Raw genomic sequence first — 81938 nt, forward strand, 5'->3', positions numbered from 1 at the left:
GTGTTTGTTTTGGTTATAAACATTATCTTCCTGAATCCCCGAATTGGCAATCTAGGGGGTCATTTCATATTATCTCTGGTTTTGAAACGCGTTCCCAAAGACTGATTTCTGCGCTTAGCTACGTCTAACTTGTAAGCGAAGCCCGCTCACGGCGTTAGTCTAGGCTATGCTCAAAATCAACCCGTCTTTGGTTGCGCTCTGCATAAACGCGTTCAAGGTCACTGACTTTTCACATAACTACAAATTACTTGTAAGCCAAGAACGGGCTTCCGGCGTAATTTTAGGTTATGCTCAAAGTCAAACCGTGCCCTTTCACGCTCTGGTTTTGAAACGCGTTCAGCCTCATTGTCTTCTTGTATAACTACAAATCTCTTGTGTGTCTGACGACACCCTGCAAGATTCTAGGTTATACGCGAAGGCAACCCATGAGGCTTCACGCTCTTTTACTAATCTACGAAGATGAGTTGGAGTTCATTTTTTTCTTGATCTAGGTTAATTGAAAGGTGTCGGCTTAGGTCGTCAACGACTTTTTGGCTAAAGGCGACTTTGTCTTCAAAGGCGGTGAATTGTGCGGTGAATTGATTTGCATGGAAATCGTAATTACTGCTGATGAAGGATGGGTCGGTGACGTAACGCAGGTTGTTTTCTTGATGGAATGAGCCGGGTGCTAGGACGGATTCAATATAGGCGTAGAGTTCGGTTGGTTGATAGTTTAAGGGCCGTTTTGCATGAACGGTAACGGTGTAGTTGGTGTAAGTGTCTACAAGGTGGTTATCGATGGTTATTTGAGTTAATGCTTGATAGAGTTTCATAATATGATCTCCTAGTAAAATATTAATCGGTTAAATAGATTTTTCTTAGATCTTGTAAATCGGTATCTGATAGACCAATAATTTCTTTGAGATAGTTAATCGGTGTGCCTGCCAGGTGCTTAATTTCTTGTTCTGTGGCGTTTAAAAAGTCGATGTGCACTGAGAATAGGTCCCGTAAGTTATCAATCATTTCAGGGGAGCTATTGGCGTTACTGGCCTTTTTAATTAGGGCTTCTGTTTCAGGTCGATAAGTGGTATTGGTTAGCAGGTAATCTTGAGCGATGGCTTTTTTAGCGACGCCTAGGGCACTTAAGAAGAAGAAGGCGCCAATACCTGTCCGATCTTTACCGGCGGTGCAATGGAATAAAACAGCTTGATTATCTTGCTCATTTTTTAAAAGTTCTTCAAAAAAAGTGCGGTAGGCTTGTTGTGCCCCTTTTTGGACGATCATGTTTTGGTAGACTTCAATCATCCGGTCATGGCCTGCACCAGCGACGTGGGCGATTTCATGTTCAATCATTTCTGGGGATTTAGAGTTTTCGGTTAAATCAGTGGCAAATACGGGTAAGTGCCGATAAGTCGTCCCTGTGGGTAGTTTATCGGGCTCTTTTGTGATTTCTTCTTGAGAACGAAAATCGATATCTGTGATTAGGCCATAATCTTTGAGGTAGGTTAAATCTTTATTATCTAAAGTACTGAGTTTTGCAGAACGAATAATTTTTTGAAACTTTACGTGACGTCCGTCTATTGTAGAATAACCGCCTAATTCGCGGAAATTAATGCCTTTTTCAAGTGGCAAAACACGTTGCTTGTCCAACATAGTGTTTAGTTCCTCCTTAATGAGTTAAAAGTGATTCATCTTAAATATTAGCACATTTTTTGTATGGATAGTGGATTCTAATAAATTCTACAACAATCTAAAAGTTAATGTACAATAAAGATGATTTTTTTGCGTTTCTGCGTATTAGATATCAGTATTTTCTTGAATTGCGTCCGTGAGTAGCTTATTCTTATATATGTAGAGAAGAAAGCGAGATGATCACGATGTTACAAGAATATAATAATATTTTAGTGCCTGTTGATGGGTCTAAAGAAGCGGAACTAGCTTTGAAAAAGGCAGTTCACGTAGCTAAAATGAACCATGCCCATGTTGATATTTTGAATGTGTTAGACACAAAACAATTTATCGGTGGTTATGGAGGTATGCTTTCTGGGGATGCCATTTACCAAATTTCTGAAGATGCTCAAGATTATTTGGAGAATCTAGCAAATGAAATTCGTCATAAAAATGACATGGCGGAAGAGGACATTTCGATTCACGTCCGTTTTGGTAATCCCAAAACCGTTATCTCTAGAGATTTCCCTAAAGATCATAAGAATGATTTAATCATGATAGGGGCTACTGGTTTAAGTGCAATGGCTCGGGTATTGGTAGGCTCTGTTACGGAATATGTTAATCAAAATGCGCTCTGCGATGTCTTGATTGTTAAAACAGATGCTGACAATCAAAAACCAGAGTAACTGATATTAAAAAATAAATAAGCATCACAACGGCAGTGGCTGAAACAAAATGTAAGTTTTGTCCCAGCCACTGTCTTAGTTAGACAACAAAAAACTGCATCTAAGATGTAGACGCAGTTTTGTAACGACCATATATAGATGTAACAGTGCTAGGCACGACGCTTAACATCTGTAGCTAAAAGGTTGGGCATTCTAACGATATGCTCACCGGGTTTAAGGGCTAAAATATAGCCGTTCTTTAAACGTAAGGTGTAGGTGACGTGATAAGCTAATTCTAGCGGCTTACCCCGATTATCATAAATCGGCAAGTTTAAATTGTCACTTTTTGACATAGCAGCTTCACGTCCTTTCAAAAGACTTAAGAAATTCTTAACTAACTTAATTATACCTTGTTTGGCTGGACTTTTTAACGGATATAGGATAAATTTTTCACAGCAGTAAAACTCGATCGAACTATTTGGAGGTAACGTATGCAACAAGGAGAAATTGCAAAATTAGCAGATTGGCTAGAGGCACATAAGACTGGGATTGCTGATCGTAGCACAAAATTAGATAAAAAGCAAATCTTTAAAATTATTGATGCGCTAAAAATTTTCCAACAACCGATTATTACGTACTTTGATATGACTGAAGATCAATACGATCAAGCAGAATCTGATCATAAGTTTACCATTGAAGAAGGTCGTCATAAATTGACTGAAATTAAAGATCGAATTATGATCAATCATTTAGATGGTACGCTCACTTCAGGCGAACTGAATTTTACTTATAATCACGAAACTTCAATTAAGGATACTTATCAAGTTAAAGTTGATTTGAATATTTTGACCTATGGGTTAGAAGTTTTAGGTGCAGCAGCAGCGATCGTTGATCTAGCAGAAATCAAGCAGCATCTTTCTAAAGATGCTGCGATGAGTTTGGCTATTGCGGCTTATGCCATTGATGCATGGCAAAAGCGGCAGCAATAAGCGTTTTATATTTATAAAGTGGCCGTTAAAGACCACGGTTTTGTTGTTGTTTTTTAAATCGTTCACAGAGAAAAGTTTAAAAATAGCGGCCTAATCTAAGGCAAACCAATCATTATCATAAAGTTGATGTTGCATTTTAGAAAGTGGGACCCAAATTTTGGCATTTTTGATTTTATCAAGGATGTTCCAAAAAAGTGGGTCTTTTTTTTGTTTGTCTGTCACTTCTACTTTGACCACATGGCCTGCTTCAGTAACGGCGAAGATATTTGGATAATTTACTTCGAATAGTAAGGTGGGGATAATTTCGGTTTCTTTTTCAGTGTAAGTTTTTTCGTGTTGTTTTGTTGACATATTAATCAACTCCTTATGTTGACTACTATAACAACGAAGTTTTATGAAAGTCGGCATAAAAAGTGAATATTCATGTAATAATTATGAATAGTCTGCGAGCGAAAAATAATGACTAATATTGTAAAATTGGATTAAAATGCAATGACCACAAGGCTTTTCTTAAAAAACAAGCCTTTAAGAATTATGATTATTTTTAGATAGTATGAGCAAAAAATGAGTAAATTTTAAGGTAATATAACAAAAAAGGATCCACGCCCAAATAAACTTTGGTCCCAGATCCTAGTACTGTTCACTTTAAATTAATGTTGTAATAAACGTTCAATATCTTGAACCATTGCTTCAGGTTTATCCTTTGGTTCAAAACGGGCGACAATTTCACCGTCGGCATTCACTAGGAATTTTGTGAAATTCCATTTGATTGCTTTACCATTTGAATTTTCAACTAAATAGTCATAAAGTGGATTTTTGTCTTTACCCCGGACATTGCTTTTTTCAAACATAGGAAAAGAAACGCCGTAGTTCATTTGACAGAATTCTAAAATTTCATCATTACTACCAGGATCTTGATGTAGAAATTGATTTGAAGGGAACCCTAGAATTTCAAAGTCTTGATCTTTGTAAGTTTGATAGAGTTTTTCTAAACCTTCAAATTGAGGTGTAAAACCGCATTTACTCGCCGTATTTACAATTAATAAAGTTTTGCCCTTATACTTGTCTAACTGCTCAGTTTGGCCATTAATTCGCGTTTCGTTAAAATCATAAATTGTAGCCATTAAGAAAACTTCCTTTCAAGGTGCAAATTAAATTGTTTACAATTTAAAATTACACAATTTAAATAGATTTGTCAACTAAATTTTGCATAAATGCCTTTAAATTCACGGCGTAGCGCAGTTTTTAACTGCGGTGTGCAAAAAGCGGCCTCAATGCCTGCTAAATTAAAATTCAAAAAAGTCGCCAGATCCGTGTGGAAATATTTTTGGAAAAGGGCATATTCTTTCGTTAAGGTTGTATTGGAAACGGTCCGATTATCCGTGTTGATACAGGCGGCTAAGTCTTGAGCCACAATTAAAGGGTAAGGATAAGCTTCAATCGTTTGGATCGCTTTTGTTTGTAAATTACTGGTCAAACATAGTTCCAAACACGTATTGGTTGTTTTAATGAGTTGCGCTAAGTCTGGTTGATCAGCGAGTGCAGTTCCATGGCCGATTCTACGGGCGCCCAGGTGGATGGCTTCATAAATGTTATGGGCACAGTGGCATTCGCCCGCATGAAAGGTTAAATTCAAATGTTGCTGCTGGGCAAAATCAGCAGCGGGCTGTAAAACGGCAGGTGGAAAATCGGCTTCGTTACCGGCGAAGTCTACACCGCCTAAGCCTTGGTTTTTGAACAGACTAGCGGCTTTAAAGACAGCGATATTTTGAGCATTAGATTGCTGACGCATTCCGCAGACCAACAAACTAGCCTCGATGTTAAAAGCCTGTTTTGCCTTAGCCATACCAACTAAAACGGCTTGGATCGCAGCTTGATAACTTAGTCCTTGTTGCACAGAAAACGCTGGAGCAAAGCGGATTTCCATATACCGGACGTTTTCTAAAGCGGCTTGTTGCAACACATCATAAGCGGCAATTTCTAAAGCGGCTTCAGTTTGCAGTAATGGTGCTACAAAATCAAACTTTGTTAAATAAGTCATTAGATCCGGAACAGGCCCAGTGACTTGTGTAAGCTGTCGTAATTGTGCTTCATCCTCAGGTACGGCAATGTTTGCCAATTTAGCCAAACGCCGAATCGTAGGCAAGGACAGTGAGCCATCTAAATGACAATGCAATTCAACTTTAGGTAATGCTTTTAATTGATCTAAATCCATTTTTAAACCCCCTAACGACTTACTCCTAATTGTACACTTTTTAGACTTAACGTACGATTTTCAATAAAAATTACGAATCGTTCCACATTTTCAGAATAATAATGGTAGAATTGATACTATTAAATATTATACGGAGGCTTGACTCGAATGGCATTAACCGATGATTTAAAGAAATTAGTCATGGATGTGACAAGAGAGGGCGAAGGACCTTATATTTCAATATTCATGACCATTCATCCCAATGATACCAATTTACAATTAGACAAAGTACAGTATAAAAAGCTCGTGGCTCAGGCGCAAAAAGATTTCATAGCAGCTTACCCAAAACGGGAATGGCCAGCTTATCAAGAAGAATTTGATATGGTAGGGCTAGAAAGAAAAATCGGACGTAATGGCTATCAAGGCTTAGCGGTTATTGCCAGCAAAACCCATGTGTTCAAATATTATTTGACGCTAGCACCAGAAGATCAAAGCTATGTTTCAAAAAATTTATATATTCTACCCATTATTAAAAATGCACAATATAACTTTGATTATGATTTGGTCCATTTAAATAAAGCCGGTTTTAGTTTCTATCAAGTTCGGCGCGGCTTAATTAAGGCGGTTGACCTACCAGCTGAAGCGCCAACGAACTTTGAAAAAACAATTTCTGATCCTGCATTCAGTGCGGCTGAAGCCCAAGCTGCAGAGCATAGTGGCAATGCCGTCTACTCCGGTCCAGCAGCACCAACACCTAGAAGTAACGACCATGTGGCCCATTACTTAAGGGTGGTGGATCAATATATTCGACAGAAGTTCACTTTATTAGATCATGTGCCGTTAGTGTTAGTCGGTAGTGATGAAATTCAAGATCAATTCCGCAGTATTTCTAAAAACGGTATGTTAGAAGCGGACATTCGGACAACAAAAGTGGCGGCTAAATTAGATCAAGCTGCCTTGAATCAGTTGAAACAGCTGATTAATGACCAATTTAAAGCTCAAGTAAAAGCGCGTGTTTTACAAGAATTGGATAATGCACGCTCAGGCGGTCGGGAAATTTCAGGGGTGGATAACGTTGTCCAGGCGGCCATCGAAGGGCGAATACGCCAAGTGATTATCCGTGAAAATACGGTAGAACACGGTGTAATTGATCTGGATATGAACGTAGATACAAAGAGTCCTAAAGCCGCAGCCCATAATTTATTAAATGACATTGCTGTAGTTACCTTGGCCTTTGGCGGTCAAGTTCAAGTCTTAACCGATGCTGAAATGCCCATTGGCCAAAGTGTGATCGGCCTATTGCGTGGTAAGTAGGTCATCCGCAGATTTAAGAAAAATACGTAAAATGTAACTAAATAAAATCAAAAAAAGCTCAGTCCAGCAATTTGGACTGAGCTTTTTTGTCGGCTAATTGATCAAAAAACGTCAAAAAAGAGGTAAATTTTAAAAAAATCAAAAAAATATTTTTTTATTTTATGAATTGATCCAATAATTTAATTCTGAAAAGCTTGAAAAAAGAAACAGCTTTCAAAAAGCTGTTATATCGGGATACAATTAAATTGTTTTCAATTGAATTGTACAAAATTTAATTGTTTACATTTTCATTTTTTCAAAGTTATTATTCCGTTTTATGATTTTGTCGTGTTGACACCGTTTTCTAAATTAGATACACTGATTTCCGTTGATGACACAAACTAATATACAAGAAAGAAAGAGGCTTACAAAATGAAAAAAATGTCTATTTTACTTTTCTCAACTTCCCTATTGGCAACACTTGCTTTGGCACCTGCAACGGCGGTACATGCAGCAGATGATGAAAAACAGGAACTAAAAACAACAGCAACCTTAAACTTAGGTGTAGACGATAGTACAGATGAAAACGGTGATGGCAACTGGAAACCTAATCCAGATGGCAACGGTAATGACGGCGATACAGATGGCGACGGCAATCCAGACGGGAATGGCGATAACAACAATAACGGCGGCGGTTCCACGGTGCCAAGCAATAAGTTAATGCTTTTATCAGCACCATCTTTTAATTTTGGAACGCTCGGTGCTTCTAATCTTTATAACGGTTTCAGTAATCGGCCTGCTGAAGGCGTATCTGATGCCTTAAGTGTTTCTGATACACGGCTTGGGCAAGATGATTGGACTTTAAGTTTATCAATGTCTGAATTCAAAGGCACAACCAGCACATTAAAAAATGCGGCTATGAAGTTAGCTGCCGTTAAAGGTGAACATGGTGCGACACCGGCCCCATCATCTAATGTTAGAGCTTGGCATGCATCTAATGCGATTACGGTTTCAGATACGGGCACAGCACAAACTGTTGCTGAAAGTGATGGCACGACGCACGGTACTGTAAATTATAACTTCAACGGCACAGATAGCAGATTAGGCCTAGGGATAAATAATGAACTAGTAGTTGAAGCTGGAGAAAAACTAGTTTCTGACTTAACTTGGGATCTAGTTGGCGATCAACCGGCAGCGGATAAACTTTAATAATTGGCTTTTAAAGGAAAAGACCTTTATAGCGGTCTTTTCCTTAATAAAACTAATATATTAGAAAATTAATTGGCTTTTACAGATTTCGTATAAAGGAGTAAAAAAATGTCTTTAAAAAAATGGATTGTCGCTTTTGCCCTAGGTTTTGTAGCGTTCTTAGTTTTACCACAACAGGCTTCGGCCGCATCAGGCGCTGAGTTTACCATTAGAAATGTCTATTCGGAAGAACAGACAGATCCAGAAGCTGGATTCTTTGCTTACCAGCCAATACCTGATCATGACTATACGATCAATACAATGGTAGAAAACTTAAATCGAAATGAGACTTTGGACTTTGAAGCAAGACTGTTAACGGCCACAACTCAAGATCAAGGCGGCATTAGTTACTTACCCGCAAAAACACCTCGAGATAAAAGCTTAAAGCTGGCTTTACCAGATATGCTCAAAGATCAAGCAGTCATTCAAAAATTCTCTATTGCACCTGGACAAAAACAAGTACTCACTTATCATGTCCACACACCTAAAGAACCAATCAAAGGGACCATTTTAGGCAGTGTTCATGTAAAACGGCTCAATAAATCGGACACTTCAAAACAGATGATGGCCTTAAACAACAAATTTTCAATGACGATCCCTGTCATCTTTAAAGGTGAAATGGCTGATACATTATTGCCAGAACTACACTTAACTAAAGTTCAACTGCAGGCAGTTGGCGGGCTGCCACAGTTAACGGCCACAGTGCATAATAGCCAACCCGTTATGTTTGGTGAAATTTATTTGACGACAAAACTTTTCAAAAAAGGACAAGATACACCAATACTAACGCAACGTGATAAAAATTTGAAAATGGCGCCTAACTCAACAATGAACTACATTATGACAACCAATAATAAAACGTTAGCGCCAGGTCGTTACACTTTAAAAATGACAGTCGTTTCTGGAGCTGAAACTTTCCACTTACAAAAATCATTTACCATTAAAGCAACTGACGAAAAAGAAATCACAAAACAATTAGTGAAAGATAACCGCCATTCTGGCTTATTCTGGTTACTGTTGGGTGTTGGGCTTACGTTAGGGATTGGCTTATTGATTTTCTTAATTAGACGACGCAAAAACAAAGCTTAATGAATAGCTGAGATTTTATAAAGGAGGCACCCAATGAAGCACTCAAAAAAAGTTTCTATCTTATTAATGACATCGCTGCTATTCAGCAGTGTGATTACAACTGTCCCTGAAGTAACGGCGGCTCAAGTGGCTGCCCCTCAAATACCGGCAACACCCGCAGCGGCTTTGGGCCAAAATGAAGGCGGCGCCGCAAGTGACGTAGAGATCGATACTGTTCCGAATTTGACGCCAGATTCAGCGCCAGACCCGGTGCATCCTGAGGATACCCAGACATTACCGTCAATGCCAGAGACTGATGGGAATACTGAAAGTACACCTCAAACGCCGGAAGCGCCTACAGATAATAATGTGCTTCAACCGCCAATAATTGAATCTGAAACGGTAGCTGATGAAAATTCTGAAGCGGGAGAAGTAGAAGAAACAGAAGCAGCAGAAAAAAATGAAGATGCGGCAACAAAAAGGCAAACTGAAATTCCGGTTAATGTGACACCGCCAAAAGACGCCACAAAACCCAGCCATAATGGAGGCTCATTATTAGGTGGCGTAGGGGGACTACTTGACAGTATATTGCTATCAGCTCTTGTTTATCCAGGGTTTACAAAGCAACCAGAAAAAAATCAATATGTTGCTTATGGCGCCCCTGTATACTTTAAAATGCGATCGATCGGTAATGCTGGGCCAGTTCAAGATCCGTGGTTAAAGATCACACAATGGACATTACAAAAAGATGGTTCTTTTGTTAAAAAAGAACATCCTGATGTCGTTAAGGGTGATGGGATTCTTGGAAAACATAAATATGATGTGACTTTCGGCAAAGATGGGAAACAAAATCTAGAACCAGGTGTGCATTTCTTTCAATTTGCGTTAGATGGTTATGCGGGTAATACAGTGTATTCTAAATTAGCCCGGGTGAACGTGGTTAAAGATGAGGTGCCGGCGGAACAACTAAGTATTAAATCTGAAGATGTCCTTTGGAGTGGCCTTGACTATGAGCTAAAGGGGCTTTTAACACCCCTTGAGTCAACTAGTGAAGTTCGCTGGCATACGCCGATAAATCCAACGGATCAAGAAGATGAAAAAAATCCGGTAATCTTCAGTTCGAATGTTGGCCGTGATGTGGAGATTGCCATCTCTGATGGTGTGATGAAAGCTGGTAAATCAACAGCGAAAGTTAACGAAGATACTGAAAATCCGGGGATACCTATTGTGCTTAATGCACAGGCAGGTGACTTAAAAGCAACTAAAACAGTTTATGCTGGCGGATTAAAAGCTAAAACAACGACGGTATCTGAAGCCACAACAAAAGGCATTACTTGGCATGAGGTGGCCGGATTAGAGCGGGTGCGCCAAGTGTATTTTGGCAGTGAAGGGGAGGATTTTAAAGTTCAAAAAGTAAATGCCGAGTGGGTTTATCAAAAAGTTAGTAAAAATAAGAGGATTTCTTTTAATGGGGGCAAATCATTTGGTTCAGATACAAATGCTAAGCAAAACGATTTAGCAGATCTACGGGATATCAAACCCCTCGTTATCCCTGGAACAAACAAAATTATTCAAGATTTTGCCGGGAAAACGGGGACGCAGCAGATGGCTGTACAACTAAAGATAGGGATCGTTATAAAGATAAAGGATGGAAAGTCAACAACTATTAATTTAGCGAGTAATTATGCTTCGTTAAAACTGATACCGGATTCTGAAGGAGATGAAGGGAACCAAGAATTGACCTTTAGAAGCGCGCCAAGTTTCACATTTAATGGGGTTAAAGCCAGTCAAATCTATGATGGTGTGAGCCAGCTGCCTACAACTTCAGGGACCGAAGCGGCATTGGATATTGCAAATAGCACGACCAAACCAAAACGTTGGCAGCTTCAAGCGCAATTAGGGGCCTTTAAAGATAGTGACAATCAAGAACTGAATCAGCCGCAGTTACATTTACATGGCCTGCCCACTGCAACCGCAACGTTAACGACGAGTGACCCGACACCGATCATTACGTCTGAACAATACAAAAATGATAATACGCTGATTAGTGCAACATTAGATACAGCACCAAATCAAGAAATCATTTTGAAAAAGGATCAGCATTTTGTCAGCGATATTCGTTGGATTCTTTCAGAAGAAGGGCCCGAAAGTGAAGCGTTGTGAGGTGATTGCAGGGTAGACAGAACGAGCAGTTAAAAAGCAGTAAGCCTACAATAGCATTGCTTAGAAATGAAAATTAAATTATCCAAATAGCAGCAGCTAGGTCAACGTTAAATTTTGACTTGACTGCTGTTTATATTTAGTTCAGCATACTTTGGCGCACGTTTTTTCAGTCAAAAAGCTAGTAAATTTGGCGAATTTATTTATAATGAATTTTACAAATAGTTAGCCTCGAAATGATTGTAAAGCAAGGACCAAAAAGATGGCCACTAACAGCCATAATTTCATTACTCGGATTGGCCCAATGCCTAAGATACCATGGGTAAATTCAATAAAAATTATTAAAACACATAATAAGGCACCTACTAAAAATAAGATGCCCCGTAAGAAATGAGGTGAACGTCGCATGGGGGCACTCCTTTCTGAGTGACGCAGTTTATTTTCAAAAAACAGCTTACTTTTAGTTATTATAACACGATGAATTTTGACAACATCAGACGATAGACGGAAACGCTTTTGTGACAAATAGATTAGACTTTTCTAACTTGGTACAAGCTATCATGGTGTTATGTCGGGATGCGTATTACAATAGAACTTGTGACTGTAAAAATTTTCTGAAACTAAGTCTTCTTATTTGACAAGATTTGTTAGAATTTTATAATGTTAAGCGTTCTTAAGTTTAACTAATTTTTACAATTCAAGTCACACTCGTATTTTTAAATAGATAAAGGGGAATTCAGTTATGTGTGGAATTGTTGGTTTTGTTGATAAAACAATCCTAAATAAAAAACCTGTAATTACTGAGATGATGGACATGATTAAACATCGTGGTCCCAACAGTTCAGGTGAATATGTGAACGATGAAGTCGCCTTAGGTTTCCGTCGATTAAGTATTATCGACTTAAAGGGTGGCGATCAACCAATTTTAAATGAAGACAAAACAAAAGCTATTATCTTTAATGGTGAGATTTATAATTTTCAGCCGATTCGTGCGGATTTGATTGCAGCGGGACATAAGTTTACAACGCATGCAGATACCGAAGTTTTACTCCACGGGTATGAAGAATATGGGATCGAAGGTCTGCTTAAAAAAGTGCGGGGGATGTTTGCCTTTACGATCTGGGATGATGTGAAAAAAGAATTAGTAGGTGCCCGGGACTTCTTTGGGATTAAACCACTTTATTATTATCATCAAGATGGCACTTTTTTGTTCGGTTCAGAAATCAAATCTTTCTTAAAAAATCCAAAATTTAAAAAAGAATTGAACAAAGAAGCTTTACGGCCATTTTTGACTTTCCAGTATTCCGCATTAGCCGAGACCTTCTTTAAAAATGTTTATCAAATTCCGGAAGGCCATTATTTTACACTAAAAGACGATCAGTTAACCATTAAAAAATATTGGGATATGGATTTCAAAGAAAATCATTTATCCTTTGAAAAAACCGTTGATGCCATTGATGCTTCTATCAAGGATTCTGTGGAAACCCATCGTATTAGTGATGTGGAAGTTGGCTCATTATTGTCCAGTGGGGTAGATTCCAGCTATATTACAGCACTTTTACGGCCAGAACATACTTTTTCAATCGGTTTTGATGACAAGAAGTATCATGAAGGGATTGCGGCTAAGGCTTTGGCAGATCGACTAGGGCTAAAAAATAAAAATGACGTGGTTACTTCACAAGAAGCGTTTAAGAATTTCCCACTTATTCAATATTACTTAGATGAACCAGATTCTAATCCTTCTGTTGTACCGCTTTACTTTTTAACAAAATTGGCTAGTAAAGAAGTAACCGTTATTTTGTCAGGTGAAGGTGCAGACGAATTGTTCGCGGGGTATGCCAATTACGGTTGGCATTCGCACTCCAAGGCAATTCGGATCTTTGCCCAAGGCTTAAAACGGTTGCCTCGAGGTGTTCGGGCATCAATTGCCCATGGTCTAAAACGGGTGCCTAACTTCCATGGTCGGCTGCACTTATATGAAGCAACGGCTCCAGCTGAGGAATTCTTTATTGGTGAAGCACGGATCTTTAATGAAGATGAAGCCGGTCAAATTTTGAAGCCAGCGTATCGTTCCAGTGAATCAGTGGAACAAATCGTTGAAAAGAGTTATAAAAAAGTACGGCATTATGATGATGAGGTCAAAAAGATGCAGTACTTAGATATTCATCAGTTTATGGCAAAAGATATTTTGTTAAAAGCCGATAAGATGAGCATGGCAAATTCCATGGAATTACGGGTGCCTTTTTTGGATAAAGAAGTTGCCAAAGTTGCCCAAGGGATTCCTACCAAGTATCTTTTAAACTCAGAGGGCAGTAAATATGCTTTAAGAGAAGCCTCTAATCGTCATTTACCAAAAGAATGGGCACAACGGGAAAAATTAGGTTTTCCGGTGCCGGTTAGTGCTTGGCTCCATGACAAACCAATTTATGAAGAGATTCGGGCTTTATTCTCAGAAGATTTTGTCACTGAATTTTTTGACCGTCCCGCTATTTTAAAAATGGTGGATGATTATTATCACAATCGTGGACACAACGATGATCGCCGTAAAATTTGGACGGTTTATACGTTCTTAGTTTGGTATCGTGTCTATTTCATCGATCAAGAAAAACCAGAATTTATCCCTGACGTCCACAAGGTAGCGGCTCAGGCATAATAAAAAAGTCAAGGTCAGCACCTGATACACAGGGGGCCTTGGCTTTTTTGTCGGCGTTAATGGCGTGTTTTTTTGATTTGCTGCTGAATTTCTTGGAATAATAAAGCTGTTTTCTCATCGGTATTCACCGCACTCACCATAAATAAAGTATCCATCAGACTCATTTGAGCAATGAGCGCATGCAATGCTTCGGTGCGGTAGCGGGATTCTTCGGCTACGGAAACAAAATACACATCTGCCAATCGGGCCAGTCGAGAGGTTGGCACGCTGGTGATTACAATCAGCGGCACGTGATGTTTGTGGGCGGTGTTGGCCAATGTTAAAGCATCCCGATCTTCGCCGGATTGAGAAATAATAATTGCCACATCTTTTGAAGAGAGATGGGTAATGCTCATCAGCTGCATATGATAATCGGCGGCATAGAGCACATTAATCGCTGTTTTTAAAAATTTGTGATAACCGTCTAAAGCCACAATATTACTGGCACCTAAACCATAAATGCCTAAACGCTGACATTGGATAATCAATTTGACCGCCGTTTTTAATTCATCACTATCTAAATTAATCGCGGTCATTTTTAAAGCCTCTATATTAGACGTAAACATCTTTTGGGCCATGGCTAAGGTGGAATCGTTAAGATCGATTTCTTCAAATAACTTCACCGGATTTTCCGGATCTTGGGTTAAGGCCACCCGCATACTTTGGAAATTCGTGTAACCTAGTTTTTTAGCAAACCGGGAAATTGTAGCGATTGAAATACCTGTTTTTTCACTGAGTTTGGAAATAGATAGGCGACTGGCTTCGGCTTGATTTTTAGTCAAATAGTCGGCTAAATCTAATTCACGGATGCTGAGTTTATCATGATAGATTTGCAATTGTAGTTGAAAATTAGGCATAGTTATAACCTCGATATGTAAAATTTCTACTATTAGTATAGCATTTCTAATTTTTGAGCTGAAATGCGTTTTTCGTGAATTTTAGGAATATGTTATAATTTGAGACGTGGAACTTAATAAATATTGAAAATTGAATAAGAATAGTGGAGAGTTATGAAACAAAATTTAGAATTTACACCTATTTTATTAGGCAGTGATATTAATGCCTACGGGATGGCCCGTTCTTTTTATGAAGCTTATGGTAAGCGCGTCAAAGCTTTTGCGGCAGTCCCTCTCGCGCCAACACGGTATTCAAAAATCATTGATTTGGAATTTCATAATGGTTTTGAAGAAGATCCCGTATTTATCAATGTTATGACCGAAGTTGCCAAGCGCTATGCGGACCACCAAGAACCCGTCATCTTAATTGCGATGGGGGATGGCTATGCGGAACTTATCGCCAAGCACAAAGATTTTTTAGAAAAAACATTTGTCTGCCCGTATATTGATTATGATTTATTGCGGCAGCTCAACAACAAAGAAAACTTTTATAAAGTCTGTGAACAGTATAATCTGCCTTATCCAAAGACAAAGGTGATTAGTAAGACAATGTACACAACAAAGACAGACTTGGATGTCCCATTTGAATTTCCAGTGGCCTTAAAGCCAGCGAACAGTGTGGAATGGTTAGACATTCATTTTGAAGGCCGTAAGAAAGCCTTTATTATCCATGATCAAGCCGAATATGATGAAGTGGTCACTAAAATTTATGAAAATGGCTATAATTCTGACTTGATTTTGCAAGATTATATTCCTGGGGATGATTCCAACATGCGGGTGCTGAATGCCTATGTGGATCAGAACCATCAAGTTAAGATGATGTGTTTGGGCCATCCGTTGCTGGAAGATCCAACACCCGCCGCCATTGGTAATTATGTGGCGATTTTGCCAGAATTTAATCAAGAATTATACGATATGGTGCAGAAATTTTTAGAAGACATCAATTATACCGGTTTTGCGAATTTTGATATGAAATATGATCGCCGGGATAAGACGTTTAAGATTTTTGAAATTAATTTGCGCCAAGGTCGCAGTAGTTTCTTCGTGACTTTGAATGGGTATAATTTAGCCAGCTATTTAGTAGACGACTATGTAACCCATACTTTAAGCGATCGAGCAACGGTTTATGGGAACCAAAATAAGGCCAAACACATGCTTTGGCTAGGGGTACCGACGAAAGTGTTTAAACGTTATGTTGCAGATAATGCTTACAAGCAAGAAGCTTTGGAATTAATTGATACCAATCGTTATGGCACCACTGTTTTCTACAAAAAAGATATGTCTTTAAAACGTTGGGTACTGTTGAAATACATGTTCCACAACTATGTGCCACGGTATAAAGAATATTTTGTTGAAAATAAAGGGCAAAATGACGAACAATAGTTGTTATAATGAATATAGGGGTGAAATGTAATGGCAGATTTAGAAAATTTTGAAGTACAGATTCATAGATATGAACGGGTGTTAGTGGCCGTTGATAGTGATGATTTTGGTTCTTCTCGGCCTGCATTTGAATACGCTTGTACCATGGCTAAGATGTTCCATTTACCATTAGGGATCGTTTCTATTTTAGAAACCGGGGATTTGAATATTTTCCAAACATTATCCCGGGACGTGTTGAGCAATCAACGGACAGCGGTAGCCCACTTATTGGAAACTTATGTGGAAAAAGCTAAAAACTTCGGCGTACTGGAAGTTGCACCTTATTTAAGCGAAGGTAAGCCTGGCCGGACAATTGTTGATTCAATTATTCCAATGTTTAAACCGGACTTATTAGTAGTTGGTTCTGAGCGTAAAAATAACCCGAATGATATTGGGTCACAAGCTTCTTACATGGTGCGTTATGCCCCATGTTCTGTAATTGTGGTCCGGTCATAATCATTATTAAACAAATAACCTTAGGCGAGTTGAGGCTGAACGTAAGTTTTGCGCAACACGCCTATTTTTTCAACTAAAGGAGACATGACAATGGAGAATAATACAGCTTATCGTAATGACTTATATGAAGCGGTTAACGGGCAATGGGCTAAAACGGCTGTCATTCCAGATGATAAAGCAACAACCGGCGGCTTTGCGGATTTAGCTGATGATGTGGAAAAAAAGTTAATGGCAGATTTGGCTGCTTTTGAAGCAGGTACGAAGACTTATGACAATCCTTTAATGGCTGAAGTTGTGAAATTATACCGACTGGCTAAAGATTTTGACCGGCGGGATCAAGAAGGTTACCAACCAATTCAAGGCGAATTGGATCGGGTCCAAGCCTTAGAAGGTTATTTGGATTTGGCCCAACAATTACCAGATTGGTATAAAGATTTGCCAACGCCATTTGGGTTGCAAGTTGATGCAGATATGAAAGATACTGCCAAAAATGTAGTTTATGCGTTTGCGCCAAGTTTGTATTTGCCAGACAAACCTTACTATGAAGCGGATAACGAAAATGGTCAGCAGTTATTGGCAGTTTTTGAACAGATGAGCTTGAAGCTGTTGCAAATGGTTGGTTTATCTGAAACGACAGCTCAAACCACCTTAAAACAGGCTTTGGCCTTTGATCGCAGTCTCGTACCTTATGTTAAAAGTGCCGAAGATTGGGCAGATTATACGAGCATGTACAATCCGGTTGACTTTGCCACCTTTAGCCACTATAGTGCGCAATTAGATTTAGGGCAGTTAGTGACGACTTTAATTCAGGCAACCCCTGAAGCGGTCATTGTCGCAGAACCGAATTTTTATCAAAATATTGATGCAATTTTGACAGATGAAAATTTTGAAAACCTTAAGAGCTGGCTGTATCTAGGGGTTATTCTCGGCAGTGCCGGTAGTTTATCTGAAGATTTTCGGCAAACTGGTGGTATTTATCACCGGGCACTTTCTGGTAGTAAAGTGGCAATGTCTCAGACAAAAGCAGCTTATTACACAGCCACCAATCGGTTTAGCCAAGTGGTCGGGGATTATTATGGCAAAACTTATTTTGGTCCGGAAGCCCGGGCAGATGTGACTCAGATGGTGACAACGATGATTGCGGTTTATAAACGACGGTTGGCTCAAAATGATTGGTTGAGTGCCGATACAAAAGAAAAAGCCATTGTCAAACTGGATAAAATCGTGATTAAAGTCGGTTATCCTGAAAAAATTAAAGCGATTTATCAAAAATTTCATATTGATGAACATAAATCGTTATACGAAAATTTAGAAAACTTAAGCCGTCTTGTTTTAGAAGATAATTTGGATCGCTTCAATCGGCCAGTGGATCGAACGGAGTGGGGGATGCCGGCGCAAATGGTGAATGCCATGTACGATCCTTCTAAAAATGACATTACTTTCCCAGCAGCCATTTTGCAGGCGCCATTTTATAGTTTAAAACAGACAGCTAGTGAGAACTATGGTGGGATTGGCGCCGTGATTGCCCACGAAATTTCTCATGCCTTTGATAATAATGGGGCGAAGTTTGATGAATATGGGAATTTAAATAATTGGTGGACGGAAGCAGATTATGCCAAGTTTAAGCAGCTGACCCAAGCGACGATTGATCAGTTTGATGGCTTGCCATTTGCCGGGGGTAAAGTTAACGGTAAATTAGTCGTCTCTGAAAATGTTGCCGATGCCGGCGGCTTAAGTTGTGCGCTGGAAGCAACCAAACAAACAGCAGATCCAGATTTGCGGGCCTTTTTCATCAACTGGGCTCGAATTTGGCGGATGGCGGCGACAACGCAATATCAACAGTTACGGTTAGCGACGGATGTTCATGCGCCTAATGTGCTGCGGGCAAATGTACAGCCTAAAAATCTAGAAGAATTCTATGATACATTCGGTGTTGTTGCCGGGGATGGCATGTATTTGGCACCAAAAGACCGGGTTAAAATCTGGTAATATTTACAGTGGTAGCCAAGGTTTGCGACCAATTCCGTAACGAATTAAAAATTAATTTTAAAATAAGCTTGACCTAAAACCCGTTTCAGAATTTATACTAGGGCTGCAGTTAAATAACAGCACATATAAGGAGGAAACGGATTATGTTTTTAGTCACACAATTAATTAATAATCGACAGGATTATGAACGCAATGAAGTGCAGGTGTTGTGTCAATTGGCGCAATCCGTCGCCGAACAGCTACAAGTACCCGTCCAAGGCTTAAAAAGTGATTTGTTAGCGAGTGAAGCTTATCAAGCCAGTACGATCGGTGGCCAGGCAGTTTTACCTAAAATTTGTACCACCGCAGTGCAGCAGCCCACGATTTTTGCTTATACATTTACGCAACCAGTACCTTGGCGTTCAGGACAAACTTGGCATTTAGTAACAAGTGCTATTATTTTGGCGACGCCAGATACACAGCAGGCCACTTCAGTGCTTGATGTTTTCCGGCAAGCCTTCAGTCATGAGGAATTTACAAAGCGGCCGATCAATAGCGGTCTCAATACAACGAATTTACAGTTTGGTTAAACAAAAGGACAGGGATAGCATGGCGAACATACAAGAAATTGCGGACTATACCGGCTTTTCAAAGTCAACGGTTTCGCGGGTATTAAACCAAAAAAATTATGTGGCTCCAAGAACGCGGGATTTGATTGAAGCCGCAATTGTGAAGCTGGACTACGTACCCAATGCAATGGCGCAAGGGTTAAGTATGGGCCAGATGCACAATATCGGTGTCGTTTTACCGCATAATGAGCATCCCTATTACACGCAATTGATTAATGGAATCATGGCGGCAGCTTTTGCAGCCAACTATCGTATTATGTTACTGCCCTCTAACTATGAAGCTAAAGTGGAGTTAGCTTATTTACAGCAATTACGGCGTAAAGTATTTGACAGTATGATTTTTACCTCTCATGAAATTAGCCGGCAGACACTAATGACTTATCAAAAGTATGGCCCAATTGTTGTCTGTCAAGATCCGGGGTGTTTACCGATCGCTGCGGCTTATACCGCTCGAGTACCGAGCTATGTGGCGGCCTTTGAATGGATCAAAGCCCAAGGGTATCAGCATATTAGTTTATTAGCGACGCGAGCCAGCAACGTTAGCGCAACAAGTAAAACAACCTTTCAAGCTTATGAACAAGTTTTTCATCAAGCGCCAGAGCCCACATTAATTCGGACCGGCATTCGTAAGCAACAAGATGGCTATGCTGCTGCCGCTTATTTCGTCACCCAAAAACGACCACTGGATTTTATTTTTGCCAATGCAGATGACGTTGCCGCTGGTGCCCGTCAATATTACTTGGAGCATGATCTACCCGTTCCCGCCATGATGGGGCAAGAGAATCAATTATCCAGCCAATTATTAAATATGGCCACCATTGACCATCACCTATATGAAGTTGGAGAAAATGCCGCAAAATTGGCGATCTCAGGTGCCGTTCGCCAGTTTAGAGTTGAATCAGAGTTTATTGTAAGATAGAGCCATGAAGCAATACGGGTTAAGTTTAAAATAAGCTTGCATTTAACTTCTAAGTTAGACCTACCAGTATAAAAACACAGTAAAAAGGCTGAGTCAGTACACGCTGTAGTGTGTGGGACGCAGCCTTTTTAAAGGCACAAAAATAGGCTAGTGTAATCTAGGACCACACTAGCCAGTTGTAACGAACACAACTTAAAATAAATAAAAATTTCAATTCACATAGTAGCTATCTGGCTATTATGATCGAGGTCGTCTAAACCATCGATACAAGTACTTTACCTGCTCGTTTAGTATAACAAAGCCAATAGTACAACGCAATAACAAAGCGTCAAATTAAAACACTACAAAAAAACAGCCCTCTCAGAGTAAAAGGACTGCTTTTATCTATATATTTATCTAATTAGCTTAAAACTTGAACAGTTGCTGTTGTAATACCATAACTTGGAATAGAGCTGCTTGGCATTGCAACGTCTAATTGTTGTGGGTTACTGTAAGCAAATGTACCTGTATCATTTACAGTACGATCTAAAACAGTACCGTCAGCTAAAGTGATGCGTAAACGTGTGCCTTTAGGGAAGACAGAAAGGTTTGCAGCAACACCGCTATAGCCCATGTTTGAGCCTAAAACAGCTGGATCATAAAAAGAGATCTTGTAAGTTCCGGCAGTTGTTGCAGAACTTGTTGCTGTCGTCGTACTTGTTTGTGTTGCAGTAGCTGTTGTTTGTGCTTGTGTTGTATCCGTTGTTGTCGTTGTTTGTTGGGCAGTACCGTTAACAGAGACAGTTTCACCAGGGTAGATCAAATCATAACCGCCAATTTCACGACCATTTAATTGTTCTAAAGCAGACACACTCATGCCATAGTTACCAGCAATGCTCATATAAGTATCGCCAGCTTCGACAGTAACAGTACCATTACCGTTATCAACAGCGGCATCGGCCTTATCTGGAGCAAACGCTACAGCAGACATTGCTAAGGCGCCAGCGAAGAATAAACCAACAAGTGCATTTTTTTTCATTATATAAAAAACTCCTTTATCTTTGAGAAATTTCATCGAGTGAAAAAATTTCTACATCCTACGAGTCAAAATTAATTTTTGTGACTCAATATCTTTAACACGAGGATTAGAATAACCTGTTTATATTGCAGTTATGTGTCAGGAGCTTTAACGTTTAAAGACAGAAAACAAATTTCTGTCACAAATAGTAATTAATTTCAAAAAAAGTTTTTGGTAAAGGTCGTCATGGTGCCTTTTGAAAACGATTTTCGAAATGTTACAAAACGGGATTATTTTTCAGTAAAAAAAATCAAAAACTTGTCGAAATTAACGCAAAAAATAGATTTTTAATCCCAAAAATTTAAAAAATCATGAAATTAATGCAAAAATTAAGCAATTTAATAGCCATGAATTTAGACAAAATTGGCAAAATGTGATGATAACGTTCTTTTAAAGTAGAAATGAAAATAAGTTTTATTTCCGATAAAAGATAATTTTGATCGCTATGCTATGATAGAAGTAATTGGAAATTAATGGATTGGAGCAGATAAATGACAATTTTTTATTTTGTACGGCACGGTGAGACTCGGATTAATCATGAGGCACGCTTTAACGGTGGCAATGTGGACTCCCCTTTAACCCCGCAAGGCATTTTAGGGGCGCAAAGAACCGGTAATCTATTAAAACGAGTAACTTTTGATCAGATGGTTGCTTCTTCTTTACCCCGTGCTCAGCGTACGGCGCGTATCATTTTAAAACGAAATTTAAACTGTTATCCCGAAGAATTGGTGTTAGATCATCGTTTGCGGGAGATTGACTTAGGGGATTGGGATGGGCAAAAAATTGATTCTGTTTTGGCGCATCCCCAATATCAAGCTTATTTTAAGCAGCCCGAAAAATTTGATGCCCAAGCGATTCATGCTGAAGATTTCCAGCATTTATTAGCCCGGGCAAATGCGGCCATTACCCCTTATATTCAGCCAGAAGCCAACAAAGTGCTCGTCGTTAGCCACGGCTCATTATTATTATTTTTGATTCATCAGCTAACCGGCGGTTCAATCGCTACTGTCCGCAAACAAAAAATGCTGGCTAATTCCAGCGTCACCGTTTTACAGTCCACAACCACCGGGCCTTTTGAGACATTGGGCTTAAATATTACTGCGGACAATATTCAACAACGGCCAGAATTAGCGCCACTTTTTTCATAGTTTTATAAAAAGGGCATAAAAAAAGTATGTATTTTGGGGGAATACATACTTTGTTTAGGGGAGAATAAGCAAATCAGTCTAGGGTAATCTATTCAAATAAACGATGGGAGGAAGATTTATTTGAATGCATCATATGTTATAAAACGGGGTGATGTATTGGTTCGCCAGCAAGTTTTAATTGAAAATCAAGAAACAATTAAAGCTTGTCCAATACTTGAATCATGCAAGATGATTCAGACCACGGTTCGATGCTAAGATTATCCAGTGATTGTATAAATATTTAGGGAAATCGATGAATACTCCCCTTGACCCTTAGTATACAGATAAGTGCTTAGAAGACAAAAGAAAAAGCCTTGGCAATTCGAAATTTTATTTTGAGCCGCTGCAGACTTTTTCTTTTTTGAATTTAATTAAAAAAGTGCTTTCATTATCACTTCATTTTTGGTAAAATGTGAAATTGCGCAAAATTTTATGAAGTGAGGTGCTTTCTTTTATGAATGAAACACAATTCAAATTTCCCCACTGGCGTCAGAACATTTATCTATTCTTAACAAGTCAATTTTTAACCGGCATCACGAGTATGGTGGTACAGTACGCAATTATTTGGTATTTAACCAAAGAAACAGGTTCAGCCACAATTTTGAGTATGGCGACCTTATTAGGGATGCTGCCAATGGTATTGCTGAGCCCATTTGTTGGCCCGGTAGTTGATCGTTGGCCTAAAAAACTACTATTAATAGTACCCGATATTGTGGCTGCACTTTTTGCCATTTTATTATCAATTGCCGGAACATTAGCAGATCAGTTTCCACTATGGTTGGTTTTTGTATCCTTAACAGTTCGTTCCATTGCCCAGACTTTTCAAATGCCTACGGTACAGTCCATTGTGCCCACGATGGTGCCTGAGTCACAAATTACACGGATCAATGGGCAATTAGGTATGGTACAGTCAGCCAATATGCTGATTGCGCCAGCGCTAGGTGCATTTTTATTCACCATCATTCCCATTAATTTTTTGATTTTAATTGATGTATTGGGCGCTATTATTGGAATTACGCTCTTAATATTTGTCCGAATTCCTAAGGTTAGTACCACTGGCGAAACAGTGCATGTTTTGACCGATGTGAAGTTTGGCTTTAAAAAACTGATTGGTAATAAAGGCCTGTGGTATATGACCCTGATTGGCACGGCGTTTACTTTAATTTTCATGCCCGCAGCAAGTTTGTATCCTTTGATGACGATGAATTATTTCCATGGAACTGTGGGTCAAGCGGGACTAGTTGAAGTAATTTATTCCGCAGGGATGCTTGCTGGCGGTACGGTTATCGGCTTGTTCGGTAATTGGCGGGACCGCATGCGGCCGATCTTTTTTGCTTATCTTACAATTGGTATAACGATTGGGCTCAGTGGTTTTTTACCAGGCAATCAAAAAAGTTTCATCTGGTTTGTTATTTTGAATCTAATCGCTGGTTTTGGCACGCCATTCTTTAGTACTTTATTGATGGCGATGATTCAGCAAAGTTATCCACCAGAACAACTAGGCCGGGTTTTGGGCGTCTTGAATTCTTTGATGAGTATTTCTGGCCCGGTTGGCTTAATTTTTGTTGGGCCGCTAGCTGATAAAATTGGGGTTGCGGCGATCTTTGTAATTGCAGGGGTCGGCACTTTAATCTGTGGCTTGGTGACTTTCTTAATTCCGCAAACGCGGCGTTACGATCAAACCTTACAACAGCAGCTGTCAAAACAGACTGCAGATTTGGATTAAATTAGGATAAAAAAATAGCACACGCTTGGGGGACGTGTGCTAAATTGGGAGGAAGAAAATGAAAAATTATCTTATTACTAATTGGGGTTGTCAAACAATTAATCTTTTTGGGAGGAAGGATTAATTCATTTGATATATCTATCATAACCAGATTATGTGAAAAAAATATGAAGAAGAATATATGAAACTGTCAAGAAATGGTAGAATAATAATGAACGATTATATGAGGTGATAGTATGTTTACAGTAGAACTACGGGTTCGTAATCACGCAGACGCGGGTACGCAAAAGGTGACTATTGACGATCCTAAAGCCTATGCGGCATTGATTGATAAAATTAATCAAGCCTTCCCGGATATTGTGGAAGATTATAACTTGTTAATGGCGACTACGCCGTCTATTAGTTTGGATTTATATGGCGGACAAACCAATATTGCGCAAAATGGGACCCCGATAGACGTGGGTCAGTTGAAGGTTTGGCCATATACGCCAGAACTGTTAGCCTTAATTCAAGAAAATCTACAGTAGACTTGTTTCTGAATCGCAAAAAACCGATTTACAAAGTGAACGTACTTTGTAAATCGGCTTTTTTTAGTTACTGCCTAAAGTTTCGGCGGTGGCTTTGGCCAGCTGCTCGATTAAGGTTTCACCACTGGCTAAGGTAGTATTACCGTAAGTGTAAACTGCGATAGTATAGCCTTTATTGTTAGCGCCAACGTGGCCGATGCTATCAACAATCCAACGACTATCAGAATCCGTGCGCCAGCCATTTTTAAGTTGGTAGGTGGTACTGCCGGCAGAGATACCCCAGTTTTGATCACGAGATACATCCCCCATCAAAGTTTTGATATAGTTACGCGAAGTGCTGGAAATATAACTAGAACTATAAAAGACATTGTTTAATAGTTTTAATTGATCCGTGGCCGTGGTGACGGTTAACCCCCAACCATTGCTAGAGGACGTATCAGTCATGCCAAGGGCTTCAAAAACAGCATTTAAACCATCAAAACCGCCGATCTCATTAAAGAGGGTGGTTGCCGCATCGTTATCACTATTTTTGATCATTTTTTCAGCTAAGGCTTTTTCATTACTGCTTAAGGTTGTCCCGTTTTGTTCATGCATATGCAGCAAACCTGCAAGAATGGCGACTTTAACAGTACTAGCCGTGGTGAATGTGCCTTGTTTATTATTGGTTAAAGTATAGGTTTGATTGCTGCTTTTATCATAGACCGCAATTTGAACAGCACTATCGGTTTGGTTTAAGATTTTTTGCCATTTAGCCAGCAGTGCTTTTTTAGTGGCGGCATTGGTTTTAGTAGTACTGTTGGCCGCTTGAACGGTTTGAGCTTGCGTAGCATAAGCGAAGCTGGAACTGAGGACAAAGAGGATTGTTAAGGTTAAAATTAACCCGTGTTTGATGATTTTCTTTAATCGGTGATGTTTTCTCATAAGCGTTAAAACCCTTTCTTGTATGTAGTATAAGTCAGCTACTATGTTTGAATAACTAGATCATAACGTCAGCGTTTAAAGATTCTATGAAGAAAAATTATGTTTTTGGCATGCAAAATGTATATTTTATGGCGGTAATTTTATTTTCTTGATCAGCGTCAATTATTTCTAACCCCGGTCTCACTATAATAAGAATTGTTGAAAGATAAAGATAACGTTATTAAGACATAAAAGACACAGGAGGTCATCTTCATGAAATTACAACAGTTTATTGCCAAGCATAGTCAGCACATTTTATACGGCACCGCCGGGTTTACCGCAATTGGGTTATTATTCGATTACGCATTTCATATTGAAATTATTGGTTTGATTGCCTTAATCATTGCTTCAATCATTGGGGTTTTCCCAATTGCCGTTAAAGCGATCAGTGCATTAAGATACAAAATCGTTTCAATTGAGTTATTAGTAACAATCGCAGTTATCGGGGCTTTTGCCATTCAAGAATTCCACGAATCTGCAATTGTAACGTTCCTATTCTTATTAGGGGACTATTTAGAAAAGAAAACATTAGCAAAAACAAGACAATCCATCAAAGACTTAACAGCGATGGCACCAACTACCGCCCAAGTTAAACAAGCAGATGGGACAGTAGCAACCGTTGATGTTGATGATTTGGACAAAGGGGATATTGTGTTAACCCATGTTGGGGATCAAATTCCTGTAGATGGCCACATCACTAGCGGTCAAGGTTATGTTAATGAAGCTGCAATCACCGGGGAATCAGAACTCGTTGCCAAAAAAGCTGGCGATAGCGTTTATTCAGGGACCATATTAGAAGATGGCGATTTAACGATCACCACAGATCAAGTCGGGGATATGACAACTTTTGGTAAAATTATCGAATTAGTTGAAGAAGCTCAAGATAGTAAATCATCTGCCGAAAAATTTATTGACCGGTTTGCGAAATACTATACCCCCGCTGTTTTAGTGTTAGGTATTTTGACTTATATCATTACTCGAGATTTGAACTTAGCCATTACGCTGCTAGTGCTTGGTTGCCCAGGTGCTTTAGTAATCGGGGCACCGGTTTCAAACGTAGCCGGAATTGGGAATGGCGCAAAAAATGGTATTTTGATTAAAGGCGGCGAAGTTACCGCACAAATGTCCAAAGTAGATACGATGGTTTTTGATAAAACTGGGACGTTGACTGTTGGGAAACCAGAAGTTGCCACAGTGGCTTACTTTAATGGGCAGACGCCAGATGATCTGAGCGCTTATTTAACGAAGGTTCAAGAAATTGAACAAAACAGTAATCACCCCTTAGCAAAAGCTGTCGTCACTTATTTGAAGGCACAAGGGGTTCCAGCTGATCAAGAAGCTGCGCCACAAGTAACTACAATTAAAGGTAGAGGTCTTTATAGTGAAGACGAAGATTTATTAATTGGGAATTTAGCGTTAATGACAGATCACAATGTGCAAATTTCAGCAGCTGATAAAGCTAAGGTTGAAGCTATTCAGCATCAAGGACGTTCTATTGTCGCTGTCGCTGCTGCCGGCGCCTTGCAAGTGGTCTTTGGGATCAGTGATGTTTTACGGCCAAATGTCAAAGCAACCTTAAGTAGTCTACGGCAGGCCGGAGTCAAACGGTTAGTCATGTTAACGGGGGATAATGAACAAAGCGCCCAAGCAATGGCCCAAGGTTTAGGATTTGACGAAATTCATGCCCAATTATTACCAAATGAAAAACTAGATTGGTTAGAAAAGTATCAACAACAAGGACTACACGTTGCCTTTGTCGGTGATGGGATTAATGATAGCCCAGCTTTAGCTAAGGCTGATGTCGGTGTTGCCATGGGCAGTGGGACAGATGTGGCTATTGAAACAGCTGATTTAACTTTGATGAATTCTAAATTTGAAAGTTTGTACAAAGCTTATGTGTTAAGCCGTAAAACAAATGCCAATACGACTGAAAATATCGTGATTGCTTTAGCGGTCGTTGCACTGTTATTGAGTGGTTTATTGTTTGGTCTTGTGGATATGGCCACTGGGATGTTTGTCCATGAAGCTAGTATTTTAGTCGTCATCTTCAATGCTATGCGGTTATTACGGATGCACCAACGTTCAGCCGTTAATAAAGAAAATCATCAAGTTATTTACGAAAAATAATAAAACTTGATCACGATCAATTATTTTTCAAAACAAACTAGTTACTATAGAAGTATAGAAAAGCAAAACAAATTAATATAAATATTTCAAGGAGGTCATTATTATGGCTAAAGTTACATTAAAATTAGGAGAATTAACCTGCCCATCATGTTTAACAAAGATCGAACAAGGTTTGAAACAAACAGACGGTGTTGAAAGCGTCAAAGTTTTATTCAATGCTGGTAAAGTCAAAGCAGATTATGATGCTAGTGTCACAACGCCAGAAGCTTTGGCAGATGTGATTACCGGTTTAGGTTATGAAGTTAAAAGTACAAAAGCAGTGGAGGCATAATTATGACAGAACAAACAGTAGCCGCATTATATCAAGCAGAACAAGTTCAAAGTGATACCGATCACCATACTCCAACGGCCGGCGCCATGATTGGCCATGTTTTATCAAACTTGAAATTTCAAGAGTTTAAATTAGAACAGTATTGGTGGTATGCTAAAGCTAACAACGATTTATTCCAACAATTGGCTGAAGCCAATCATCAAGCCTATTTAAAAGTAATTTCTAAGATGTTGGATGCTCAAGAAATCGTGCCAACAACCGTTCAAGAGATGTTAGATTATAAATTTTTAGATGAAGGCGGTCAAAATAAGTATTTTGACACGGAAACGATGTTAAAAGATACTGTTTTGGATTACAATAAAGCCAATATGTTTGTCACTCGAGCTATTAAGTTAGCTGAAAAAGAAGAAAATTATCCGTTAGCACAAGCAATGATTGACTTGCTGAGCTATCATCAACATGCGATCCGTTTGTTAGAAAATAAATTAGGCTATCATGTAGATCCAGATGCAGATGAGGATGATGAAGATTAATCAATAAAGGAGTTTGGTGTTATGGCAAAAGAAACGGTCTTTCAAGTTACAGCGCATCATGATACGGATCATGTTTGTGCGGAGATTGTCCCAATATTTTCACATTTGGTGCATGAAGAACTGTTGGAGATTTCAAAACTGATTCATCATCAATCATTTAAAAAGGGCAATTTAGTCAGAACACCAGACGATCAGGAATTGGTTATCTTAAATCAAGGCAATTTAAAAATCTATCAACTCAGTGCCAGCGGTAAAGAGCAATTACTACGGGTCATGGGCCCTGGTGATTTTGAAGGTGAAGCCGCATTGTTTGGTGTTAAAACGCCAGATACTTACATTCAGGCGTTAACCGACAGCAGTGCGTGTGTCATCTATAAAGCAGATTTTCAACAATTACTATTGGATTATCCGACTATTGGCTTAAAGCTCTTAGAAGAGTCTGCTGGAAAAATTGCCGCCTTAGAAAAACAAGCTGCTTTTTTAAGCACTGACTCGATCCAAAGCCGTTTGGCCAGCTATTTATTGGATTTGGCAGAAGCGAATGAAACCACAGCCGTTGAAATCCCCATGAAGATGAAGGAGTTAGCGAACTTTATTGGAACAACCCCCGAAACGTTATCTCGGACATTAAAAAAAATGGCAAAGCTAAATATTTTAACTTACCAACGAAAACAGGTTCAAATATTAGATGAGGATAAATTGGAAGATTTGATATCGTAATCTAGAAAATGAGCCAACACGTCGTTACTGCGGAAACTAAAACGATGCGTAATTTGTAGCTATGTAACACAATAGAAGCTGGCAAAAAGTAAAATTTTGACCGGCTTCTATTTTTTTGAACAAAAAACGACTTTGGGCATTATCAGTCTTTTGACTGAATACTTATGCATGCAAACGTTTTATACTAGAACTTGTAAGGAGTTGTTCGTTATGCAAATAAAAAAGAATGATGCCGAGATCACTGAAGATGAAGTTGTACCTACGTTACTTTTTTCAATTGATTATCCAGAAGTTTTTGCCGTTACTGAAAACGGTAAATTGGTGCAAGTGACAATCACAGAACAACAAAAAAGGGACACCACCTTTTGGGATGTCCTGGAAAAGATTAAGAAAAATAAAATTTGGGTGCCATTGTCTAAATCACAATATAAACTATTTGATGATGACTGGTTAGCCGTAGAATAGAGTACAACTAGTAGGAGACAAGCTTAAAAGTTAACTTTTTGAGCTTGTCTCTTTTTGTTCGGCCCGACGACGGATATAACGGCTCAGTGCAGAACGAATAAAAAAGCCCGCAAAAATAATAATAAGTAACGCCGGTGGAAATAGGATAGCTGTCAAAACGTATAAGATGCTCAAAATAAACATAACAATTGTAGAGCGATATTCTTCAAGGTCATGGAGATTTGGCGTGATACCGCGATCTTGCCAAATACCAATGGCTAGTCGAAATAAAATAAATTGGACAAAATCTACGCTTAAAATGATGGCAGCGAAAAAAATCGTATTAAATCTTGAAAATAGATCATCACTTAATAAAGTGGTAGCAAAGGGTGTTAGACAGACTAAGCATAAATAATACATATTCAGAATTAAAAATTTTGTTGGCGGCCGTTTTAAATGGCTTAACAATTCCTGATGAAAAATCCAATATTGCGCCACAACACCAAAACTAATAAAGTAAACGGATAATTCAGTGATTAATTGTTCGATTTTAGACCAATTAATGACTTTGGGTGGGGTAATGTTTAGGATCATAATCGTTAAGACAATTGCAAAAACACCATCGGATAAAGCGGTCATCCTTGTATGCGAATTTCTGAACATTATCGTGCCCTTCTTCCTAGTTAAAGCGCTATGTCTTTAAAGTTGTCGCCAAAGTTATTTTTCTAACCGTATTATGGTAGGCCGTTATTTAGTACGTGTTATTAGTATAATACTGGGTGTCTAAACCAAACGTTTGATAATTTAAATTGTTCAAGCCGTCGTAATCTGTATTTAAAGCGTTGAGTTCTGTTTCGGTATTTTTTAGTGTTTTAGCAGGTAAATCTAAATTGGATCGTAAGCGATCAGTGGCTGTTTGCAATGTTTTTGTAGCCATTATTTGATAAGAACTGTTATTAATCCAAGCATCGCTACCTTTTAATTGATAGGTTGTAATCGTTTTAAAATTTTGATGATCCTTTAAGAGCATTTTAGTGACGTCATCAAAAACAAGATCTGTTTTTAAATTGGTCTGTAAGTAATTTAGTAAAGTCTGATAATGGCTTAAGCTGTTAAAACTTAATAATTTTTTAGCCAAAGCTTTAATGACTTGTTGCTGCCGCAATTGGCGGCCATAATCGCCTGCTGGGTCTTCGTGGCGCATACGGACATAGGCTAAAGCGCGACTACCATTTAAATGGGTCCAGCCTTTTTCAAATTTTTGATTACCAGTAGCGCTATCCTGCCAGCTGAAAGGGACTTTCACAGATATACCGCCCACAGCATCCACTAATTTTTCTAGACCGCCCATATTTAAGGTGGCGTAATAATCAATTGGCAGACCTAGCAGGGCACTAACACTATCTTTAGCCATTTTAGAGCCGCCGATATTATAAGCAGCATTAATTTTTTGTACATTTTTAGTTTTAGTCCCGATCATTTCGGCCATCGTATCTCTGGGAATACTGTACAAAATGGTTCGGTGGGTCTGGGGGTTCACGGAAGCCACCAACATTGTGTCTGAGTTGCCTTGATCAATCCGGCCTTGGGCACCAGTATCTACCCCTAACAGCAAAATTGTAAATGGCTGTTGCTTGGTAATCGCCGTGTTTGTATCTGCGTTTGCTGTGGAGATTTTGTCAAAAGCTTGTTGCGTTTGGCGAATTTTGATTAAGCAAAAACTCGTAATTAACAGTAAAAAACAAATTAGGCCGATCGAAATAAAATATTTTAACTTTTTTGTCATTTGTAAACTACCCCTCAACCCTAGTAAACCGGGTACTTTTTTCAAATTTAAATAGGCAGTCAGTCATTATTTCCCAGAAAATAATAGCCAATAAAAGACTGGCTAAAATATCGGATGCAAAATGATTTCGTAAATAAAGCCGGGAGATGATGATTAAGCTAAGCCCTAAAACGCTGTAAAATTGTAAATAATGCTTAGTCACAGCGCTAAAAGAACAGTATCGGATTAGTTGCCAACAGATGAGCAACAATAACAGGCCGTTAAATGTGTGGCCACTAGGGAAACTATAGCCGCTGGCCGGGGCTAATTGTAACATTGGTCGAGGCCGTTTTGCGATAGTTTTGATTAACCAAAGACTTAAATTGCCCACGGTCACGAGACCTACAAAACCTAAAGCAAGTGGCTTTTGCCCACGGCAGAATTGATAACCGGCAAGGCCCAGCATCAAAGTGACTAAAATGATCGGGCTGGTGAGTTGGGCAAGGTAGGTTAATAATGTGGTCCACACTGGATTTTGCCAAGTATTGAAAAAAGACTGCACATGGTGATCCAATTGTTGTCCCCAGCTGAGCCTAAATTGGACTGTATAGAAAATGAAACCAAAGCCGAAAATAAGGCCGATGAGTCGCCATAAATGATATTTGGTTGTGGTAAATTGCATAAGTACCTCCTGAATAAAGTCAGCGTCTATTGTCACGTTTTTAATTTCAGGAAGCAACTGGCAACGGTGGGGGCGGGCGTTGCTTTTGTATAAACAATCACAATTAAATAAAGCACTTATAACAGGGGATAAATCAGGTAGTTCAATCCAATAAGTGATTTATTCACGAATTAAGATTTTAGAAATAAGCCTGCAAATTAGAGAAAAAGCACGAATACTGGGTTTTTAGGGCATACTAAAAAGGTATAGCCGGGCTATAAAATTTGTTGCTATTTTAAATTTTCACAAGCGTTTAATTATCAAAAATTTCGATAAATTTCTCTAAAATAGGGCTGGCAATGACTGTGTCCGGCCAAATTAACTGAATTTGTGTGCGCCAAGGCTGATAGTTGATGGGATGAATTTGCATCCCCGTTCCCAAGTAGGCCGTCGCAACGGATTCTGGGACTAAAGCGACGCCAAGTTTGGCATTAGCCCACTGTACGGCGGTACGTGCATCGTCGCAGTAACAGGCGATGAAGGGTCGAATATTTTTGGCGAAAAAAGTTTGTTCAAAGACATCGCTGAACCGGCGATAAATAATTAAGGGCAATGGCTCTAATGCGGCAACGTCCAATGTCGCTTTTAGATCCTTTGCATATTTATTAGGCACAACGGCAACGATGCGTTCGATGCGTAGGGCTTTACTTTGGATATGTTCGGTACTAAAGGGTGTTCGCACAATGGCCGCATCTAAATTGCGCGCTGTCAGTTTTTCTAATAGCTGGTAAGTATTGCCTTCTTGGATATCCAACTGAATGTCAGGATAATACTGCGTTAAACTGGCTAGTTTTGGCGGCAAAAGGCCCACTGCTGAAGAAATCAGGCCAAGGCGTAGTCGGCCGCTCACCGCAGTACCGGCAAAACGGATTTGGTGGTCTGCTTGGTCTCTGAGTTCTAGCAGCTGCTGGGCGTAGGTGGCTAAGAGTTTGCCGGCAGCAGTCGGGGTAACGCCATTGGCTGAACGGGTTAAGAGCTGTACGCCTAAAATGGCTTCTAAATTTTTAATTTGTCGGCTTAAAGGTGGCTGGGCCATGTTGAGTTTTTTAGCGGCTTGCGTAAAACTGCCGGTTTGTAATACGGTTAAAAAGTAAAGTAACTGTCGAAATTCCAAAGGAAAACTCCTATCTATACAAATGCAGGCTAAGGGACCTATGTTATAATTTACTTGGATTAATTTATATAAAAGTAAGGTGTCAAATTTAAGTGGGGTGCATAATTTGAAGATTAGTAGTGTTGGTGGGATTATTGCAGCTGCCAATTCAAAGCTGGCTTTTCCATTAAAAAAAGTCGGGACAATCACGGCAGTAAAACGAATTGCTTTGTTATTAAAACAAGCGGGTGTTTTTCCCATCGTTGTCTTAACTGGTCCCCAAGAAGACAAAGTTCGGTATCAGCTGGCAGAAGATGGTGTTATTTTTTTGCCGGTAGGAGAATCACCGTTAGAATTAATTGAATCCGCAAAAATTGGTTTTTCTTTTTTGCAGGATCTTTGTGATAAAGTTGTCTTTGCACCGGTGAATGCGCCATTTTTTTCTGCAGAGACGATGAAACGTGTCTTAGAGGCTGAGGGGGATGTGGTTATTCCGTCTTTTCAAAAGCGGGGTGGCCATCCAATTGTATTGACGAATAAAATGATTACACCAATTTTAAATTATAGTGGGGCTCAAGGATTAAATGAGGCGATTGTTGCCACTGGTACGGAGATTGACTGGGTCAATGTGGATGATTCCGGCATTCGTGTGCACGCTGAATCAGATGTGACCGAGGAGGGCTTTCATTTAATCAATAATCTTGGCTTAGAACAAGAAACGGTGTTCTTTACGGCTCGGGTAAAGTTATTGCTATTTTTAATTTCCCAAACTCATGCGATGCGTGGGGCCTGTGATCTAATGGCTTTATCTTATAGCAAGGGTTGGGCATTGGTCAATCAATTAGAAAAAGATGTTGGTTTTATCGTGGTAGCGCGGCAGCATGGTGGCAAACATGGGGGCCGAACGGATTTGACTGCTGCTGGGTATGATTTTTTGATTGCTTATCAAAAAATGGAAGAGACGATCATCAAAACGAGTCAAGCGGCGTTTAGACAATTTGTTGATGAGATTTACGATAGATAACTTGTAAGTACTTAGGATTAATTTTACGGGCAATAAAACCCCCTTGAGACAACTAAATTCTCAAGGGGGTTTGTATTAACAATGTCTTACGATTAACTGCTAAGTCTAGGTTAGTGTTCGAGGCTTTCCCGCTCTAGTTCACGCTCTGGCTCTAAAACGCGTTCCAAAAGACTGATTTCTGCGCTTAGCTACGTCTAACTTGTAAGCAAAAACCGCTCACGGCGTTAGCCTAGGCTATGCTCAAAATCAACCCGTCTTTTGTCACGCTCTATTAGCTAAATATCGTTTTTTTTCTGCGGTCCATGTTTGTTGATCCTGGGTGGTGATTTTTCTCAAGACTTTGGCTGGGACACCGGTTGCGACGCTATTTGCTGGGATGTCCTGGGTGACAACGGCGCCGGCGCCGATGACGACGTTACTGCCGATGGTCACGCCAGGGCAGACAGTTACCGAGCCGCCAATCCAGACGTCATTGCCAATGGTAATGGGTTTGCCAAATTCTAAGCCTTCGTTTCGAACGGTGGGGTCAATGGGATGTCCTGCTGTTAGCAGACTGACCCGGGGGCCTAATAAGACATTGTCGCCGATAGTTATTTGAGCGGTATCTAAGAAAATACTTTCGTAATTGGCATAGAAATGGGCGCCTAAATGAATATTTTGACCATAATCCATGCGCGTAGGTGCTTCAATATAGGCATCTTTGGTCGGATTATCTAAGAGTTTTTGCAGCAATGCGTTACGCGTAGATTCAGCGGCTGGCGCTGACTGATTGTATTCAAAGATTAATTGTTTGGTACGGTTGCGCCAGGCGGTTAGTTCTGCGTCGCCGGCGTTGTAAAGTTGATCTGTGCGCATCAATTCTTTTTCACTGGTCATGGTTAGTCTCCTATTATCTAAGTATTTAAAATAGTATAACATCTTAAATGCTTAGATAAAGGCCGTTTTTACCAAGTGGATGTATCAGGATTTAAGATTTTTTGTGTTTGTTTATTAGTCAGATTAATTTTGAAGACTTTTTTATAGTAGGTTTTTGTTTCTTTGACCATGTTAATATCTTGGAATTTATCCGGATAAACTGTCTTTGCTAACCACAGTAAGGTAATTGGTGTATCTACGCCTGGGGTATAGCTGCGATACATCCCCATAGGCATTTTAGTAACTTTTTTATCTTGAACTGCCGCAACTTTACCCCAATCATAATTTCTAATTGTATTGTTATATAAGTCATCTGGGGTAGCACTATTAAAATTGGTAACTAAAATATGCTGCGGATTCCATTGATAAATTTGTTCCATGGTGACTTGGGTTACGTTGCTGGAATTCGGGATGGTCACAACGTTTTTAGCATTGATGGCATCTGCCCAATATTGGGCAAAAGAAACGGTACCACCGGTGATGATGCTAGTACTGCTGTATTGACGTAAGAAGAAAATACGTTGTCGGTCAGCGGCTTTGATCGACTTAGTCCGTTGATTAACCATGGTGGCAATTTTTTGACTGTAATCTTTTAAGACTTTGGCTTTATCATTTTTTGGAAAAATCTTGGATAATAGTTCAATCCAGTGATTTTGGGTTTTGATCGTGTCACAGTTCCATTTGCTAACAGAAACGCCAACCGCGGTAAAACCGGCATTGGTGAGCTGCTGTTGCATTTTTGTGTTTTCTGCACCATAGAAAACAATATCCGGTTTTACTTTTTTCAGTTCTTCTAAATTAACCGTTGTACCATCATTAAAACTAGTTTTGGCCTTTAAAATATCTGGATATAATTCAGAAAGTAAACTGTTTTTGGCAGCAGTCATGCTAGGTTCTGGCATAGTCACAATTTTATCAGCAGAGTTAAAATAAACAGCTAAAACTGAAGGTAATGGCCAAATTGAACCGACAACCGCAATGCGTTTTACTTTTTTAGGTACAGTGACTTTGTTGCCAGCCTGATCGGTGATGGTTTTTGTTTGACTGACTTTTTCAGTCTTTACCGTACTTTGTTTTTGCGTTTGACCACAGGCATTGAACACTAGGCTGACGGATAACATGACAAGGCCAATGGTGATATACTTAAATATTTTTTTCATAGGTGAATCCTCCCCAAAACTATGATTTGTAAACCCTTATAGAATAAGTAATAGCCTTCTTTCTCAACTTTTATAAAAATAAAACGACCGCACCAAAAAAGGCACGATCGTTCAGAATGAGTATGTAATAGATTTTATCTGAGTAAAGGGCCTTCCACCTCAAAATATTTTTGGTGTCAGTGCAAGTGAAATATATCACAATAGTTAGAACAATGCAATGTTTGCCCTAAGGCTATCCCGGGTACATTAATGTAAAACTTATGTCTAGTAGACCATTGATTAACTAGCCTTAAAAACTGGAAGGTGCTGTATGCTATGATAAGCATAAATAAAAGTAGAGGAATGATAAGCATTGAAAATTATTAGTGATGTGTTGGTCATTATAGTTGCATTAGAGGCACTTTTTATAATGGTGTTAGAAATGTTTCTGACGCAAACAAAGATTGCTAGAAATGCTTTTGATCTGCCAAAAGCGTATTTGGCACAAAAAAAGGCTCAAGTAAGTATGGCTAATCAAGGCTTATATAATGGCTTTATTGGGATCGGCATACTTTTGTCCATGTTTGTATTCCCTAGTGAAATTAGAATATGGAATTTATATCTCTTTGTGGGCTTTGTTGTAGTTGCCGCAATATATGGTGCGCTGACAGCTAGTAAAAAAATTATTCTTTCCCAAGGGGTACCAGCTATACTGGCACTTGTAGCATTGATTATAGCCCATAATTAAGCAGCGGTTTTGCATGACTGCAAACGAAGCAGGCGACTTTACTAATACGGCTAAAAATAGGGCTTAGACAAAGCATTGTTATGATTGTGGATGTAGAAGATCGCGGTATGTACCGTCCTCGGCATAAAAAAAGCTACAATTAACAAGGTAACCTCCAAAGTAAACCTTAGAATCATAGCTTTTGCACTTGTATTAGAAATTGCAAAAAAAGCCGCTAGCCTAATTTGGCTAACAGACACCCAGCCTGCTCAGCGCTCATTATTTGTGTTTTATATTTTGACTACCAAACGGTGGTTCCGAATGAAACTCAATGAAATTCGAACCAAATAAAAAACCAGCAATAACGGCGTATTAAGCTTCGTTACCACTGGTTAATGTCATATAGATGGGTTGTCAGGGGATCGAACCCTGGACCCACGGATTAAGAGTCCGTTGCTCTGCCAGCTGAGCTAACAACCCAACTCATCATTTGACGACTTAAATATATTATCATATTATGACAGTACTTGCAAGGGGATGCCTGGCAAAAAAGTTGGTAAAACTCAAAAAATAACAGATAAATGTTTGAAGGGTGACATGAATATGTTATAAACTGGATAAATCGGCTGATAACTTTGTATTATTATTCTTAAAGCATAACATAAAAAATGGTATGCCAATAAAAGCATACCATTCAATGATTATTAAAATTATTTTATTCGTGATCTTTGTTAGCCAGTAAGCCTTCGTCCAAATCGTAAAGATTGTCAGGGCCAGCTAAGTTATACTTTCTGATAAAGTTCTTGGCATTCTTTTCTTCTTCGACTTGTTCATCAATAAAGCCCTTTAAGAAGGATTGAACTTCATATTCATCATTAGCAGCGGCTTCTTTATAAATACCGCGAATAGAATCACTGATGAATTGTTCATGTGCCAAGCCAGCCTTTAAAATTTCTAAAGGATCTTTATAAGGCTTAGGATCCAATTCAACAGAAGTTAAGGTGACTGTTTCATCCATATCGTGTAAGAAGTTAATGAAGCCCCAAGCATGTTGCACTTCTTCTTCAGACTGTTGCTTATACCATTTTGCAAAGCCCGTCAATGATCTAGCGGCAAAGTAGTTATAAAAATCCAAGTAAATATAAGCGGACTGAAGTTCCTTGTTGACCTGTACCCTTAATAAATCTGCAACTTCTTTTTTCAAAACAAACATCCCCTAATAGATTATTGAGCATTTAGGCTAGGCAATTGTCTGGTCTGAACACCTATGTATGGCAAATCGAATTGATCGTCGTTCGTTGCCCTTACTTAAATTCTAACGCTAATTGTGAAGAAATCAACCATCAATCGGCAGATAATTTAGGCAAACCTAAATTTTGAGTCCGGTTGGATAGTGTCTAGTTTGCGTGACTTTGTAATCAACTAGCGAATTAGCTATAATATGACTATGGTTACAGCCAAGGAGGTATTTTTAATGGCTAAAAAAATATTAGTCGTCGATGACGAAAAACCAATCTCTGATATCGTGAAATTTAATCTTGAAAAAGAAGGCTATGAAGTTGTTACAGCTTACGATGGTGAAGAGGCCGTCGAAAAAGTTGAAGCTGAAGAACCCGATTTAATTTTGTTAGATCTAATGTTACCTAAAATGGACGGTTTGGAAGTGGCCCGACAAGTACGCAAAAAACGGGACACACCGATTATTATGTTAACGGCCAAAGACTCTGAAATTGATAAAGTTTTAGGGCTAGAATTAGGGGCCGATGATTATGTCACAAAACCGTTTTCTAACCGAGAATTAGTAGCTCGAGTTAAGGCGAATTTACGGCGACAAGTCAGTAATGCCAATGCGCAAGCCACTGAAAATACAGCAAGTAATGAAATCAACGTGGGCGATTTAATTATTGAGCCCGATGCTTATATGGTGACCAAACGGGAAGAAAAAATTGAATTAACCCATCGAGAATTTGAACTGCTCTTTTATTTGGCACGGCATATTGGTCAAGTAATGACAAGAGAGCATTTGTTGCAAACAGTCTGGGGCTATGATTACTTTGGGGATGTCCGCACCGTGGATGTTACCGTCAGACGCTTACGGGAAAAAATTGAAGACGATCCTAGTCATCCAGAATGGCTGGTGACACGACGAGGCGTAGGGTATTATTTGCGTAATCCAGAAAATGATTAAACAGCCTAATTTAGGGACTATTGGATCTATGCAAACTAGCGAAGGCGCATTAAGGGACGTTAATGAATAAAAAAATAAACTTCTTTCAATCTATCCATTTTAAAATTACTTTAGCTTTTGTCTCGTTACTTTTAATCACATTAGAGATTATCGGGGCTTATTTTATCAAGCGATTAGAACAGCAAAACATTGAGTCTTTTGAAAGCTCTATTCAAGTGGCGCCATATGTAGATAGTCAATTGGCTAAAGAACTACTACGGACTAGCGAGACTACCGCTAATAAAAATATTAAAAACATCATCACCTCGGATATTAACAACAGCTCTATTACTGAATTACAAGTCATTGATAGTAAGGGTATTATTCGAGGTGCCAGTAATATTAATGATCAGGGGAATATTGGACACCGGACAACTAACGCCCAGATCAAGCAAGTTATTTTTAACGGCCGCAAACAGACGCGAATTTCATATGATAATAATCAAGGGAGCTATTATGTTTCTGTCCTGCCCTTAGTGAACCCCAATAGTGATAACAACACCACCGTTGGGGTAATGTATATTCGAGCCAGCATGGAGAGTGTCTATCAAAACATCAATAAGATTACGGTTATCTTTTTAACCGCTTCTATTGTGGCGGGTGTTTTAGGGATTATTATAGCGATCTTTATTGCCCGGGCAATTACGAAGCCCATTGATGATATGAAAAAACAAGCGATTCGCATGGCTCGAGGGGATTACTCTGGGCAAGTTCGAATTTATGGGCATGATGAGCTGGGCCAATTGGCAGTTGCCGTTAATAATTTATCAGTTCGTGTGGAAGAAGCCCAAGAAGCTTCTGAAGCGGAGCGACGCCGCCTGGACAGTGTTTTAGGCAACATGACCGATGGGGTAATTGCCACTGATCGACGGGGCAATATTATTATCTTAAACGATATGGCCGAAGAATTTTTAGACTTGTCCAGTAAAGAAGCCATTGGACAGTCTATTTTGACAATCTTACATTTAGAAAATGAATACAGTTTTCGTGAACTGCTGGAAGACGATCAGCGCAGCATTATGCTGGACTTTTCAGACCACAGTGATCATGATTTAATTTTGCATACAACTTTTTCGTTAATTCAAAGAGAAACCGGCTTTATCAGCGGGTTAGTTTGTGTGCTCCATGATGTGACGGAACAGCAAAAAGTGGACCAGGAACGGCGAGAATTTGTCTCAAACGTTTCTCACGAACTTCGGACACCCCTCACCAGTTTACGCAGTTATATTGAAGCTTTAAATGATGGTGCTTGGCAAAATCCAGAAGTAGCCCCCGGTTTTTTGAAAGTAACTCAAGAAGAAACCGAACGGATGATTCGCATGGTGACGGACTTATTGAGTTTGTCACGAATGGACCAAGGGACTGCGCAAATGGACTTAGAATTTGTAAATATGAATGAATTTTTTAATTATATTTTAAATCGGTTTGATATGATGCTACGCAACGAAAAAACCGATAAGACGTTGACAATGAAACCCGATGAAAATAAGCGTTATGTCATTAACCGGGAATTCACCGAACAGGATCTTTGGGTAGAAATTGATACGGATAAAATCACCCAAGTTCTAGATAATATTATGAATAATGCGATTAAATATTCTCCGGATGGGGGCACGATCACGTGTCGGTTAATCGAAATGCACAATAATGTCATTATTAGTATTTCGGACCAAGGCTTAGGTATTCCCCGCAAAGATTTAAACAAAGTCTTTGATCGTTTTTATCGGGTGGATAAAGCCAGATCCCGTAAACAAGGGGGTACTGGTTTAGGGCTGGCAATTTCTAAAGAAGTTGTTGAAGCGCACCATGGTCGCGTTTGGGCAGATAGTGTCGAAGGTAAGGGGTCCACTTTTTATATTTCCTTGCCTTATCATAAGTATAAGGAGAGTGACGACGAATGGGCGTAAAACTCTCTGATGTTTTATTAAAAGTTGGGTTAGTGCTGGCCATTGCAGTCAGTATTGTATTATCTTTTTTGATCTGGACAAACAATGCGCGGTATGAGCGCAATCCTAATACTAAAATTGCCTCCAGCCAAAGTGGCAATGAGACCGATCATGACCTATCAGATATTTATCTGCCGGCACAGATCTTAAAAAAAGGGACCACACAGCAGTATATGGTCTATAATCGTCGAGAAAATCCCAATCTCAGTTATAAAAAAGAAATTCAGAAGTGGACCATTCAAAAATTAAAAGCCCCTAAAAGTAACACCTATGATAGTTATTTAGATACGGTTAACGGCAAGCATCAAGTACAATTGGTCTACTCAGATGAAATTACTTGGCGGCTATTTCGTAAAATTTATGGTTTAGCTTATACACCGGCTAAAAAGGATTTTAAATTTAACCGAATTATTTTGAAAACCAACGATTTACGGTGGGTCTATTTAGGTAATGATAAAAATCAAAAAATTTATAGTGTGAAAGTTAAAGATAATCAAGTTGAAAAACTGCAGAAATCGTTAAAAGATGCGGATCTGGGTTTACCAGTGAAAGAAGCCTTTTTAAATGATCAGCTGACGTTGTTTTATACAGATACAGTGGAAATGACGCCGTACAGTTATTTAATTTCCCGGGAAAATGTAAATAACTATATTTCAACGCTGTTATCTGCAAATGATAATGATACCAACATTGAAGCCCGCGAAAGTGGCGATACAACCACCTATTATAAGGGACTGTATAAGAAACTTTCGATGGACAGCAGTAATGGGCAAGTGCAATATGAGGACTATACGGATACAATTGCCATCAGCTCATCCACGGATTTATTAGTGAATGGGTTTAAGCGCTTGGTTAACTTAGGTAACTCGTTAACGAGCGTGCATTATTTCAGCAGTGACTTTACGACTAAAACTGTAACATACACCAGCTATGTGGAGGGCTTCCCAGTTTTCCAAGACGGCGGCAATACTTCAATACAGCTGACACCGAGCGGCCAAATTCTGAAATTTCCAAGTGGAACATTACAAGTGCCGATCCCATCGGAAAGCCAAGATGGTCAATTACCAGCCACTGAAAATATGCTGTCAGCCTTAAAAAATGCTGGGGTAGACACGACAGCCATCAAAGGCATTCAGCTGGGGTATCGTTGGACGGAAACAAAAACCAATCAGCAAGTGATTGATTTACAGCCGACTTATTATATATATATTAATGATGCTTGGAAAGATTACAGTGACCTATTGACGGAACAAGGCGGTGGTTCATAAATGGATTTTAAACGATTAGAATTAATTTTATTAGCCGTCTTTGTGGCCTTAGATATTTTTTTATTTGTATCTTACAATCAAAATCAAAATGTTTTTTTTGCCACGGATGTCAGTCAAAGTACGACTGAATCTTTACGGCAAGATATGAAAGATGACGATATTACGATTCCCAATAAACTGTCAAACAAAGCGCAAAGCGGCTACTATTTGGCCAGTCGTAGTAACGAAAAATTGAGTAATCAGTCGGGTCGTTTGACCGGGCAGAACTTTAACGTCAATAGTGATGGTGAGTTAACGAGTCGGTTTTATCAGCCGGTAGATTATAAAAAGGGACAGGCTTTAACCGCGGCTAAGGCCTTGTTAAAAGAACACAATCGAATTTTGTATGGCCATAGTTATAAGTATGTTCCTGAATTATCAAATAGCAGCCAGTTGGTTTTTACCCAAAAACATAACGGACATCCTGTATTTGATGTGAAGGCGCGCTTGATATTTCAGTTAGATGACAACACGATCACCGGTTATACGCAGCAATATGTGGATAATTTTATTGTGCTGCGGGAAAAAAATACGGTGATCAGTGCAAAGGCAGCGATTAATAATTTATATACAAATTCAGAAATTCCGACAAATTCCACCGTTGTCTGGTATCGCTTAGCCTATTATGGCTTTTTAGATGCAAAAGGCAGCACGATTTATATTCCTACGTGGTACATTGGCGTCAAAGATAATAGCACTAAAACCGTTACCCAAAAGCAAATCAATGGGTTTACCGGTGCCCTGATCAAAAGTAAAAGTTCAGAGTCAACTTATTACGCAGTAGATGATTGATCGGCCGGTCTATGTTATATTAGCTATAGTTATTTTAGAAGGGACCTAGGTTTGATGGAGGATCATAGTTCAAGTTTACGGATTAGCGTTTTAGCCAGCAGCAGCTCCGGTAATACAACTTATATTGAGACACCAAAACGTAAGATTTTAGTAGATGCTGGTTTGTCTGGTAAAAAAATTGCACATTTAATGGCCAGTATTAATCGTAAGTTAGAAGATGTGGATACGTTATTTGTGACCCATGAACATAGCGATCATGTCCAAGGGGTTGGTGTTTTAGCCCGTAAATACCAAATGGATGTTTACGCTAATGAAAAAACATGGCAGGCTATGGCGCATAAAATTGGTAAAGTAGCCACCGCACAAAAACATATTTTTGAAATGGGTAAAACCATGACGTTTGATGACTTAGATGTGGAAAGTTTTGGGGTCTCCCATGATGCCATTGCGCCACAATTCTATGAATTTCATCATGATGGCCGCTCATTTGTCATTTTGACGGATACGGGTTACGTTTCTGAAAATGTCGCGGGGACGATTAAAGATGCTGATGCTTATTTATTTGAATGTAATCATGATGTAGAAATGTTACGCTGCGGTCGCTATCCTTGGCCGTTAAAACAGCGTATTTTAGGCGATAAAGGCCATTTGTCCAATGAAGATGGCGGGCGGGCGTTAATTGATGTCATTGGTAATCACACTAAAAAAATTTATTTAGGCCATTTAAGCCAAGAAAATAATGTTAAAGAATTAGCGCATTTAACCATCAGTCAGATGCTGGCGGCTGAAGATTTAGGTGTGGGGCACGACTTTAAAATTTTGGATACAGATCCAGCAGTGGCTGATCCACTTGTTTGTGTTTGAGCGTAGATTTTAGCAACTGTGACCATAACTTGGCACGGTTGTTTTTGTTTAAGGCCTAGGACTGATATTTTTTTGAACATTAGTTTTTCATAAAAATTTCATACCCATTTGTTATTGTGTTCGTAAAGATAATTAATGACAATATTTCAGTGAAGGTGAGATTACTTTGGACAAAAAAGATAGACAAAGCAGAAGTAAATCTTCAAGTGGCCTATGGAAGACGGCCGTTGTAGCTGTTGTTTCAGCAGTAATTGGTGGTGGGGTGGCTTATGGCGGGTTTTCGCTGGCTAGCAGTCGGGATACAAGCACCAGCAGTGCCACACCGGCGCTAACGACTAAAAAAAGCGGCACGACACAAGTGAGTAACGTTACCGTGAAGTCCACCAATCAGATGACTAAATCGTTTAAAAAGGTTAAAAATGCGGTTGTCTCAGTAGTTAATTTGCAAAAAGAAAGTGCCACTGACAGCAGTAATCCTTTTGCCGGCTTATTTGGCGATTCTGATTCAAATTCAAATTCTAGCAGTTCTAGCGCATCGTCTTCTTCTGGTTCGCTAGAGGAATATGGTGAAGGTTCTGGGGTTATTTATACAAAGGAAAATGGCAAGGCTTATATTGTTACGAATAACCACGTTGTCTCCGGTTCTGATGAACTACAAGTCATCATGAGCGATGGGACAAAATTAACGGCTAAACTGGTAGGGGCCGATGAGGTAACGGATTTAGCAGTGTTATCCATTGATGCCGATAAAGTGACCACGACAGCAAGTTTTGGGAACTCTGACAGTATTACACCCGGTGAAGCAGTTATCGCCATTGGCTCGCCTTTAGGCAGTGATTATGCGACGTCGGTGACGCAAGGGATTATTTCAGCTAAAAGCAGAACGATGCCGATTACGGATGAAACCACTGGGCAGCAAACCGGTGAATCTACGGTTATTCAAACGGATGCGGCCATTAATCCTGGGAACTCTGGTGGACCATTGGTAAATGCTGCTGGGCAAGTCGTCGGGATTAACTCGATGAAGCTGGCAGAAAGTAATGATGGCACAACGGTTGAAGGGATGGGCTTTGCGATTCCAAGTAATGAAGTTGTGGAAATCATTAATCAATTGGTTCAAAATGGTTCTGTTACAAGACCGGCTTTAGGGATTTCAGTTGTTGAGTTATCACAAATCTCAGCGAGTCAACAAAGTTCAGTCTTGAAATTACCAAGCAGTGTGACAACGGGCGCTGTGGTTTCTAGTGTGACGGATGGTTCTGCCGCCGCAAATGCGGGCTTAAAGAAATATGATGTGATTACGGCTTTAGGTAGCACAAAGGTTGAAAGTATTGCTAAGCTGCATACGGCCTTGTATAAATACAAAGTTGGCGACAAGGTGGAGATTACTTATTACCGGGATGGTAAAAAGGCAACAACCACGGTCACTTTACAAAAGGCAAGTTATAGCAGCAGTTCAAGTTCCAGCAGTGGGACAGAGAATTAAAAAGTAGCTCAAAAAGTTTGGTTCAAGTAATTGGATCAAGCTTTTTTTAGTGAAAAAATGAGAACGTACGTTTATGGAGACGCTTTAGATATTTAAAACCTATGGATTAAGCTTTTTTAATAAAAATAACGAACTATAGATAGTTTATTTTAATAAATGTTCCTTAATTTATTTGTCAAGTATGTGGATAGCGATGAGAGGTTCTGAAATTAAATGTGGATAAGTCTGTGGATAGTGTGAATAACAAGGCTAATTAGCCTAAAAAGTTTTCCACAGATAATTAAAAAGCCTGTTTACAACTGATATTTCTTATATGGAATAACGACTGTAAGTACTAATAATATCACATTTGTAATGGGTTACTTTAATATTTCGAACATTACAAATTTTGTTGATAACTTTTTTAAAAATAAAAAAAAAAAATTTCAATTTCTACATCTAGCGCTTATTTTTTTTCGACCTACAATATTTAGAAGCTGACTTCAAACGGTTGTGTATAAATTTAGTGGATAAATTAGTAACAATGTGTAAAACTTAAATTAAACAAAAAAGGGTGGCTACTGTGAATATAAAAATTATTTGTGTTGGTAAATTAAAAGAGAAATATTATAAACAGGGCATCGCTGAATATTCTAAAAGACTCAGTGCGTTTACAAAGTTTGAAATTGTGGAAGTCCCTGATGAAAAGGCACCGGAATCTTTAAGCGTTGCTGAAATGACTCAAGTAAAAGCTAAAGAAGGTGAACGCATCTGTCAAAAAATCAAAGCTAAGGAATATGTTTTTGCCTTAGCGATTGACGGCAAACAACGCAGTTCAGAGGTTTTTGCTGCAGAATTACAGGAACTAACAACTTATGGGCATAGTGATATTACTTTTGTGATCGGGGGCTCTTTAGGGTTGAGTCCTGCTGTATTACAGCGTGCGGACACAACATTATCCTTTGGTAAATTGACCTTACCCCATCAATTGATGCGCCTTGTCTTAACGGAACAAATTTATCGTGCCTTTATGATTAATAACAATCGCCCTTATCATAAATAAAATTGAACACACACGTTTTAAAAATAGTATAAAAAAACGGCTAGATCAAATTTGACCTAGTCGCTTTTTTTATACTACGTTAGTTAATTGTTAACTGTGTTTGCTTTCTTTTCAGTGATATATTGATCAATTTCTTTAGCGGCAATTTTACCAGCACCCATAGCTAAGATAACGGTTGCTGCCCCAGTGACAATATCACCACCGGCAAAGACGCCAGGAATTGAAGTAGCACAAGTTTCTTCGTCAGCATCGATATAGCCCCATTTATTAGTTGCTAATTCAGGGAATGTATCTAACAAGACGTGGTTTGCACCTTGACCAATGGCTTCAATAGCTGTTGTTGCAGGAATGATAAATTCACTACCAGGAATTGGTTCAGGACGGCGGCGGCCGGAGTCATCAGGTTCGCCTAATTGCATCTTGATGCATTTCACACCAGATAATTGACCGTTTTCGTCACCAATATATTCGATAGGACTTGTTAACCAGCTGTAGTCAATACCTTCTTCAACAGAATGATGATATTCTTCCACACGAGCTGGCAATTCTTCAACGGAACGCCGATAAGCAACGGTTACTTTTTCAGCGCCTAAACGTCTTGCAGAACGGGCACAGTCCATGGCAACGTTACCACCACCAATAACCACAACATCTTTAGCGGGTTCGATAGGGGTATCATATTTAGGGAATTCATAACTATGCATTAAGTTAATCCGAGTTAAGTATTCACTGGAAGCGTAAACCCCGTTGAGTTCTGTTCCGGGGATCTTCATAAAGTTTGGTGTCCCGGCACCAACACCAATATAACAAGCATCAAAATCAGACATGATTTCATCCATTGTGATGGTCTTACCCACAATAGCATCTGTTTCGATTTTAACACCTTGTGCACTAATTTGATCAATTTCTTTTTGGACAATTGTCTTAGGTAGACGGAATTCTGGGATCCCATAAGATAAGACACCACCAGCTTTAGATAAAGCTTCAAAAACAGTAACGTCATAACCTGCATTAGCTAAGTCCCCGGCAACGGTTAAGCCTGAAGGGCCAGAACCAACAACGGCAACTTTGCCTTTGTCATGGGCAATATCAGCAGGTTCTTCAGGATGGTCTAAAGACCAGTCTGCAACAAGCCGTTCAAGTTTACCAATAGCAACGGGTTCAAATTTCTTGGATTGACCAAGCCGGCAAACCATTTCGCATTGTTTTTCTTGTGGGCAGACACGGCCACAAATGGCAGGCAAGTTAGAATAACGGGCAATAACTTTGCGGGCGCCATCCATGTCGCCTTCCTTGATTTGTTTGATGAAGCCTGGAATATCAATCATAACGGGACAATGTTGGATACAAGGGGCATCTTTACATTGTAAACAACGATTTGCCTCTAAGTTGCCTTCTTCCATTGTGTAGCCTAAAACAACTTCTTTAAAGTTATGGGAACGAACTTCTGCGTCTTGTTCCCGAATTGGTGTTTTGTTATAACTGCGTTTTGCCATGGTGGTTAGCCCTCCTTAACTTCAGCATAAGCTTCTTTTTCTTGTGTATGGTATTGTTTCATCCGATTCATGAAAGTATCCCAGTCAACTTGATCACCAAGGAATTCTGGGCCGTCAACACAAGCGAATTTGATATCATCACCAACACTAACCCGACAACCGCCACACATCCCTGTGCCATCGATCATGATTGGGTTCAAAGAAACATAAGTTGGGACATCGTATTTATGTGCGGTTTGCGTGCAAAAACGCATCATAATCCCAGGGCCAATTGCCCAAGAGCAATCGATTTTTTCACGTTTCAAGACATCTTCCATAGCTTCAGTAACTAAACCTTTGCGGCCCAAAGTACCATCATCGGTCATTAAGATTAATTCATCTGAATATTTTTCACATTCATCGGCTAAAATCATAAAGTCTTTGTTTTTAGCCCCTAAGATTGTGATGACCCGGTTGCCTGCATTTTTAAGGCCTTTAACGATTGGATATAAAGCAGCGATCCCAACACCACCACCAACTAATAAAACGGTACCATAATTTTGGACCTCAGTAGGCTTGCCTAGGGGACCAGCAAGACTGAACAATTCATCTCCAGGTCTAAGTTTGGCCAAATCATAAGTTGATTTACCAATAACTTGGAAGATAATCCGAATTTTTTCTTGTTCGGGTAAAGTTTCACAAATTGTTAATGGAATACGTTCAGATGTTTCATTACGCTGTACAATTACAAATTGACCTGGTTTTGCCTTAGCAGCGATTCTTGGGGCATCAATTAAAACCTCAAATTCAGTTGCTGAGTGCTGTTTGTAGTCTGTAACCTTAAACATGTTACTGCCTCCTATATACAAATCTTCATTAAATAGTTGATAAATCACCTTAAAAGACAACATGATTCAGAAAAGCGATTAAGTACGCTAACTTGATCGATTTTCTGAATCACAGGCCTAAATCGATAGAAGATTTATCAGTTATTTGTCAAAAAACACGATGACGCCAGAAAAAAACGTTAGATGTCCTCTGTACTAAAACAAGCTTAGTCTAATCTAATTTCATTGTCAATATAATTAACCTAAGTTAGTGAAAAAAATCACTTTTTTAAGATAACGTTAAATTGTTCAATTTAAGATAAAAAATATCTAAAAAGTTTTTTAAAACACAAAAAAAATTTATGATAGAATCAAGAGATATACGGGTAATTACTGGTTGAACGCCTGGATTAGAGGCACTATAACGATAAAATAGCGTTACAGATTATAGGATTAAAACTCGTTAAAATTGATTTGAAATCTAACCTTTGTGAATTATTAATCTATTTAGGACGAATAAATAGCAAATTCCCTTAGTTTAATTATGCTAAATTGATGAGAAAATGACGGCTTAAAATAGGGCTATGCTATAATAATATCGGAATCGTTACTTATTTCACATCAAAGAAAAGAGGGACTTTATGACAGACAGAATTATCATTGTTGGCGGTGTTGCTGGGGGCGCTTCTTTAGCGACGCGGTTACGGCGCTTAAACGAAACGGCAGAAATTGTAATTTATGAAGCTGGCCCTTATATCTCGTTTGCCAGCTGTGGCCTACCTTATTATGTGGGCGGGACGATTGAAAATCGTGAGAATTTATTAGTTAAAACTGTGGCAGCGATGAAAGCTGACTTTAATATAGAAGTTCACGTTAATAGTACAGTTGTAAATATTGAGCCGGACCAGAAAACGATCCAAATTCAAATTGAGGGACAAACTGAATTACAAACGGATCATTATCAATCTTTAGTGCTGTCCACAGGTGTTCGACCAATCCAGCCCAATTTACCGGGACTGGATCAGGCGAATAATGTGTTCACTGTTCGAACGGTGCCGGATGTGGATGAAATTACAGCATTCATGACGACGAACCGCCATGCGAATAAATATGCCGTTGTTGTGGGCGGCGGTTTCATTGGTATTGAAATGGCTGAAAATTTAACTCAGAAGGGCTATCATGTCACTATTGTTGAAGCGGCTGACCAAGTGATGGGAAATTTTGATCCCGAAATGGCTCACTTCCTGCACCAACATCTACAAGAAAATGGCGTTCAGTTAATGCTTGGTAAAAAACTAGCGAGCTTTGCAGAAATGGGCCGCAAAGTTGTCTTGGACACAGGCAAACAAATTCCAGCGGACTTAGTTATTTTGGCCATGGGAGTCCGGCCTAATTCAGAATTGGCCCGGGTTGCCGAAATTGAAACGGATGAGCGAGGCTTTATTAAAGTTTCTGATCAATATGAAACAAGTCAAAAACAAATTTATGCCATTGGTGACGTGATCAGCGTGGTCAATGGGGTCACTAATCAGCGCCAATCAATCCCATTAGCTGGGCCGGCCAATCGACAAGGCCGATTACTAGCTGATATTTTGAACGGCCTACCAAAAAAAGATCCTAAAGTCATTGGCACTTCGGTCGTTAAAGTATTTGACTTCACTGCAGCGGCTACTGGGGTGAATGAAAAACAATTGCAGCAGACAAACATTGATTATCAAGCGATGCATTTACATCCCGCAGCCCATGCAACTTACTATCCAGGTGCAGAAGCGATTGAATTAAAAGTGCTTTTTGATAAACAAGACGGCCGAATTTTAGGGGCCCAAGCTTTAGGCGAAAAAGAAGTGGACAAACGTATTGATATGATTGCCACCGCGATGCGTTTTGGTGGTAAAATTACAGATCTAATTGATGTGGAGGTCGCATATGCGCCGCCATACGCTTCCGCAAAAGATCCGATTAATTTTGCCGGTTACCTAGGTGAAGACATTCAAAATGGATTGGTTAAAACCATTCAATGGTCACAAGTCACACAATTATTAGTGGATCAAGCCTTCTTTTTAGATGTTCGAGATCCGGCGGAGTTATTAGCAATGCCAAAACTGGATGGTGCTGTGAATATTCCAAGAAGTGAGATTCGGCAACGCCTAGCAGAATTGCCAAAAGAACAGCCAATTTATGTGTACTGTGCAGTTGGCCTTCGGGGCTATAATGTTTGCCGGATTTTGAGTCAGCTCGGTTATGATGTTTATAACATCGACGGTGGGTTAAAAACGTATCGGATGAGCCAATATCGAATCAAACCAATTTCACTTTAAAAGTAAGTTTTTCTGAAAAATACCACTTAATGAGCAGGCTCATTAAAGTGGTATTTTTTTAAGTGTTTTTAAGCGTTTGTGTGTGCGTAAGTGTCTTGCGATTGCCGTTCAATTTCACTAATGGCACAAATGAGCCGTGCTTGAGGCACCCGATATGGGGAACAAGAAACGTAATCAATTGGCAATGTATTTAAGAAGCGGATCGAACGTGGTTCACCGCCAACTTCACCACAGACACCAACTTTTAATTGTTTATTGGCAGCCTTACCATTTGTCGCTGCCATTTTGATTAATGTGCCCACCCCTTGTGTATCTAAAACTTGGAATGGATCGTGGGGGAGGAGATGTTTGTCCAAATAAGTTGGTAAGAACTTATGGGCATCATCGCGAGAATAGCCGTAAGTTAATTGGGTTAAGTCGTTCGTGCCAAAACTGAAGAAGTCTGCATCTTTGGCTAAGGCATCCGCAATGATACAAGCTCTTGGATTTTCAATCATCGTGCCAATTTCATAATTTAATGAAATATTTGCATCGGCAAGCACTTTAGTTGCGGTATCAACACAAAGCTGTTTGGCCATCGCCATTTCTTCAACCGTGCCGGTTAATGGAATCATAATTTCGGGTGTGATCGTAATGTGCTTGCGTTTGCTGACTGCAATAGCTGCTTCCATAATTGCCTCAACTTGCATTTGATAAATTTGTGGCAGGACAACGGCTAAACGAACACCCCGTAAGCCTAACATTGGATTGACTTCAGCTAAAGCCCGGGCTTTATCAGCAACAGTTGCCGCATCTTTACCAATTTCAGCAGCGAGTTGTTTTAATTCGCCCTTATCGCTAGGTAGGAATTCATGTAGCGGTGGATCTAAGAGCCGAATAGTACCAGGACGATCTAGTAAAACGTCATACATGTCTTCGAAGTCACCTTTTTGTTCACCTTTAATGAAACGCAGTGCATCGGTGATTTCATCATCATTATCAGCTAAAATCAATTGCCGCATCGCTTTTAGGCGGGCAGGCTTGAAGAACATATGCTCTGTTCGAGCTAAGCCGATACCTTGAGCGCCTTTTGTGATTGCTTCACGAATATCTTTTGGTGTTTCGGCATTACCACGGACCATTAAACGGGCGTGTTTGTCACAAATATCTAAAATATCATTGAGTTTTTCAGAAATTTCTTCAGCAGTTGTGGCGAGCTGGCCTAAATAAATTTTGCCGCTTGTCCCATCAACAGAAATCAAATCCCCTTCATAAAGGGCACCACCGTTATATTTGGCGACTTTTTGATCTTCATCCACATGTAAATCTTGGCAGCCAACGACACAACAAGTCCCCATGCCCCGGGCAACAACAGCGGCGTGGGATGTCATGCCACCATGAGAAGTGATGATGGCTTCACTGACGGTCATCCCCACAATGTCTTCAGGAGAAGTTTCGTTTCTAAGTAAAATTACTTTTTTGCCGTTTTGAGTGGCCGCTTTAGCATCCTCTGCCGTGAAGACGATTTGACCAGCTGCCGCACCGGGACTAGCGGGTAGGCCTTTAGCAATGGCAGTATGATTGGCTAATTCATCCTCTTGGAAATTAGGATGCAACAAATGATCAATCATCCCTGGTTCAATGCGAAGAATCATTTCAGTTTCACTGATCCGCTTTTCTTGAAAAAGATCATAAGCGATCGTGACAGCTGCTTTAGGCGTCCGTTTACCATTACGTGTCTGCAACATGAAGAGTTTGCCATCTTCAACGGTAAATTCCACGTCTTGCATATCTTTATAGTGATTTTCTAATTTGGTAGCGATTTCAGTCAATTGCTGATAAATCGCAGGTAACTTCGCTTCTAAGTCCGCAATTGGGTCTGGTGTCCGTGCACCGGAGACAATATCTTCCCCTTGGGCTTTTGAAAGGTATTCGCCAAATAAAGCAGCTGTACCGTTTACTGGATTTCGGGTGAACATAACCCCGGTTCCAGAAGTTTCGGAATAATTACCAAAAACCATTCTTTGGATATTGACGGCAGTCCCAAGATCTTCTGGGATATTGTGCAGCTGCCGGTAAACTTTAGCTCGGTCGTTATTCCAGCTCTTGAAGACGGCTTCAACAGCGATTAACATTTGATCATAAACATTTTGTGGGAAATCTTGACCCGCATTGGCTGCAAAAATTTCTTTGTAGCGGGCAATCACGTCTAACCAGTCAGCCTTTTGGAAATCAGCAGCTGGATAGCCTTTTTCAGTTTCTAAAGTTTCAAAAGCCTGATTAAAATGTTTGATGTCAATTTCAAAAACCACATCCCCAAACATTTGAATCAATCGGCGATAGCATTGATAAGCGAAATTAAGATTTTGGGTTTTAGCAGCAACGGCCTGGACGGTATCATCATTTAAACCAAGGTTCAAAATAGTATCCATCATGCCGGGCATGGAGAACTTAGCCCCACTACGCACGGAAACCAAAAGCGGATTCGTGCCAGTGCCAAAGGTCTTTTCAGTTTGTGCTTCTAGAGTTTGGACACGATTTTTAATTTCATTAATTAAGTGGTCGGTTAAAATATTCTCAGTTAAGTATTGGCGACAAGCAATGGTTGAAATTACGAAACCTTGGGGAACAGGTAGGCCTAAATTGGTCATCTCGCATAAGTTGGCCCCTTTGCCGCCGAGGACTTCTCTTAAATCTTTGTTACCTTCTGAAAATGCGTAAGTTAATTCTGACATACTATTCCTCCAATGTGATGTACTTATTAGTGCGATTTCAATATAACGTATCACAAATATAATGTCAAGATATTTATGATATACTATGGACTTATTTCTGTCATACTATATAATTAAAACAGACATTTATGAGGAGGATATGGGTTGGAACTCACTAAAAGACAGTTGAAAATCGTAGAAATCGTTAAAAACAAACAGCCCATTAGCGGTGAAAAAATCGCCGGGGCGTTAGGTTTATCCCGGGCGACATTACGTAATGACTTTTCAATTTTGACGATGACCGGTGTCTTACAAGCCCGCCCCAAAGTGGGCTATGTTTATGCCGGTGCAAGTCTGACAGTACAGACAATTGACGATTTTTTGAGTGCAACGGTACAAAAAATTATGGTACCGCCATTAATTATTAAACAAAAACAAACAATTTATGATGCCATTACGATTTTATTTATGTACGATGTAGGTTCTTTATATGTGACGGATGATGATAATCAGTTGGTGGGCTTGTTATCCCGCAAAGATCTATTGCGGGCTTCGTTAAATATGGCGATTGAAAAAACACCAGTAGCGGTCGTGATGACTAGAACACCGCATATTATTACTTGTACCGTCGCAACCACGTTATTAGAGGCCGGGCAGTTATTATTGGAATATCAAGTCGATTCTTTACCGATTGTGGCCAAAGATGACGCCCGTAAAGTTATTGGTAAAATTACAAAATCTCGAATTCATGATTATATTATTGAACGCGGCAGTAGCGTTGAGGAGTGATGACGTTGGAACAAAAAGTATTTTTTTATGTAATTTCAGACGCTTTAGGTGAAACCAATCAAGTGGTGGTTAATGCGGCCATGGCCCAATTTCCCCAAATCAAAAACGCTGAAATTAAACGTTACCCGTTAGTACGGGATTTTAAAACTTTAGATGAAATTCTGCAAAAGGCCCAAGCAGATGCCGCCGTGCTGATCACAACGCTGGTCAAAAAAGATTTACTGACCCATGTCCAGACATTCGCTAAAGCCCATCAGCTGCAGCATTTGGATGTTTTGGCGGATCTATTGACACTGATTGCTACCAAAACCGGGGCCACCCCGATTGAAGAGCCAGGCTCGCAGCACAAGTTAAATGACAGTTATTATATTCGAATGAATGCCATTAATTTTGCCTCCAAATACGATGATGGCAAAGATCCCCGGGGCTTTTTAAAAGCAGATCTCGTGATTATTGGACCTTCTAGAACGTCCAAGACACCGTTAAGTATGTATCTAGCCAATCAGTCTATTCGCGTGGCTAACTTACCTTTAATTCCTGAAGTGGCGCTGCCGGAAGAATTAAAACAGGTGGATCACCACAAGATTGTAGGTTTATTGGGAGATCCCAACTATTTACAAAAAATTCGGACGACACGGCTGCATTTCTTAGGCTTAAATGCCGGCTCGAGTTACTCGGATATTGAACGCATCAAAGCTGAAATAGACTATGCCAGACAAATTATGACAGAGCTAGATGTTCCAACTTTTGATGTGACCAACCAATCTATTGAAGAAACAGCAAATAAAATTTTAGAAGAATTGCCAGATTTGAAAGATTGATATTATTTTCCGGGAACAATGGCACATCTCGCGCCCGTCCCGTGGTATCAACGTTTCTAGCACCACCGATTTTACGGTGGCACAGTTTTGACCCTTTTCAAATTATTTTAGCTCATCGGGCACCTCCTTAGAGAAGATGCCGTTGAGCTTTTTTGCGACTTCAAAGTTACTGTTGGGGTAGAGATGCCCGTATGTGCCGAGGGTTGTTTCGATGTCCTCGTGTCCAAGCCGCTCCTTAATTTGGAGGGGATTTTCACCGAGGCTAATCAACAGTGACACATGCGAGTGACGGAGACCGTGTACTGTAATCCGCTGAACCTTGGCCGCTTCGCTATACGTGTTTACAATGTGAATAAACTGGCGGTCAGAACTCGGAATCCCATCACGTGAAAATACCCAATCAGAATGCACCATTGCCGCTTGAGCGATCTGCCACGCACGTAGGCACACAACGGTGTTATCATCAAGCGCCACGGTACGGCGACTAGCGGCGGTCTTAGGCGCTGGTGTCTCAAACCAGTTGCGGTTATGATAGTCCATCGTCTTGTTGATATTCACAGTCTTAGCTTCGAGATCAACGTCTGTCCACTTTAATGCCCGTGCTTCACCACTACGCAAGCCTGACATAAACATGAACCACAGCACTGTGTAATCAAAGCATCCGGTATACGTGTCGGTGTTCGTCTTGGCGAGTACCTTTTGAAAGTCGGCTTGTGTCCAGAAGTGGATCTTTGCTTTCTTCTTTTTGATAAGGCCAACGACCCGCACCGGATTCTCACTGATGATACCAAGCGCCTTGGCTCGCTCTAGCACTTGGCCTAACATAATGTTGATAGTCCGTGCATAGGACTGCTGACAGTCTTTAAGCAGGCTGACTTGCCAATGTTGCACATCAATCGGCCGAATTTGGTCAATGATGATGTCATTGTACCTAGTCAGGTACTCGCTGTTCATCAAGGCCAGTCGCTGGCGGTAGGTACGTGGCTTGACTTGGGTTTTGTACCAAGGTTTGAACACGTCTTCCATAAACTCACCAAAACGAGTTTTCTTGATGTCCTCATCCGGCTCGACCCCAGCCGCCAACAGTGCTAATCTTGCTTTTTTCGCCTCCGTTTTCGTCTTAAAGCCGCTGGCGCGCTTTTGAATTCGTTTGCCAGTGCGTTTATCAGTGCCTAAGCTCACGCGGAAGCTAAACGTGCCATCCGCTTGTTTGGTAATCGGGTCTTTCGTAGTCAAGATAGTTCCTCCTTAACTGCGGAAAGGCCACTTGGTGCACCCTCAAGTTGGCTTAGTTTCAAGCCTAATACTGCGTCTACTGCTTCCACTGGAACACGGTCTACGCCTTTCTTACCGTACCATCCAAGACCACGATTGAGCAACAACTCTTTCGCCATTTTGATGATACGACTTGCTTGCGATGGACTATATCCCAGCTTCACTAAATCAGCCCGTGTCAGGGTCAGATATGCTGGCATACTATTCTCCTTTTTCAAATTGGAGATCGCCGCGATTTACTGGCCGTGATATACTTGGCTTGTCTAGGGCAAAGTTTCGGGTCAGCGCGGCAATCGCGTTCATTCGTTGCTTTGTTTTTCTTTTTGCTCAAATTCATCGAGGTACACACCACGGTTGCCATTTTGATAATGTTGAATCAGGTCGATCTGCCGTGGACTAAGTTTGCCAGCGTCAATAATTTCATCGAGTGTCTGCGTTCCTAACAGCTCGTCTAAAATCACGATTAGTTTCAACGAGGAACTCACTTGCTTTTTGAGCCAGCCAATCGTGGTTTGAAAATTGAAAGGTTGGGGGTCTACGGTCAGGGAAAGTTTGTCGCGGTTAGCGCCGATAAAGGTTGCCCACCGTGGATCAATCGGCCAACTTTGCTTACTCTTGCTTTTAGTCGGCGTAAGGAAGCAGATGTAATGGTTAATGATGCCGAAGATGACCTTTTCGGGGTCACGGGTCGCCAACAGTTCATCAATCCCAGAATCGGCACGTTCATCAGTCAACCGCACTTCAAAGCGATTCTTGATTGGTTGTTCCTCAATCGGTAACTTGTCTTCTTGCAAGCCGTTTTGCCGTTGCCACTGCTCAAAGTCCTTTTCGTAAATCACCATATGCACACCGCTTTGACGCGAACCCAGTTCCAAGGTATTGCCTTCTTTGTGCTCACGATCTGACCGGTGAATTTTGCCACCTTTGAAGCGCGAACGATATTCTCCACGCCAATACTTCTCAATCAGTTCTGGGATATCCAAAACGCCGTAACGATCATTGATGGCAAGGTCGACGCGCTTGAAATGAGAACCAAGTTCTTGGCAGGCCAAGAAGACATCGTACCACGACCGTTTTTGTCCTCTTAGGTAGTTTTCGAGGTAGCGACAGCCTTGGCCGCTAAGCTCAATCATTGTGCCCTTATCACGCTTTAGCCAGTCCTCTTCGGATTCACCGTGGCGCCGTTCTGGTTGTGGTGAAAGCATCACCGTCAGCTCGGCGCATAGCAGTTTGTGCGTGTAACCGTAAAACGCCCAATCTTCATGGTTAAAGTGGTCTGGGTTCATCTGAAATGCCTGTCGAATGATATTTTCGGCATCGTGCGACTTAAAGGTCACGCGGAAGTAGTCGATACAGCAGTCTAAGTTGTTCCGTTTGGTCAGTGTCCGCATCGCTCAGTTTAGCCCTAGCTTGCGCTGTGAGCTGTTTTCGGCCTCTAATCAAGGCGTTGATATACTCTCGACTATATCCCGTTGTATCGGCCAATTGTTGCTGTGTCACGCCATAGGCGTCTTGGAACTCGACCAGATCGTTCAGCCATGTTTCCTGTTGCGGATTAACTAACGTTAAATCCTTTTTCATCTCACCAGTCCTTTCGGTGTGAACTAATTTGGCGCCAAGTTTACCGGATATTTCTTGCAAAATGCCGGTATGACGCGGATTTTTTCTGCCTAGCAGGTTTATTATGTCATATTATCGCCCCCCTATTAGATACTGGGGGCTTGAGGCGGCCGGCTAACGCCGACCGCCGCCGCTCGCGCTAGCGGCTTTCGCGCTGCACGCCGCGCACGGCGGCGAGGGTTCCTCCTTTCATCACTAATCGTATTAGCAGTCTACACGTTACCGCAATCATACCAAGGCTTTCAATGAATTTCCTTAGCTTTATTATAGCTATAAAACTTTCAAATATAGCTGTGCAGATTGATGTTGGCATTGCTATTTGGTAATCTGATGACGAGGTGATCAATATGACAGAAGTACACTATTTTGGTCCAAATCTAAAGCGACTTCGCCTTCAAAGCGGTTTGTCACAAGCAGAACTGGGCGAACGCTTAGATACCAAAGTTAACGGACAAGCGATTTCCAACTGGGAACGTGAAATCAATCATCCAACCTACGAAAACTTAATCGGTATTGCTAAATTCTTTAATGTTATGCCATCAGAGTTATTGAGAACAGAAAAAGAGACCGCAGTTGGAGAAACCACGGCCGTTCTTGATCGAATTGATGAGTATATGCCAAAGGTTGCGGAGATTCGCAGAGTGATGCATATGATGAGTGATTTTTCACCACGACAATTAGACGGGCTATCCGAACAATTACATGAAATCACGTCGTATTTTCAACCGTACGTATCTATGAATGAAGATGGAGAGCCAGATTTGGATGAAAATGACCGACCCATACTCAAACAATCCAAATATCGAGATATACCTATTAAGGAAATTCATCAAGTTTACCAAGAGCTTAAAACCATACAATCATACCAAGCCAAAACTAGAACTCGAATTGACAGAAAACAATAATCGCCTGGATACGACTCAGCTTTTCCATGCAGAGCAACAACCGGATTATCACCGACGGCATCTAAAAGAATACCCAGCACGACCTTATCGCAACTGATGCGCATGGGTCGTGCCGAGTTTTTAGGTGTTCTATTCAGTTAAGCAGTTTCATTCGGAACATTTTACTCAAAGACACTTTCACGTTTTTCAATCATTATGCCAATGACGAATAGTGCCACAGAAAGTACCACTGCTACAATCAACACCGGCGTCCAACTATTTGTCACTTTTTGAATCCATCCAAACGCAATGGGTCCCGCCGCAGCCAGCACGTATCCCGCAGATTGTGCCATACCGGAGATGTCAGCTGTTGTTTTGGCCGAGTCAGATTTCTCAGCAAAGAAGACCACTGCAAGATTAAAAGCAATTCCTGCTGCAGCACCTGCAAGTATAGCGGCAATCGCGATTATCCAAAACTGATGCAACCCAGTCCACATGATCCCAATCCCGCCTACAAATCCGATCCCAAGTGCGAGGTTCATGATCTTCACCCCGTTTTTAAATCGTGAGTAGTATGGCACCGCGAATGCAAATGGTAAGTTGGCAAGTTGTAGAATTGTCACGAGATTACTTGCTTGAACACTATGAAAGCCCATCGCCACAAAGATCTGTGGTAACCAAGTTAGTAGTGAATAATAGACCAAGGCTTGAAGTCCAAAGAATATCGCAATCAACCAACCAAGTGAAGTGTTCCAAACACTTCGCTGTTGTTTCAAGGAAAGCTGCTGTATAACGTGATCGTAATGATTATCAAGGCGACTATTGGGAATCCAACCCAGTAGGCTAAATATAGCGATTACCGCTAACAGCACCATTACCGCTGTTAATCCGAACTTTTGGGCCATGATACCGGCAATACCTGTACCAATGGCACCTACGACAAGCATGGTCGTGGTGTATGTCGCGATCCCTGTTGTTGGCTGATTGGGCAGACGATCCTTGATCGACGCTGGGAGCAACACATTCGCGGCATCGATTCCAATTGCGAGCAGAAATGTGCCGAAAAGCAATGCAGTCGTCCTAGGTATCACCCGGAGCCAACTTCCAAGTACTAATAGACTTAACAACCATAAGATGATTCTTTCATTACCGTAGCGCACACCAAGTTTAGCTAATAACGGTGAGACGAGTGCGAAGGTAAGCAGTGGAATTGTGGTCAACCAGCCCGCAGCACTTGTGGAGAGACCTAGCTGTGTTTTCAGCAAACTTATGACCGGTGGAATTGCTGTGATCGGCAGTCGCATATTGATTGCGACCAAGACAATCCCGAATAAATACACACGCCGATTTTTCAATCCCGTTCACCACTATCATCAGCTTGTAGCGAAATATCACGTACTGATAACACTTGCTCAAGTTCTTGTGTAAGCTGTGCTTCTGCACCATGTGTGGCGTAGTCTCCCAATGGTAGCCGGCGGGGCTTACCATGAATAATGGCATCAACGATCGCTGCCGCAATTTTCTGTGGATTTCCTGGTTCATGTCCAGCACCATCTCGGGTACCAGTAATCATATCTTCAAATTGCCGGTAGTCTGACAGCGTCGGGATGACATGTTTACCAGAGCGTCCAGCCCAGTTGGTGCGAGCACCACTTGGCTCGATCAACATAACATCAATTCCCAAGTCGGCGATTTCTTGACGCAACGCCTCGCTGAGTCCTTCCACAGCATACTTAGACGCACTGTAATAGCCTAAGGTCGGTAGGCTCGTCAAGCCGAGGACAGAAGAAATATTGGCAACCGTACCAGAACGTTGTGCACGCATCAACGGTAATACTGCCTTAGTCACATTGACAAGACCAAAGAAATTAACATCGAATAGCTGCCGTACATCGTCTTCATTGCCTTCTTCAATCGTCGAAAAATAGCCTAAACCAGCATTGTTCACCAACACATCAACATGTGCAAACTTGGATTTTGCTGCAGTGACCATCGCCTGAATCTGTTCTAGATTCGTGACGTCTACGATGGCTTTCATAATCTGACCATGATCGAATGAATCTAAATAGTTCAGATCATTTAGATGCCGTGCAGTTGCAATCAGATTGGTATGCGCTCGCTGAGCAATGATGGTTGCCAATTCCTTACCAAAACCACTAGAGGTACCGGTAATCAGCCATGTTTGATCAGTCATTCATGGCCTCCATTTCCTTGTGAGCAGCTTGGGCCAAACCGTCCAGCCATGCTTGATGACCGTTAAGCATCGGATTTGGATTCTGACTGGCAAGGTCTTGAGCGGGCTTCCCGATTTGTGATTCTTGCGTTAAGATACGAATACGACCATCGGTGAGCTTCTCAATCAAGAAAGCATGATAAACATCGAACTGGGTATCGGCATCACCGTTTTGCCAGCCATGCCACGCCAGCCGTGCCACTTGGCCGTCGGTAGGCGCAACCAGTTCCATGACCTGTGCATCGATTGGAAAACCAAAGGTGTCAAAACGGAAATGCTCCGCAAACTTGAGATTGGTGGTTGACTTGTCATCTAAGACTATATTATCGGCGTTATCGTAATAAGTCGGCCACTTACTGGAATCGACTAAATTGCGCCATACTGCTTCGATCGTGACGCCGGTAACGTAGACCTCATTAGAAACAAAATTATCAGTAGTGCCGGGAAAGAATGGTGCAGACCAGTTAATAGACTTCATATTGTTGCCTCCTGTTTTCTTACTAGAAATAAGTATGTACTCATATTACTGAGATCGAAGAACAGTGGCAATAATGATTCGCCGATGCGTTATTCCATACCGTAATAAGGAGAAAAACATGGATCCACTTAAACTCATTACTTTTCTTGACCTCGCAGAAACGCTTAGTTACACCGAAACTGCTGAGCGCCTGTATATCTCACAGGCCACCGTCTCAAAACATATCTTAGCTTTGGAAAAATCACTAGATGTCGCTTTGTTTATTCGTGATCACCATTCGGTCAAATTAACTGATGTCGGTAAGACACTGATTCCTTTAGCTAAGCGAGTCGTGACCGCAAACGACGACCTTTTACACGGTATCGATCAGGTCAAAGAAAATCGTGAGCTGACCTTAAATATTCATACGATTCCATCGATCGGACAATATCCCGCATTTTCCTTGATCACTGATTTCATGAAGCAGTACCCAGAAGTCAGGCTCAATCTTGCAGAAGCCGAAGCGGAAACTTTGGTGCCTTCGCTTGAACGCCACACGAGTGACATCGTCTTCATGCGAATATTTGATCTTGCCAAATGTCACTACGATCGCCTAGTCCAAGCCACTGATCACTTTGTCGTGGTGTTACCGAAAACACATCAACTGGCAAACCGCCAAACCGTTTCAATGGCTGAACTAGCTGGTGAGTCTTTCTTACAGCTAGACGAAACCACGAACCTCTACGAACCCGCAATGCGGCTGATCCGCAGCGTTGATCCCGACACCGAAGTACAATATAAAGGTAAGCATATCGACTTGATCCTCGACATGATCAAAGGCGGACTTGGGGTGTCAATCGTGATGGCCAACTCTGTTCACTTACAGGATCATGCTGATTTGGTTGCCGTCTCACTGACCCCAGAGGTCAAGAGCCTGCTAGCCTTCGTTCGGCCACTACGCAACCACTCGAAGGCGAGTCAAATGTTTTGGGACTATTGTCAACAACACGCCAAATAGCACAAAAACGGTATGCAAAGGTAATTTCTGCATACCGTTTTTGTGCTATTGAAAAAGTAGCTCAAGCATTCGGCTTTTCTGCTTTGAATCAAGTGGTAGGCCACTACGACTGATTGGCTCCACAGCGCAACCCTTGGCCGCCATGGCAGTTTTAATTGTACTGGGGAAACCCGGCATAATCTCAAATAGCCCCATTAGGCGATCTAGTTGTTGCTGGTAACGTGCGACCAGCGCTAGATCATGCGCTTTGAATGCGCGCATCAAATCACTGGCAAGTTCAGGCACAACGTTAGCAAGTGCCCCGATACCACCAGCGCCGCCAGAAAGAACATTCCGCACAACATTTTCATCAAATCCCGCATAGATCTCAAAATCTGGATACTTTGGCAAGATGGTTTGTAACAGTCGCCGTGTATGCGCCATGTCGGAAACAGTATCCTTAAAGCCACAAATATTATTATGATGTGCTTTTAGCCGCAGTACTGTTTCTGGTTCAATGTCATTACCAGTTCGATCAGGAAAGTTATACAAATAAATTTTTGCGTCAGCCGCAGTTGCAACCTGCGCATAGTAATCGTAAATCTCCTCTTGATTCATGCTCAGATAGTAAGGTGTAATCACAATCAACTCACGCGCACCACGTTTGACCGCATATTTTGAAAGTGTTAGGGCGTCTTGGGTGGAATCCGCACCGGTTCCAATCATTACACGGCACTGTTGCTGAATCACACTAAAAGCATAATCGATCATCTGCTTACGTTCGTCCATTGATAATGACCAAAACTCACCAGCGCTGCCCATCACGACAAAGCCATCAATACCAGCTTCAATCTGACGGTTCACAATATTGTCCAACGCATCAAGGTCTAGCTGACCATTACGGTCAAACGGTGTCACCAGTGGGGTCAAATATTGAATATGTTCAACCATTAGCAACACCTTGCGTGACGACAATTTTGCCGACTGTTTGATTGCTAGATAACAGTGCATGTGCTTTGTCAACGTTCGCAGCAGTAATGCCACCGTTAAACTGTGCCGTCGTGGTACTTTTTACCGTACCCTGATCCAAAAACGCTGCCAAAGTACGTAATAACGCCCCTTGACTGGACATATCGTAGCCATATTGTGACTTAGTAAACATCAACTCCCAATCCAAGCTGACCGACTTTGCTTGTAGCTGATCAGTTGGAAATGTTGTGCCTGCACGATTTATGTTTACAATGTGCCCAAAGGGTCGAACAAGTGCAATGGATTCATCAACATAACTACCGGCATTAAAAAGATTCACGATCGTATCGACATATTTGATTCCGAGTGCATGTATTTCAGCTTCAATGTCATCGTGATAGTCAACAGGAAAATCGACACCATGTTCACGTAACCACGAATGATTCTTAGGACTAGCCGTTGCGATGACAGTATAGCCCAGCCAATGCGCAAGTTGTGTCAGAACCGATCCAACACCACCGGCACCATTAATGATCAGAAGCGACTTTCCTTCTGCTACACCAGCCACGAGTTTATTGCCTAATTTGTCGTGCAAAATCTCCATTGCGGTCAGACCCGTCAACGGCATCGCGGCAACCTGCGCATCGTCAAGACTTTGTGGCGCCAAAGCGACAAGTCTTTGATCGACCGCGTGATATTCAGCAAAAGTTCCTTGCCAACTAGCATCACCGGCATAATAAACTCGTTGACCAACAGCTAGATTAGACACCTTTTCGCCCAGTGCTGCAACTGTTCCAACGGCGTCGTAGCCAAGCACTTCTCCGACATGGTTGCCACCCTGCCGACGCTTATAATCTACCGGATTTACCGAAACAGCCGCCACTTCGACCAGGACATCATGGGCTTCAAGTATCGGCATGTTAATTTCAACATCTTGCAATACTCCTTGCTTGCTAACTTGAACAGCTTTCATTGTCATCCTCCTGATATTGTTGATAACAACATTGTAAAATCGCCAAAGCGATAGCTCAAATCAGGTTATGCAGAAGGTTATTCAATAACCGAATAACCGTAGTAACACATCGCAGAGCTCTTGCCGCACCACAACGACTTTATGATGGTCACAACTGCACGTTGATACCTAGCACATCATATGGAGATAGATACAAGGCTCGCATTATTACTTTTGAAAGTTCGCTTTGAGACAATGAATCCTCATTGGAGAGCCATGTAAAAACGACTGACATGATGGCATTAGTGATTATGCACAACGCATATTTTTGCGGCAAGTCATTTCTAAATATTGCAGCCCCCTTAACTCGTTTTAGTTCGCTCAAGATTGATTTTTGAAGCAAAGCTGTAATCGAGTTAGCGAAAGCCGGGTCACCATTGGGGCCAAAAAGAAAGCTAAGAATCGCTTTGTTCTCGGCCGCAAAAGCAACAATATCCTCTATCACAGGGTACGGTTGACCGACACTCAAATCTTGATAGTTCATAGTACCATCAATTCCCGCATCCAACATCGACTGAAACTTGGAAGAAATACTATTCTTAATTTTCGTTACCAAATCATCCTTATCAAGGTAGTGCAAATAAAAGGTTCCTCGACTAATCCCACTAAGACGGGTTAAATCACTCACCGTAATTTGATTTAATGATTTAGTTCTCCCCACGGTGACTAGTGCGTTCAAGATAGCTGCATCAGTCTGCGCAATTCGTTCTTGATGTGTTGGCATGTCAACCTCCTCTGTTTAATTGACACTTTTCAAATAAGTGGTCATAGAATTCAGCAAGCCGTGTGCTTTAATAATTGGGTAGTTTGATTAACACGTTATCCATTATTATCCGGCTGGAGGGAAAAATCAATGACATCTTTCATCTCAGTACAAAATGAAACCAAAATATATGGTAGTGGCGATCACGCTGTTACCGCTAACAAAAATATCAGCTTTGAAATTGCTCCTGGTGAACTAACTATCATTCTCGGCGCGTCTGGTGCCGGTAAGTCAACGTTACTCAACGTGCTTGGTGGAATGGATCATCTGACCAGTGGCACGGTAAATGTGAATGGGGTTGAGCTTGGCGAACTTGATTCACGTGGTTTAACCACTTACCGACGCAAGCAAGTCGGCTTTGTTTTCCAGTTCTACAATTTGGTGCAAAACTTAACGACGATTGAAAATGTTGAATTAGCAGCCGAAATTGCAGATCAAGCCATGCCAGCCGAAGAAGCCTTAACTGCTGTCGGCCTAGAGAAGCGTACCCAAAACTTCCCCGCCCAACTTTCAGGCGGTGAGCAACAACGCGTCGCGATTGCTCGCGCGATTGCGAAGAATCCTGATTTATTATTGGCTGATGAACCAACTGGCGCGCTGGACTATCACACGGGCAAAAAGATTTTACAATTATTTCAGGATTTCACGCGTAAGTCCGGTAAGAACGTGATTATTGTCACCCATAATTCAATGATTCGACCAATGGCTGATCATGTTATCGAAATAGCTGATGGTCAAGTAAAAGCAGACACCCGCAACGAGAATCCAACTCCGGTTGCTGAACTAGAATGGTAGGTGATAACTGATGAAAATGCTAAACAAAAATATTGCGCGTGAATTTAAAATGTCTCTTGCACGGTATATCTCGGTATCAGCGCTTTTGATGCTGGGCGTTTTCGTCTTAATTGGGCTTAACGTCACCGGGCCAAATATGCGAAACACCGCTCAGACCGCTTACAGTACCGAGCATCTTGCAGATGCTAAAGTGACATCGATCGTGAGCTTGAGTGCAAAAGATCAAACGACGATTGAAAACCTTGCGGGCATCAAAAAGACCGAATTCGGCTATACAACGGACACTGCGATCAAGAACACCAAGCACGCGCTGCGTGTTCAAAGTAATCCCAAATCATTGTCGAAATTAACCATCACCAGAGGACACAAGGCAACTACTGCTAAGCAAATTGTGTTAAGTGACAAGCTTCGCAGCCAATACAAACTCGGTGATCATATTACCCTAGCCGCCGGTAAGACTAATGGTAGCACTGGGCTGACGCACCAAACATTTACCGTCGTTGGCTTTGCAACCTCAACAGAGTATCTCAAGAAGGACAACCTCGGTTCGACAAGCCTTGGCAGCGGCACTTTATACGGTTTTGCCTATACAACTACTGGGGCTTTTTCTAGCAACGAGCCCAATGTTGCCCGATTAGCATTTACGAATTCCAAAGGCGCAGCATATTCCACGGCCTATGAACAACATGCGACCGAGCAAGTGGATAAGCTGCAAAAGAAACTTAACCGACGCAATCGGACGCGCGTCGCAAAACTTCGCCAAGATTTAACCAAACAAATTAACGACGCTGAAACGAATATTACCAAAAACACAACGGCCATCGCCAACGCAGAAACAGCGCTCTCTGCTGCGCAATCGCAACTAGATACCCAAATGACCCAAGCTAAAGCCGCTCAATCCTCGAGTGCCATTGCGACGTTGACGATCAAACAGCAAGCGCTGGATCAGCAGCAAGCGAAATTGAAGACGCAAAAGCAGACCCTCAAGGATGCAAAAGGTAAGCTGGCAGAAGCCAAGTCCTCAATGCGTCAGTTAAACGATGTAACGCTAACGATTGCTAGCCGTAACGACTTCAACGATGGTTACAATAATTATGGCGAAGATGCCGAGCGCATTGACGCACTAGGCAAGTCTTTCCCTGCATTTTTCTTCCTGATTGCAATCTTGGTCAGCTTCACTACAATGCGTCGAATGGTTGAAGAAAAGCGTATTGAGATGGGGACTTTACGCGCACTTGGATACACTAAAGGCGAAGTCATGCGCGAATTCCTTGTTTACAGCGTCACCACCGCAGTCACAGGTACAGTGCTTGGCAGTATTCTCGGGTTGCTAGTGTTACCACGAATCATTTTTCGAGCGTACACCGCAAACTTTAATTTCTCAAGTTTACAACTAGCTTTACATCCCGAATTCATTACCGCTGGATTCGCGCTCGCTTTATCCTCAACAGTATTGGCATCTTGGTTAGCTGCGCATTCTTCTCTAAAAACAATCACTGCCGATTTAATGTTGCCAAAGCCTCCCGTAAGTGGTTCGCGAATTTTGCTGGAACGTATCACGCCAATCTGGAAAAAAATGAGTTTTTCTCATAAAGTCACTGCGCGTAACCTATTCCGCTATAAAGGACGTATGTTTATGACCATCATTGGGGTTGCAGGTGCCACCGCATTGATGATCACCGGATTTGGCATTCGCGATTCACTAAACACAATTATTGATCGCCAGTTTAGCCAAATTAGCCAGTACGATCTCGTTACCGTATACAATCCCAATGCGGAAAAAAGTGAGGTCACCTCTGCTCGAGAGACTATTACTAAATCAAACGCTGTCAAGCAGTACAGCTCGGCTTACTTTGCCAGCATTTACGCAACAGATAGCGATTCTAACTCGCGTGAAGACATCTCTCTAATTGTCCCAAGTTCAGCCTCTCAACTTGATCGATATATCAAATTGAGGGACTACAAGACAAATAAAAAGATGACCCTCAGCAATAATGGCGCAATCGTATCGCAAAAACTCGCTAAGCTTCAAAATGTTAATGTCGGTGGCACATTCACAATCAAAGACACCGATGGTACCAGTCACAAAATAGTGGTATCCGGTATCACAAAGATGTATGCGGGACACTCCATCTACATGAGCAAAGCATATTACAATCGGGTTTACGACACTAAAGTCACCGCTAACTCATATCTAGTGACGTTGAAACATGCGACTACCAAATCTGTGAATGCATTTGCTGCCAAATTCAACCGAACAGCAGCAGCTGTCCAAACCGTCCAGTCTCAAGATACCAAGAAAACTATCACTAACATCTTGAGTAATCTGAACAACCTAATTCTTGTTTTGGTGCTTAGCGCTTCGCTACTCTCGCTGGTCGTACTATACACGCTAACCAACATCAATGTGTCAGAGCGTGTTCGTGAATTATCAACGCTCAAAGTGCTCGGCTTCTACCCTAATGAAGTACTGATGTATATCTATCGTGAAACCAATATTCTTACGGAAGCGGGTATCCTTGTTGGTATTGGTGTGGGTTATGCTTTTCACGCCTACATTATGGCGCTACTCCCTCCCGCAACCGCAATGGTAGCGCCTGGCCTAACTTGGATCAACATTCTTATTTCCGTCGGTTTAACAATCGTATTTTCTCTGGTCGTCATGTTTATGATGAACCGAAAGATTCAAAGTGTAGACATGCTAGAAGCTCTTAAATCTGTTGATTAGTTTGTCGTTTCCCGTGGATGAACCCAACGAATTAGCAACACCAAGGTTCTTCCATGAGGACACCAGAAACTTATTATGGACACCCTTAACGAACCGCCTAGCCTTCTGGCTTGGCGGTTTTGTTTTGCTCTTTTGTTGCTAAATTTCGGAAAAAATGAACTTCGGTTTCATTCCAGCTTTTTATTTCCGTCTGTATATGTGCCGAACGCAATTCACTTAGATCAGGAGGTCAGCATTATGAGTAGTGAACGCGAAGTATCTCGAATGTTCATTCGATACATGCAACAAGTTCTTCGCAATGAAAGAATTAACCAGCATCGTAAACACCTTAAAGACGTCAAAGAAACTCCGCTTGAGGAATGGCTACTGGAAGAAATAGCCGAGCCATATCATATTGAAGGTTTTCTTCTAACTGACGACAAAGTGGCAAACTTGGAGAACTTCATCAAAAATGAGCGTCTTGCTACGCCATTACAACCCTTTCCACAGTTAATACTACTACCCAGAACTTAACGATGTGGAAATCTGCAGCCGTGCCGGCAAAAATAGTCAGGTGGGTGAACAAGAGGCGGCGATGTGTGCTAGCGCGGATTAAGGAAGCATCCGAAAATATGTAATGAGTCAAGCGAATCTGATAAAATCCATGATAAAATCATATTTCAAACAAATAAGACCGCCAAAGTAACGGCAGTCTTCATCGTTGGGGTGGCACATCAGTGGCACACTTCAGCAGCAGTATATTTGATATTGGTATCGCAACACACGCCATAACGCGTATTATCACTGGATTTTGTGAATTAATTGAACGAACAGATTATTTCCGAGGAAATAACCCGATAGGAGGCAGATATAATGCGTGATAAAAAAGAAAAAAGATTTACCTCAAATAAAGCCGAAGTTACAGGGTTAGGTACAATTGTTAATATAGTTACAGACACGACTACAGGGGTACAGTATTTAGTTGCAACCTCCACTGGCGGCGTTGGCCTAACTGTATTAGTGGACCAAAACGGCAAACCATTATTAGCAGACCAAAGCGAGAACTAGTTAGATGCGCGCCTTATGCTAGTAATACGTTTTAAAACCACAAATAAGAAGCTAGATCAACGATTAACTTTTGATCCAGCTTCTTATTTGTGAATTGTTTAGAACTACTTTTTTGAACTAGAGGGCTTTAGAGGATTCCAAATATTGGATAGCATTGGTAAAATTCTGATAAGTCAAAACAAGTTTGCCTTTTTCTAAGTGAAAAAGCGCTTTCGGTTTTAGATTTGTAATGACTTGGTTTAATGTTTTGATATTCATTCCGATTTCCTCGGAAATAAAGGTGCGGGTTTTATTTATTTTAAAGGTTTTGATTTCAGAAATATGATTTTGAGCACATTCTTTAATGAGATAGTCCACGAAAATAAACTCGGCTGGATAAAATAGTTTCATACCGATATCAAGGGAACGGCGGTAAAGTTTGTGGGCGACTTGCTGTGCTAATTTTGTCAAAATAGCAACATCTGAGAAAATCCACTGTTCCGCATATTTGCGGGGCACACAAAAAACTAAACAAGCACTGGCGGCTTCAATGGTAACGCTAGTGCTATTTTGTTTGGCTAAAAGGGTGACTTCACCAATATAATCCAGGGCATTATTAGTCTCCAGCATATAGACATTGCCATTTTCAAACTCATTAATGACCCGAGTTTTACCAGATAATAAGATACCTAAGTAGTTTAGTGTCTCCGTTTTTAAATGAATGATATCCCCAATTTGATATTGTCGAATAAAATAATGTTGTTTAACATAGTCTGGCATATTTTGCGTAAAAAATTTGAATTCAGGATTTAAGGTTTCCAGTGCCGTTAAGTCCATCAACGTCCCTCCTTATTTTTTAAAAAGACTCATTTGTCCTTTTTTAAAATGGACAGACCGGTTAAAGTCTAAGTATCAAAACTTCATAAAATAGTATAACATGCTGGAGGCGTGGACAATGCGGATCACTTAAACAAGTAAAAAAGAAGTTGTCGCCACATTACAAGTAAAGTAAAACCATCAAACGAATCAATCGGTGTCATAATGGTCAAGCTGTAACGTGTTTAATCGACAGTTCCAAATACATAAACTTTGAGGCTTCTTGTCGAGGACGTTATTAAGGTACTTTAGATCAATTGGGCCCTTGATCCGTTAAGCACGGCTTAAATTGAAAGGAGTCATCGACTATGAATGCGTCAAAAGTTAAAGTTTGCCCAGCGGATGAAAAAATACCGTTACATCAAAGTATTCCTCTAGGTTTTCAGCATACGATTATTGCTATTTTAGGCAGTATCACCGTGCCTTTAATTGTGTCCGCCAGTGTGGGTTTAACCCCGCAACAAACGATTTTCTTTGTCAGTGCGGTTATTTTTTCCGGCGGGATTGCGACAATTTTGGCCTCACTAAATGTTATCCCAAGAACATCCCCATTATTACCAATGGTGATGGGCGCCAATTTTGCCGTTGCTTCAGTTATTGTAGTGACTTTAAAAAATGCAACTTCTATCAATATGGGGTTTCGTTTAGTGGCTGGTGCGACGATTGTGGCCGGGGTATTTTGCTTTTTGATCGCGCCATTTTGGATGAAGCTGCGTCGCTTTTTCCCACCCCTTGTTGTAGGGACGAACTTGATGGTTTTAGGGGTCGCTTTATTGCCGAATACCTACCATTGGATTATGGCGAGTAATGCCCATCATCAGACGGCTCGGGTTAATCATGGGGCGTTAATGTTAGCGCTAGGTGTCTTCGTCTTCCATTTGCTGGTGAGTAAGTATTTGAAAGGATTTTTGGGGGATTTAAGTATTCTACTCGCTTTAGTTTTAGGGACGGTTGTTGCGGCATTTATGGGACTGGTTAATTTCCAGCCAGTGCAAGATGCCCCTTGGTTCAGTTTGATTTTGCCATTCCACTATGGTCTGCCAAAATTTGATTTAACCGTCATCATTTCTTTTGTGATTGTCATGATTTTGTCGATGGTTGCTGTTTCGGGCACGTCCATGGGGATTCACAATATTGTGGGCAAAGAAATGACCGATATGCAATTTGGTAAAACTATGAAAACATTAGGTTTAGTAACGCTTATTGCGGGCTTCTTTAACGGCGTGCAGAATACAGCCTTTGTGGAAAATGTTGGGATTTTGGAGCTGGCTAAAAAGAAAAGTCGTTATGCCACAGCAGCAGCCGGGATTATTTTAGTGGGTATTGGCCTGACACCGAAGTTTTCAGCGTTGATTTCAGTAGTACCAAAGCCGGTTTTAGGTGGTGTGGGCTTTGCGTTATTCGGTGTTGTTATTGGCAGTGCCGCTAATATCTTAAAACAAGTGGATTTAAAAGCGGGGCATAATATGTTGATCGTTGGGATTAGTATCGGAATGTGTATGCTACCAGCGGTATATCCTAATTTCTATGCCAATTATCCAACTTTGATCCAAAATATTTTTGGCAGCGGGATTCTAGCGGGGGCACTAACGTCAATTACTTTAAATATTTTCTTTAATTGGAAAACGATTATGGGGACTAAAACAGTCGCTAAAGCGGAAAAAAAGCAAGTTCCAATGACGGATGAAGCCGTTGTCAATCACGGTTAAATAAGCCTAATGCCGAGCCTTAAATAAACGACTGCCAATTTAAAAGATAAAGAGGTTTATAGCTATGATTTTAGTATTTATCGTTAATTTAATCGTCGGCGTTTTAGTTGGCCTTAGCGGAATTGCCGGATTTTTACTACCGATTTTTTATATCGGTGTCATGCATTTAGGGACGGTTGAAGCGTTGGCTTTAAGTTTTGCGGCCTTTATTGTTTCCGGTGTTTTAGGTAGTTTGAATTATTATCGGCATAAGTTATTGGATGTCAAAACCGCTGGCATTATTAGTATCGGCAGTTTCTTTGCTAGTTTTTTAGGCGTCAAGGCAAACCTATTAATTCCAGAACATGTGATGAGTATTATTTTATATTGTGTGGTGCTCTTTTCAGGGATTTCGATTTTAGTTCGAAAAGACAAACCCCACCAACAAAAAGCACATCATAATAAATTTGTTTTGATTCTAATCGGTGTGATCACAGGCTTTATTTGTGCCGTGACAGGTGCCGGCGGACCGATTTTAGTATTACCGATTTTGATTATGCTGGGTATTGAAGTCCATCAAGCTGTGGCCATTGCTTTATTCAACTCCATTTTTATCGGGATTCCCTCAGCAGGGGGGTATTTATTAAATTCCAGTTGGATGGCCATCCGGGGTATCTTACCGGTTGCCTTAGTGGCCCATGGGATCGGTGTATTTGCCGGCAGTAAGAACGGCCACCGGATTAATCAACAGTTACTCAAAAGAATTGTCGCCATATTTTCAATTGTAATTTCGATCATTAAGCTTATAGGAGGCTAATTATGTTAGATATTCTAATTAAAAATGCAACGTATTTTGATGAAGATTTCCAATTAACAACGGGTGATATTGCGATTAAAGATGGTTATTTTGTGACATATGATGGCCAAGAAGCGGCGCAATCCGTAGTAGCCTCTGATAAGACTTGGCTGCCGGGGTTAGTTGACAATCATATTCATATTAGTCAACAGTTTTTGCAGGGCCAATTATTATTTCAACGGCCCATCGTTTGGCAACGGATCAATGTGCCATTTGAAGCCGCTTTAGATGAAGCGCTCGTGCAATTATCTACTAAAGCAGCGGTGGCAACGATGATTAAAAATGGGACGACGTCATTTGTGGATTCGGGATGCCCTAAAGCGTTGGCAATGGTTGAAGTTTTGGATGAATTAAAAATTAGAGGCCATATTGGTTATCAAACTGCTGATTTAATTCCATTTGAGACCTTAAAAACAACGCCTAAAGCGGCTTTTGATCGAAATTTAGAGTTGATCAAAGTCTTAAAAGATAATCCACTGATTGCACCAATTTTGGGGATTACCACATTACCAGCTACGACGCCGGCATTGCAGGAAAATGTCTTATTATATGGGAAAGAACAGCAGGTGATGACTTCTTGTCATATGAACGAATATGAATCAGAGATTTTAACAACGATTGTTGAAACTGGGTTGCGGCCTTATGAATACTTAGAAAAAATTGGAGCCATGCATGCTAAATTTTTAGGCCCCCATAGTTTATTCTTATCTGAAAACGAAAAAACAATTATTCAAGAAAATCAAAGTCAGGTGGTGCACTGCCCATTTTCCAATAGCGCCAAAGGTATTCCGGAAACAGATGCTTTGTTAGCTCGGCAGATCCGAACCTACTTAGGGACAGATGGTGCGGGCCATGGGGGCTTAGATATGTTCCGTGAAATGCGCCTGTTCTCGGCAAAAATGCAGTTACATGCTAAGGCCAAAGGGGATTATGCTTTGGTAAATACCCGAGATATTTTGAAGATGGCCACTACGTCGGTTGAGCCGCTGTTAGGTAAAATCAAAGTCGGTTATAAGGCGGATTTAATTTCTTTAGACACGAATAACTTGGATTATTTATCGGGTAAAGTAGATGAAAATACATTAATTGAGATCGCAAAGGGCGGCCATGTTAATGATAGTATTATTAATGGGGATTGTGTGATGCGGGATCGGGAATTGTTAACGATTGATGAAGATCGGTTAAAAGCGGATTTACAGGCGTATCAGAAGCAAGTAAAAACGGCTGTGACGGTATAATATAAAAAACAGGTTCGGTCAAAATTGACTGAACCTGTTTTTTGTATTACACCATCATAATTTTAGGTTATGCTTGAAGTCAAAACCGTGTTCCTTCACGCTCTCATAAACGTGTTCGGAAGTACTGCCTCGCATGCTTGATCTGAAACGCGTTCAGGGACACTGACTTCTCACATAACTACAAATTATTCGTAAGCCAAGACCAGGCTTCCATCATAATTTTAGGTTATGCTTGAAGTCAAAACCGTGTTCCTTCACGCTCTCATAAACGTGTTCGGAAGTACTGCCTCGCATGCTTGATCTGAAACGCGTTCAGGGACACTGACTTCTCACATAACTACAAATTATTCGTAAGCCAAGACCAGGCTTCCATCATAATTTTAGGTTATGCTTGAAGTCAAAACCGTGTTCCTTCACGCTCTCATAAACGTGTTCGGAAGTACTGTCTCGCATGCTTGATCTGAAACGCGTTCAGGGACACTGACTTCTCACATAACTACAAATTATTCGTAAGCCAAGCTCAGGCTTCCATCATAATTTTAGGTTATGCTCGAAGTCAAAATCGTGTCCCTTCACGCTCTAGCTAATTAATATAACTAGGAACCAGCCGATGGTGCCTAAGATGGCTAGGGCTAGGAAGTTAAAGCCTGCAAAGCCGGCGAAGAAGTGCCAGCGGTTTTTATTGCCGTGATTAGAGTATTGTTTGAACACGAGCAAATTGGCCATGGAGCCGACGACAGAGCCTAAGCCCCCAATGTTAGAGCCTAGGAATAAGGCGGCGGCGTGGGTTGTAAATTTACCTAAGAGAACGGTTGAAGGGACGTTAGAGATGAATTGGCTGCTTAAAATACTGGTCAAGTAAACGGAATGTGGTGAGTTGACTAAGTTAGAAAGCGTGGTCACAATGAAGGGCACTTGGCGCATATTACTAACAATAACGAAGAAACCAGTGAACGTTAAAATAATGGCGTAATCTACTCGCTGCATAATATGCGGATCTAAGCCGATTGCCAAAATAATGGCAGCGATGGCACCGACCCAAGAAGGTAAGAGTCGGAAAACCCCAGCAAAGATTAAACAGGCTACACCAATGGTAATCAAAGTTGGCCGCAGCTGAATTTTTATATCGCGGACAGGGACCGCTGGCACTGGTGCTCGGCTCACAAATAGACTCAAGATCGCCAAAACAGTTAAACTGGAAATTAATAAGGGGATTGACCATTTGAAGAAGGTGAGACCGTTAACTTGATAGTGGTTCATAATAAAAATGTTGTGGGGATTCCCAAAGGGTGTAAAAGCGCTACCAAAATTAGCAGCCATCCCAATCAAAGTAACCGGTAATATTTCGGGTAAGTCATATTTTTTAGCAATTCGTAAATACAAAGGGATTAATGTCAAAACAGTGACATCATTAGTTAAGAACATCCCAGAAATAACCGCTAGAATCAAAAACATCCGCGTCAGCTGGCGGGTATCATTGGCATGGCTTGTAAGACGATAAGCCCAGTAATCAAGGATATGTAGGTATTCAAAAATTTGAATGATGGTCATCATTGCAAGAATAGACCACAAGGTGGAAAAGTTGATGTCTGCCAGTCGTCGCCGGGCAACAGTTAAGCTAAGCACTGCTAATATCGCGGTGATTTGCAGCACGCGATCCTTAACAATGTTTTTAATTACGGTCATAAATTAACCCTCTCCAAAAAAGACTCAATTACATATATTTTGCACTTTAATTATGTTCATGACAACTATAATTTATAAAAAATACAATATTAATAATCTAGGCTATTATAGACTATAACGTGATCATAAGCGATACCAAAATTATGTTCTATTAATATCATAATTTAAGATGAAGGTACTGGGGGACTATTAAGGATAATTTTTTTAATTAAGGCATAAAAAAATCAGCTCTCCTAATGAAATAGAATAGCCGATCTAGGTGTTTAATGGGTCACGCGTTTCACAAAGAAATCCCCAATAAATTGAATTATAAAAACAAGTAATAAGATGATAATAGTAGCGGCAATAGTCACATCATTTTCAAATTGATTATAACCTAAAGTAATGGCGATATCGCCTAAACCACCGGCACCGACAGCACCAGCCATCGCTGTTAAACTGATTAAGCTGATCAAAGTAACAACTGAGACACGAATGATTTCACCAATACTCTCTTTTAAGTAGACGCGCCAGATAATGTCCAGCGGTGTTAACCCCATGGCTTGGGCAGCTTCGATAATTCCGGGATCAACTTCGACTAGGGCATTTTGGATCTGCCGGGCATAAAATGGGGCACAACCTAAAGTTAATGGGACTAAAGCAGCGGTGGTCCCGACGGCAGTCCCAACGATGAGTCGGGTTAAAGGCACCACTAAGGCCAATAAAATAATAAATGGAATTGAACGAAAAATATTAACGATTTTATCTAAAGTTTGATAAACGCCACGGTTCTCCAGAATTTGGCCCTTTTCAGTGACGACTAAGGCAATGCCCAAAGCCGCCCCTAAAACACCGGAGATAATACCTGAAAATAAGACCATATAGAGCGTTTGCCAAATTGCGGCAATAAATTGGGCGTGGTTAGCGACAACGTTAGGAAAAAAAGTCGTAAATAGACTCAATTTTAAGCCTCCTTTGTCTGTTGCATAATTTGAATTCCGCGCTGCTGTAGTGCGGGGATTAGACTTTCAGGATAATTTTCTGTCAGTGAAATCAATGTTTTGGTAATTAAACGGCCCTGGATCATCTCTGTAGTACTATAGATAACTTTAGGGATGACTTGATAATCTTGATAAAGATCTACTAATAAAGTCTGATTTGCGGTATTCGCCTCATAAGTTAATAAAAATAAGCGCTCAGTAGCGGTCTGTTGGCCGATAAGCTGTTGCAAGACTCTATTTTCGGCACTGGCTTGGGTAATGAAGGTCGCCGTTTCAGGATTTTGCGGTTGTGTAAAAATACGTAATGTTTCATTTTGTTCTAGAATTTCACCGTGCTGCATAACCGCCAGTTTATTGCAGATTTTTTTAGCAACGCTTAATTCGTGGGTGATTAGGACGATGGTCAAATTAAGTTCTGAATTGAGGCGTTTTAATAAGTCTAAAATAGTATTGGTTGTTTTAGGATCTAAGGCACTGGTAGCTTCATCACTGATTAGAATTTCAGGATTATTGGCTAAGGCCCGGGCGATGGCGACTCTTTGCTTTTGACCGCCGGATAATTGGCGGGGATAGACATCTTTTTTATCCAGTAGGCCCACATAAGCTAGTAGCTGCTGTGCTTTTTCATGTTGCTGTTTTTTAGATAAAGCGCTGCGTTTAATTGAGAAAACAATATTTTCTTCAATTGTTCTGGAAGCCATCAGATTAAAATGCTGGAAGATCATGCCAATTTTTTTCCGAGCCTGGCGTAAATCAGCAGCAGAAAGTGTTGTTAAATTTTGTTGATTTACAAAAACGTCACCGTTTGTAGGGCGCTGGAGTAAATTGATGGTGCGGACGAGGGTGCTTTTACCTGCACCAGAATCTCCAATAATACCATAAATATCACCTTTATTGATTGTCAGTGAGGCATCTTTAACGGCATGCAATGCGGTCTGTTGATTTTGCTGAAAAGTGACATCGATATGATTTAAAGTGATTAGCGCTTTAGAGTCCATGATTAAAATGGCCACCTTCTAATAATTTGGAATATACCAATAACCTTGTTGGTTATGTTTTTTGACATAATTGATAAATGTTTTTGAACGATAAGCTTTTTTAACTGCCTTGGCCCACGGTTTCTTTGCGTCTGCCTTATTAACAGTGGCCACGAGTAGATATTGATTGAGCAATTTTTCTTGTTTTAAACTTTTTTTAGCTGAAATTTTGGCACTATAACTGATGCTGCCAGGTAAAACGGCATAATTAACATCTTGTAAAGATCGTGGAATTTGACTGGAATTCATTTCTACAAATTTTAGATGATGGGGATTTTTGGCAATATCTTTTTGTGTAACGACACTCGTTGTTTTAAGGCCTTTTTTCAAAGTGATCAATTTTGCCTGCTGCAAGAGTTGATAAGCCCGAGAACGATTGGAGGGATCATTAGGAATGGCCACTTTATCCCCATTTTTAACGGCCTTTAATGAGTTGCTAGTGCCGGGGAAAATACCAGCGGGTACGGTTGGAATCGTAGTTAAGGCTACAAAATTAGCCTTTTTTTGGCTGTTAAAATTTTTGAGCCACGCGGTATGCTGTTCCACATTCAGATCTGCATCCCCTTGATCTAAGGCTAAATCTGCGTGGTTTAAATCTGAAAAAGATTGGGATTTAACAGTGTAGCCTTCTTTTTCTAAGATAGGTTTAACCCCTTTTAAAAAAAGATCACTATAAGGGCCAGGGGATGTTGCCAAACGAATCACTTTATCGCTAGCCGCTAAAACCGGCTGTGGTGTTAGTAAGTGGACACTCAAAAAGCCTAATAGGACAGTGAATACAGTAATACTTAATCGTTTTAAAAATTTATATTTTTCCATTAATCTTCCTCCTGATATTGGTTCAATAAAAATTTAATAAAATGCAATAAAAAAGTCGCTCACCCCCAAGTTATTTCTAACATAGGGCGAACGACCGCGTTACCACCTAAATTTCTTAATGCTTCACAACATCAAGCTCAATAAGTACATCATAAATGAGATACTCGGCAAGATAACGATTGCAAACGATTTAACAGCCATTAGACCGCTAAATTAGCTCAGAGTTCATCTTCACCTTGGATCACCAGACTTCTTGCACCACAACGAAGCTCTCTAAACTGGTTGTCAAGGTTACTCTTCTCATCAAAACTTAATTTATTTAACCTTTATATCATTTAAATTTAATATATAAATTAAACTACCACCAACATTCCAGCTTGTCAAATCTATAAATAACGTAATTTTTTTAAAAAAATGGGCTGAGGTAACGCCAGCATATTGACAATACAACGCCTGTGAAATATGCTGATAGCAGGTTTTAAACTATAGAATAACGTTTATGAGGTGGTGGCTGAATTGGATCAGCAGATTGGAAAAAATTTAAAAAATTTAGGTCTCACGATCTCTATGGGTAGCTTAAATTTTTTAGCAAATGTCGGGTTGATGTTGCCTTATATTTTAATATTAGCCGCTTACCATGAGTCGACCGAAAACAATTTTTTAATAGCGCTGATTATTTTTTATATTGCTCGGGCCGCTAGTATTTTTTATACGAAACGATTTAATTTAACTTCTATGACTTATTTAATGATTAGTGTTGCTTTTGGGGCTATTGGTAGTTTTATTTATGCCAGCACCACTAACTTATATTGGCTGGCCGTTGCTAGTCTTTTGTGGGGCTATAGCGCGGCCATCATTTGGCCATATTTTTTAACGGTTAAGTTACATATTACAAAAAGCAATCAATCTTTGATTAAGCGTGTCCATTGGCTCGTCTTTGCGATTTTGGGGCTTATTTTTGGCTTAGATATTCTAACAAAGACCGCCTATACTTTTTCGTTTATTTTCTTAGGCCTACTCTACTTATGTGCCTTACCAAGCTGTTTATTATTAAACAATTTAGTTAATGATTTTCATCGCCGAGATAGCCCTTTGAAGCAGCGGCATTTCGCACGTATTTGGCGAACCGGCTTATTTGTAGTTTTTTTTGGCATATTAGCTGTTTTAACCACTTTGAGAAAAGTTGCCTTTACGGTGGCCACTGGTTGGTTGTGGCTGTTATTAGGGTTAGGCTTTGTGATCTTATCAGTCGAGCTTTATGCAGATCGTAAAATTGTTGCCCGGTATAAAACAGAACTGCTGAATCGTGGTTTTTTAACCGGATACATTCTATTGTTTAATGGCTTTTTAGCCCAGTTTATATTGGGGACCACAGGGATGTATGTGGTGTTTGCGGTGTATCTCATTGGTTTTGAATTGGGGCATCCGCTGTTTAATCAGTTAGCTAAAAAAACAAAATGGCCGGCTTTGAAGTTTGGTCAGATCAGTTTGATGATCGGTCATGTTTGTTTGTTAGTCCCTACAAGCGTTACTTATATTTTAGGGCTGCTTGCGTTAACGTTATATGTGGGCTATGATAACCCAGAATTAAATCAAAAGTTATATGCTGCAGAAGCGGGTTCTGATCGGGCAATTGTAAACAAATATCGTTTTTCAACATACGGTGGTTTATTCTGCCAGTTGATTTTCTTTACATTATTGATTTTTGTCAGTGGTCATTATCAGTTGGCTTTATTAGATTTCTTCACGCCGACAACACTTAGTCATGGGCAATTATATTTTTACAGTATTGGTTGGCCGATGACTTTAATCTCTCTAGGCCTTTCTATCCGAAATATTCGGACGATGAAGGCTGGTATCTAGGGACAAAAAAACTGAGTCGCCTAATGGACTCAGTTTTTTTGGTTTTGAAATGCGCTCACCGATACTGATTTCTCGCCTTACTCACAAGCCAAGGACGGATTTATGTCGATATTGATTTGTGTTGGTTTTTTGAAACGCGTTCACTAGAGCAAAGCTCTCACCTAACTACGTCCTGTTTGTAAGTAAAGCCCACTTACGGCACAGGCCTAGGTTAGTGCTCGAGTCTTTCACGCTGTTATGTAATGACCCCTGTCAAGTAAAAAATCACAATTATCGTTAGCACTAACAAACTCCAGAAACTAAAATC

Annotated in this window: 77 protein-coding genes and 1 tRNA gene; 42 read left to right on the top strand and 36 right to left on the bottom strand. The window is 40.6% G+C overall.

All coding sequences use genetic code 11. The annotated features are described in order from the left end of the window. Positions 1-446: 446 nt before the first annotated feature. Complete coding sequence (locus tag EKM93_RS09725; RefSeq protein ID WP_125715402.1) at positions 447-812, bottom strand: hypothetical protein; 366 nt, start codon at positions 810-812, stop codon at positions 447-449. A gap of 22 nt (positions 813-834) precedes the next feature. Then, a complete protein-coding gene (locus EKM93_RS09730; RefSeq protein ID WP_125715403.1) occupies positions 835-1632 on the bottom strand; it encodes a tyrosine-protein phosphatase in 798 nt (265 codons plus the stop codon). 224 nt (positions 1633-1856) lie between these two features. Here EKM93_RS09730 and EKM93_RS09735 point away from each other — a divergent pair, with 224 nt between their 5' ends. Continuing rightward, entirely contained in the window at positions 1857-2333 is a 477-nt protein-coding gene (locus tag EKM93_RS09735; protein WP_125715473.1) for a universal stress protein, read from the top strand. 149 nt (positions 2334-2482) lie between these two features. Here EKM93_RS09735 and EKM93_RS09740 read toward each other — a convergent pair whose 3' ends face one another. After that, complete coding sequence (locus EKM93_RS09740; RefSeq protein WP_125715404.1) at positions 2483-2665, bottom strand: hypothetical protein; 183 nt, start codon at positions 2663-2665, stop codon at positions 2483-2485. A 138-nt stretch (positions 2666-2803) separates the two neighbouring features. Between EKM93_RS09740 and EKM93_RS09745 the strand changes: the two genes are divergently transcribed. Beyond that, on the top strand, positions 2804-3301 hold the full coding sequence (locus tag EKM93_RS09745; RefSeq protein WP_125715405.1) for a hypothetical protein: 498 nt from the start codon (positions 2804-2806) through the stop codon (positions 3299-3301). 90 nt (positions 3302-3391) lie between these two features. Here the strand turns inward: EKM93_RS09745 and EKM93_RS09750 are convergent, their stop codons facing one another. The 3 genes from EKM93_RS09750 to add form a co-directional block, all read right to left on the bottom strand. Then, positions 3392-3652: a hypothetical protein gene (locus EKM93_RS09750; RefSeq protein ID WP_125715406.1), complete on the bottom strand. Its 261-nt coding sequence runs from the start codon at positions 3650-3652 to the stop codon at positions 3392-3394. A 299-nt stretch (positions 3653-3951) separates the two neighbouring features. Further along, positions 3952-4425: a glutathione peroxidase gene (locus tag EKM93_RS09755; protein WP_125715407.1), complete on the bottom strand. Its 474-nt coding sequence runs from the start codon at positions 4423-4425 to the stop codon at positions 3952-3954. A gap of 71 nt (positions 4426-4496) precedes the next feature. Next, complete coding sequence (gene add, locus EKM93_RS09760; protein WP_125715408.1) at positions 4497-5516, bottom strand: adenosine deaminase; 1020 nt, start codon at positions 5514-5516, stop codon at positions 4497-4499. Positions 5517-5663: 147 nt separating this feature from the next. Between add and EKM93_RS09765 the strand changes: the two genes are divergently transcribed. From EKM93_RS09765 to EKM93_RS09780, 4 genes are all read left to right on the top strand, one after another. Beyond that, positions 5664-6809: a baeRF6 domain-containing protein gene (locus tag EKM93_RS09765; protein ID WP_125715409.1), complete on the top strand. Its 1146-nt coding sequence runs from the start codon at positions 5664-5666 to the stop codon at positions 6807-6809. Positions 6810-7220: 411 nt separating this feature from the next. Then, entirely contained in the window at positions 7221-7997 is a 777-nt protein-coding gene (locus EKM93_RS09770) for a WxL domain-containing protein (protein ID WP_125715410.1), read from the top strand. 108 nt (positions 7998-8105) lie between these two features. After that, positions 8106-9125, top strand: coding sequence for a DUF3324 domain-containing protein (locus EKM93_RS09775; RefSeq protein WP_125715411.1), 1020 nt, complete (start codon positions 8106-8108; stop codon positions 9123-9125). 33 nt (positions 9126-9158) lie between these two features. Then, positions 9159-11267 (top strand): hypothetical protein, encoded by a 2109-nt coding sequence (locus EKM93_RS09780; protein ID WP_125715412.1) that lies wholly within the window; start codon positions 9159-9161, stop codon positions 11265-11267. A 222-nt stretch (positions 11268-11489) separates the two neighbouring features. Here the strand turns inward: EKM93_RS09780 and EKM93_RS09785 are convergent, their stop codons facing one another. Continuing rightward, on the bottom strand, positions 11490-11672 hold the full coding sequence (locus EKM93_RS09785) for a hypothetical protein (RefSeq protein ID WP_125715413.1): 183 nt from the start codon (positions 11670-11672) through the stop codon (positions 11490-11492). Between the two features lie 334 nt (positions 11673-12006). Between EKM93_RS09785 and asnB the strand changes: the two genes are divergently transcribed. After that, positions 12007-13917: an asparagine synthase (glutamine-hydrolyzing) gene (asnB, locus tag EKM93_RS09790; protein WP_125715414.1), complete on the top strand. Its 1911-nt coding sequence runs from the start codon at positions 12007-12009 to the stop codon at positions 13915-13917. A 56-nt stretch (positions 13918-13973) separates the two neighbouring features. Here the strand turns inward: asnB and EKM93_RS09795 are convergent, their stop codons facing one another. Beyond that, on the bottom strand, positions 13974-14813 hold the full coding sequence (locus EKM93_RS09795; protein WP_125715415.1) for a MurR/RpiR family transcriptional regulator: 840 nt from the start codon (positions 14811-14813) through the stop codon (positions 13974-13976). 153 nt (positions 14814-14966) lie between these two features. Here EKM93_RS09795 and EKM93_RS09800 point away from each other — a divergent pair, with 153 nt between their 5' ends. From EKM93_RS09800 to EKM93_RS09820, 5 genes are all read left to right on the top strand, one after another. Further along, positions 14967-16235 (top strand): carboxylate--amine ligase, encoded by a 1269-nt coding sequence (locus tag EKM93_RS09800; protein WP_125715416.1) that lies wholly within the window; start codon positions 14967-14969, stop codon positions 16233-16235. 30 nt (positions 16236-16265) lie between these two features. Continuing rightward, a complete protein-coding gene (locus EKM93_RS09805; RefSeq protein WP_125715417.1) occupies positions 16266-16730 on the top strand; it encodes a universal stress protein in 465 nt (154 codons plus the stop codon). 90 nt (positions 16731-16820) lie between these two features. Next, the gene (locus EKM93_RS09810) at positions 16821-18719 is read left to right on the top strand and encodes a M13 family metallopeptidase (protein WP_191988495.1); all 1899 of its coding nucleotides are present in this window, start codon (positions 16821-16823) and stop codon (positions 18717-18719) included. A 143-nt stretch (positions 18720-18862) separates the two neighbouring features. Continuing rightward, entirely contained in the window at positions 18863-19288 is a 426-nt protein-coding gene (locus EKM93_RS09815; protein WP_125715419.1) for a PTS sugar transporter subunit IIA, read from the top strand. Positions 19289-19307: 19 nt separating this feature from the next. After that, positions 19308-20246, top strand: coding sequence for a LacI family DNA-binding transcriptional regulator (locus tag EKM93_RS09820; protein ID WP_125715420.1), 939 nt, complete (start codon positions 19308-19310; stop codon positions 20244-20246). A 400-nt stretch (positions 20247-20646) separates the two neighbouring features. Here EKM93_RS09820 and EKM93_RS09825 read toward each other — a convergent pair whose 3' ends face one another. Beyond that, a complete protein-coding gene (locus tag EKM93_RS09825) occupies positions 20647-21264 on the bottom strand; it encodes a DPBB and LysM peptidoglycan-binding domain-containing protein (protein ID WP_125715421.1) in 618 nt (205 codons plus the stop codon). Between the two features lie 530 nt (positions 21265-21794). On the opposite strand from EKM93_RS09825, the gene EKM93_RS09830 reads away from it, so the two are divergent. From EKM93_RS09830 to EKM93_RS09840, 3 genes are all read left to right on the top strand, one after another. Then, entirely contained in the window at positions 21795-22451 is a 657-nt protein-coding gene (locus EKM93_RS09830; RefSeq protein ID WP_125715422.1) for a histidine phosphatase family protein, read from the top strand. 493 nt (positions 22452-22944) lie between these two features. Then, complete coding sequence (locus tag EKM93_RS09835; RefSeq protein ID WP_125715423.1) at positions 22945-24216, top strand: MFS transporter; 1272 nt, start codon at positions 22945-22947, stop codon at positions 24214-24216. 236 nt (positions 24217-24452) lie between these two features. Further along, complete coding sequence (locus tag EKM93_RS09840; protein WP_125715424.1) at positions 24453-24743, top strand: hypothetical protein; 291 nt, start codon at positions 24453-24455, stop codon at positions 24741-24743. A 63-nt stretch (positions 24744-24806) separates the two neighbouring features. Here EKM93_RS09840 and EKM93_RS09845 read toward each other — a convergent pair whose 3' ends face one another. Further along, on the bottom strand, positions 24807-25664 hold the full coding sequence (locus EKM93_RS09845; protein ID WP_125715425.1) for a serine hydrolase: 858 nt from the start codon (positions 25662-25664) through the stop codon (positions 24807-24809). Between the two features lie 252 nt (positions 25665-25916). Between EKM93_RS09845 and EKM93_RS09850 the strand changes: the two genes are divergently transcribed. The 5 genes from EKM93_RS09850 (at position 25917) to EKM93_RS09870 (ending at position 29879) form a co-directional block, all read left to right on the top strand. After that, the gene (locus EKM93_RS09850) at positions 25917-27830 is read left to right on the top strand and encodes a heavy metal translocating P-type ATPase (RefSeq protein ID WP_125715426.1); all 1914 of its coding nucleotides are present in this window, start codon (positions 25917-25919) and stop codon (positions 27828-27830) included. A 103-nt stretch (positions 27831-27933) separates the two neighbouring features. After that, positions 27934-28161: a heavy-metal-associated domain-containing protein gene (locus tag EKM93_RS09855; protein ID WP_125715427.1), complete on the top strand. Its 228-nt coding sequence runs from the start codon at positions 27934-27936 to the stop codon at positions 28159-28161. Between the two features lie 2 nt (positions 28162-28163). Continuing rightward, positions 28164-28694 (top strand): ferritin-like domain-containing protein, encoded by a 531-nt coding sequence (locus EKM93_RS09860; protein WP_125715428.1) that lies wholly within the window; start codon positions 28164-28166, stop codon positions 28692-28694. Between the two features lie 21 nt (positions 28695-28715). Continuing rightward, on the top strand, positions 28716-29414 hold the full coding sequence (locus tag EKM93_RS09865; RefSeq protein WP_125715429.1) for a Crp/Fnr family transcriptional regulator: 699 nt from the start codon (positions 28716-28718) through the stop codon (positions 29412-29414). 210 nt (positions 29415-29624) lie between these two features. Beyond that, entirely contained in the window at positions 29625-29879 is a 255-nt protein-coding gene (locus EKM93_RS09870; protein ID WP_125715430.1) for a hypothetical protein, read from the top strand. 30 nt (positions 29880-29909) lie between these two features. On the opposite strand, the gene EKM93_RS09875 is transcribed toward EKM93_RS09870, so the two are convergent. The 4 genes from EKM93_RS09875 to EKM93_RS09890 form a co-directional block, all read right to left on the bottom strand. After that, entirely contained in the window at positions 29910-30521 is a 612-nt protein-coding gene (locus EKM93_RS09875) for a TMEM175 family protein (RefSeq protein WP_125715431.1), read from the bottom strand. 88 nt (positions 30522-30609) lie between these two features. Further along, positions 30610-31644, bottom strand: coding sequence for an LCP family protein (locus EKM93_RS09880; RefSeq protein ID WP_125715432.1), 1035 nt, complete (start codon positions 31642-31644; stop codon positions 30610-30612). 7 nt (positions 31645-31651) lie between these two features. After that, on the bottom strand, positions 31652-32305 hold the full coding sequence (locus tag EKM93_RS09885) for a phosphatase PAP2 family protein (RefSeq protein ID WP_125715433.1): 654 nt from the start codon (positions 32303-32305) through the stop codon (positions 31652-31654). A 292-nt stretch (positions 32306-32597) separates the two neighbouring features. Continuing rightward, a complete protein-coding gene (locus EKM93_RS09890) occupies positions 32598-33458 on the bottom strand; it encodes a LysR family transcriptional regulator (RefSeq protein WP_125715434.1) in 861 nt (286 codons plus the stop codon). A gap of 106 nt (positions 33459-33564) precedes the next feature. Here EKM93_RS09890 and EKM93_RS09895 point away from each other — a divergent pair, with 106 nt between their 5' ends. Then, positions 33565-34461, top strand: a complete 897-nt coding sequence (locus tag EKM93_RS09895; protein ID WP_164507059.1) for an NTP transferase domain-containing protein — start codon at positions 33565-33567, stop codon at positions 34459-34461. A 261-nt stretch (positions 34462-34722) separates the two neighbouring features. Here EKM93_RS09895 and EKM93_RS09900 read toward each other — a convergent pair whose 3' ends face one another. Continuing rightward, positions 34723-35337, bottom strand: a complete 615-nt coding sequence (locus EKM93_RS09900; protein ID WP_125715436.1) for a sugar O-acetyltransferase — start codon at positions 35335-35337, stop codon at positions 34723-34725. A gap of 68 nt (positions 35338-35405) precedes the next feature. Beyond that, entirely contained in the window at positions 35406-36536 is a 1131-nt protein-coding gene (locus EKM93_RS09905) for an ABC transporter substrate-binding protein (RefSeq protein WP_125715437.1), read from the bottom strand. 352 nt (positions 36537-36888) lie between these two features. Here EKM93_RS09905 and EKM93_RS09910 point away from each other — a divergent pair, with 352 nt between their 5' ends. Beyond that, positions 36889-37263, top strand: a complete 375-nt coding sequence (locus EKM93_RS09910) for a DUF1304 domain-containing protein (RefSeq protein ID WP_125715438.1) — start codon at positions 36889-36891, stop codon at positions 37261-37263. 386 nt (positions 37264-37649) lie between these two features. Here EKM93_RS09910 and EKM93_RS09915 read toward each other — a convergent pair. Then, a tRNA-Lys gene (locus EKM93_RS09915) sits at positions 37650-37722 on the bottom strand. A gap of 235 nt (positions 37723-37957) precedes the next feature. Next, on the bottom strand, positions 37958-38446 hold the full coding sequence (locus EKM93_RS09920; protein ID WP_225423687.1) for a ferritin: 489 nt from the start codon (positions 38444-38446) through the stop codon (positions 37958-37960). A 270-nt stretch (positions 38447-38716) separates the two neighbouring features. Here EKM93_RS09920 and yycF point away from each other — a divergent pair, with 270 nt between their 5' ends. The 7 genes from yycF (at position 38717) to rlmH (ending at position 46906) form a co-directional block, all read left to right on the top strand. Further along, positions 38717-39430, top strand: a complete 714-nt coding sequence (yycF, locus tag EKM93_RS09925; RefSeq protein ID WP_125715440.1) for a response regulator YycF — start codon at positions 38717-38719, stop codon at positions 39428-39430. A 62-nt stretch (positions 39431-39492) separates the two neighbouring features. Further along, complete coding sequence (gene walK / locus EKM93_RS09930) at positions 39493-41376, top strand: cell wall metabolism sensor histidine kinase WalK (RefSeq protein ID WP_125715441.1); 1884 nt, start codon at positions 39493-39495, stop codon at positions 41374-41376. Further along, complete coding sequence (locus EKM93_RS09935) at positions 41367-42683, top strand: YycH family regulatory protein (RefSeq protein ID WP_125715442.1); 1317 nt, start codon at positions 41367-41369, stop codon at positions 42681-42683. Before walK ends, EKM93_RS09935 begins: the two co-directional genes overlap by 10 nt. Continuing rightward, positions 42684-43514 carry a two-component system regulatory protein YycI gene (locus EKM93_RS09940; protein WP_125715443.1) on the top strand — a complete coding sequence of 277 codons (831 nt, stop codon included), beginning with the start codon at positions 42684-42686 and terminating at the stop codon, positions 43512-43514. A gap of 54 nt (positions 43515-43568) precedes the next feature. Continuing rightward, positions 43569-44378 carry an MBL fold metallo-hydrolase gene (locus tag EKM93_RS09945; RefSeq protein ID WP_125715474.1) on the top strand — a complete coding sequence of 270 codons (810 nt, stop codon included), beginning with the start codon at positions 43569-43571 and terminating at the stop codon, positions 44376-44378. Between the two features lie 166 nt (positions 44379-44544). Then, the gene (locus EKM93_RS09950) at positions 44545-45864 is read left to right on the top strand and encodes a S1C family serine protease (protein WP_125715444.1); all 1320 of its coding nucleotides are present in this window, start codon (positions 44545-44547) and stop codon (positions 45862-45864) included. Between the two features lie 562 nt (positions 45865-46426). After that, positions 46427-46906 (top strand): 23S rRNA (pseudouridine(1915)-N(3))-methyltransferase RlmH, encoded by a 480-nt coding sequence (rlmH, locus tag EKM93_RS09955; protein WP_125715445.1) that lies wholly within the window; start codon positions 46427-46429, stop codon positions 46904-46906. 83 nt (positions 46907-46989) lie between these two features. Here the strand turns inward: rlmH and gltA are convergent, their stop codons facing one another. Then, the gene (gene gltA, locus EKM93_RS09960) at positions 46990-48402 is read right to left on the bottom strand and encodes an NADPH-dependent glutamate synthase (RefSeq protein ID WP_125715446.1); all 1413 of its coding nucleotides are present in this window, start codon (positions 48400-48402) and stop codon (positions 46990-46992) included. Positions 48403-48407: 5 nt separating this feature from the next. Further along, positions 48408-49229, bottom strand: coding sequence for a sulfide/dihydroorotate dehydrogenase-like FAD/NAD-binding protein (locus tag EKM93_RS09965; protein WP_125715447.1), 822 nt, complete (start codon positions 49227-49229; stop codon positions 48408-48410). Between the two features lie 620 nt (positions 49230-49849). Here EKM93_RS09965 and EKM93_RS09970 point away from each other — a divergent pair. Then, entirely contained in the window at positions 49850-51526 is a 1677-nt protein-coding gene (locus tag EKM93_RS09970) for an FAD-dependent oxidoreductase (protein WP_125715448.1), read from the top strand. A gap of 68 nt (positions 51527-51594) precedes the next feature. Here EKM93_RS09970 and ppdK read toward each other — a convergent pair whose 3' ends face one another. Further along, positions 51595-54240, bottom strand: coding sequence for a pyruvate, phosphate dikinase (gene ppdK, locus EKM93_RS09975; RefSeq protein WP_125715449.1), 2646 nt, complete (start codon positions 54238-54240; stop codon positions 51595-51597). Between the two features lie 144 nt (positions 54241-54384). Between ppdK and EKM93_RS09980 the strand changes: the two genes are divergently transcribed. Both EKM93_RS09980 and EKM93_RS09985 read left to right on the top strand, forming a co-directional pair. After that, positions 54385-55008, top strand: a complete 624-nt coding sequence (locus tag EKM93_RS09980) for a helix-turn-helix transcriptional regulator (protein ID WP_125715450.1) — start codon at positions 54385-54387, stop codon at positions 55006-55008. Between the two features lie 5 nt (positions 55009-55013). Beyond that, positions 55014-55829 carry a pyruvate, water dikinase regulatory protein gene (locus EKM93_RS09985; protein ID WP_225423688.1) on the top strand — a complete coding sequence of 272 codons (816 nt, stop codon included), beginning with the start codon at positions 55014-55016 and terminating at the stop codon, positions 55827-55829. Between the two features lie 102 nt (positions 55830-55931). On the opposite strand, the gene EKM93_RS09990 is transcribed toward EKM93_RS09985, so the two are convergent. The 4 genes from EKM93_RS09990 to EKM93_RS10005 form a co-directional block, all read right to left on the bottom strand. Further along, positions 55932-57065, bottom strand: a complete 1134-nt coding sequence (locus tag EKM93_RS09990) for a site-specific integrase (RefSeq protein WP_125715451.1) — start codon at positions 57063-57065, stop codon at positions 55932-55934. Then, complete coding sequence (locus EKM93_RS09995) at positions 57062-57304, bottom strand: DUF3173 family protein (RefSeq protein WP_125715452.1); 243 nt, start codon at positions 57302-57304, stop codon at positions 57062-57064. Before EKM93_RS09995 ends, EKM93_RS09990 begins: the two co-directional genes overlap by 4 nt. 99 nt (positions 57305-57403) lie before the next feature. Then, the gene (locus tag EKM93_RS10000) at positions 57404-58495 is read right to left on the bottom strand and encodes a replication initiation factor domain-containing protein (RefSeq protein WP_125715453.1); all 1092 of its coding nucleotides are present in this window, start codon (positions 58493-58495) and stop codon (positions 57404-57406) included. After that, entirely contained in the window at positions 58431-58685 is a 255-nt protein-coding gene (locus tag EKM93_RS10005; RefSeq protein WP_164507060.1) for a helix-turn-helix domain-containing protein, read from the bottom strand. The genes EKM93_RS10000 and EKM93_RS10005 overlap by 65 nt, the downstream gene beginning before the upstream one ends. Before the next feature lie 386 nt (positions 58686-59071). Here EKM93_RS10005 and EKM93_RS10010 point away from each other — a divergent pair, with 386 nt between their 5' ends. Next, entirely contained in the window at positions 59072-59629 is a 558-nt protein-coding gene (locus EKM93_RS10010; RefSeq protein WP_125715455.1) for a helix-turn-helix domain-containing protein, read from the top strand. Positions 59630-59790: 161 nt separating this feature from the next. Here EKM93_RS10010 and EKM93_RS10015 read toward each other — a convergent pair whose 3' ends face one another. The 3 genes from EKM93_RS10015 to EKM93_RS10025 are packed head-to-tail and all read right to left on the bottom strand — an operon-like array spanning position 59791 to position 62319. Next, complete coding sequence (locus EKM93_RS10015) at positions 59791-60963, bottom strand: MFS transporter (protein WP_225423689.1); 1173 nt, start codon at positions 60961-60963, stop codon at positions 59791-59793. Further along, entirely contained in the window at positions 60960-61802 is an 843-nt protein-coding gene (locus EKM93_RS10020) for an SDR family NAD(P)-dependent oxidoreductase (protein WP_125715456.1), read from the bottom strand. Before EKM93_RS10020 ends, EKM93_RS10015 begins: the two co-directional genes overlap by 4 nt. Continuing rightward, complete coding sequence (locus EKM93_RS10025) at positions 61795-62319, bottom strand: SRPBCC family protein (RefSeq protein ID WP_125715457.1); 525 nt, start codon at positions 62317-62319, stop codon at positions 61795-61797. The genes EKM93_RS10020 and EKM93_RS10025 overlap by 8 nt, the downstream gene beginning before the upstream one ends. 118 nt (positions 62320-62437) lie before the next feature. On the opposite strand from EKM93_RS10025, the gene EKM93_RS10030 reads away from it, so the two are divergent. Beyond that, positions 62438-63316: a LysR family transcriptional regulator gene (locus EKM93_RS10030; RefSeq protein WP_164507061.1), complete on the top strand. Its 879-nt coding sequence runs from the start codon at positions 62438-62440 to the stop codon at positions 63314-63316. Between the two features lie 45 nt (positions 63317-63361). On the opposite strand, the gene EKM93_RS10035 is transcribed toward EKM93_RS10030, so the two are convergent. From EKM93_RS10035 to EKM93_RS10045, 3 genes are all read right to left on the bottom strand, one after another. Beyond that, positions 63362-64246, bottom strand: coding sequence for a dihydrodipicolinate synthase family protein (locus EKM93_RS10035; protein ID WP_164507062.1), 885 nt, complete (start codon positions 64244-64246; stop codon positions 63362-63364). After that, the gene (locus tag EKM93_RS10040) at positions 64239-65237 is read right to left on the bottom strand and encodes a zinc-binding alcohol dehydrogenase family protein (RefSeq protein ID WP_164507063.1); all 999 of its coding nucleotides are present in this window, start codon (positions 65235-65237) and stop codon (positions 64239-64241) included. Before EKM93_RS10040 ends, EKM93_RS10035 begins: the two co-directional genes overlap by 8 nt. A 148-nt stretch (positions 65238-65385) precedes the next feature. Next, complete coding sequence (locus EKM93_RS10045; RefSeq protein ID WP_125715461.1) at positions 65386-66000, bottom strand: TetR/AcrR family transcriptional regulator; 615 nt, start codon at positions 65998-66000, stop codon at positions 65386-65388. Between the two features lie 129 nt (positions 66001-66129). Here EKM93_RS10045 and EKM93_RS10050 point away from each other — a divergent pair, with 129 nt between their 5' ends. The 4 genes from EKM93_RS10050 to EKM93_RS10065 all read left to right on the top strand — a co-directional run bounded on the left by EKM93_RS10050 (position 66130) and on the right by EKM93_RS10065 (position 70609). Then, positions 66130-66834, top strand: a complete 705-nt coding sequence (locus EKM93_RS10050) for an ABC transporter ATP-binding protein (protein WP_125715462.1) — start codon at positions 66130-66132, stop codon at positions 66832-66834. Positions 66835-66844: 10 nt separating this feature from the next. Continuing rightward, positions 66845-69562 carry an ABC transporter permease gene (locus EKM93_RS10055; protein WP_125715463.1) on the top strand — a complete coding sequence of 906 codons (2718 nt, stop codon included), beginning with the start codon at positions 66845-66847 and terminating at the stop codon, positions 69560-69562. A 237-nt stretch (positions 69563-69799) separates the two neighbouring features. Further along, positions 69800-70075, top strand: a complete 276-nt coding sequence (locus tag EKM93_RS10060) for a hypothetical protein (protein ID WP_225423690.1) — start codon at positions 69800-69802, stop codon at positions 70073-70075. Between the two features lie 339 nt (positions 70076-70414). Then, positions 70415-70609, top strand: a complete 195-nt coding sequence (locus tag EKM93_RS10065; RefSeq protein ID WP_125715464.1) for a DUF6440 family protein — start codon at positions 70415-70417, stop codon at positions 70607-70609. A 117-nt stretch (positions 70610-70726) separates the two neighbouring features. On the opposite strand, the gene EKM93_RS10070 is transcribed toward EKM93_RS10065, so the two are convergent. Beyond that, a complete protein-coding gene (locus tag EKM93_RS10070) occupies positions 70727-71425 on the bottom strand; it encodes a Crp/Fnr family transcriptional regulator (protein WP_125715465.1) in 699 nt (232 codons plus the stop codon). A gap of 347 nt (positions 71426-71772) precedes the next feature. On the opposite strand from EKM93_RS10070, the gene EKM93_RS10075 reads away from it, so the two are divergent. The 3 genes from EKM93_RS10075 (at position 71773) to EKM93_RS10085 (ending at position 75246) form a co-directional block, all read left to right on the top strand. After that, entirely contained in the window at positions 71773-73173 is a 1401-nt protein-coding gene (locus tag EKM93_RS10075; RefSeq protein WP_125715466.1) for a uracil-xanthine permease family protein, read from the top strand. Positions 73174-73237: 64 nt separating this feature from the next. Then, positions 73238-73969 (top strand): sulfite exporter TauE/SafE family protein, encoded by a 732-nt coding sequence (locus EKM93_RS10080; protein ID WP_125715467.1) that lies wholly within the window; start codon positions 73238-73240, stop codon positions 73967-73969. 2 nt (positions 73970-73971) lie between these two features. Next, the gene (locus EKM93_RS10085) at positions 73972-75246 is read left to right on the top strand and encodes an amidohydrolase family protein (RefSeq protein ID WP_125715468.1); all 1275 of its coding nucleotides are present in this window, start codon (positions 73972-73974) and stop codon (positions 75244-75246) included. A gap of 579 nt (positions 75247-75825) precedes the next feature. Here EKM93_RS10085 and EKM93_RS10090 read toward each other — a convergent pair. The 4 genes from EKM93_RS10090 to EKM93_RS10105 all read right to left on the bottom strand — a co-directional run bounded on the left by EKM93_RS10090 (position 75826) and on the right by EKM93_RS10105 (position 79768). Continuing rightward, complete coding sequence (locus tag EKM93_RS10090) at positions 75826-76932, bottom strand: SLC13 family permease (RefSeq protein WP_125715469.1); 1107 nt, start codon at positions 76930-76932, stop codon at positions 75826-75828. 263 nt (positions 76933-77195) lie between these two features. Continuing rightward, positions 77196-77873 carry a methionine ABC transporter permease gene (locus EKM93_RS10095; RefSeq protein ID WP_125715470.1) on the bottom strand — a complete coding sequence of 226 codons (678 nt, stop codon included), beginning with the start codon at positions 77871-77873 and terminating at the stop codon, positions 77196-77198. Between the two features lie 2 nt (positions 77874-77875). Continuing rightward, complete coding sequence (locus EKM93_RS10100; protein WP_125715471.1) at positions 77876-78910, bottom strand: methionine ABC transporter ATP-binding protein; 1035 nt, start codon at positions 78908-78910, stop codon at positions 77876-77878. Between the two features lie 18 nt (positions 78911-78928). Next, complete coding sequence (locus EKM93_RS10105) at positions 78929-79768, bottom strand: MetQ/NlpA family ABC transporter substrate-binding protein (RefSeq protein ID WP_125715472.1); 840 nt, start codon at positions 79766-79768, stop codon at positions 78929-78931. A 516-nt stretch (positions 79769-80284) separates the two neighbouring features. On the opposite strand from EKM93_RS10105, the gene EKM93_RS10110 reads away from it, so the two are divergent. Then, positions 80285-81631: a hypothetical protein gene (locus EKM93_RS10110; RefSeq protein WP_225423691.1), complete on the top strand. Its 1347-nt coding sequence runs from the start codon at positions 80285-80287 to the stop codon at positions 81629-81631. The last annotated feature ends 307 nt before the right edge of the window (positions 81632-81938 follow it).

Origin of the sequence: Agrilactobacillus yilanensis (assembly GCF_003946725.1) — a bacterium.
Classification (GTDB): Bacteria; Bacillota; Bacilli; order Lactobacillales; family Lactobacillaceae; genus Agrilactobacillus; species Agrilactobacillus yilanensis.

Coding starts and splice junctions, on each gene's coding strand:
- EKM93_RS10105 (WP_125715472.1), bottom strand. CDS start 79,768: ATGGAAAAATATAAATTTTTAAAACGATTAAGTATTACTGTATTCACT.
- EKM93_RS09900 (WP_125715436.1), bottom strand. CDS start 35,337: ATGACCAGTGAAAAAGAATTGATGCGCACAGATCAACTTTACAACGCC.
- EKM93_RS09860 (WP_125715428.1), top strand. CDS start 28,164: ATGACAGAACAAACAGTAGCCGCATTATATCAAGCAGAACAAGTTCAA.
- EKM93_RS10010 (WP_125715455.1), top strand. CDS start 59,072: ATGACAGAAGTACACTATTTTGGTCCAAATCTAAAGCGACTTCGCCTT.
- EKM93_RS09865 (WP_125715429.1), top strand. CDS start 28,716: ATGGCAAAAGAAACGGTCTTTCAAGTTACAGCGCATCATGATACGGAT.
- EKM93_RS10090 (WP_125715469.1), bottom strand. CDS start 76,932: ATGACCGTAATTAAAAACATTGTTAAGGATCGCGTGCTGCAAATCACC.
- EKM93_RS09810 (WP_191988495.1), top strand. CDS start 16,821: ATGGAGAATAATACAGCTTATCGTAATGACTTATATGAAGCGGTTAAC.
- EKM93_RS09855 (WP_125715427.1), top strand. CDS start 27,934: ATGGCTAAAGTTACATTAAAATTAGGAGAATTAACCTGCCCATCATGT.
- EKM93_RS09870 (WP_125715430.1), top strand. CDS start 29,625: ATGCAAATAAAAAAGAATGATGCCGAGATCACTGAAGATGAAGTTGTA.
- asnB (WP_125715414.1), top strand. CDS start 12,007: ATGTGTGGAATTGTTGGTTTTGTTGATAAAACAATCCTAAATAAAAAA.
- EKM93_RS09835 (WP_125715423.1), top strand. CDS start 22,945: ATGAATGAAACACAATTCAAATTTCCCCACTGGCGTCAGAACATTTAT.
- EKM93_RS09795 (WP_125715415.1), bottom strand. CDS start 14,813: ATGCCTAATTTTCAACTACAATTGCAAATCTATCATGATAAACTCAGC.
- EKM93_RS09740 (WP_125715404.1), bottom strand. CDS start 2,665: ATGTCAAAAAGTGACAATTTAAACTTGCCGATTTATGATAATCGGGGT.
- EKM93_RS09825 (WP_125715421.1), bottom strand. CDS start 21,264: ATGAAAAAAAATGCACTTGTTGGTTTATTCTTCGCTGGCGCCTTAGCA.
- EKM93_RS09970 (WP_125715448.1), top strand. CDS start 49,850: ATGACAGACAGAATTATCATTGTTGGCGGTGTTGCTGGGGGCGCTTCT.
- ppdK (WP_125715449.1), bottom strand. CDS start 54,240: ATGTCAGAATTAACTTACGCATTTTCAGAAGGTAACAAAGATTTAAGA.
- EKM93_RS09945 (WP_125715474.1), top strand. CDS start 43,569: ATGGAGGATCATAGTTCAAGTTTACGGATTAGCGTTTTAGCCAGCAGC.
- walK (WP_125715441.1), top strand. CDS start 39,493: ATGAATAAAAAAATAAACTTCTTTCAATCTATCCATTTTAAAATTACT.
- EKM93_RS09730 (WP_125715403.1), bottom strand. CDS start 1,632: ATGTTGGACAAGCAACGTGTTTTGCCACTTGAAAAAGGCATTAATTTC.
- EKM93_RS09880 (WP_125715432.1), bottom strand. CDS start 31,644: ATGACAAAAAAGTTAAAATATTTTATTTCGATCGGCCTAATTTGTTTT.
- EKM93_RS10045 (WP_125715461.1), bottom strand. CDS start 66,000: ATGCCAACACATCAAGAACGAATTGCGCAGACTGATGCAGCTATCTTG.
- EKM93_RS09725 (WP_125715402.1), bottom strand. CDS start 812: ATGAAACTCTATCAAGCATTAACTCAAATAACCATCGATAACCACCTT.
- EKM93_RS10040 (WP_164507063.1), bottom strand. CDS start 65,237: ATGAAAGCTGTTCAAGTTAGCAAGCAAGGAGTATTGCAAGATGTTGAA.
- add (WP_125715408.1), bottom strand. CDS start 5,516: ATGGATTTAGATCAATTAAAAGCATTACCTAAAGTTGAATTGCATTGT.
- EKM93_RS09785 (WP_125715413.1), bottom strand. CDS start 11,672: ATGCGACGTTCACCTCATTTCTTACGGGGCATCTTATTTTTAGTAGGT.
- EKM93_RS09885 (WP_125715433.1), bottom strand. CDS start 32,305: ATGCAATTTACCACAACCAAATATCATTTATGGCGACTCATCGGCCTT.
- EKM93_RS09745 (WP_125715405.1), top strand. CDS start 2,804: ATGCAACAAGGAGAAATTGCAAAATTAGCAGATTGGCTAGAGGCACAT.
- EKM93_RS09770 (WP_125715410.1), top strand. CDS start 7,221: ATGAAAAAAATGTCTATTTTACTTTTCTCAACTTCCCTATTGGCAACA.
- gltA (WP_125715446.1), bottom strand. CDS start 48,402: ATGGCAAAACGCAGTTATAACAAAACACCAATTCGGGAACAAGACGCA.
- EKM93_RS09765 (WP_125715409.1), top strand. CDS start 5,664: ATGGCATTAACCGATGATTTAAAGAAATTAGTCATGGATGTGACAAGA.
- EKM93_RS09805 (WP_125715417.1), top strand. CDS start 16,266: ATGGCAGATTTAGAAAATTTTGAAGTACAGATTCATAGATATGAACGG.
- EKM93_RS10020 (WP_125715456.1), bottom strand. CDS start 61,802: ATGACTGATCAAACATGGCTGATTACCGGTACCTCTAGTGGTTTTGGT.
- EKM93_RS09750 (WP_125715406.1), bottom strand. CDS start 3,652: ATGTCAACAAAACAACACGAAAAAACTTACACTGAAAAAGAAACCGAA.
- EKM93_RS09845 (WP_125715425.1), bottom strand. CDS start 25,664: ATGAGAAAACATCACCGATTAAAGAAAATCATCAAACACGGGTTAATT.
- EKM93_RS10060 (WP_225423690.1), top strand. CDS start 69,800: ATGAGTAGTGAACGCGAAGTATCTCGAATGTTCATTCGATACATGCAA.
- EKM93_RS09940 (WP_125715443.1), top strand. CDS start 42,684: ATGGATTTTAAACGATTAGAATTAATTTTATTAGCCGTCTTTGTGGCC.
- EKM93_RS09815 (WP_125715419.1), top strand. CDS start 18,863: ATGTTTTTAGTCACACAATTAATTAATAATCGACAGGATTATGAACGC.
- yycF (WP_125715440.1), top strand. CDS start 38,717: ATGGCTAAAAAAATATTAGTCGTCGATGACGAAAAACCAATCTCTGAT.
- EKM93_RS10050 (WP_125715462.1), top strand. CDS start 66,130: ATGACATCTTTCATCTCAGTACAAAATGAAACCAAAATATATGGTAGT.
- EKM93_RS09735 (WP_125715473.1), top strand. CDS start 1,857: ATGTTACAAGAATATAATAATATTTTAGTGCCTGTTGATGGGTCTAAA.
- EKM93_RS09820 (WP_125715420.1), top strand. CDS start 19,308: ATGGCGAACATACAAGAAATTGCGGACTATACCGGCTTTTCAAAGTCA.
- EKM93_RS09840 (WP_125715424.1), top strand. CDS start 24,453: ATGTTTACAGTAGAACTACGGGTTCGTAATCACGCAGACGCGGGTACG.
- EKM93_RS10080 (WP_125715467.1), top strand. CDS start 73,238: ATGATTTTAGTATTTATCGTTAATTTAATCGTCGGCGTTTTAGTTGGC.
- EKM93_RS10065 (WP_125715464.1), top strand. CDS start 70,415: ATGCGTGATAAAAAAGAAAAAAGATTTACCTCAAATAAAGCCGAAGTT.
- EKM93_RS10085 (WP_125715468.1), top strand. CDS start 73,972: ATGTTAGATATTCTAATTAAAAATGCAACGTATTTTGATGAAGATTTC.
- EKM93_RS10000 (WP_125715453.1), bottom strand. CDS start 58,495: ATGCGGACACTGACCAAACGGAACAACTTAGACTGCTGTATCGACTAC.
- EKM93_RS10005 (WP_164507060.1), bottom strand. CDS start 58,685: ATGAAAAAGGATTTAACGTTAGTTAATCCGCAACAGGAAACATGGCTG.
- EKM93_RS10100 (WP_125715471.1), bottom strand. CDS start 78,910: ATGGACTCTAAAGCGCTAATCACTTTAAATCATATCGATGTCACTTTT.
- EKM93_RS09995 (WP_125715452.1), bottom strand. CDS start 57,304: ATGCCAGCATATCTGACCCTGACACGGGCTGATTTAGTGAAGCTGGGA.
- EKM93_RS10055 (WP_125715463.1), top strand. CDS start 66,845: ATGAAAATGCTAAACAAAAATATTGCGCGTGAATTTAAAATGTCTCTT.
- EKM93_RS10030 (WP_164507061.1), top strand. CDS start 62,438: ATGGATCCACTTAAACTCATTACTTTTCTTGACCTCGCAGAAACGCTT.
- EKM93_RS10075 (WP_125715466.1), top strand. CDS start 71,773: ATGAATGCGTCAAAAGTTAAAGTTTGCCCAGCGGATGAAAAAATACCG.
- EKM93_RS09775 (WP_125715411.1), top strand. CDS start 8,106: ATGTCTTTAAAAAAATGGATTGTCGCTTTTGCCCTAGGTTTTGTAGCG.
- EKM93_RS09965 (WP_125715447.1), bottom strand. CDS start 49,229: ATGTTTAAGGTTACAGACTACAAACAGCACTCAGCAACTGAATTTGAG.
- EKM93_RS09935 (WP_125715442.1), top strand. CDS start 41,367: ATGGGCGTAAAACTCTCTGATGTTTTATTAAAAGTTGGGTTAGTGCTG.
- EKM93_RS09755 (WP_125715407.1), bottom strand. CDS start 4,425: ATGGCTACAATTTATGATTTTAACGAAACGCGAATTAATGGCCAAACT.
- EKM93_RS09780 (WP_125715412.1), top strand. CDS start 9,159: ATGAAGCACTCAAAAAAAGTTTCTATCTTATTAATGACATCGCTGCTA.
- EKM93_RS10035 (WP_164507062.1), bottom strand. CDS start 64,246: ATGGTTGAACATATTCAATATTTGACCCCACTGGTGACACCGTTTGAC.
- EKM93_RS10070 (WP_125715465.1), bottom strand. CDS start 71,425: ATGGACTTAACGGCACTGGAAACCTTAAATCCTGAATTCAAATTTTTT.
- EKM93_RS09875 (WP_125715431.1), bottom strand. CDS start 30,521: ATGTTCAGAAATTCGCATACAAGGATGACCGCTTTATCCGATGGTGTT.
- EKM93_RS09905 (WP_125715437.1), bottom strand. CDS start 36,536: ATGAAAAAAATATTTAAGTATATCACCATTGGCCTTGTCATGTTATCC.
- EKM93_RS09800 (WP_125715416.1), top strand. CDS start 14,967: ATGAAACAAAATTTAGAATTTACACCTATTTTATTAGGCAGTGATATT.
- EKM93_RS10025 (WP_125715457.1), bottom strand. CDS start 62,319: ATGAAGTCTATTAACTGGTCTGCACCATTCTTTCCCGGCACTACTGAT.
- EKM93_RS09850 (WP_125715426.1), top strand. CDS start 25,917: ATGAAATTACAACAGTTTATTGCCAAGCATAGTCAGCACATTTTATAC.
- EKM93_RS09830 (WP_125715422.1), top strand. CDS start 21,795: ATGACAATTTTTTATTTTGTACGGCACGGTGAGACTCGGATTAATCAT.